This window comes from Streptomyces sp. NPDC050085, from assembly GCF_044460595.1.
GTDB lineage: Bacteria > Actinomycetota > Actinomycetes > Streptomycetales > Streptomycetaceae > Streptomyces.
In genome coordinates this window covers 113,126-227,241 of sequence record NZ_JBITJZ010000006.1, presented here as the reverse complement: position 1 = coordinate 227,241, position 114,116 = coordinate 113,126, and the positions used below count along the sequence as shown (strand labels likewise).

At 71.7% G+C, this 114,116-nt stretch carries 101 protein-coding genes and 2 pseudogenes (2 of these 103 running past the window's edge); 69 read left to right on the top strand and 34 right to left on the bottom strand.

All coding sequences use genetic code 11. From position 1 onward, the window contains the following. The 10 genes from ACIBUY_RS24100 to ACIBUY_RS24055 all read left to right on the top strand — a co-directional run. Window positions 1-534, top strand: partial view of an FAD-dependent monooxygenase gene (locus ACIBUY_RS24100; protein WP_365565673.1) — the end only. The gene continues 738 nt to the left of window position 1, outside the view; 534 of the gene's 1,272 nt are visible here — the last part of the coding sequence; its start codon lies beyond the left edge, outside the window; it ends in the stop codon at window positions 532-534. A gap of 196 nt (window positions 535-730) precedes the next feature. Beyond that, a complete protein-coding gene (locus ACIBUY_RS24095; RefSeq protein WP_399153643.1) occupies window positions 731-2,125 on the top strand; it encodes an MFS transporter in 1,395 nt (464 codons plus the stop codon). Between the two features lie 109 nt (window positions 2,126-2,234). Continuing rightward, window positions 2,235-3,071, top strand: coding sequence for an FAD binding domain-containing protein (locus ACIBUY_RS24090; RefSeq protein WP_399153642.1), 837 nt, complete (start codon window positions 2,235-2,237; stop codon window positions 3,069-3,071). Continuing rightward, a complete protein-coding gene (locus ACIBUY_RS24085; protein WP_399153641.1) occupies window positions 3,068-5,458 on the top strand; it encodes a xanthine dehydrogenase family protein molybdopterin-binding subunit in 2,391 nt (796 codons plus the stop codon). Before ACIBUY_RS24090 ends, ACIBUY_RS24085 begins: the two co-directional genes overlap by 4 nt. Beyond that, a complete protein-coding gene (locus tag ACIBUY_RS24080) occupies window positions 5,455-5,988 on the top strand; it encodes a (2Fe-2S)-binding protein (protein WP_399153640.1) in 534 nt (177 codons plus the stop codon). Before ACIBUY_RS24085 ends, ACIBUY_RS24080 begins: the two co-directional genes overlap by 4 nt. After that, on the top strand, window positions 5,979-6,623 hold the full coding sequence (locus tag ACIBUY_RS24075) for an SRPBCC family protein (RefSeq protein WP_399153639.1): 645 nt from the start codon (window positions 5,979-5,981) through the stop codon (window positions 6,621-6,623). The genes ACIBUY_RS24080 and ACIBUY_RS24075 overlap by 10 nt, the downstream gene beginning before the upstream one ends. Next, window positions 6,620-7,294: an isochorismatase family protein gene (locus ACIBUY_RS24070; RefSeq protein WP_399153638.1), complete on the top strand. Its 675-nt coding sequence runs from the start codon at window positions 6,620-6,622 to the stop codon at window positions 7,292-7,294. The genes ACIBUY_RS24075 and ACIBUY_RS24070 overlap by 4 nt, the downstream gene beginning before the upstream one ends. Window positions 7,295-7,306: 12 nt before the next feature. Beyond that, entirely contained in the window at window positions 7,307-8,194 is an 888-nt protein-coding gene (locus ACIBUY_RS24065; protein ID WP_399153637.1) for an alpha/beta fold hydrolase, read from the top strand. Further along, window positions 8,187-8,684, top strand: coding sequence for a MarR family winged helix-turn-helix transcriptional regulator (locus ACIBUY_RS24060; RefSeq protein ID WP_365565654.1), 498 nt, complete (start codon window positions 8,187-8,189; stop codon window positions 8,682-8,684). Before ACIBUY_RS24065 ends, ACIBUY_RS24060 begins: the two co-directional genes overlap by 8 nt. 62 nt (window positions 8,685-8,746) lie before the next feature. Then, a complete protein-coding gene (locus tag ACIBUY_RS24055; protein WP_399153636.1) occupies window positions 8,747-9,553 on the top strand; it encodes an Asp/Glu racemase in 807 nt (268 codons plus the stop codon). On the opposite strand, the gene ACIBUY_RS24050 is transcribed toward ACIBUY_RS24055, so the two are convergent. Further along, window positions 9,532-10,095 carry a TetR/AcrR family transcriptional regulator gene (locus tag ACIBUY_RS24050; protein ID WP_365565651.1) on the bottom strand — a complete coding sequence of 188 codons (564 nt, stop codon included), beginning with the start codon at window positions 10,093-10,095 and terminating at the stop codon, window positions 9,532-9,534. The two genes, ACIBUY_RS24055 and ACIBUY_RS24050, sit on opposite strands and share 22 nt — an antisense overlap. A 242-nt stretch (window positions 10,096-10,337) precedes the next feature. On the opposite strand from ACIBUY_RS24050, the gene ACIBUY_RS24045 reads away from it, so the two are divergent. From ACIBUY_RS24045 to ligA, 4 genes are all read left to right on the top strand, one after another. Further along, entirely contained in the window at window positions 10,338-11,480 is a 1,143-nt protein-coding gene (locus ACIBUY_RS24045) for an oxygenase MpaB family protein (RefSeq protein ID WP_399153635.1), read from the top strand. A gap of 191 nt (window positions 11,481-11,671) precedes the next feature. Further along, the gene (locus ACIBUY_RS24040) at window positions 11,672-12,556 is read left to right on the top strand and encodes a GH25 family lysozyme (protein WP_399153634.1); all 885 of its coding nucleotides are present in this window, start codon (window positions 11,672-11,674) and stop codon (window positions 12,554-12,556) included. 104 nt (window positions 12,557-12,660) lie between these two features. Then, entirely contained in the window at window positions 12,661-13,797 is a 1,137-nt protein-coding gene (locus tag ACIBUY_RS24035; protein ID WP_399153633.1) for a glycoside hydrolase family 3 N-terminal domain-containing protein, read from the top strand. A 65-nt stretch (window positions 13,798-13,862) separates the two neighbouring features. Further along, window positions 13,863-15,965 (top strand): NAD-dependent DNA ligase LigA, encoded by a 2,103-nt coding sequence (ligA, locus tag ACIBUY_RS24030; protein ID WP_399153632.1) that lies wholly within the window; start codon window positions 13,863-13,865, stop codon window positions 15,963-15,965. A gap of 604 nt (window positions 15,966-16,569) precedes the next feature. Here the strand turns inward: ligA and ACIBUY_RS24025 are convergent. Together ACIBUY_RS24025 and ACIBUY_RS24020 are read right to left on the bottom strand one after the other, a co-directional pair. Further along, window positions 16,570-17,169 (bottom strand): YdcF family protein, encoded by a 600-nt coding sequence (locus tag ACIBUY_RS24025; protein WP_399153631.1) that lies wholly within the window; start codon window positions 17,167-17,169, stop codon window positions 16,570-16,572. Between the two features lie 310 nt (window positions 17,170-17,479). Next, the gene (locus ACIBUY_RS24020) at window positions 17,480-17,767 is read right to left on the bottom strand and encodes an acyl carrier protein (RefSeq protein WP_399153630.1); all 288 of its coding nucleotides are present in this window, start codon (window positions 17,765-17,767) and stop codon (window positions 17,480-17,482) included. Between the two features lie 278 nt (window positions 17,768-18,045). On the opposite strand from ACIBUY_RS24020, the gene ACIBUY_RS24015 reads away from it, so the two are divergent. From ACIBUY_RS24015 to ACIBUY_RS23965, 11 genes are all read left to right on the top strand, one after another. After that, complete coding sequence (locus ACIBUY_RS24015; RefSeq protein WP_399153629.1) at window positions 18,046-18,270, top strand: hypothetical protein; 225 nt, start codon at window positions 18,046-18,048, stop codon at window positions 18,268-18,270. Beyond that, on the top strand, window positions 18,251-19,102 hold the full coding sequence (locus tag ACIBUY_RS24010) for a tyrosine-protein phosphatase (protein WP_399153628.1): 852 nt from the start codon (window positions 18,251-18,253) through the stop codon (window positions 19,100-19,102). Before ACIBUY_RS24015 ends, ACIBUY_RS24010 begins: the two co-directional genes overlap by 20 nt. Before the next feature lie 11 nt (window positions 19,103-19,113). After that, entirely contained in the window at window positions 19,114-20,421 is a 1,308-nt protein-coding gene (locus tag ACIBUY_RS24005; protein ID WP_399153627.1) for a B12-binding domain-containing radical SAM protein, read from the top strand. Next, on the top strand, window positions 20,418-21,509 hold the full coding sequence (locus ACIBUY_RS24000) for an aminotransferase class I/II-fold pyridoxal phosphate-dependent enzyme (protein ID WP_399153626.1): 1,092 nt from the start codon (window positions 20,418-20,420) through the stop codon (window positions 21,507-21,509). The genes ACIBUY_RS24005 and ACIBUY_RS24000 overlap by 4 nt, the downstream gene beginning before the upstream one ends. Further along, complete coding sequence (locus ACIBUY_RS23995) at window positions 21,506-23,344, top strand: hypothetical protein (protein ID WP_399153625.1); 1,839 nt, start codon at window positions 21,506-21,508, stop codon at window positions 23,342-23,344. Before ACIBUY_RS24000 ends, ACIBUY_RS23995 begins: the two co-directional genes overlap by 4 nt. Next, window positions 23,341-24,015: a 2OG-Fe(II) oxygenase family protein gene (locus tag ACIBUY_RS23990; protein ID WP_399153624.1), complete on the top strand. Its 675-nt coding sequence runs from the start codon at window positions 23,341-23,343 to the stop codon at window positions 24,013-24,015. Before ACIBUY_RS23995 ends, ACIBUY_RS23990 begins: the two co-directional genes overlap by 4 nt. Beyond that, window positions 24,003-25,358, top strand: a complete 1,356-nt coding sequence (locus tag ACIBUY_RS23985) for an HAD-IA family hydrolase (protein ID WP_399153623.1) — start codon at window positions 24,003-24,005, stop codon at window positions 25,356-25,358. Before ACIBUY_RS23990 ends, ACIBUY_RS23985 begins: the two co-directional genes overlap by 13 nt. Further along, entirely contained in the window at window positions 25,348-26,754 is a 1,407-nt protein-coding gene (locus ACIBUY_RS23980; RefSeq protein WP_399153622.1) for a hypothetical protein, read from the top strand. Before ACIBUY_RS23985 ends, ACIBUY_RS23980 begins: the two co-directional genes overlap by 11 nt. A 14-nt stretch (window positions 26,755-26,768) precedes the next feature. Continuing rightward, window positions 26,769-27,392, top strand: a complete 624-nt coding sequence (locus ACIBUY_RS23975; RefSeq protein WP_365565617.1) for a 2OG-Fe(II) oxygenase — start codon at window positions 26,769-26,771, stop codon at window positions 27,390-27,392. Then, entirely contained in the window at window positions 27,389-28,678 is a 1,290-nt protein-coding gene (locus ACIBUY_RS23970) for an MFS transporter (RefSeq protein ID WP_399153621.1), read from the top strand. The genes ACIBUY_RS23975 and ACIBUY_RS23970 overlap by 4 nt, the downstream gene beginning before the upstream one ends. 63 nt (window positions 28,679-28,741) lie before the next feature. Continuing rightward, window positions 28,742-29,182 (top strand): nitroreductase family deazaflavin-dependent oxidoreductase, encoded by a 441-nt coding sequence (locus ACIBUY_RS23965; protein WP_365565771.1) that lies wholly within the window; start codon window positions 28,742-28,744, stop codon window positions 29,180-29,182. Between the two features lie 69 nt (window positions 29,183-29,251). On the opposite strand, the gene ACIBUY_RS23960 is transcribed toward ACIBUY_RS23965, so the two are convergent. Further along, on the bottom strand, window positions 29,252-30,538 hold the full coding sequence (locus tag ACIBUY_RS23960) for a phosphatase PAP2 family protein (RefSeq protein WP_399153620.1): 1,287 nt from the start codon (window positions 30,536-30,538) through the stop codon (window positions 29,252-29,254). A 409-nt stretch (window positions 30,539-30,947) separates the two neighbouring features. Here ACIBUY_RS23960 and ACIBUY_RS23955 point away from each other — a divergent pair, with 409 nt between their 5' ends. Beyond that, window positions 30,948-32,168: an acetylhydrolase gene (locus tag ACIBUY_RS23955; RefSeq protein WP_365565610.1), complete on the top strand. Its 1,221-nt coding sequence runs from the start codon at window positions 30,948-30,950 to the stop codon at window positions 32,166-32,168. 70 nt (window positions 32,169-32,238) lie between these two features. Here ACIBUY_RS23955 and ACIBUY_RS23950 read toward each other — a convergent pair whose 3' ends face one another. Both ACIBUY_RS23950 and ACIBUY_RS23945 read right to left on the bottom strand, forming a co-directional pair. Next, window positions 32,239-32,907, bottom strand: coding sequence for a hypothetical protein (locus ACIBUY_RS23950; RefSeq protein WP_399153619.1), 669 nt, complete (start codon window positions 32,905-32,907; stop codon window positions 32,239-32,241). Between the two features lie 137 nt (window positions 32,908-33,044). Continuing rightward, window positions 33,045-33,620: pseudogene (locus ACIBUY_RS23945) on the bottom strand (polysaccharide lyase family 7 protein). Between the two features lie 560 nt (window positions 33,621-34,180). Between ACIBUY_RS23945 and ACIBUY_RS23940 the strand changes: the two are divergent. Continuing rightward, a pseudogene (locus ACIBUY_RS23940) lies at window positions 34,181-34,531 on the top strand (transglycosylase family protein); the annotation flags it as partial. Window positions 34,532-34,848: 317 nt separating this feature from the next. Here the strand turns inward: ACIBUY_RS23940 and ACIBUY_RS23935 are convergent. Continuing rightward, window positions 34,849-35,586 carry an alpha/beta fold hydrolase gene (locus ACIBUY_RS23935; protein ID WP_399153618.1) on the bottom strand — a complete coding sequence of 246 codons (738 nt, stop codon included), beginning with the start codon at window positions 35,584-35,586 and terminating at the stop codon, window positions 34,849-34,851. Between the two features lie 99 nt (window positions 35,587-35,685). On the opposite strand from ACIBUY_RS23935, the gene ACIBUY_RS23930 reads away from it, so the two are divergent. Continuing rightward, the gene (locus ACIBUY_RS23930; RefSeq protein WP_399153617.1) at window positions 35,686-36,015 is read left to right on the top strand and encodes a DUF2809 domain-containing protein; all 330 of its coding nucleotides are present in this window, start codon (window positions 35,686-35,688) and stop codon (window positions 36,013-36,015) included. A gap of 30 nt (window positions 36,016-36,045) precedes the next feature. On the opposite strand, the gene ACIBUY_RS23925 is transcribed toward ACIBUY_RS23930, so the two are convergent. Then, complete coding sequence (locus ACIBUY_RS23925) at window positions 36,046-37,695, bottom strand: penicillin-binding transpeptidase domain-containing protein (protein WP_399153616.1); 1,650 nt, start codon at window positions 37,693-37,695, stop codon at window positions 36,046-36,048. 85 nt (window positions 37,696-37,780) lie between these two features. Here ACIBUY_RS23925 and ACIBUY_RS23920 point away from each other — a divergent pair, with 85 nt between their 5' ends. Genes ACIBUY_RS23920 through ACIBUY_RS23905 form a run of 4 tightly spaced genes read left to right on the top strand, consistent with a single transcriptional unit; the run spans window position 37,781 to window position 41,360 of the window. After that, window positions 37,781-38,740, top strand: a complete 960-nt coding sequence (locus ACIBUY_RS23920) for a LysR family transcriptional regulator (protein WP_399153615.1) — start codon at window positions 37,781-37,783, stop codon at window positions 38,738-38,740. Next, window positions 38,731-39,633 (top strand): serine hydrolase, encoded by a 903-nt coding sequence (locus ACIBUY_RS23915; protein WP_399153795.1) that lies wholly within the window; start codon window positions 38,731-38,733, stop codon window positions 39,631-39,633. The genes ACIBUY_RS23920 and ACIBUY_RS23915 overlap by 10 nt, the downstream gene beginning before the upstream one ends. A 54-nt stretch (window positions 39,634-39,687) precedes the next feature. Then, entirely contained in the window at window positions 39,688-40,140 is a 453-nt protein-coding gene (locus ACIBUY_RS23910) for a hypothetical protein (protein ID WP_399153614.1), read from the top strand. Continuing rightward, window positions 40,068-41,360: a tetratricopeptide repeat protein gene (locus ACIBUY_RS23905; protein ID WP_399153613.1), complete on the top strand. Its 1,293-nt coding sequence runs from the start codon at window positions 40,068-40,070 to the stop codon at window positions 41,358-41,360. The genes ACIBUY_RS23910 and ACIBUY_RS23905 overlap by 73 nt, the downstream gene beginning before the upstream one ends. 320 nt (window positions 41,361-41,680) lie before the next feature. Here ACIBUY_RS23905 and ACIBUY_RS23900 read toward each other — a convergent pair whose 3' ends face one another. Then, window positions 41,681-43,375 carry a sulfite oxidase gene (locus ACIBUY_RS23900; protein ID WP_399153612.1) on the bottom strand — a complete coding sequence of 565 codons (1,695 nt, stop codon included), beginning with the start codon at window positions 43,373-43,375 and terminating at the stop codon, window positions 41,681-41,683. 209 nt (window positions 43,376-43,584) lie between these two features. Between ACIBUY_RS23900 and ACIBUY_RS23895 the strand changes: the two genes are divergently transcribed. The 6 genes from ACIBUY_RS23895 (at window position 43,585) to ACIBUY_RS23870 (ending at window position 49,964) form a co-directional block, all read left to right on the top strand. Then, window positions 43,585-44,235, top strand: a complete 651-nt coding sequence (locus ACIBUY_RS23895) for a fasciclin domain-containing protein (RefSeq protein WP_399153611.1) — start codon at window positions 43,585-43,587, stop codon at window positions 44,233-44,235. Between the two features lie 255 nt (window positions 44,236-44,490). Further along, on the top strand, window positions 44,491-45,813 hold the full coding sequence (locus ACIBUY_RS23890; RefSeq protein ID WP_399153610.1) for an NAD(P)/FAD-dependent oxidoreductase: 1,323 nt from the start codon (window positions 44,491-44,493) through the stop codon (window positions 45,811-45,813). Further along, the gene (locus tag ACIBUY_RS23885; protein WP_399153609.1) at window positions 45,813-46,571 is read left to right on the top strand and encodes a DUF1365 domain-containing protein; all 759 of its coding nucleotides are present in this window, start codon (window positions 45,813-45,815) and stop codon (window positions 46,569-46,571) included. Before ACIBUY_RS23890 ends, ACIBUY_RS23885 begins: the two co-directional genes overlap by 1 nt. Beyond that, window positions 46,568-47,851: a class I SAM-dependent methyltransferase gene (locus ACIBUY_RS23880; RefSeq protein ID WP_399153608.1), complete on the top strand. Its 1,284-nt coding sequence runs from the start codon at window positions 46,568-46,570 to the stop codon at window positions 47,849-47,851. The genes ACIBUY_RS23885 and ACIBUY_RS23880 overlap by 4 nt, the downstream gene beginning before the upstream one ends. Continuing rightward, complete coding sequence (locus ACIBUY_RS23875; protein WP_399153607.1) at window positions 47,848-49,167, top strand: class I SAM-dependent methyltransferase; 1,320 nt, start codon at window positions 47,848-47,850, stop codon at window positions 49,165-49,167. The genes ACIBUY_RS23880 and ACIBUY_RS23875 overlap by 4 nt, the downstream gene beginning before the upstream one ends. Further along, window positions 49,164-49,964, top strand: coding sequence for a DUF1295 domain-containing protein (locus ACIBUY_RS23870; RefSeq protein ID WP_399153606.1), 801 nt, complete (start codon window positions 49,164-49,166; stop codon window positions 49,962-49,964). Before ACIBUY_RS23875 ends, ACIBUY_RS23870 begins: the two co-directional genes overlap by 4 nt. Window positions 49,965-50,004: 40 nt before the next feature. On the opposite strand, the gene ACIBUY_RS23865 is transcribed toward ACIBUY_RS23870, so the two are convergent. Together ACIBUY_RS23865 and sigK are read right to left on the bottom strand one after the other, a co-directional pair. Continuing rightward, window positions 50,005-50,760 (bottom strand): anti-sigma factor, encoded by a 756-nt coding sequence (locus ACIBUY_RS23865; RefSeq protein ID WP_365565575.1) that lies wholly within the window; start codon window positions 50,758-50,760, stop codon window positions 50,005-50,007. Next, complete coding sequence (gene sigK, locus ACIBUY_RS23860) at window positions 50,757-51,341, bottom strand: ECF RNA polymerase sigma factor SigK (RefSeq protein ID WP_365565573.1); 585 nt, start codon at window positions 51,339-51,341, stop codon at window positions 50,757-50,759. The genes ACIBUY_RS23865 and sigK overlap by 4 nt, the downstream gene beginning before the upstream one ends. A 149-nt stretch (window positions 51,342-51,490) precedes the next feature. Between sigK and ACIBUY_RS23855 the strand changes: the two genes are divergently transcribed. Further along, a complete protein-coding gene (locus ACIBUY_RS23855) occupies window positions 51,491-52,150 on the top strand; it encodes an alpha/beta fold hydrolase (RefSeq protein WP_365565571.1) in 660 nt (219 codons plus the stop codon). A 165-nt stretch (window positions 52,151-52,315) separates the two neighbouring features. Here ACIBUY_RS23855 and ACIBUY_RS23850 read toward each other — a convergent pair whose 3' ends face one another. Then, window positions 52,316-52,654 carry a ricin-type beta-trefoil lectin domain protein gene (locus ACIBUY_RS23850; RefSeq protein ID WP_365565569.1) on the bottom strand — a complete coding sequence of 113 codons (339 nt, stop codon included), beginning with the start codon at window positions 52,652-52,654 and terminating at the stop codon, window positions 52,316-52,318. A gap of 65 nt (window positions 52,655-52,719) precedes the next feature. Beyond that, entirely contained in the window at window positions 52,720-53,130 is a 411-nt protein-coding gene (locus ACIBUY_RS23845) for a VOC family protein (protein ID WP_365565567.1), read from the bottom strand. A 796-nt stretch (window positions 53,131-53,926) separates the two neighbouring features. On the opposite strand from ACIBUY_RS23845, the gene ACIBUY_RS23840 reads away from it, so the two are divergent. The 3 genes from ACIBUY_RS23840 (at window position 53,927) to ACIBUY_RS23830 (ending at window position 57,363) form a co-directional block, all read left to right on the top strand. Beyond that, window positions 53,927-54,976, top strand: a complete 1,050-nt coding sequence (locus tag ACIBUY_RS23840; protein ID WP_365565565.1) for a methyltransferase — start codon at window positions 53,927-53,929, stop codon at window positions 54,974-54,976. 144 nt (window positions 54,977-55,120) lie between these two features. Continuing rightward, window positions 55,121-56,233 carry a 4-hydroxyphenylpyruvate dioxygenase gene (gene hppD, locus ACIBUY_RS23835; protein WP_399153605.1) on the top strand — a complete coding sequence of 371 codons (1,113 nt, stop codon included), beginning with the start codon at window positions 55,121-55,123 and terminating at the stop codon, window positions 56,231-56,233. Further along, the gene (locus tag ACIBUY_RS23830) at window positions 56,230-57,363 is read left to right on the top strand and encodes an alpha-hydroxy acid oxidase (protein ID WP_399153604.1); all 1,134 of its coding nucleotides are present in this window, start codon (window positions 56,230-56,232) and stop codon (window positions 57,361-57,363) included. Before hppD ends, ACIBUY_RS23830 begins: the two co-directional genes overlap by 4 nt. 63 nt (window positions 57,364-57,426) lie before the next feature. Here the strand turns inward: ACIBUY_RS23830 and ACIBUY_RS23825 are convergent, their stop codons facing one another. Continuing rightward, window positions 57,427-58,800 carry a PLP-dependent aminotransferase family protein gene (locus ACIBUY_RS23825; RefSeq protein ID WP_399153603.1) on the bottom strand — a complete coding sequence of 458 codons (1,374 nt, stop codon included), beginning with the start codon at window positions 58,798-58,800 and terminating at the stop codon, window positions 57,427-57,429. Between the two features lie 391 nt (window positions 58,801-59,191). Between ACIBUY_RS23825 and ACIBUY_RS23820 the strand changes: the two genes are divergently transcribed. The 7 genes from ACIBUY_RS23820 to ACIBUY_RS23790 all read left to right on the top strand — a co-directional run bounded on the left by ACIBUY_RS23820 (window position 59,192) and on the right by ACIBUY_RS23790 (window position 70,498). Then, window positions 59,192-60,349, top strand: coding sequence for an acetyl-CoA carboxylase biotin carboxylase subunit family protein (locus tag ACIBUY_RS23820; RefSeq protein ID WP_399153602.1), 1,158 nt, complete (start codon window positions 59,192-59,194; stop codon window positions 60,347-60,349). 626 nt (window positions 60,350-60,975) lie between these two features. Next, window positions 60,976-63,717, top strand: a complete 2,742-nt coding sequence (locus tag ACIBUY_RS23815) for a non-ribosomal peptide synthetase (RefSeq protein ID WP_365565553.1) — start codon at window positions 60,976-60,978, stop codon at window positions 63,715-63,717. 40 nt (window positions 63,718-63,757) lie between these two features. Continuing rightward, the gene (locus ACIBUY_RS23810) at window positions 63,758-64,714 is read left to right on the top strand and encodes an NAD(P)-dependent oxidoreductase (protein WP_365565551.1); all 957 of its coding nucleotides are present in this window, start codon (window positions 63,758-63,760) and stop codon (window positions 64,712-64,714) included. After that, on the top strand, window positions 64,707-66,653 hold the full coding sequence (locus tag ACIBUY_RS23805; RefSeq protein ID WP_399153601.1) for a pyridoxal phosphate-dependent aminotransferase: 1,947 nt from the start codon (window positions 64,707-64,709) through the stop codon (window positions 66,651-66,653). Before ACIBUY_RS23810 ends, ACIBUY_RS23805 begins: the two co-directional genes overlap by 8 nt. A 52-nt stretch (window positions 66,654-66,705) precedes the next feature. Then, window positions 66,706-67,161, top strand: coding sequence for a hypothetical protein (locus ACIBUY_RS23800; protein WP_399153600.1), 456 nt, complete (start codon window positions 66,706-66,708; stop codon window positions 67,159-67,161). Window positions 67,162-67,214: 53 nt separating this feature from the next. After that, window positions 67,215-68,993 (top strand): carbamoyltransferase, encoded by a 1,779-nt coding sequence (locus ACIBUY_RS23795; RefSeq protein WP_399153599.1) that lies wholly within the window; start codon window positions 67,215-67,217, stop codon window positions 68,991-68,993. A gap of 404 nt (window positions 68,994-69,397) precedes the next feature. Beyond that, window positions 69,398-70,498: an alpha/beta fold hydrolase gene (locus ACIBUY_RS23790; protein ID WP_365565544.1), complete on the top strand. Its 1,101-nt coding sequence runs from the start codon at window positions 69,398-69,400 to the stop codon at window positions 70,496-70,498. A 393-nt stretch (window positions 70,499-70,891) separates the two neighbouring features. Here the strand turns inward: ACIBUY_RS23790 and ACIBUY_RS23785 are convergent, their stop codons facing one another. Then, window positions 70,892-71,833, bottom strand: a complete 942-nt coding sequence (locus ACIBUY_RS23785) for an aldo/keto reductase (RefSeq protein WP_365565542.1) — start codon at window positions 71,831-71,833, stop codon at window positions 70,892-70,894. A gap of 130 nt (window positions 71,834-71,963) precedes the next feature. On the opposite strand from ACIBUY_RS23785, the gene ACIBUY_RS23780 reads away from it, so the two are divergent. The 3 genes from ACIBUY_RS23780 (at window position 71,964) to ACIBUY_RS23770 (ending at window position 74,980) form a co-directional block, all read left to right on the top strand. After that, window positions 71,964-72,584: a TetR/AcrR family transcriptional regulator gene (locus ACIBUY_RS23780; RefSeq protein WP_399153598.1), complete on the top strand. Its 621-nt coding sequence runs from the start codon at window positions 71,964-71,966 to the stop codon at window positions 72,582-72,584. Between the two features lie 83 nt (window positions 72,585-72,667). Then, window positions 72,668-74,638 carry an acyl-CoA dehydrogenase gene (locus ACIBUY_RS23775; protein ID WP_365565537.1) on the top strand — a complete coding sequence of 657 codons (1,971 nt, stop codon included), beginning with the start codon at window positions 72,668-72,670 and terminating at the stop codon, window positions 74,636-74,638. 147 nt (window positions 74,639-74,785) lie between these two features. After that, complete coding sequence (locus ACIBUY_RS23770) at window positions 74,786-74,980, top strand: DUF2304 domain-containing protein (RefSeq protein ID WP_365565534.1); 195 nt, start codon at window positions 74,786-74,788, stop codon at window positions 74,978-74,980. Window positions 74,981-74,995: 15 nt separating this feature from the next. On the opposite strand, the gene ACIBUY_RS23765 is transcribed toward ACIBUY_RS23770, so the two are convergent. Further along, window positions 74,996-75,925 carry an aldo/keto reductase gene (locus tag ACIBUY_RS23765; protein WP_365565531.1) on the bottom strand — a complete coding sequence of 310 codons (930 nt, stop codon included), beginning with the start codon at window positions 75,923-75,925 and terminating at the stop codon, window positions 74,996-74,998. A gap of 108 nt (window positions 75,926-76,033) precedes the next feature. Then, window positions 76,034-76,885 carry a LysR substrate-binding domain-containing protein gene (locus tag ACIBUY_RS23760; protein ID WP_399153597.1) on the bottom strand — a complete coding sequence of 284 codons (852 nt, stop codon included), beginning with the start codon at window positions 76,883-76,885 and terminating at the stop codon, window positions 76,034-76,036. A gap of 80 nt (window positions 76,886-76,965) precedes the next feature. Here ACIBUY_RS23760 and ACIBUY_RS23755 point away from each other — a divergent pair, with 80 nt between their 5' ends. Beyond that, entirely contained in the window at window positions 76,966-77,328 is a 363-nt protein-coding gene (locus ACIBUY_RS23755; protein WP_399153596.1) for a DoxX family protein, read from the top strand. Between the two features lie 21 nt (window positions 77,329-77,349). On the opposite strand, the gene ACIBUY_RS23750 is transcribed toward ACIBUY_RS23755, so the two are convergent. Together ACIBUY_RS23750 and ACIBUY_RS23745 are read right to left on the bottom strand one after the other, a co-directional pair. After that, window positions 77,350-77,703, bottom strand: coding sequence for a VOC family protein (locus tag ACIBUY_RS23750; protein WP_399153595.1), 354 nt, complete (start codon window positions 77,701-77,703; stop codon window positions 77,350-77,352). 47 nt (window positions 77,704-77,750) lie between these two features. Further along, on the bottom strand, window positions 77,751-78,977 hold the full coding sequence (locus tag ACIBUY_RS23745) for a GNAT family N-acetyltransferase (protein ID WP_399153594.1): 1,227 nt from the start codon (window positions 78,975-78,977) through the stop codon (window positions 77,751-77,753). A gap of 259 nt (window positions 78,978-79,236) precedes the next feature. Here ACIBUY_RS23745 and ACIBUY_RS23740 point away from each other — a divergent pair, with 259 nt between their 5' ends. The 5 genes from ACIBUY_RS23740 (at window position 79,237) to ACIBUY_RS23720 (ending at window position 83,698) form a co-directional block, all read left to right on the top strand. Continuing rightward, entirely contained in the window at window positions 79,237-80,532 is a 1,296-nt protein-coding gene (locus ACIBUY_RS23740; RefSeq protein WP_365565521.1) for a DUF3533 domain-containing protein, read from the top strand. A 78-nt stretch (window positions 80,533-80,610) separates the two neighbouring features. Further along, window positions 80,611-82,254: a GMC family oxidoreductase N-terminal domain-containing protein gene (locus ACIBUY_RS23735; protein ID WP_365565519.1), complete on the top strand. Its 1,644-nt coding sequence runs from the start codon at window positions 80,611-80,613 to the stop codon at window positions 82,252-82,254. A gap of 246 nt (window positions 82,255-82,500) precedes the next feature. Continuing rightward, on the top strand, window positions 82,501-82,707 hold the full coding sequence (locus ACIBUY_RS23730) for a hypothetical protein (protein WP_365565518.1): 207 nt from the start codon (window positions 82,501-82,503) through the stop codon (window positions 82,705-82,707). 82 nt (window positions 82,708-82,789) lie between these two features. Next, entirely contained in the window at window positions 82,790-83,158 is a 369-nt protein-coding gene (locus ACIBUY_RS23725; protein ID WP_365565516.1) for a hypothetical protein, read from the top strand. A gap of 132 nt (window positions 83,159-83,290) precedes the next feature. Next, a complete protein-coding gene (locus ACIBUY_RS23720; protein ID WP_365565514.1) occupies window positions 83,291-83,698 on the top strand; it encodes an ATP-binding protein in 408 nt (135 codons plus the stop codon). 44 nt (window positions 83,699-83,742) lie between these two features. On the opposite strand, the gene ACIBUY_RS23715 is transcribed toward ACIBUY_RS23720, so the two are convergent. Next, window positions 83,743-84,372: an LUD domain-containing protein gene (locus tag ACIBUY_RS23715; RefSeq protein ID WP_365565511.1), complete on the bottom strand. Its 630-nt coding sequence runs from the start codon at window positions 84,370-84,372 to the stop codon at window positions 83,743-83,745. Between the two features lie 223 nt (window positions 84,373-84,595). On the opposite strand from ACIBUY_RS23715, the gene sigJ reads away from it, so the two are divergent. Further along, entirely contained in the window at window positions 84,596-85,555 is a 960-nt protein-coding gene (gene sigJ, locus ACIBUY_RS23710) for an RNA polymerase sigma factor SigJ (protein WP_399153593.1), read from the top strand. A gap of 69 nt (window positions 85,556-85,624) precedes the next feature. On the opposite strand, the gene ACIBUY_RS23705 is transcribed toward sigJ, so the two are convergent. Then, window positions 85,625-86,335, bottom strand: coding sequence for a TetR/AcrR family transcriptional regulator (locus tag ACIBUY_RS23705; protein ID WP_399153592.1), 711 nt, complete (start codon window positions 86,333-86,335; stop codon window positions 85,625-85,627). 148 nt (window positions 86,336-86,483) lie between these two features. Between ACIBUY_RS23705 and ACIBUY_RS23700 the strand changes: the two genes are divergently transcribed. The 4 genes from ACIBUY_RS23700 (at window position 86,484) to ACIBUY_RS23685 (ending at window position 91,887) form a co-directional block, all read left to right on the top strand. Beyond that, the gene (locus tag ACIBUY_RS23700) at window positions 86,484-87,323 is read left to right on the top strand and encodes a patatin-like phospholipase family protein (protein WP_365565504.1); all 840 of its coding nucleotides are present in this window, start codon (window positions 86,484-86,486) and stop codon (window positions 87,321-87,323) included. 123 nt (window positions 87,324-87,446) lie between these two features. Next, the gene (locus ACIBUY_RS23695) at window positions 87,447-88,631 is read left to right on the top strand and encodes a cytochrome P450 (RefSeq protein WP_399153591.1); all 1,185 of its coding nucleotides are present in this window, start codon (window positions 87,447-87,449) and stop codon (window positions 88,629-88,631) included. A gap of 214 nt (window positions 88,632-88,845) precedes the next feature. Next, window positions 88,846-90,336, top strand: coding sequence for a VCBS repeat-containing protein (locus ACIBUY_RS23690; protein ID WP_399153590.1), 1,491 nt, complete (start codon window positions 88,846-88,848; stop codon window positions 90,334-90,336). A 54-nt stretch (window positions 90,337-90,390) separates the two neighbouring features. Next, entirely contained in the window at window positions 90,391-91,887 is a 1,497-nt protein-coding gene (locus ACIBUY_RS23685) for an FG-GAP repeat domain-containing protein (RefSeq protein ID WP_399153589.1), read from the top strand. A 67-nt stretch (window positions 91,888-91,954) separates the two neighbouring features. On the opposite strand, the gene ACIBUY_RS23680 is transcribed toward ACIBUY_RS23685, so the two are convergent. Both ACIBUY_RS23680 and ACIBUY_RS23675 read right to left on the bottom strand, forming a co-directional pair. Then, entirely contained in the window at window positions 91,955-93,223 is a 1,269-nt protein-coding gene (locus tag ACIBUY_RS23680; RefSeq protein WP_399153588.1) for a hypothetical protein, read from the bottom strand. Window positions 93,224-93,356: 133 nt separating this feature from the next. After that, window positions 93,357-94,505, bottom strand: a complete 1,149-nt coding sequence (locus ACIBUY_RS23675; protein ID WP_365565494.1) for a S1 family peptidase — start codon at window positions 94,503-94,505, stop codon at window positions 93,357-93,359. A gap of 277 nt (window positions 94,506-94,782) precedes the next feature. On the opposite strand from ACIBUY_RS23675, the gene ACIBUY_RS23670 reads away from it, so the two are divergent. After that, window positions 94,783-96,819 (top strand): glycosyl hydrolase family 28-related protein, encoded by a 2,037-nt coding sequence (locus ACIBUY_RS23670; RefSeq protein WP_399153587.1) that lies wholly within the window; start codon window positions 94,783-94,785, stop codon window positions 96,817-96,819. Between the two features lie 28 nt (window positions 96,820-96,847). Here ACIBUY_RS23670 and ACIBUY_RS23665 read toward each other — a convergent pair whose 3' ends face one another. The 4 genes from ACIBUY_RS23665 to ACIBUY_RS23650 form a co-directional block, all read right to left on the bottom strand. Further along, window positions 96,848-97,858 carry a hypothetical protein gene (locus ACIBUY_RS23665; RefSeq protein ID WP_399153586.1) on the bottom strand — a complete coding sequence of 337 codons (1,011 nt, stop codon included), beginning with the start codon at window positions 97,856-97,858 and terminating at the stop codon, window positions 96,848-96,850. A gap of 99 nt (window positions 97,859-97,957) precedes the next feature. Then, window positions 97,958-99,646: a methyltransferase gene (locus ACIBUY_RS23660; RefSeq protein ID WP_399153585.1), complete on the bottom strand. Its 1,689-nt coding sequence runs from the start codon at window positions 99,644-99,646 to the stop codon at window positions 97,958-97,960. Window positions 99,647-99,709: 63 nt separating this feature from the next. Then, window positions 99,710-100,876 (bottom strand): 4-hydroxybenzoate 3-monooxygenase, encoded by a 1,167-nt coding sequence (locus ACIBUY_RS23655; RefSeq protein WP_365565763.1) that lies wholly within the window; start codon window positions 100,874-100,876, stop codon window positions 99,710-99,712. Window positions 100,877-101,138: 262 nt separating this feature from the next. Next, a complete protein-coding gene (locus ACIBUY_RS23650; protein ID WP_365565486.1) occupies window positions 101,139-101,363 on the bottom strand; it encodes a hypothetical protein in 225 nt (74 codons plus the stop codon). Between the two features lie 436 nt (window positions 101,364-101,799). Here ACIBUY_RS23650 and ACIBUY_RS23645 point away from each other — a divergent pair, with 436 nt between their 5' ends. Next, window positions 101,800-102,483, top strand: a complete 684-nt coding sequence (locus ACIBUY_RS23645; protein WP_399153584.1) for a GNAT family N-acetyltransferase — start codon at window positions 101,800-101,802, stop codon at window positions 102,481-102,483. 190 nt (window positions 102,484-102,673) lie between these two features. Then, window positions 102,674-104,314 (top strand): CocE/NonD family hydrolase, encoded by a 1,641-nt coding sequence (locus ACIBUY_RS23640; RefSeq protein ID WP_399153583.1) that lies wholly within the window; start codon window positions 102,674-102,676, stop codon window positions 104,312-104,314. Window positions 104,315-104,380: 66 nt separating this feature from the next. On the opposite strand, the gene ACIBUY_RS23635 is transcribed toward ACIBUY_RS23640, so the two are convergent. Beyond that, the gene (locus ACIBUY_RS23635) at window positions 104,381-105,367 is read right to left on the bottom strand and encodes an NAD-dependent epimerase/dehydratase family protein (protein ID WP_399153582.1); all 987 of its coding nucleotides are present in this window, start codon (window positions 105,365-105,367) and stop codon (window positions 104,381-104,383) included. A 182-nt stretch (window positions 105,368-105,549) separates the two neighbouring features. Here ACIBUY_RS23635 and ACIBUY_RS23630 point away from each other — a divergent pair, with 182 nt between their 5' ends. Both ACIBUY_RS23630 and ACIBUY_RS23625 read left to right on the top strand, forming a co-directional pair. Further along, window positions 105,550-106,671: an NAD(P)/FAD-dependent oxidoreductase gene (locus ACIBUY_RS23630; protein ID WP_399153581.1), complete on the top strand. Its 1,122-nt coding sequence runs from the start codon at window positions 105,550-105,552 to the stop codon at window positions 106,669-106,671. 70 nt (window positions 106,672-106,741) lie between these two features. Further along, a complete protein-coding gene (locus ACIBUY_RS23625) occupies window positions 106,742-107,371 on the top strand; it encodes a hypothetical protein (RefSeq protein ID WP_399153580.1) in 630 nt (209 codons plus the stop codon). A 28-nt stretch (window positions 107,372-107,399) separates the two neighbouring features. Here the strand turns inward: ACIBUY_RS23625 and ACIBUY_RS23620 are convergent, their stop codons facing one another. From ACIBUY_RS23620 to ACIBUY_RS23600, 5 genes are all read right to left on the bottom strand, one after another. Continuing rightward, on the bottom strand, window positions 107,400-108,086 hold the full coding sequence (locus ACIBUY_RS23620; RefSeq protein ID WP_399153579.1) for a M15 family metallopeptidase: 687 nt from the start codon (window positions 108,084-108,086) through the stop codon (window positions 107,400-107,402). A 179-nt stretch (window positions 108,087-108,265) separates the two neighbouring features. Further along, on the bottom strand, window positions 108,266-109,069 hold the full coding sequence (locus tag ACIBUY_RS23615) for an ABC transporter ATP-binding protein (protein ID WP_399153578.1): 804 nt from the start codon (window positions 109,067-109,069) through the stop codon (window positions 108,266-108,268). Continuing rightward, a complete protein-coding gene (locus ACIBUY_RS23610) occupies window positions 109,056-110,111 on the bottom strand; it encodes an ABC transporter substrate-binding protein (RefSeq protein WP_399153577.1) in 1,056 nt (351 codons plus the stop codon). Before ACIBUY_RS23610 ends, ACIBUY_RS23615 begins: the two co-directional genes overlap by 14 nt. A gap of 39 nt (window positions 110,112-110,150) precedes the next feature. Next, on the bottom strand, window positions 110,151-111,032 hold the full coding sequence (locus ACIBUY_RS23605; protein WP_365565468.1) for an ABC transporter permease: 882 nt from the start codon (window positions 111,030-111,032) through the stop codon (window positions 110,151-110,153). Next, window positions 111,029-112,126, bottom strand: a complete 1,098-nt coding sequence (locus tag ACIBUY_RS23600) for an LLM class flavin-dependent oxidoreductase (RefSeq protein ID WP_365565465.1) — start codon at window positions 112,124-112,126, stop codon at window positions 111,029-111,031. The genes ACIBUY_RS23605 and ACIBUY_RS23600 overlap by 4 nt, the downstream gene beginning before the upstream one ends. A 463-nt stretch (window positions 112,127-112,589) precedes the next feature. Here ACIBUY_RS23600 and ACIBUY_RS23595 point away from each other — a divergent pair, with 463 nt between their 5' ends. Then, a complete protein-coding gene (locus ACIBUY_RS23595) occupies window positions 112,590-113,966 on the top strand; it encodes a serine hydrolase domain-containing protein (RefSeq protein ID WP_399153576.1) in 1,377 nt (458 codons plus the stop codon). A gap of 15 nt (window positions 113,967-113,981) precedes the next feature. On the opposite strand, the gene ACIBUY_RS23590 is transcribed toward ACIBUY_RS23595, so the two are convergent. Further along, a protein-coding gene (locus tag ACIBUY_RS23590) for a GrpB family protein (protein WP_399153575.1) crosses the window boundary here: on the bottom strand, window positions 113,982-114,116 show its final stretch. It continues 492 nt past the right edge of the window; only the last 135 of its 627 coding nucleotides appear in the window; the start codon falls outside the window, past its right edge; its stop codon occupies window positions 113,982-113,984.

Here is a 114,116-nt window from a genome sequence, read left to right as displayed (position 1 = left end):
ACCGACGAGGTCGCCGAGAAGTGGACCGTCGCCTCCGACGCCGACGCGCTCGTCGACGCCTTCCCCGGCTGGGACGACCGCGTCGCCGCGATGCTGTCCAAGGCCAAGGAGGACGTCTCCTGCTTCGCCCTGTACCGCAGGCGCCGTGACCCGGTCTGGACCGACGGCCGTCTGACGCTGCTCGGCGACGCCTGCCACGCCATGCTGCCCTACCAGGCGCAGGGCGCCTCCCAGGCGATGGAGGACGCCGCCGTGCTCGCCGCCGAGCTCGGCCGGGTCAACGCCGACGGCATCCCCGCAGCCCTGCGCCGCTACACCGACCGCCGGGCCGAGCACGCCGGGATGGTCCAGGACGCCTCGCTGCGGAACAAGACCTTCTACCACTTCCCCGACGGGCCCGTGCAGGAGGCCAGGGACGCCGAGTTGGGGCGCGGCTTCGGCGGCGAGTCGGACGTCTCCTACCGGTGGCTGTGGAGCGGAACACCGCTGAACGATCCCGATCTCGAGGCGTTCGCCTACCCGTTCGCACGCTGAGCGCCGCCCGCCCGAACCGTACGCGCCCGAACCGTACGCGCCCGAGCCGCACGCGCCCGAGCCGCACGCGCCCGAGCCGCACCTGATGAAGCGTGCCCGTTGAGGCGCACTCACTGAGCCACACCCGCTGAGCCACACCCGCTGAGCCGCACCCGCACCGCCCACTCACCGTCCCCGACGTCTCCGTGGAGCGAACGTGAAAACAGGCGATCAGATCGTGCAGGACCTGCCCTGGCGTTGGCCGGTCCAGGGAAAGATCTTCATCATCGGCGGTCTCGGTTACCTCTTCGACGCCTACGACATCGCCCTCAACGGCTTCCTCATGCCTCTGCTCGGCGACCACTTCGACCTCACCCTGGGGGAGCGCGGCCTGGTCGCCACCGCGAACCTCGTCGGCATGGCCGTCGGCGCCGTCGCCTGGGGCGCGGTCGCCGACCGGATCGGACGCAAACAGGCGTTCAGCGTCACGCTGCTGATCTTCGCCGCATTCTCCGTGCTCGGCGCGCTCGCGCCCAGCTACCCGGTCTTCCTGCTGCTGCGCTTCCTCGCGGGAGTCGGCCTGGGCGGCTGCATCCCCGTCGACTACGCGCTGGTGGGCGAGTTCTCCCCGCGCAAGTACCGGGGTCGGGTCCTCACCGCGCTCGACCTGTGGTGGCCGATCGGCGTCACCCTGTGCGGGCTCGTCGCCACCGGCCTGGTCGGGGTGGCGGGGGACTGGCGGTGGATGCTCGCCACGATGGTCCTGCCCGCCCTGCTGCTGTTCTGGGCGCGGCGCGGCATCCCCGAGTCGCCCGTCTACCTCACCCAGAAGGGCCGAGAGGCGGAGGCCCGCCGCGTCATCGACGACCTCGTGGCCCGTACGGGCGCCCCGGTCGAGCCGTACACCGTCCCCGCACCACGGCCCGGGACCGGCCCGCGCGGCGTGGCCGCGGCCTGGCACCAGCTCGTCGGCGTCTGGAGGTTCAGCCCGCGCATCACGTCGGTGGCCTGGCTCCTCTTCGCGACGATCATGCTGGTGTACTACGCGGCACTCAGCTGGATGCCGTCCATCCTCAAGGAGGAAGGGCAGGGCGACACCGCCGCGTTCATGAGCACCACGGTCATGAGCTCCGTCGGCATCGTCGGCGTCCTGATCTCCACGGCGCTCGTCGACCTGGTCGGCCGCAAGTGGCTGATCGGCGTCTCGGCGCCCCTGGCCGCCGCCGCCCTGGTGGTCTTCGCGGTCGTCCGGCAGATGCCGACACCGGCCGTCGTCGCCATCGCCGTCTTCGGTCTGCTGGCCCAACTCGCCATTCCCGTGCTCTACGCGTACGCCTCCGAGCTCTACCCCACCCACCTGCGGGCCAGCGGCTTCGGCTGGGCCTCGTCGGTCAGCCGGGCGCTGACGGGCTTCGCCCCGCTGCTCTTCGGCTCGGTCCTGTGGCCGCTGCTCGGGCTGCCGGTCACCTTCACCGTCCTGGGCGCGGCCGTGCTGGCCGCCGTCGTCTGGATGGCGATCGCCGCGCCCGAGACCAAGGGCACCGCGCTGGACGCCACCGCCGACGAACCCGCGCCCGAGACACACCCCGTGCCCGAAACCGCCGCTCACTGACCCGCCACGGGGGCGACCCCCGATGCGTGGCCGTACCCGCTCGTACCCGCTCGTATCCGTATCTGTATCCGTATCCGTATCCGTATTCGTCTCGTACCGGAGGAATCCGATGAAGCCCGCCCCCTTCGCCTACCACCGGGCGCGAGACGTCGACGGCGCGGTCCGGCTGCTGGCCGGCCTCGGTGACGACGCCAAGGCCGTCGCCGGGGGCCAGAGCCTCGTCGCGATGATGAACTACCGGCTCGCCCGCCCGCGCCACCTGGTCGACATCGCCCGCATACGGGAACTCGACCGGATGCAGCGGGACGCCTCCGGAGGGCTGCGCATCGGGGCCCTCACCACGCACCACACCGTGGAACGCGACGAACAGGCCCTGCTGGGGCGGGAGTTCGCCGTGCTCCGCCGGGCGATGGAGTGGGTGGGGCACCTGCCGATCAGGACCCGGGGCACCGTCGGAGGGAGCCTCGCGCACGCCGACGCCACCGCCGAATGGTGCCTGCTCGCGCTCGTGCTCCGCGCCGAACTGCTGGTGCGGGGCCCGCGCGGCACGCGCTCCGTCCCCGCCGCGGACTTCTTCCACGGCTACTACACCAGTGATCTGGCACCCGACGAACTCCTCGTCGAGATCCACTTCCCCCGTCCGGCGCCGCACGCCGCCCTCACCGAATTCGCCGAGCGGCGAGGCGACTTCGGCCTCGTCGTCGCCGCCGTGGACCTCGACGTGGTCGACGGAACGGTCCACGGCGGCCGGGTGGGTCTCGGCGGCGTCGCGGCCGCCGTCGTGCGCGTCCCGGAGGCCGAGGACGTACTCGCCGCCGGCGGCTCGTTCGCCGACTGCGCGGCGGCAGCGGCCGCCGCCGTGGATCCGCCCGACGACCCCGCCTACCGCAGGCACCTGGTCCGCACCCTCGTACGGCGCGCCTGTGAGGAGGCCGTCACCGCATGAGCTCCACCGTCAACTCCGGGCGTCTCGTGGGCCGTTCCGTCCCCCGCCGTGAGGATCCGCGCCTCTTGACGGGGCGCGGACGCTTCGTCGACGACATCGCACTGCCCGGGATGCTCCACGCGCAGTTCGTCCGCAGCACCGTCGCCCACGCCGAGATCGCGTCCGTGGACCTGTCCGCCGTACGCCACATTCCGGGCGTGGTCGCGGCGTTCACCGCGCAGGACCTTCAACTCGGTGACATCGTCGCCGAGTTGGCGCGCCCCCTCAGCGAGTACGTGCCGACCGCGATGCCGATCCTCGCCCACGACCGCGTCCGCTACGTCGGCGAGCCGCTCGCCGTCGTCGTGGCCCGCGATCCCTACGCGGCCGAGGACGGCATCGAGGCGGCCAAGGTCACCTACTCGACCCTGCCGCCCCTCACCTGCGAGGCCGACGCGCTCGCCCCCGACGCGCCCCGGCTGCACGAGGCGGCGGCCCGCAACACCCTCGTCGACGTGGCGCTGTTCGCGACGGACGGCATCGACGACGTCTTCGCCCGCGCCCACCGGGTCGTGGACGTCGAGACCCGCACCGGCCGGCAGAACGCCCTCCCGCTGGAGACCCGCGGCGCCGTCGCACACTGGGACGAGCGGGAGGAACAGCTCGTCGTCCACACCTGCACCCAAGTGCCGCACCAGGTCCGCACGGTGGCCGCACGCAGCCTGCGCCTGGACGAGCGGGCGGTCCGCGTGATCGTCCCCGACATGGGCGGCGGCTTCGGGCAGAAGTGCGTGGTGGGCCGCGAGGAGATCGCCGCCGCGGCCGCCGCCCTGCGCCTGCGCCGCCCCGTGAAGTGGATCGAGGACCGCAAGGACGCGCTGACCGCGTCCTTCCTCGCCCGCGAACAGCACTACCGGGCCCGCGCCGCCTTCGACGCCGACGGCCGCATCCTCGCCCTGGACGCCGACGTGGTGTGCGACATGGGCGCGTACTCCTGCCACCCGTTCACCGCGGGCATCGAGCCGCTGATGGCCTGCGCCGAGATGCCCGGCGTCTACCGGATCCCCGCCTACCGGGCCAGGGGCCGCGCGATCACCACCAACAAGGCGCCCACCGGCCCCTACCGCGGAGTGAGCCGCCCCCAGTACGTCATGGTCCTCGAGCGCCTCTTCGAGCGCGCGGCCCGCGAACTCGGCCTGGATCCGGTCGAGATCCGCCGCCGCAACGTCATCACCGACTTCCCGTACACCGGCGTCAACCACATCACCTACGACCCGGGCTCCTACCGGGAATCCCTCGACCTGTGCGAACAGCAGCTCAAGGAGGAGGGCTGGTACGAGAAGCAGGCCGAGGCGGCACGCGACGGCCGGTACCTCGGCATCGGCTACTCCTGCTTCAGCGAACGCACCGGCTACGGCTCCGCCGCCTTCGCCCAGCGCAAGATGCAGGTCGTGCCGGGCTTCGACATCGCCGAGGTCCGCATGGACACCAGCGGAGCCGTCACCGTCACCACCGGCACCCTCAGCCACGGGCAGAGCCACGAGACGACCATGGCCCAGATCGTCGCCGACGAACTCGGCCTCGACCTCGCCAAGGTGAAACTCCACCAGGGCGACACCGACCGCATCACCTACGGCTTCGGCACCTTCGCCAGCCGGTCCATCGCCATCGGCGGCAGCGCCGTCCGGATCGCCACGGGCCGCCTCGGCGACAAACTGCGCCGCATCGCGGCCGCCCGCTGGGACACCGACCCCGACGACGTCGAACTGACCGGCGCGGGCGCCCGACGCCGGGGCGCGGACGGGGACTTCACGACGGACTTCACGACGGACTTCGTTTCGTACGAGGAACTTGCCGACACCGCCTACCTGAAGGCACACCTGCTGCCCCACGACATCGAACCCGGCCTCACCGCGACCGCCACCTTCGACGTCTTCACCGACGGCACCTTCTCCAACGCCACGCACGGCGTCGTCGTCGAACTCCACCCGGGCACCGGACAGGTGGAGATCCTGCGGTACGTGTGCGTCGAGGACTGCGGCGTCGCCATCAACCCCAAGGTCGTCGAGGGACAGTGCCGCGGCGGCATCGCCCAGGGCATCGCGGGCGCCCTCTTCGAGCAGATCACGTACGACGCCCAGGGCGAACCGTCGGCGACCGGCTTCATGGACTACAAGGTGCCCACCGCCCACGAGATCCCCGACGTCCACATCCGCCACCTCGAGACGCCCTCCGCCCTCACCGGGACCGGCGCCAAGGGAGCGGGCGAGGGCGGCACCATCGGCGCTCCCGCCGCCGTGCTCAACGCGGTCAACGACGCCCTGCGCCCCACGGGCGTGGAGCTCGACAACACCCCCATCACACCCCCGACGGTCCACCGCGCCCTGAACCAGGAGCTGTTCGCATGACCGACCCCGGCCGCACGCACGATCCGCAACTCCTCGCCCTCGACGTCAACGGCGTACGCCACGAGGTGATCACCGAGTCCCGCCGCACCCTCGTCGACGTGCTCCGCCACGACCTGCACCTCACCGGCACGCACGTGGGCTGCGAGCACGGCATCTGCGGCGCCTGCACCGTCCTCGTCGACGGCCGGCCCGCCCGCGCCTGCCTGATGTTCGCGGCGCAGGCCGAAGGGGCGGAGATCCGCACCGTCGAATCCTTGAGCGGCGACGGCGGACTCACGGACCTGCAAGAGGCGTTCCGCGAGCACCACGGCCTGCAGTGCGGCTTCTGCACCCCCGGCTTCCTCATGCTCGCCGAAGGGTTCCTCGCCGAACGCCCCGAAGCGACCAAGGAGGAGATCCGGGACGTGGTCGCCGCCAACCTGTGCCGGTGCACCGGCTACCAGACCATCGTCGAGGCCGTCGACGCCTGCGCGACCGCCCGCCGCACCGCCTGCGCCCAGGGCCGCAAGGAGGCGACAGGATGCAACTGACCAACAGCGTTGCCGTGCAGGCCGCGCCCGACGACGTGTTCGCCCTCGTCAGCGACGTGCGGCGGGTCGCCTCCTGCATGCCGGGAGCCGCCCTGGACGGCCGGGACGGCGACGCGTGGCGCGGCGCCGTCACCGTGAAGGTGGGCCCGATCACCGCCGCCTACACCGGCACCGTCCGCTTCCTCGAGGTCGACGGCGACAAGCGGCGGCTGCGCGTCCAGGCCACCGGCGCCGACACCCACGGCAGCGGCGACGCCGAGGCCGAGGTCACGCTCGACGTCGTCCCCGCACCCGGCGGCGCCCGGCTCGACCTCGTCACCGACCTGGTCGTCCGCGGGAAGATCGCCCAGTTCGGCAAGGGCGCCATCGCCACCGTGTCCGGGCGCATCCTGGAGCAGTTCGCGCGCAACCTCGGCGACCTGCTGGCCGCTCCCGCACCGGAGGACATCTGCGCACCGTCGGCCCCCGCGCCCGCCGCCGCGGAACTCGACGGCCTGTCCCTGGTCGCCGGGCCGCTCCTGAACAAGTACGGACCCGTGACCGCCGCCTTCGCGGCCGGACTTCTCCAGGGCTGGCTGCTGGGCAGGCTGAGGGACCGGTCCGCCCAGCTGCGGGACCTCAGGAGGAGCGCATGAACAGCGGACTCCACGGACGTACGACCGACGACACCTACGCGCGGGCCGGCTTCGGCGCCCCGGTCCGGCGCGGCCGGCGGCCCGCCCTCCTCGTCGTCGACCTCACCCGGGGCTTCACCGAGGACGGCTTCGCCACGGGCAGCGACCTCACCGGCGTGGTCGAGTCGACCGCCCGGCTGATCGATGCGGGCCGCCCCGCAGGTGTCCCCGTCGTCTTCACGGCCATCTCCTACACCCCGGCAGAAGCGGCCGGCGACGCGGTCACGTGGCTGGGCAAAGCACCGGGACTGCGCGCCCTGGTGGACGGCAGCGACGCCGTGGCCCTCGACCCCCGGCTGCCCCGGCAGCCGGGCCGGGACCACCTCGTCGTCAAGAAGGGAGCCTCCGCGTTCTTCGGCACCGGGCTCGCCGCCACCCTGACCGGCCTCGGCTGCGACACCGTCGTGGTGTGCGGCGCCACGACGAGCGGCTGCGTCCGGGCCAGCGCGGTGGACGCCGTCCAGTGCGGCTTCCCGGTCCTGGTGCCGCGCGACTGCGCCGGGGACCGGGCCGAAGGCCCCGCGCGGGCGGCGCTCTTCGACATCCAGGCGAAGTACGGCGACGTCATCGGCCTCGACGACGCGATCGGCTACCTCACCTCCCTGCCCGCGCCCCGCCGCGCACACCCCTGAGGACGAACTCCCGTGACACAGCGCTCCCTTCCGCAATCCGCGCTCGCCGACCTCGCCGACGTGCCCGCCACCAGCCGCTGGTTCCGCTCGGGACCGGTGCGCCTGCACGCCCTCGACTACGGCGGCCCGCTTCCCCCGCTCGTCGTCCTCCCCGGCATCACCAGCCCCGCCGTCACCATGGACTTCATCGCCCGTGAACTGACCGACCTGGTACGGCCGGTGGTCCTCGACGTGCGCGGCCGCGGCCTGTCCGACGACGCCGCCGGACACACGACGCAGGAGTACGCCGAGGACGTAGAGGCACTGATCACCGCACTCCATCTCCCACAGCCCCTGCTGTTCGGGCACTCCATGGGCGCCCGCATCGCCGCCGCCACCGCCGTACGCGCCAAGGTGCCCCTGAGGGGTGCCGTCCTCGCCGATCCGCCGATGAGCGGCCCCGGCAGAGGCACGTACCCGACGACCCTCGAGACGTTCCTGCGACAGCTCGACGAGGCCCGGCGCGGCACGGACGCCGACGCGGTCGCAGGACACTGGCCCAGCTGGCCCCGTCGCGAACAGGTACTGCGCGCACGCTGGCTCGCCAGCTGCAGCCGCGAGGCGATCGCGGGCACCCACCACGGCTTCGAGCACGAGGACTTCTTCACCTGGTGGCCGCACGTGCGCACGCCGGTCGCCCTGCTCCACGGTGCGGACAGCGCGGTCGTGACCCCCGAAGGCGCCGCCGAGGCCCAACGGGCCAACAGATCCGCCTCGTTGCACCGCGTACCCGGCGCAGGGCACATGATCTTCTGGGACGCGCCGGACGCCGCCCTCGCCGCGCTGCGCACGGCCCTGAGCGGGATGCTCACCACCGTCGAACCCGGCTGTGAGGCCGTGGTTAAGTGTGGACATGCCTGATGAGACCCGACCGGCCGAGACCACCCCCAGGCCCCCCGCCGCGCTGACCGCCGCACCCGGCTACCAGGTCCGGCGCCTGTACCAGGCCTACCTCGCCGTGTGGCTGAGGGAGGTGGACCCGGTCCTCACGGGACCGCAGTTCGCCGTGCTCCAGACGATCCAGGCCCACCCCGGACGCGATCAGCGCTCCCTCGCCTCGGCGGTGGCCCTCGACACCTCGACGATGGCCGACGTCGCCAAGCGCCTGGAGAACCGCGGCCTGATCACGCGGCAGACCGCGGCGGACGACGGACGGCGCAAGCTGCTCCACCTCACCGAGGACGGCGAGAACGTCCTGCGCGAGGCCGACCAGCGCGCCCGGTCCCTGGACAAGCTCCTGCTGGAGCCGTTCGGCGAGGCCGAGCGCAGCACGTACCTGCACATGCTCACGTCCCTCGCCGATCACTGGGTGGGACTGGCCGAGGGGCCCCAGCCGCCCCCCTCCCGGTAGCCGGTCCACGGTGCTCCGGGCAGGGCGGCGAGCGCCCCGCCACCACCGGAGGACGAACCACCGTGACGGACCATCACATCGGTCTCATCGTGCCCAGCTCCAACCTGACCATGGAGACCGAACTGCCCCGGATGCTCGCCGCCCGGGAGGCCGTCGAGCCCGGCGACCGCTTCGTGTTCCACAGCAGCAGGATGCGGATGAAGCACGTCACCCCCGAGGAACTGCGCGGGATGAACGCGCAGACGGGACGGGCCGCGGGCGAACTCGCCGACGCCAGGCCCGACGTCGTCGCCACCGCCTGCCTGGTCGCCATCATGGCCCAGGGGCCAGGACATCACTGCACCGCCGAGGCCGAGATCACCGACGCGCTGCGCGCCGAAGGAGCCACCGCGCCCGTCGTCTCCAGCGCGGGCGCCCTCCTCAGCGGCATCCGGGCACTCGGCGCCCGGCGGGTCGCCGTCGTCACGCCGTACATGAAGCCGCTCACCGCCCAGGTCGTCGCCTGCATCGAGGACGCGGGGACCGAGGTCGTGGATTCCTTGAGCCTCGAGGTCCCCGACAACCTGGCCGTCGCCCGCCTCGACCCGGCGGACCTGCGCGAGCACTGGCGCCGCCTCGACCTGAGCCGCGCCGACGCACTGGTGCTCTCGGCCTGCGTACAGATGCCGTCCCTCGCCGCCGTCCAGGCGGTCGAGGACGAAGCGGGCCTGCCGGTGCTCACCGCGGCGACCGCGACGGCGTACCGCATCCTGCAGGAACTCGGCCTGCCGCCGGTGGTACCGGACGCCGGTAGCCTCCTCGCCGAACGGGCGCTGGTGCCGGGGGAGTTGGGCGGCCGACCGTCGCTCTACGGGGGCGGCTTGAGGTAGTTGAGCGCGAGCACGGTGAGCTCGTCGAGGAACTGCTCGCGGGAGATGGCCGGTTGGTCGAGTAGATAGCGAACCGTGAGGTGCTCGACCGTGCGCACCAGCATCCACGCCACCGTGTCGAGCGGCGCGTCGTCGCGCAGGCTCGCACGGTGGGTCGTCAGATAGGCGAGCAGCAGCTCCGCGATGCGGTGCTCGAAGGCGCGCAGCGTGCGGCCGTCGTCGAGCCGCGGGCCCTGCTCGACCGCGGCGTGCAGGAACGCCGGTTCGACATCGAGTCCGTCGAGGAGCGCGGCCAGCGTGGTGCGGGTGACCACGGGCGCCGGCTGGTCGAACTGGCCGGAGAGACGGGCCGTGACGCTGGAGACGAGCGCGTCGCTGTAGTCCTGCAGGACGGCCGAGACGATGGCGTCCTTGTGCGGAAAGTACTGGTAGAGCGAGCCGGGGCTGATCCCGGCCGCCGTCGCGATCCGATGGGTGGAGGCCCCCTCGTACCCGTACGCGGCGAGCGTCTGCCGCCCGGCGTCGAGAATCCGCGCCACCATCGCCCGCGACCGGTCCTGGCGCGGCACTTTGCGCGGCGAAACGCGAGCGGTGCGGTCGCGGGACGCGCCGCGGCGAGGCCCTGGCACGGCGGTCAGAACGCGAATTGAATGCGAGTACGAGCGACTGTCAGCATCCGTTCATGGTCGCACAGAAGCCTCCGTCACGTGATGTCCGAAGCACGCCAACTCCCGTGCCGCACAAGCCGGTTGCGTATCCGCGGCGCTTTCGCGAGACCGAAGCCGTGAACCTGCGCATCGGCCGCCCGCTGCGGCTGCTGATCGGCCGGCGCGCCCCCGATCCCCAGGTGTTGGACACCATAGGGCGGCGGCTCATGACGCGCGACGAACCGGGGGCCGCCCTCGCGCGCGCCCTGCGGATCACCGACGCCACGGATCCGGACCGGGTGACCATGCGCCAGTTCCGGCGCGCGCTCGACGAGGGAATCGGCGCGCTGCCCGATGCCCCGAAGTCGCTGCGGGACTTCTTCGCCGTCGTCGAGGAGGTGCCGGACTGGGTGGACTTCGACCTGGTCGACGAGGGCGGCCGGGTGGCACGGCGGTTCGGCCGCAACTCCGCCGACGTGCTGCTGCAGTTGGCGCTGGTCGGCTCCTACCGGTTCGGCGGCCCGCCCGAGGTGCTCGTCGAGACCGGCGGCCTGACCGGAGGCTCCGCACTGCGCCGGCTCGCCGAGACACAGCAGTGGGCGACCGCCGTCAGCGGTGAGGGCGCGATGCGGCGCGACGGTGAGGGCTTCCGGCTCACCGTGCACGTACGACTCATGCACGCCCTGGTCAACCAGCAGGTGGAGCAGAACGGCCGCTGGGACAGCGGCCGCCTGGGACTTCCGGTGAACCAGTCGGACCTCGCGGCCACCCTCGGCCTGTTCAGCGGGGTGCAGCTGCTGGGCGTCCGGCTGCTCGGGGTGCGGGTCATCCGCGCCGACGCCCGGGCCCTGATGCACCTGTGGAAGTACGTCGGCCGGGTGATGGGCGTGGACGAGGACTGGCTGTACGACAGTGAGCGCCTCCAACACCACTTCAACTACCACCAGTTGATGACGCAGAGCTACGGCAGCGCGGCCGGTCCCGCACTGGCCGGAGCCGTCGTCGACGCCCAGGGCGCCCTGCACTTCGCGCACTTCGCCCGAGTGCGCCGCGCCTGCGCACGCGCCCGGCTGCTGAGCATGCTCCGCTACTTCATCGGCCGGCAGGGGATGCGGGACCTGCGGCTGCCGGTGGCGCTGCCCTGGGCCGTACCGCCCGTGGTGGCCGCCAACATCCTTCGCCACCACGTCCTGGGGCGTACGGCCGCGGGCCGCGAGCGACTCCTGCGCAGCGGTGACAAGTTCATCGCCCGGCACCTGCGGCAGTACTTCGGCGACTGAGTCGCGCGCCGCCACGCGAAGAAAGTTTCGGCGTATCGGAACGGTTTCCGCAGCCCAACCGGGTGGTGAGTGGTCTAGACCGCTAACGAGTCGCGGGACGGTTTACCGCGCCCGCGCGCCTGTGGCTCACTATGTCGTGTCCGTGTCAACGGACTCGGTGTCTCTCTCCCCCCACGACGCAGGAGGAAGCCGTGTTCTCCCACCGCCTGTCCCGCAGATCCACCCAGCGAAGACTCACCGCCGCAGGTGTCCTCGGTACGAGCGCCGCACTGCTGCTCAGCCTGATGTCCGGCACCGCCTCCTCGACACCGCTGCCGTCGAGCTCCGTCGTCCCGCTGGGCCAGGGCTACATGGGCGTGGGCTACGTCCAGGACAGCAAGGACTTCAAGGCGGACACCCGGCGGCTGGACCTCGACGCGAAGACCGACGCGAACCTGCTGGCCAACCCCGTGGGCATCGACGTCTCCAAGTGGCAGGGCGGCATCAACTGGAGCGCGGTCCGCGGCGCGGGCATCGAGTTCGCCTGGATGAAGGCCACCGAGGGCACCACGTACCGGGACCCCAACTTCAGCGCCAACTACCTGGGCGCCTACAACGCGGGCGTGATCCGCGGCGCGTACCACTTCGCCCGGCCCGACCTGTCCGGCGGCGCGGCGCAGGCCAACTACTTCGCCGACCACGGGGGCGCCTGGTCCCGCGACAACCTGACGCTGCCCGGCGTCCTGGACATCGAGGGCAGCTGCTACAGCAAGACGGCCGCGGCGATGCAGTCCTGGATCCTCGACTTCTACACCACGTACAAGGCCCGCACCGGCCGCGACGTCGTGATCTACACCAGCGCCAGTTGGTGGAACTCCTGCACCGGCGGCTGGAGCGGCATGTCCGCCAGGAGCCCCCTGTGGGTGGCCCACTGGACCTCGGCCGCCGCCCCCACCATCCCGCGCGGCTTCCCGTTCTGGACCGTCTGGCAGTACACGTCCACGGGTTCGGTCAGCGGCATCTCCGGGAACGTCGACCGCGACCGCTTCAGCGGCGACCGCTCGCGTCTGCTGGCCCTCGCCAACAACACTCCGTGACCGCAGGTACCACGACAGGGGCCGCGCCCCCGGCATGATCACCACCGCGGGTCGGAGCGGACCGACCGGCCTGCTTCGACCCGCAGTTCGTGAAGGAGCGCACCATGACGTCGAGTTCGACCCCCCAGCCCTTCAGCAGGCGCGGCGCTCTGCTCGCCGCGACGGCCGCACTCGCCGCCGGGCTGCGGCCGACGGGCCGGGCGGCCGCGGCCGAGCGCACGTCCGACGGGCCGACCGCCCTGACCCCGCAACAGCGAGCGGGGCAGCGCGTCATCCACTCCTACCCCGGACTCACGCCACCGGCCCACCTGTTGGACGCGATCAGCCAGGGACGTACGGCAGGGGTGATCTTCTTCGGGGAGAACATCCAGAGCCTCAGCCAGATCGCGGACGTCGTCCAGCAGTTGAAGGAAGCCCACGCCGCGGCTCCCGCGGGGGCGCCGCTGCTCCTGATGACGGACCAGGAGGGCGGCAAGGTGCGCCGCCTGCCCGGCGATCCGGTGCTGTCCGCGAAGGCCGTCGGGGCCTCCGCCGACCCGCGGGCCGCTGCCACGTCCGCCGGAACCGGTGCGGGCCTCAACCTCGCGGGCGTCGGCATGAACGTCAATCTGGCGCCCGTGCTCGACGTGTACCGCACGGCCGGGGACTTCACCGACCGCTACGAGCGCTCGTTCAGCAAGGATCCGGCGACCGTCAGCACGTGCGGCTCCGCCTTCATCACCGCACAGCAGGACCTCGGCGTGGCGGCCACCGCCAAGCACTTTCCCGGGCTCGGCCCCGCCACCACGAACCAGAACACCGACCTGGGGCCCGTCACCCTCACCACCTCCTCGTCCACCCTGCGCAGCGTGGACGAGGCGCCCTACCGGGCGGCGATCGCGGCAGGCACCGAACTCGTCATGCTGTCCTGGGCCGTCTACCGGTCACTGGACGCCACCCGGCCCGCGGGCCTGTCCCCGACCGTGGTCGCGGAGCTGCGCAACCGCCTCGGCTTCACGGGCGTGACGATCACCGACGCCCTGGAGGCCGGCGCCCTCCAGGCCTACGGCAGTACGGCGCAACGGGCGGTCCTGGCCGCGGCCGCCGGCATGGACCTGATCCTGTGCTCGGCCCGCGACACCGCCCAGGGCGACGAGGCGGTGACCGCACTGGGCGAGGCCCTCACGGCGGGAACGCTCGACGCCGCCGCCTTCGACGCGGCGGCCGCACGCATCAACTCCCTGCGGAGCGGCCTGTCCTGACAGGGCACCGGGCTTGCGGAACCGGTTCCTCCGGATTGTCAGTGGTGGGCGGCAGGATGGTGGGCATGACGACACCTTCTGCCGGTGCTGCCGGTTCCTTCGTGCTGCCCGATGCCACCGCGTACGCGAGCGCGGTGGAGCAGGCGCGGGCCGCGGCAGCCGCGTACTACGAGGGCGGGACCTCCGTGCTCGACGACGACGCGTACGACCGCCTGGTGCGGGCGATCACCGCGTACGAGGGCGAGCACCCCGACGAGGTGCTCGCCGACTCGCCCTCGGGGAAGGTCGCCGGGGGAGCGGTGGTGGGCGACGTGCCGCACACCGTACCGATGCTGAGCCTGGACAACGTGTTCTCCGACGAGGAGTTCACCACCTGGGCGGCCTCGCTGGAGCGGCGGATCGGACGGGCGGTGGCGAGCTGGAACGTACAGCCCAAGCTGGACGGCCTGGCGATCGCCGCCCGCTACGAGGACGGACGCCTCGCCCGGCTCGTCACGCGCGGCGACGGGACGGCCGGGGAGGACGTCTCGCACGCGATCGGCACCATCGAGGGCCTGCCCACCGCGCTCAGCCGGCCGGTCACCCTCGAGGTCCGCGGTGAGGTCCTGATGACCCACGCACAGTTCGAGTACGCCAACACCGTGCGCACCGAGCACGGAGGCGCCCCGTTCGCCAACCCGCGCAACGCCGCGGCCGGCACCCTGCGCGCCAAGGACCGCGCCTACACCGTGCCGATGACCTTCTTCTGCTACGGACTCCTGCCGCTGCCCGGCACCGACCAGGACCTGGCCGACGAGTTCGAGGCGGCCGCGCACGGCGCCGTCATGGACCGCGCGGCCGGGCTCGGCATCAACACCCCGGCCTCAACGGCCGTGCCCGGCACGGTGGTTGCGTCGGTCGACGAGGTGCACGCGCGCGTGAAGGAGATCGCCGCGCTCCGCGCCGAGCTGCCCTTCGGCATCGACGGGATCGTCGTCAAGGCCGACCTCGCCGCCGACCAGCAGCAGGCGGGCTCCGGTTCGCGGGCCCCGCGCTGGGCGGTCGCCTTCAAACTCCCGGCCGTCGAGAAGATCACCAAGCTGCTGGCGGTGGAGTGGAACGTGGGCCGCACCGGCATCGTCGCGCCGCGCGCCGTCCTGCAGCCGGTGGACATCGACGGGTCCACCGTGACCTTCGCGACCCTCCACAACCCCGCCGACATCACCCGCCGCGACCTGCGGCTCGGGGACCACGTCATGGTCTACAAGGCCGGTGACATCATCCCCCGCATCGAGGCACCCGTCGCCCACCTGCGGACCGGCGAGGAGACCGCGATCGTCTTCCCCGCAGAGTGCCCGCAGTGCGGCTCCGGCATCGACACGTCCGAGCAGCGCTGGCGGTGCGAACGCGGCCGCAACTGCCACCTGGTCGCCGCCCTCGCCTACGCGGCCGGACGCGACCAGCTCGACATCGAGGGACTCGGCCACTCCCGCGTCGTCCAACTCGTCGACGCCGGACTGGTCGAGAGCCTGCCCGACCTGTTCGACCGCCTCACCCGGGACCAACTCCTGGGCCTGGAACGCATGGGGGAGACCAGCACCGACAACCTGCTCGCCGCGCTCGACCGGGCGAGGAGACAGCCGCTGTCACGGGTGCTGTGCGCACTGGGCGTCCGCGGCACCGGCCGCTCCATGTCGCGGCGGATCGCCCGCCACTTCGCCACCATGGACGCGATCCGGGCCGCGGACGCCGAGGCCATGCAGCAGGTCGAGGGCATCGGCGTGGAGAAGGCCCCGGTCATCGTCGCCGAACTCGCCGAACTCGCCGGGCAGATCGACCGCCTCGCCGCGGCCGGACTGTCCATGACCGAGCCCGGCGCGACCCCGCCCGCCGCGCCCGCCGAGGACGCGGACACCCCCGAAGACGCCGCGGCGACCGGCCCGTTGGCGGGGATGAAGGTGGTGGTGACGGGGGCGATGACCGGCCCGCTGGAGAGCCTGTCCCGCAACCAGATGAACGAATTGGTCGAGCGCGCCGGCGGCAAGTCGTCCGGAAGCGTCTCGAAGAACACCAGCCTCGTCGTCGCCGGCGAGGGCGCGGGAGCGAAGCGGGCCAAGGCGGAGGCGCTGGGCGTCCGCCTGATGACACCGGACGAGTTCGCCGAGCTCGTGTCCGATCTGCTCGGCTGACCGTGGACGGCTGGTCGACGCGCGTGCGCGCGCACGCGCGTCCGCGCTCCGGCAAGCCGGTGACTTCCGTTCGAGCGCGCCGGTGAGCACGGCGATGAGGGCCTCGCGCAGACGATCGTGGACGACCAAACCGCGACGTGATCCTGCCATGACGATGGTGTGGCTCCGGGCGCGCTGCTGGCCTCGGTCGCGGCGGACGAGGCCTGGCGGCGTTTCCTGCCCGGGTCCTGCCCGGGTACGCCCCGCCGCCCGTACCGGAGGTCCGTGCTGCTCTGGAACCGGTGGAGACGCACGAGGCGGCCGCGTTCCTGGCGCGGCTCGCGGCCGTCGACCTGCTGTGGCCGAGCCATCGGCACCTGCCCATCGAGACCGCCGAGCGAGCGGCGGAGCAGGCGGTCTCCCCGCTCGGACCGGAGGCCGGCTGGCGGACCAGCCACGACATCGCATGCGGCGCGGTGAACGAAGTCACCCCACTGTTCGACAGCTTGTCGGCCGGGACGGACGGTGAACCCTCCGCGCCGGCCCTTCAGGCCGCCGACGATCGAGGTCAGCAGGGCCGATTCGGCCGCACGCTGACGCTGAGACGGGCACGGCACCGGCTGGCCTACTGCAAGGCCTTGCGTTCTTCGGCCGTCAGGCCGCGGAGCGTCCACAGCCCGTACAGCGCCAGCAACGGCTTGCCCGCCATCCACTCGCCGGGGCGGTAGTCGTCCGCTCGTACGAGCTTCTCCGCGAGATCAGGGCGCTGCCGCCGCAAGTACGCCCGGGCCTTGAGCGCGTGGGCCGGCTGCGAGGCGATCTTGATGCGGTCCACGTCCTCCAGGAGCGGGATCACGTTCGTGATGTTCTCCCACGTCGTCGCGCTCCGGTCCTCGACGAGCACCTTGCCGTCGAACTCCAGCACCGACTTCGCGTAGTCGGCCATCAGCCGGGCCTCTGCGACGGCGCCACCGGTCTTGCCACCGCTGAAGATCACGCGCGTGTCACGTGCACGGTCGGCGACAACGGACCTGATTCCGGCACGGACTCGCCAGCGGTTGATGAAGTTCGCCGTCGGCCGGGGATTTCGATACCCGAGGACGACCACGGCTTCGGACGCGCCCACCCGGCTTCCCAAAAGGGCGCGGGACCAACGCCAGTTCACCCACTCGCCCCAGGCCAGCGCCGCAGCCGCAGCCATGGCAAGTCCCGTCCTTCGTCGCATGCCGTGACTGTAGGGCACCGCTGCGCCTGTGGAAGGACTCGTCCGCCGGGAGCCCTTCGCCCGCGTCCTCGGCGTGGCCCTCTCCGGCCGCGGACGGTGGTGCGAAGGCGGACGACGGTGGTTCGGCTTCCGGCGGGGACGCCAAGGGCGGGGCAACCGCGAACGGGGCGAGGGGGACCGGCGTCAAGGTCACGCAAGGACGCCGACAACACCTCGAACCCCGTCGAGCGCGGCCCCGCTCAACCGCGAGTCACCGTCCTGAAGCCGGGCGACGGCCTGAGCGCGACGCCACATCCCCCTTCGGCGAGGTCTATTGACCGGAGCCGGAGGGGGCCGTACGCACGGCCCGGTGCGGTCCGGTGTCGACCTGGTGCGTGATGAAGGCGTCGATGGCCCGCACCGAACGCATGTCCTCCGCGTCGAGGACGTACCCGTAGTGGTCCACCCCGTACCGCTCGGTGATCCACGAGACGAGCTGCATGACGCCGATGCTGTCGAGCATCCCGTGCTCCAGGAGGTCCAGGTCCGGATCGAGTGCTGTCGCCGGCGTCTTGCCCAAGGTGGCCAGAAAATCTGTGATCGCGTCGGCGTATCGCACCGGGACTCCTCCGTGTACCTGGATCGCTCCGGGAACCGGCCGCACGCAGGGTGCTGCCCATTTTCCCGGCACCTTCGGCAAGGCTATTCCGGCCTCCTCGATTCTGAGTTGAATCCGAATTGAGTTCAGGTTGATTAAGTTCTCGCTGGAAGTCTTCTGGAGCATGGATGTAGGCCAGGGTTTCACTCTCTTGCGGCCGTGTAGGTGGTGCGCCAAAGTGTTCGGCGGGCCGAATTCCATTCCGGGATAATCGGCATTGATTCCCAAAGGAGTTTCTCATGTCCGAGAGCGCGGGAAAGGGTACTGCGATGGACGGCTGGGACGGCGAGATCGCCGAGAACATCGCGGCCGACTGGGACGGTGAGGTGGCTGCGGACGTATCGGCCGACTGGGACGGCGAAGTGGCCGCGAACGTCTCGGCCGACTGGGACAGCGAGGCCGACCTGGCCGCGCAAGCGGCGCTCAAGAGCGACCTGAACAGCGATGGGACCCTCGCGGAGTGAGTCAGCGCTGGGGCGCGGGAGTGCCTCGCGTTCCAGCCTCCCGCAACGCGAAATGATGTCCGCCTCCGCGTATTTGAACACGCGCGATATCGGTGGAATTCGCCTGCCCGGCGGGCTCCATATCGCTCCCGGCGCAGTATTTCGAACGGCTGCCGAGGAATCCGTACTTCCTGAAGTCGTCCTGGACCTGGCCCGGGACATCGAGGGGGAACGGCTCGCGGACGGTGGGGCCGGCACTCCTCGACACGTGCACTTCCTCGATCTGCGGTCACCGTCGGAGCGGAACGGGCGTTCGCCCCGCACGCCGCGCGACACGGTAAGGGTGCACCGACTGCCGCTCCGTGACCCCGACGACCGCCGCGTCCCACCCTCGGACCGCGGCCCTGAGTACTTCGCCGAGCAGTACGTACGCATGCTGCCGGCGGCCGGGACGGTGGTGGCAAGGGTGCTCGAACTGGTGGCCTCGGACACGGGACCGGTCGTCGTCGGCTGCCGCCTAGGCAAGGACCGGACCGGACTGGTCGTGCTCGTGCTGCTGTCCGTGCTGGGTGCCTCGGACCGCGACAACCGTGCGGAGTTCGGGCGCACCGGCCAGGCGCTCGCCCGGCGCCGTGACTGGCTCGACCGCTACGCCGCGCGCCGCGGGGAGACACCCGCCGACGTGCTGCGCCGCTGCCACCTGCCACCCGGCGTTCCCCAGCACGTGCTGGACGTCCTGCACCTGCGCGCCGCATGGAACCCGGCAGCGCCCACTTCCTGGCCGGCCATCGACGCGACGGTGCTGCGACGAGCGCACGACCGGCTCACGCAACCGAGAGGTGAACGTACGTGAAGGTCCTAGTCATGTGGCCGCCGCACGTCCCGAGCTACTTCAACGCGGGGCACCACATCAGCACGTTCCTGACGGCCGGCCATCTGCGCACGCTGCCCGAGGTCGACCAGGTGCGCGCCGTCGACGCGGGCGCGTTGAACCACACCTGGAAAGAGATCGGCGACCTGCTCTACCAGGAGCAGGCGGACGTGCTCGCCGTCATCAACGACTTCGACAACGTCGACGACCTGCCGCGGCTGCTGAACTACGTGCGCACACTGTCCCCCGGCACCCGGGTGGTCACCGCCGGACGGCTGAGCACCCAGGCACCCCGCTCCTTCGACGCCTACGACCTGGACGCGATCGTCGTCAGCGGCGACCCCGAGGCGGGCGTCGCCGCGTACGTCCGCCACCTCGCGGGCACGCGGGAGGCACCGCTGCCCGGTGTTGTGCTGCGCGGCCAGGACCCCCACGAGGTGCCGGCCGGAGTGTTCCTGCCGGCGTCCGAGTGGGTCCTGCCCGACGTCGAGGAGATCCCGTACGACGCCTACGAGCGCATGTACCAGCGCGACCAGAACAAGTTCTGCGGCATCCCGCAGCGGCGCGAACTGGTGGTCCCGGCGTCCCGCGGCTGCCCGGTGAACTGCTCGTTCTGCGAAGTGCCCACGTTCCAGGGGCTGCGGGACCGCAGGCTGACCGTGGAGCGGACCGTCGCCTACATCCGTGACAGCTTCGCCGCGCACCCCTTCGAGTACGTGGCGTTCTACGCGCCCACCTTCACGCTCGACCGCAAATGGACCGAGCAGCTGTGCCGTGAACTGATCGAGCTGGGCAGCCCCTACCCGTGGAAGTGCGCCACCACCATGGCCCACCTCAGCGAGCCGCTGCTCGAAGCCATGGCCGCGTCGGGGTGCGTACGCGTCAGCGTCGGGGTGGAGACCCTCGATCCGGCAGGCCACGCGTCGCTGCCCCGGCTCAAGCGGATGGAGCAGGAACGCTACGACCGGTTCGCCGCGGCCTGTTCGCGGCTCGGCATCGAACTGAACTGCTTCGTCATCGTGGGGCTCCCCGGGACGACGGCCGAGGGCACCGAGGACACCGTGCGCACCATTCGCGAGGCCGCGGGCCGGGTCCGGCCGACGGTGTACTCCTCGATGGACCGGCTGCGCGCGGCGACGAGCCCCGCGGCGGCGTCGGCGTTCAACCGGCAGCTCCTGCACCCGGACGAGGCCCCGGACCAGCAGGCCGCGCACCGTCTGTACGGCCTGGTCTACGGCCGGGAGGACTGGGTCACCCCGGTCGCCGACCGCATCCCGCAGCGACTGGAGCAGGTGCGATGAGCGTCGCGAGCGGAACCCGACTGCGGTGGCCCGAGGCGGTGGTGCGCGACCGGCGCAGCGCCGACCCGCGCGTGAACCTGAGCTCCAACGAGCTCAACCACCCGTGGACCGCGGCGTTGGTGGGGGAGATGGTCGACGGGTTCGACCCGGCCGCGCTCACCCCGTACCCGGTGCAGGAACCCGCGGCGACGGCAGCGGGCCGACTGCTCGGGTTCCCCGCGCACCAACTGCTGCTGTCCGCCGGTTCCGACGCCGCGATCCGGCTCCTGCTGACCGCGCTGCGCGGCGCGTTCCCCGGAGGCCTGCTGCTGCAGGAGCCCAACTACGAGGCGTGGACGCAGGCCGTGGACGCCGCGCTGTGGCCGCTGCGCAGGGTGGCCTCGGCGGACGGCAGCGCCGAGGGATCCTTGGCGGCGCTCCTGGACGCCGCCGCGGCCGCGGAACCCTCCCTGGTCGTGGTGTCCTGGCCCAACGGCCCCGCCGGCTACACCCCGGAACCGGAACACCTCGCCCACCTGTCGGCGCTGTGCCGCAGCCGAGGCCATCTGCTCGTCGTGGACGGCTGCTACGCCGGGTTCGCCGGCAGCCCCCTGGACCTGGCCCGGCTGGCCGACGAGCACTGCCTGGTGCTGCTGAGCTGGTCGAAGATGTTCGGCTTCGCCGGAGGCCGGCTCGCCGTCGCGTGCGGCGGCACCGACCTGGTGCACTGGCTCCGTGCGGCCCGCCAGGAGGACCACGTCGGCGCCCTCGCCCTGCACGCCCTGTCCCGTACCGACCGGGTGTACGACCGCTTCACCCACGTGTGGCAGGACATCGCCACCACACGGGAGTCGATTCGCCTCCGGCTGGCCGCTCGCGGCCATCACACGCCGGAATCCGGCGGGAACTTCCTGCACCTGCCGCGCCCCACCGCCGCATCCGCCGCGGCGCTGACGGCCGGCCTCGACCGCAGCGGCTACCGCGTACGCGACATGGGGCTCACCACCGGCCTGCACCACCACGTGCGGTTCACCGTGGCGCACGGACCGGTCGGCCGGCAGTTCGTCGACTGCCTGATGCGGCACCTCGCAGAGATCGGCACGGCATGACCGACGTCAGCACCGGCCCGGCCGCCGTCCGTACGGGCCACCACTGGTCGCAGGTGGCCGAGCGGTACGGCCTCGACCCCGTGCCCGCACCGTCCGCCGCCCCGGCGGTCCTGCCGATGCTCTGCCCCGCATCGGCGCCGGAACCCGACTGCGCGCCGGGCGACCTCAACGGTCTCTACCGGATGTTGCAGGCCCACGTCGACGGAGACCTCGGCCTCGGCGCGGAAGGAGTCCGCTTCGTCCGCGCCAAGGGCCGGCACGCACACGCAGCCCAGTGGGTCCACGACACGCTGCTCATCGACGCGCTGCACTCCACCGTCGTGCTGGACGGCGAGGACCTCGCACCGGACCGCGCCACCCTGCGCCGTGTACTGACCGAGGGGGTGCGCCGGCTCCTCGTCGTCGCCCACGGCGACGGCGGCCACCTCGCCCTCGGACCCCTCGTCGTGTGCGGCCTGTACACCCCGGTCGAACGGGACCTGGTGTCCGGAGCGCCGCTCGAACGCGGCTGCCGGGCAGGCATCTCGTGCAAGCGGGCACGCCACCACGACGACGTGCTGCTGTGCCGGGACATCAAGGCGGGCAGCGTCGTCCTCGTTGCCTGCAAGGCCGGATCGATCATCGATCCCGCCTTTCCCTCCACCACCAACGTCGTCGTCGGATTCCTCGACGGGTACGCCGCCACGGTCGTGGCACCGCCGGGCAACGCAGCCGCCTCACCGGCCATCACCCAGGGCCTGCACGCGATGCTGCGGGACGCCCCGTTGAGTGACGTCCGCGACTACCTCGACGACGTCTCGGGCCGCGGCCGCGTCCACTACCGGCTCTTCGGCAGCGCCCCGGACGCCCCCGCCGACACCGCCGCCACCGCCGACCGCGCCACCGCGTACGCCGGTCGAGGCGTGGCGGTGCACCGCCTGCCCCAACCCCCGGACGGCACACGCCACTTCGCCCTGCGCAGGTCGGACGACACGCCCCTGCGCCCCGGTGTCGACAGCGCCTACGGCGGCAGCCACCTCGTGCTGCCCGACGGCCTTCCGAGCGACGTCGTGGACCTCGTCTCCGCCTGGGAGCCGCGCGCCGCCGACCTGGACGGCCACCGCGCGGACCTGGAACGGATGCGCCTCGTGTACGGGCAACTGACGGCCGCGCTCATCTCGTCGCCCGCCCGCCGCCAGGCACTCGAACTGGGTGAACGCCTGGCCGGGCTGCGCCATCGGCACGAGGCCTCCCGCCTGACCGCGATACGCCGCCTGGCGGGTGGATCCGCCCACGGACTCGTCACGCATCCCGGCGGTCACGAGGCGACCCGCCAACTGCTCGACGACTGGGGCGAGTCCGTCGCCGAGACCCTGCACCTGCTCCTCACCCAGCAGGACCCGGCCGACCTGCTGACCTCCGCCATGTGGGCCCAGCACGAGCGGCACGGGCAGGAGGCCTGCGAGGTGTGCGGCCGGCGCATGCACGTCCTCGCCTTCCGCGACCTGCTCGGCAGCACGGGCAGCCTGCGCCACGACTGCCCGCACTGCGGAAGCCGCCGGGTCACCCCGGACAGCACGGACTCCTTCGTCACCTTCCGCCTCATCACCGGTCGCGATGCGGCCCTCGAGGTCAACCCGGAGACGGCGCACGGCTCCTGCCACGTCATCTGGCAGGCCACGTTCAAGAACAGCGCCGCGGCCGCACCCGTGCGCCGCGCCAGGCTCGGCAACACCCCGGAGCGGCTGCCCCTGGAGGTGCCCGAGGACGTCACCGACCAACTGCACACGATCAAGGCCGCCGTGGTCAGCGGCAGCCAGATGTGGTCCTGGCGCACCCGTTGGAGGGTCCGGTGAACCGTCTTCCCGCGGCTCCTCCCGTACCGGCCCCCGCACCCGGGGAACGGCACACATTTCCTTACCCCCACGTCGAGTTCGGCCCCGGAACCCTGCTCGGCGCCGACACCACGGCCCGCCTCACGGCCACGTACCCCGCGCACCTGCTGACCACCGCCACGCATCGCAGCGGCGGGTCCAAGACGTACACGGTCAACGCCCTGAACCTGCACCACCGCGGCACGACCACCCCCGAACTGGACCGTCTCGACCCCGTCTGGCGTGCCGTGGTGGACCGCCTGACCGACCCCGGGTACAGCCGGCACATGCTGCGCCTGCTCGGCCTTCCCGCCGTGCCGGTCGACATGGAGGTGCGCCTGACCGAGTACCGCCGCGGCGGCTGGATGTCCCGCCACACCGATCGCACCGACAAGGCGTTCTCGCAGAACGTCTATCTCTGCCCCGGCTGGCAGCCGCACTGGGGCGGCGGCCTCGGCCTGTACGCGACGGCCACCGCGGCCGAGCCCGTGAAGACGTTCGTCCCCGCCCACGGCAACTCCCTGGCCTTCGCCCGCTCCGACGCGTCCTGGCACGAGGTGTTCCCCGTCGACGCCCGGGCCGCGGCGCCGCGCCGCGCCCTGCTCCTGCACGCCTACTGGGCCGACGGCCGGGAGGCGCCGTGCGGGTCGTGATCGTCGGCCCGCCGGGCGCAGGCAAGAGCCGCCTGGCCGCCGCACTCGCGGCCCGCTCCGCGCTGCCCCTCCACGACCTCGACGACCTGTACTGGGGCAGCGACTGGACCCGCCCGACCGCCGGCGAGTGGCGTGCACGCCAGCGGCGGGTCACCGGCGGGGACAGCTGGATCATCGCCGGGAACTTCCAGCCGACCCTGGACCTCCGGCTGCGCCGCGCCACCCACGTCGTCGTCGTCGACCCCGGCCCCGCCGTGTGCCTGTGGCGTCTGATGCGCCGCACGCTCGGCATCTACCTCGGCCGGACGCAGGACCTGCCCCGGCAACTGCGTGCCGCAGGCCGCATGAAGGCCGGCCGGGGCATCACGAAGATCGCCCGGACCGCGCTGCGCTACCGGCGCATCGACCTGCCCGCCACCCGCCGTCTGGCCGACACCCACCGACTGCACCCGCTGGTCGTCGGGCGCGCCCCGGACCTGGCCACCCTCCTCTCCCACCTCGCCCCCCAGGAGCACGGCATGCCCTCGACCGCGCGGACGGGAAGCCGTCCGAGCCCCCCGGCCACCACAACTCCCGAGCCCGCCACGGCACTTGTGCCTCCGCGCGCCGTGGCGTTCGACTTCTTCGGCACCCTGGGCCGCTGGCAGCCCGGCACCGTCGGCAGCCCGGCCCAGGTGCTGTACGACTTGGCTCCCGACCGCGCGGGAATGGACACCCGGCACCTGGTCAGCCTGGTGGAGGGGCAGAACGGCACGGCCCAGAGCGATGCTCCGGTCACCGCCGAGGCCTACGCCCAGTGGGAGGAGCAGAGCTGGCGTGCCGCCGCCGACTACGCCCAAGTGCCCCTCACCCAGGACCTGTTGGCGAGACTGCGCGCCGTCATCGACGACCGCAGGCTCGAACTCTTCCCCGACGTGCTCCCGGCCCTGCGCGCCCTGCACGACCAGGGCATCCCGTGGGTCCTGTGCTCCAACGCGTCTCCCGACGTGGAGGGCAAGCTCCACGACCTGCTCGAGCCTCAACTGCGGCCGCTGGCCTGCGTGGTGTCCTGGCGGGTCGGCGCCCGCAAGCCGCACCCGAACATGTTCACCGCCGCCCTGCGCTCGCTCGCCCCGCTCGCCGCGGCGGAGGTTCTCTTCGTCGGCGACCGCTACGACTGCGACGTCGCCGGACCACGCGAACACGGCTTTCGGACCGCGTTCCTGGACCGCGCCGGAGACACGCCGCTCACCGACGCCGACCGTGCCCGCACCGCGGTGTGGAGCGATCTGAACTCCCTGGCCGAACTCGTGCGCCGGCCCACCCACACCTCGACGAAAGGCGGAGAACACCGTGAGCACTGACGTCTTCTCGCTTTCCCCCACGCCGGCTCAGGACCGCCTCACGGTGCGCGGCGGCAACCCCGTACACGGTCGCGTACAGGTCTCCGGCTTCAAGCACGTCATGGTGCTCGCCGTCGCCTACGCCATCGGCTCCGAGCGGCGCACCGTCCTCACCAACGTGCCGGACATCCTGGAAACCCACACGTACCTGGAGCTGCTGCCCCAACTGGGCGTCAGCACCTCGCAGGCGGGATCCAGCCTGGTCCTCGCGCCCGGCGCCGCGCCGTCCGCCGACGACCCGACCGCATCCGGCGGCGCCATGCTGCCGCAGGCGGCGGAGGGCATCCACGGCAGCCTGTACCTGTTGCCCCCGCTCCTCGCCCGCCGGGGCAGGGTCGGCTTCTCCGGATTCGGCGGCTGTCCCATCGGCAGCGCACGCGACCGCGGAGCCCGGCCCTGGCGCCACATCGTCCGCGTACTGGAACGGTTCGGAGCCCGCTTCGACGCCGCGCTCAGCGAGCTGACCCTGCCCGAACGCGGCTACCGCGCCACCGAGTTGGACCTCGGCCACTTCGCCGACGACCAGACGCGGCTGACCGGGCCCGAGTACTCCGGAGCGACCAAGGCCGCCGTGCTCGCCGCCGCGTTCGCCGACGGAACCACCGTGCTGCGCCGCCCGTACCGGAAGGCGGAAGTGGAGTCGCTGCTGCGCCTGCTGGAACAGGACGGCGTGCACGTCCTGCGGGCCGACGACCGCATCGAGATCACCCCGCGGCCTGCGCACCGTCAGGACCTGCTCACCTACGACCTGCCGCCGGACCTGCTCGAAGTGGTCACGTGGGCCACCGTCGCCGCCGTCACCGGCGGCGAGATCCACCTGTCCAACGTGTCCGGCGACACCCTGCGCGACGGGCTGAACCCGGAGTACGAGCTGTGGCGAAGCGCCGGCCTGGAGTTCACCGAGACGGCGGGCGGCATCACCGTGAGCGCCCCGCGCGACGGCGCCTTCGGCCCGCTGCCCGAGATCCGGGTCGACCCCGCGTCCATCTACAGCGACTCCCAGCCCCTGTTCACCGTCCTCGCCACCCGGTGCCCCGGGCCCACCCGGATCGTCGACGGGGTGTGGAAGGGCCGCTACAACCACCTCGACGGACTCGCGGCGCTGGGCGCGGACGTCCACGGCACGTCCGACGGGATCGTCGTCGGCGCCGCACCACTGGAGGTTCCCGCCGGGGGAGTGCAGGTCCACGCCACCGACCTGCGCTGTGCCGCGGCCCTCGTGGTGGCGGCCCTGGCCGCGGACGGCGGACCGGTTCGGATCACCGGCACGCACCACCTCAACCGCGGTTACGACCACCTGCCGCAGAAGCTCGCCGACTGCCTCGTGGACGCGCCGCTGCTTCCGTCGGTCCGCTGAACCCAGGAGCCCGTATGCCCACCGAAGTCCAGCACCCCACCCTCGTCGACGCGCTCGCCGACGCCCACCTGCGGACCCGGCCCTGGCCGCACGCCTGGCTGGACCAGGCACTGGTCCCCGCGCTGGCCGGAGAACTCGCCCGGTCCTTCGACGACGCCTCCCTGACCCCCTGCGAACAGCGCGAGGGCGACAAGACGTACCGCATGGCCACCCGCCCCGTCGACACCGATGCCCCGGACACCTGGCCCGGCGGACCGTGGCCCGAACTGATCCGCACCCTGGCCTCGCCCGCCTACCGCGCACAGATCGCCCGCCTGACCGGAGTCCCCCTGGACACCGCGCGCCTCTCGCTGAACCTGTGGGAGTACGCCGGCGGCGACTGGCTGTCCCCCCATGTCGACAAGCCCGAGAAGCTCGTCACGCAGATCTTCTACCTGAGCGACGGCTGGACCCCGGCCGACGGCGGACAACTGCTCGTCCTCGACGGCCCCGACGTCACGCACACCGTCGCCGCCCACACGCCGCTGCTCGGCACGAGCGCCGTCCTCGTCAGGTCGGACGACTCCTGGCACGCGGTCCGGAGCCCGGCGTCCACGGCCCCCGGCCGACGCTCCCTGACCGCCACCTTCCTGCGGTGACCGCCGTGGAGGACCCCCGGCGGGGCACCGCCACGGACACGGCCGCACGGCCCGGTCCGCCGCGGGGCGACTTCACCCTGCTGTGGTGCAGCGAGACGATCTCCCTCCTCGGCACCCAGATCACCCTGGTCGCGCTGCCCCTGACAGCGGTGCTGACCCTGCACGCGTCCGGCCCGCAGATGGGTCTGATCAACGCCGCCGGATGGCTCCCGATCGTGGTGCTCGGCCTCGTCGCGGGCGCCTGGTCCGACCGCCACGACCAGCGCCGCACCATGCTGGTCTGCCACGTGTGCCGGGCCCTACTCGTCGGGGCGATCCCACTGCTGTCCGCCGCCGACATGCTCACGGTCCCCGCACTGCTCCTGCTGGCCTTCGCCATCGGCTGCTTCAGCGTCTTCTTCGACGTCGCCTATCAGACGCTGGTCCCGTTCACCGTCGCGCAGGAAGGCCTCGCGCGGGCCAACAGCCGCCTGGAGATGAGCCGTTCGTTCGCCCAACTGCTGGGACCGACGTGCGCGGGCTTCCTGGTGGTGCAGTTCTCCCCGGCAGGCGCCCTCACCCTCGACGCCGCCTCCTACGCCGTCTCGGCGGCCTGCGTCCTTGGCATCGCGGCCCGACGCGCCCCACGCGCGGCTGCTGCGCACCCCGGCGGCCGCTCCACCGCACGGGGGCTCCGCGGCGACCTGGCCGAGGGACTGCGCTTCATACGCAAGCACCGCCAGGTCCAACTGGTGATCCTGGCCGGGGCCACCTCCAACCTGTTCACCGCGGGCCTGATGGCCCTGCAAGTGCTCTACGCCACACGGGAGTTGGGCCTGTCACCGCGCACGATCGGCGTCTGCCTCGCCGCGGAGGGGGTCGCGGCCCTGATCGGATCGGCGCTGGTGGCCCGCATGATCGGCCGCGGGGGAGAACCCCGGACCGTCCTCATCGGCCTGGCGCTGCTCACCGGCGGCGGCGTCGTCCTGGCCGCCACCACCCGCGACTGGTCCTGGATCGGCTTCGCCGCAGCCCAGTTCGCCTTCGGCTTCAGCTCGCCCCTGATCAACGTGTCCCTGGTGACCCTGCGCCAGCGCCTCACCCCGGAACACATCCTGGGCCGCGTCAACGCGGCGGCCCGCGTCGGCATCATGTCGAGCCTCCCGCTGGGCTCGCTCCTCGCGGGCCTGGCGGCGGGCGCCCTGGGCAACCAGGGAGCGTTGTGGACGTGCGCGCTCGGACTCACCGCGGTCCTCGTGACAACGGCCCTGCCGCTGCTGCGCGTACAGACCGCGCACGACGGATGAATCCGCGCGGCGTCTGTGGTGGACTGCGCCCCACACAGCCGTACGCGACGATGGGTGACCGCGATGCCGCTTGAGGGCGAGTACGAGCCGAGTCCGGCGCAGTGGGTGCGCGAACAGGTCGAGTTGTACGAGAGCTCGGACGGCACGCGAGGGGGGACGCTGTGGGACACGGGCCTGCCCGTGGTCATCCTCACGACGCGCGGCGCGAAGAGCGGCAGGATCCGCAAGATCCCGCTGATGCGCGTGGAGCACGAAGGGCGGTACGCGGCGGTGGCCTCGAAGGGCGGCTTCCCGCGACACCCGGTCTGGTACTTCAACGTCAGGGCCGACCCGCACGTGGAGCTCCAGGACGGGCCCGTGCGTCAGGACATGACGGCCCGTGAGGTCACCGGGGACGAGAAGGCCCAGTGGTGGGAGCGCGCGGTCGCCGCGTATCCGCCGTACGCCGAGTACCAGGAGAAGACCGACCGCGTGATCCCCGTCTTCGTACTGGAACCCAGCTGACGGGCACCGGCGCGAGGTCGCGGCCGGCCGAGCAGGCAGGGCCGGCCGCCCTCCGCGCGTTCCTCGACCTCAGGCCGGTTCGGGTTGTGGCTCCGCACGCCGGGGCAGGCCCACTTCCTTCGCGGGCGCGGTCGTCAGCTCCCACAGGCGGGTGGTCCGTACGTAGAAGTAGATCACCGAGGCCATCGCCAGGAGCATCAGTGGTCCGAACGCCCAGGGCAGGGCGGCCATGCGTCCCGGCAGATAGCGGTACGCGAGCAGGAGGGCGGTGAAGACGGCCGTCCCGTAGCAGACGAGGAGGGTCGCCGACCGGTCCCAGCCACGGGCGACGGCGCGCATGGACGCCTCGATCGTGAGGGCGAAGACCACACCGGCGACGAGGTCCGCGCCGTAGTGGTATCCGAAGCCCAGCGTCGCGGTGAGGGTGGCGGCCAGCCAGAACGCGCCCAGCCAGCGCATGGGCCGTGAGCCCTTGCGGGAGTGGACGAAGAGCGTGACCGCCCACGCCGTGTGCAGGCTGGGCATGCAGTTGCGGGGCGTGAGCTGGTCGAACGGCACCGCTCGGGTACTGATGGGCGGCACCGTGTCCGGCCATACGTTGGCCAGCGCCCACTGCCCGCCCTCGGCTCCGTAGGCGAACACCGGTCCGACCACCGGGAAGAGCATGTAGAAGACCGGCCCGACCAGCCCGATGGCCAGGAAGGTGCGCACGAGGTGGTGGGCCGGGAAGCGCCGCTCGGCCGCCACGTTGCGCAGTTGGTAGAGCCCGATGAGCGCGGCACCGAGCGGCAGTTGGGAGTAGATCAGGTGGAGTACGTGCCAGCTGACGGGCGAGGTGGCCTCGACGGCCCTGCCGACCAGCCACGACGGGTTTCCCAGGGCGTGATCGGCGGTGGCGACGTACGCATCGAGCACCTCCGGCCGGGTCATCCACGTGATCAGCAGCCAGGTGTCACCGGCCTTGTGGCCGATCAGCAGCAGCAGTCCGAGGCCGGCGCCCTTGAGGAGCAGGACGCGTTCCTCGCCGGTCCGGCGCGCGACGGCGAAGACCGCACACCCCACCACCACCCACAGCGCGCCGTTGCCGAAGCTCAACTCGGCGCCTGCCGCCCACCGCACCAGCAGGACGAGCACATCGATGCCGAGGGCGACGCCGAGCGCGACCAGCCGCTGCCGCCAGGTGAGCACCACCATGGTCAACGCCAGTCCGGCGTACAGCAACGGCCCCGATCGGGGCGCGAATATCAGCTCCCGCGCTTGAGCGGTGACCGGTCCCACTTCGCCGTAGTGCCGCGCCTGGATCTCCAGCGCGACGAGGAAGGCGAGCGTGAGCGCACCTGCCGCTGCCCACAACATCGGCCCTCGCCGATGCCGACCGGTCAACGTGAGGAGCCTGCCCGAGGGTATTCGTGGTGGTGTGGTGTTCAAGTGTCCGACTCATTGGATGAATTAGGCCAACCAGTCACTTTTGCCCTGGTCGGTATGGTTTTCCGGTGAAGAACGAGTGATCGGGGTGTCCATCACAAGTTCGGGCATGATAGCGACCCGTGGAGATTCCCGACAGGTGCATCGGCTGAGACGCGGCTGGCAGGGCGAAGGGCGCCGGAATGCATCGGCCCGGGGGCGTAGGTCTGCGGGCTGGTGCTCGCGGGCCTGATGAGCCGGTGGACCGATGCTGCGGGGGAGGGGTGCGTGACAGCGTCGAGCTGTGCCCACGGACTGGCCGTTGCGGCACGGCTGACGAACCGTCACCCCGGGAGGGCCCATGACCACCGCGTCGTTCATCACCCACAAGGGCATGACGCGCCGCCGCATGTTGGGAACCGCGCTGGCCGCGGGCGTGGCCGCGCCGATCGCCGCAGGTGCGGACCCCGCGTGGGCGGGCCCGGCAGCGGCCGGGCCCACGGCCGAGCGCCTCACGCTGCCCGCGCCGACCGGTCCGCACCCGGTGGGCACGGTCCAGCTGCACCTCGTCGACCGGTCGCGTCCGGACGCTCTCGCGGGCGCCGGGCACTTCCGTGAGCTGATGGCCACCGTCTGGTACCCCGCCAGGGACGTCGACCGGTACCCGGTGGCGCCCTGGATGCCGGCCGGTGCACTTCAGGCGTTCCTCGACGACGCGGGATTCGGTGATCTCGCCCCACTGGCGCCGCTCACCGCCGGCCACGTCGGCGCTCCGGTACGGCGTACGGGCGGGCGCCTGCCCGTCGTCGTGTTCTCGCACGGCGCGCACAGCCACCAGGGCGACCACACCGTCGTGGTCCAGGAACTCGCCAGCCACGGCTACGCGGTGGTGACGGTGGCCCACCAGTACGACAGCTACACCGTTTTCCCCGACGGCCGCATCGCCGTGCCCCTCCGCGATCCGCAGGCGCCGACACTGCCCGGGGACTTCGCCGCCGACCTGCGTTTCGTTCTCGGCTGCGTCGAGCAACTGGCCGCCGGGTGCAATCCGGACGCCGACCGCAGAGAGCTGCCCGCCGGGCTGCTCGGCTGCCTCGACCCGCGGCGCATCGGCGCGTTCGGCTGGTCGAAGGGCGGGACGGCCACCGCCTGCGCCGCGCTCGCCGACGAACGCATCCGGGCCGGGCTGAGCCTCGACGGCCCGATGCAGATGAACCCGCCGCTGGCCGGCCGCCTGGACCGGCCGTTCATGATGGTGTCCGCCGAGTTCACCCGCGCCACGGATCCCGAGGCCGACGCCTTCTGGTCCCGCCTGCGGGGCTGGCGGCGCAACATTCGGGCCGAGGGCGCCGTCCACGTCTCGTACGGCGACAACGAGGCACTGTTCCCACAGGTGGCGAAGGTGTACGGATGGAGCGCGCAACAGCTCCAGGACGTGATCGGCACCCTCGACCCCGACCAGGCGGTGCGGATCCAGCAGGCCTACCCGCTCGCGTTCTTCGACGAGCACCTGCGCCACCACCACAGCCGCCTGCTCGACGGACCGTCCCCAGCCTTCCCGGCCGTGACGTTCCTGCCCTGAGCACGAGGGGCTCGTACCACCGGCAGCACTCTCCCCGGCCGCCCGACGCACACGTGTCTCGCTGGACACGTCAACGGGCCCCGGGGGAGGCCTGGGCGTCGATGAACCGGCTCAACCACCCTGCCGCAGCGGCCTGGTACGCGGCACGGTCCGATCGCGCCGTGTCGTGCGTCTCGACCCGGGACACGTCCTCGACCAGGGCGGCAACATCGGAGTTGCTGAGGTCCCGGCACGCCCTGATCCGGTCGACCGCGGTCCGCGCCAGGTCGCCGTGCTCGTCCCGCCGCCGCCACCCGGCGACCTTGGCGCTCGCGTGGGCGGCCCGGGCCGCGCCGGCCGGTCCGGGAGGGCCCCAGCGCTGCTCGGCCTCCTCCGCGTCGGCCATCCGGCGGCAGGCCCGCCACGCGGGCCCGTGCAGGAGCGCGGCGCGGATCTGGAGTCGGCAGGCGAGCAGCACCTGATGCGCGAGTTCGCCCATGGCCTGCGGCCCCTCGCGGTGCACGGCGGCCAAGGCCTGGTGCAGCGCGTCCTCGGCGTCGGCGAGTTGCTCGGGGACCTCGCGTTCGTATGCGGTGTCGACGGCGCGCCAGCAGGAGCGGGTCGCTGCCACGAACCGGTCGTACGCGACACCGCGACGCTCCCGCAGCCCGCTCGCGCCGTCCCCATGGAGAGTGAGGTTCTCGATCACGTTGGCCTGGACGACGGGACCGTCCACGTCGAAGGCCTGATTGTGGACCACCGGCCCCCTATGAGGTTCGCTCCTCATACGCCCACCCTCGCTGTTTCGCCCAGCGCCGTGTCATCACCGTGTGCCGAGCGTATCGAGTGCGGCGCGGAGCCCCGGCTGCCAAGTGCGGCCGGGGCTCGGGCAGTTGGTCAGCCGCTGTGTGCGACGGTGAGGCCGTAGAAGGCGACCCGGGCGCCGTTCGTCGTGCTGTCGGACGAGGACTGGTTGTAGGAACCGGCCTTGAAGTACTGCTTGTACGGGTTGAACGACGACGGGATCGAGTAGTGCGTCGTCGTGCCGTTGACCGTCAGGTCGATGGTGTGGCCGCCGGAGGGCGAGTTCTCGGTGCCGAGGGCGATGTCACCGTTGGAGTGGTAGTACAGCTCCAGGAGCGGCTTGGTCGACGAGCCGCCCGAGCCCAGGTGTATCTGGCCCACGCAGACGTTCTTCGTCACCGAGACCACGCGCAGGGTGGCCTTCATGGTGACTACGCCCGCTCCGAGCTCCGCGAGATGAACCGCAGCGGCAGCGCCGCGGACTGGTCACTCAGCGGCACGCAGGGAGTTGGGGGTGGTGACGCCCTTCTCCGGAGCCCAGAAGGTCATGGCTCCGTCGCGGGTGTCCGTGTAGAAGTACGCGTCCTGGTAGCCGTTCGCGCCCTGGAGCCGCGACGAGGGGATGGTGGTCGGGGGTCCTCCTGGCGGGCAACGGGGGGTGGGGTTCACGTACCGCTAGGGTGCGGTTCAAATACGTGAATCAAGTGCCGTTTTGTGAACCGTGCGACCAGAAAGGTACGAACCATGGCGTGAGTGCGTCAATGAGATGGACTCAAGTTCCTGTACGTGAACACTCGCGGCGGGGTCGAGTCCCCTGCGGCGCGTGGACGTGTCCCCATCACCTCGCGGTGTGGCTCGCGCCACCCTGATTCCGCCGTGGTCCTTATCTTCGCAGGTCAGAGGGTATTTCGAGGTGTGCTTCCGCTGGCGCGCGTGAACGGTGTCACGTTCGCGTAAGCGGGGGCAGGACGTCCCACACGCAGGCGTGGAGAGTGGCCGGAGAGCCCACGGGAAGAGCAAGGGCACCAGAGTCGAAGGTCCCGGCTCCCGCACTGTCCGATCCGGGACTTTCGGCCCGGGCGGTCGGCCGGAAGTCCCTTCGAGAAGGCCGCCCGGGTCGCCATGGTGGAGAGGTCGCTCCGGCACTGCCCGGGGCGACAGCCGCGCTCAGGGCCCCGCCCCGACCGCGACCGCCACGTCCCCGAACAAAGGCTTCCTACGTGCTCTCCATGGTTCGCAACGCCGCCCGCTCCACCCGCACCCGTCACTTCGTCGCCGCCACCGCCCTCGCCGGCGTCGCCGGCACCATGGTGATCGCGGGCACGGGCACCGCGTCCGCCGCCCCCCAGGGTGCGTGGGACGCCGTCGCGCAGTGCGAGTCGGGCGGGAACTGGGCGGCGAACACCGGCAACGGTTTCACCGGCGGTCTGCAGTTCACGTCGTCCACCTGGGCCGCGTACGGCGGCACCGCCTACGCCTCCAGCGCCCACCTGGCATCGAAGGGCGAGCAGATCGCCGTCGCCAACAAGGTCCTGGCCAGCCAGGGCAAGGGCGCCTGGCCGCACTGCGGCGTCAACCTCTGATCTCCGAGGTACCCGAACTCTCTCGAGCGGGGTCCGGATCCGTCCCCAGACGGCGTCCGGGCCCCGCTCGCGTGTCTGCGCCCCGGGTTCCGTGTCGGCGGCGCGGTCACTGACGCCGGTCGTCAGGAACGCTCCGACGCCCCGTGACGGTCCGTGCCTCTCGGCGCGCCCGGCCCTGGATTGCTCCCTGGCCGGGAGCGCTTCGGCGGCACCTGGTTCGGCAGATCTCCGGCGTCGTTCGCGCTCACGTGGACGGCCGCTTCCGGCGCGCGTCCGCACGACTCGCACCATGGTGAGAGATCACCACGCCCTGCCTACACGGCGTTCTTGAGCAGGAAGTCCTCGAGCCGTTGCGCGAACCCCGGTGCTGCGGCGACGAAATGACCGGCGCCCGGATGCACGCTGCGCTCGCCGCCGAGCGCCGCCGCGAGTGCGTCGCAGATCCGCTCGTGCGCGGCCGCGTGTCCTCCGGATGCGACGAGCACCGGGATTCCGGCGTCCCGGATTGCGTCGAGCCGTGGGCGTGCCTCGCTGGTCAGCCGGGCGCCGTGCGCCCGTCGGACGCCGGCGATCACCTCCGCGGGGAGCGGGCCGTCACCGATGGGGGCACCCGCAAGACGGAGGAACTCGCGCAACTCGGCCTGGTCCGTGGCCATTCCGTGAGTGAGGACGGCATCGCCGATGCGTTCGAGCCGGGCGACTTCCGGATCGTCGGGGACGAGGTGGTTCAGTGGAGGCTCGATCAGGGTGAGCGAGCGGACGCTGTCCGGTTCGGCAGCGGCCGCGATCAACGTTCCGAGGACACCGTAGGAGTGGGCGACCACGTGCGGGCGGTCGACGAGCAGCGGTGCCAGGTCCCGGGCGTCCACCTCGAAGTCCTGTCCCTGCTGCGGTGGAGGGCTCGGCGGATAGCCACGGCGATGGGCGCGGACCAGCGTCCACCGCTCGGCAAGCGGGGCGAGCGCGCCCCACGTCGTCCGCGGGCCGGCACCGCCGTGCACCAGCAGGACACCCGGCCCGGAGCCGTCGGAAACCGCCACGATCTCGCTCACGCGGCGAGCGTAGTGGCTCGAGGTGACGCACGTTGCCGGAGCGGGACGGACGTAAGCTCGCTCCGATGAACAGGCGTTGGAGGGCCCTGGGGGGGCGCGGTGGTGACCGTCGCGGCCGGACTCGCCGTCCGGGCGTGGACCACCGGCGATTTCGCGAAGTACGCCGGGGACGCTCTCTACACCGTGCTGGCGTGTTGCGTCGTGGCCTTGGCGGCGCCCCGGCTGAGGCCCGTTGTCGTCGCCGGCATCGCGCTCGCGTTCAGCGTGTCGGTGGAGTTCCTGCAGATCGCGGGGATCCCGGCCCTGCTCCAGCCGCTCCTCGGGGCGACGTTCAACCCGCCGGACCTGCTCTGGTACGCCGCGGGAGCGGGCCTGTACTGGTGTCTCGTAGCCCCGTGGTCGGCGGATGCGGTCGCCTCAACGGCGTGACGGATCACGGCACTTGTGGCGACCGCAGTCTCAGGACGGGTCCCCGGGGACGGCGGACAACAGGCTGTGCAGGATGGGACCGGCCGAGCCGCCGCCCGTGACGCCCTGTTCGACGACGCACGCCACGGCGACGTTGCCGCGCCGGGCGACCAGCCAGCCGTTGTTGGGCTCGCTCTCCGAGACCTCGGCGGTGCCGGTCTTCGCGCCGATGTCACCGGGCAGGTCGGCGAGCACGCGCGCGGTCCCGTCGGTGACCGTCGCCCGCATCAGGGTGCGCAGCTGAGCGACCACCGACTTCGGGAGCGGCGTCGTGGTCGTCGCATCCGTGGCGCCGGGCACGATCGTCGGCTGGTGGAAGCGGCCGGACGTCGCCGTCGCCGTGACGGACGCCATGATCAGCGGGTTCGCCTGGATCCGGCCCTGCCCTATCATCGAGGCCGCCTTCTCCGTCTCGTCCTTGGGCGCGGGCACCGAGCCGTCGTACGAGGGGATTCCGACCCGCCACTCCTGGCCGATCCCGAAGTACTTGTGGGCCACGTCCCCGAGTTCGGTGTCGCCGAGCTTGCCGCGCAGGCTGATGAAGGCGGTGTTGCAGGACTCCGTGAAGTCCTTGCGGAAGGTCGCGTTCGGGAACGAGGAGGTCTCCACGTTGTGGAACTCCTTGCCGACGGTGAGGTACTTGGGGCAGTCCACGATGTCGTCGGGTGCCACGGCGTTCTTCATCAGGAGCGCGCTGCTCGTGACGAGCTTGAACGTGGAGCCGGGCGCGTAGGTGCCGGACATGGCGCGGTTGAAGCCGGTGGCGGGGGAGTTGGCCATGGCGAGGATCTCGCCGTTGTCGACCCGGAGGGCGACGAGTGCGGCGTTCTTGCCGTCGGCCTGCTCTGTCATGGCCTTGTCCGCGGCGGCCTGCCAGGTCGCGTCGAGAGTCGTGGTCACCGGCCCGTCGGCCGGCTGCTTGCGCGGCTTCCCGAAGGTGGCCTCCGTGCCCTCGACCTCGCCGGTGGCCCGGTCCACGAGCCGGATCGTGCCGCGCGGTCCTGCGCCGCCGCCCGCCAATTGGGCCAGGACCGGCCGCAAGGACGGATGGGCGTCGCCCGTCAGGGACGCGCCGTTGCGGTCGGTGACCTTCGGCGGCGTGGTGTCCGCCCGCTCCAGGCGGAACTTCGCGGTGTCGCTGAGATGGGGATGGACGAGCGACAGGGACCAGTCGACCTTCCAGGTGCCGTCCTTCTGTTCCTGTACGGGCAGGTGGGACCGGTACGTCCAGGTGCCCAGGTCCGTGACGGGCATCTTCGCGGTGAAGGCGACCCGGACCGTGCCGTCGCCCGCCCGCTCGGCGGTGCCCGCGGTGAGCTGCGGCTTGCTGATGTCGAGGCCCGCGGTGAAGTTGCGCAGCACCTCCTGTGCCCGCGCCGGGCTGGTCGTTCGCGAGCCCGCGCTGTCGAGGCGGCCGCCCGCCCAGTCCGCGAGGAACGCCCGCGCCTGAGCGGTCGCCGCGGGATCGGGCGCCTCGTCGTGGGCGAAGGGGCCGAGTCCGACGGCGTACGCGCCGCCCGCGGCGACGGCCGTCACGACGGTCACGGCGACCGCGGCCCGCAGTCCGCGACGACGGCCCCGGTTGCGGTGGGTGGTGGCGTGCCCGAAGCCCGCGTCGGGCGGTGAAGGAAGGTGCGTCATACCGCGAGGAGAGCAAGACTGCCTACCATCTGTCCAAGCACGATATCGATCGACCATTCATCAATATTGGATATGATTGCTGATCATGGACCTGATCCGGCACCTCGAGTGCTTTGTGACTGTTGCAGAGGAGTCACATTTCGGACGAGCCGCGGCCCGCCTCGGGATGGCCCAGCCGCCCTTGTCGCAGCGCATCCAGCGGCTCGAGCGCGAGCTCGAGGTGCGGCTCTTCGACCGCACCAGCCGACAGGTGACCATCACGAAGGCGGGCACCCTGCTGCTGCCCGAGGCGCGCGAACTGCTGGCCAGGTCCGAGGCGCTGCGCGCGGCCGCGCGCCGGATCCGTGACGGCGAGAGCGGACTCCTGCGCGCGGGGCTGCCGCCCGACATCGCGGGCGGCACCGTCGCCGCGCTCCTGACCGGGTTCCAGGACCGGCGCTCCGGAGTGGAACTGGAACTGCACGAACTGTCGACCGCCGACCAGCTCGCCCGCTTCGCCGCCCACGAACTCGACGTGGGACTCATCCACCACCCCTGCGACGTGAGCGGCCTCGAACTCGGACCGGTGCTCCGCCGCGACCTCGGCGTGCTGCTGCCGCGGGACGCCGAGGCCGCCGCCCACGCCGAGGTCCCGCTCGCCGCACTCGCCGGGTCCGACCTGATCCTCTTCCCGCGGGCGGGCGCCCCCGCGCTCTACGACGACCTGCTCACCACCTGCGCACGCGGCGGCTACACGCCACCTGCCGTACGGCACGGGCAGGGCGCCAGCTTCGTCCGCGGCCTGGTGCTCTCGGCACGGGCCGTGGCCTTCGGCCCGCGCGACGCCGAAGCCGCCGAGCCCGACGCCGCCCTGGTGTGGCGGCCCTTGGTCGGCGCCCCGCTGGCCTGGCGCCATTCCGTCGCCTGGCCGCGCGGGCACGGCGACACAGCGGTCCACGCCTTCGCCGACGCGGCCACGCACGCGCTGCGCACCACCGCCGACGCCCACCCCGACACCCCCACCCGCCCCATGCACCTGCGACCGGCAGCGGAGTACTGGTTGTGACCCGCACTGACACCCTGTCCGAGACGCCCGACCGGATCCGCGCGGCCTTCGCCGACGCTGGGGTCGGCGGGCGACTGCACGCGCTCGACATCGACTCCGGCGCCGGGCTCGGCGTCGACGCCGACGAGTCGGTCCCCACGGCGAGCGTGCACAAGCTGTGCCTGCTCGTGGCCCTGCACGACCGTGCGTCGAACGGCGAACTCGACCTCACCGAACCGGTCGACTGCCCGCCGCAGGGCCGCACGCCGGGACCCACCGGGATCGCGGCGATGCTGGACACCGCCCGGCTCTCCCTGCGCGACCTCGCCTATCTGATGATGGCCGTCAGCGACAACGCCGCCGCCGATCTGCTGCTGGCACGCGTCGGCCTCGACGCCGTCAACCGCACCACGGCCCGCCTCGGCCTCGACGCGACGCGGGCCGTGCACTCCTTCGGCGCCATGCTCGCCACCGTCAAGGAGGACGCGGGACCGGCCGGCGCCGGGGCCCTGGCCGATCCGCACGTCGTCGCACGGCTGCGCGCCCTCGACCCGGCCCGCACCAACCACAGCACTGCGCGCGACATGACCCGGCTGCTGCGGGCCGTCTGGCGCGACGAGGCGTGCCCGCCCGAACACGGCGCGGCGATCCGGCGCGTGATGGGCCTTCAGGTGTGGCCGCACCGCCTGGCTTCCGGCTTTCCCTTCGACGACGTGCACGTCGCAGGGAAGACCGGGTCGCTGCCGACGCTGCGCAACGAGGTGGGGGTCGTCGAATACCCCGACGGCGGCCGGTACGCCGTCGCCGTCTTCACCCGCACCGCACAGACCGCGGGCACCCTCCCCGCCGCTGACGCCGTCATCGGCACGGCGGCCCGGATCGCGGTGGACGCGCTGCGCGCGGGCCGGGCGTGAAGCACGGGACGGCTCACCAGCATCACTGGCGGAAACCTCGGCTCCAGTTCGGTGATGGCCCAACAGGTATTCACTACAAGGGGGTTGAACGCGTCGAACGCCGCTCGCCATCGAGCGAGCTCGACGAAACTTTCTGCCGTGGTGAGTGGAATTCCCGAAGAGACGAACATCCTGGTGGGCCGAGAGGCCGAGTTGCGCCGTATCGACGAAGCGCTCGGTTCCCACCGACTGGTGACCATGACCGGACCGGGCGGCGTCGGCAAGACCCGGGTGGCCATGCGTGCCGCCGCGGCACACCGCACCCGTTACCGGGACGGGTCATCCTGGGTCTCGCTCTGGCCGCTCATGGACGGCCGACTGCTGAGCGTCACCGTCAGCGACGCCGTGGGTCTGACCGACCATACGTCGCGGGCACCTGTCGAGGCGCTGTGCGCATGGCTCGCCGGGACCGAGAAACTGCTGGCCTCGACTCCTGCGAGCACCTGGTCGACGAATGCCGCCTCCTGATCAGTGATCTTCTTACGGCTGTCCCCGCCCTCACCGTCCTGGCGACCAGCAGGCAAACGCTGCAGCTGCGTGACGAGTGCGTCGTCGAGATCGGGCCGTTGTCGTTCGCCGACGGAGACCCGAAACGAAGCGACGCCATGCGGCTGTTCACGTCCCGGGCGGCCGAGGTCGCACCCGGCACTGATCTGAGTTCACCGTCCGCACAGGCCGCAGCCGTCGCGGTCTGCCGTCGCCTGGTGGCCCATGCCGAGGCCCGGTGGGCGGGGTCCGAGCAGGTCCTGGCCTACCGGCACGTCAATGACGCGTTCCCGGACATCTGCGCCGCTCTCGATCATCTGCTGGCAGTGGCTCCCGCGGAGGGACTCGACCTGGCCGCCCGTGTCGGGTTCTTCTGGAGCTGCTGCGGTCATCTGCACGAAGCGCGCGCGTACTTGGAACGAGGGCTCGCCCTGCACGGCGTCCCGCAGTCGGTGCGAGGACGTGGACTGTGGGCGCTGGGCGTCGTTCTGGTGCTGCAGGGAGAGTACGACCAGGCCGAGCAGTTGGGCACGGTCTGCACGCGGCTGGCCCAGCAGGGCGAGGACGACGAGGCCGCGCTTGCCGCGGCCTACCTCCTCGGGATCACCTACTTGATGACCGGTCGGCCGCTTGCTGCGCACACTGCGGCCGAACGGGCGCTGAGCGACACCCAGGCGGACGTGGGCTCCGCGGCGAGACTGCGCTGTCGCCTGGTCGCGGTGTTCGCCTGCACCGCCCTGGGTGCCCTGAGCGAGGCGGAAACCCTGGCACGTCGGCTGCTCGCCGACTGCGATCGGACCGGCGAGGTCTGGGCACGCTCGTACCTGGACTACCAACTTGCCCTGCTCGCCCTCCTCCAGGACCGGCCCCGCGATGCGGCGGTGCACGCACGGGCCATGCTGCAGGGCAAACAGCTCCTGGGCGACCGCTTCGGCACGGCTCTGGGCATCGACGTCCTGGCCGCGGCCCTCGCCGAGGACGGCCGGGAAGAGGACGCCGCCCTGCTGTCCGGAGTCGGCCAGGCCTACTGGCATGCGGTGGGGCACGTGCAACGAGGAACGCCCGAACTCGCCCCCGTACGCGAGCGAACCCGGCAGCTCGCTCTCGCCGCACTGGGCGAGGACGTGTACGCGCTGGCCCGGCGACGGGGCGCACAGGACACCGAAGGCGGATTGGTCCTCGCACTCGACGACGGTTGCTGAAGCCGCTGTGGACGAGGGCGCACCGCTACGACCGGAGACGCAGTGACACGGGCGGACCCGGTCGGGCACCCGCTGTTTCATGCCGAGCGGATGGGTACTCGAACGGCGGCAGCCTGATCGAGCTCAACATCGAGCTCAACAGGGCCGCCAGGCCTGAGCAGCCGGGTCGGCGCACGCCGGTCCGGCCGAGATTCGGGGAACCGAAAGAAGAGGGGGGCTCGACATGTACATAGGCATCGGAACCGTCGTTCTCATTCTGGTCATCGTGCTCGTCGTCATGTTCCTACGCAGGCGCTGAGGCGCGTACGGCACGCGCCTCCTCAGTCGACGGTGACGACGACCGAATGCCGGCCGGAGGCGCCGTCGGGGTCGGTCGGAGTCCGCTTGTCCGTCTGGGTCCGGCCGGTGTTGTCGGTGGCTCGGACGGTCAGGGTGTGGCCGCCCCTGGTTGCTTGCCAGGGGTAGTACCACTGGCGCCAGGTGTCGTGGGTGTCCTCGGCGGCGAGTCGGGCCTCTTCCCAGGGGCCGTCGTCGACGCGGATCTCGACCTTGGCGATGCCGCGGTGCTGGGCCCAGGCGACTCCGGCCACCATGACGGTGCCCGCCCGGAGGCGGCCGAAGGGTTGGGGCGTGTCGATGCGCGACTGGGTCTTGATCGGGGCCCGCTGCGCCCAGTCCCGCTGGACCCAGTACGAGTCGTAGGAGTCGAAGGTGGTCAGTTCGATGTCCCGGATCCATTTGCAGGCCGACACGTAGCCGTACAAGCCGGGGACCACCATGCGTACGGGAAAGCCGTGTGCGAAGGGAAGCGGCCGGCCGTTCATGCCGACGGCGAGCATGGCGTCGCGCCCGTCCATGACATCCTCCACGGGACTGCCGATCGTCATGCCGTCCACGGAGCGCGCCACCAACTGGTCGGCGGGACCGCCCCGGGACGGCGGCTTCACTCCGCATCGCCGCAGCAGATCGGCCAGGCGGACACCGATCCAGCGGGCGTTGCCCACGTAGGGGCCGCCGACCTCGTTGGAGACGCAGGTGAGGGTGATGTTCCGTTCGATGAGCGGCATCGCCAGCAAGTCGTCGAAGGACAGGGTCAGTTCGCGCCGCACGCCTTGGCCGTGAATGCGCAGGCGCCAGGTGGTGGCGTCGACCCTGGGAACGACCAGCGCCGTGTCGACGCGGTAGAAGTCGCTGGTGGGCGTCACATACGGGCTGATGCCCTCGATGCTCAGGCCGGCTCCCCGAGGAGTGGGGGAGGCGGCCGACGACGGCTTGGGAAGGACCACGTTCTTGCGGGAAGCGACGGCGTCCTGTCCTCGCGAGCCGTTGAGGGAGCGGCCGGCCAGGCCTGCCGCGGTCGATGCCGCGGCTGCTGCGGTCGCGGCGAGGACGAACCCTCGCCGGTCCCAACTGCCTGTGCCCTCCTTGCTGTTGCGGTCCGCGGATGCCGTGTCCGGTTCTTCGCCGTCGGAGTCGGCGGCCGGAACTTCGTGTCCCGTCGTGGCCTTGGAGGCCGGCGGTCCCGCCGCAGTGGGGCGGGGGAGGCGCCCGATGAGGTAGGCGAGCAGAGCGGCGCCAACGACCGCGCCTGCCGCCGAGGGCAGGGCGTCGTGCACGCCGGTGGAGTCCGGACGTCCGGTCGCGGCCAGGGCGCCGATGGCCCCGAAGGCCAGGACACCGAGCGAGCCCGCGGTGCGCCGGCGGGTCGCCAGCATGCCGAGGGCCAGGGCGAGAACGGCCAGTACGGCGAGGATGCCGAGCTGGAGGACGAGTTTGTCGTTGGTGCCGAAGTGGCGGATCGCCCAGTTTTTGACCGCCGTCGGCGTGCGGTCGATGGCGGCCCCGCCGACCGCGATGACCGGCCCTGATTCCGGTCTGACGGCGGCGGAGACCAGCTCCGCGACCGCGATCGCCGCGTAGCCGGAGAGCAGGCCGCTCAGGGCGCCCCGGGCAAGGCGCTCGAACCGTGGTGCCTCGTGCCGTGGTGCCCTGTGCCGTGTCGCGTCATCGTCCATGCGGGGAATCCGTCCTCGACGCGCACACGGATTGGTCGTTCACGCCATCGAGGGACACCGCGCCGTCGGTCCTGCGGAACGCGGCGACAAGGGTCCGGTGGGCGTAGATCACTCTTTCGTGTGCAGGACCAATCCGTGGGGCGCGCCGTGCCGGATTAGCGGCGATGAGAGCACAGGGCTCTCACGAACCCGATCGCTGAGGGATTGCCATGCAGACTCGAGTCCGTCGTGTCGCCGTTGCCGTCGCTGCCGCCGCCGTGCTGCCGCTTGCCCTGACCGCCTGCTCCGACAGTGACTCCAAGGACAAGGCGGGCGCCGGCTCCTCGTCCGCCGCGTCGAAGGGCTCCGACACGGCCAGCTCCGCCGGCGACACGGGCACGATGAGCAAGCCGTTCGGGCCCGCGTGTGCGTCCGTGCCCAAGGACGGCGCCGGTTCCTTCGACGGGATGGCCCAGGACCCGGTCGCCACCGCCGCCTCGCACAACCCGGCGCTGTCGACCCTGGTCACGGCCGTGAAGAAGGCCGGCCTCGTGGACACCCTGAACAACGCGCAGGGCATCACCGTCTTCGCGCCCACCAACGACGCCTTCGCGAAGATCCCGAAGGCGGACCTGGACAAGGTCCTCAACGACAAGGAGCAGCTGACCAAGATCCTGACCTACCACGTCGTCGGCCAGAAGCTCGCCCCCAAGGACCTGGAGAGCGGCTCGTTCGACACACTGGAGAAGTCGAAGGTGACCACCTCCGGATCCGGTGAGTCCTACAAGGTCAACGACTCGGCCGACGTGGTCTGCGGCGACGTCAGGACCGCCAACGCCAACGTCTACATCATCGACACCGTCCTCATGCCCAAGAGCTGACCCGGAGGGGTCGCGCCGGGCAACTGCCCTGGGGCGTAAGGGGGTTGGGGGACCGGGAGTCGGCGCTCACGGTCCCCCGACCCCGGCCCTGACCCCGGCCGTGACCCCGGCCGTGACCCCGTCGCCGGCAAGCCTGCCGGCCCCACCCCTCCCCGTTCGGTGCGGAAGGTCGGACCATCCGTCTCCAATCCGCCTCCCGACCGGCTCCGGATTACCTGTGAGACCGCGTGCGTCAGCAGGGTGTGAGGAGAGGCGATGTCGTTGGCACAAAGGGGCGTCCCGAAGGAGTCCGACCGAACGGCCGGGCCGGGCGCAGGACGCCGGCGGCGCACTGCGGTGATCGGCAGCGGGGTGGCGGGACTCACCGCCGCGTACGTGCTGGCCCGCACTCAGGAAGTGACGCTGTACGAGGCCGACGACCGGCTCGGCGGACATGCCCACACCCATGACCTGACCGCATCCGACGGCACCCGGCACGGGGTCGACTCGGGCTTCATCGTGCACAACCGCCGCACCTACCCGTACCTGCTGAGGCTGTTCGCCGAACTCGGCGTCGCCACGCAGGAGTCGGAGATGAGCATGTCGGTGCGGTGCGAGGGCTGCGGCCTTGAGTACGCCGGTGCGCGCGGCGCCGCGGGACTGTTCGCCCGGCCCCGCAGCGCACTGCGCCCGCAGTACCTGCGGCTGCTCGCCCAGGTGCCCGCCTTCCACCGGGCCGCACGGCGGCTGCTCGCGCGGGGCGGGGAGGAGGAGCTCACGCTCGGTGGGTTCCTGGACCGCGAAGGCTTCTCGACGTACTTCCGTGCACACTTCACGACGCCGCTGGTGTCGGCCGTCTGGTCCTGCGACGCGGCCACCGCGCAGCGGTACCCGGCCGGGTACTTGTTCCGCTTCCTGGAACACCACGGGATGCTCGCAGTGGGCGGGTCGCCGACCTGGCGCACCGTCACCGGAGGCTCCGGCACCTACGTCGGACGGATCGCCCGGCACCTGCACGCGGTCCACGTGGCGGCGCCGGTGCGCGCCGTGCGGCGGCACGCGGACGGTGTCGGTCTCGTCGCCGCCGACGGCACCACGCACGCGTACGACTCCGTGGTCATCGCCACGCACCCGGCGCAGGCCCTGGAGTTCCTGGCCGACGCCACGCCGCTGGAGAAGGAGGTCCTCGGCGCCTTCCGGTACGCGCGCAACACCACGCTGCTGCACACCGACACCGGTGTGCTGCCGCGCTCCCCGGGCGCCCGCGCCTCGTGGAACTATCTGATGCCGTCCTGCACCGCGGCCGCAGACCGGGTGCGCGTCAGCTACGACATGAACCGGCTCCAGCGTCTGACCGCACCCGAGACGTACGTGGTGACGCTCGGCGGCGAGGACCGCGTCGACCCCGCCCGTGTCCTGGCCCGCATGGTCTACGAACATCCCGTCTACACCCCGGAGTCGGTGGCCGCCCAGCGCCGGCTGCCCGAACTGCGCACCGCCGTGACGGCGTTCGCCGGCGCCTACCACGGCTGGGGCTTCCACGAGGACGGCTGCCGGTCCGGGGTCGAGGCCGCCGCCGCCCTGGGGGTGCGCTGGTGATGAGCGCGGCTCCTGCCCTGTACCGCGTCGCGATCACCCACGTACGCAGCGCACCGAAGAAGTACGCGTTGCGGCACCGGACGTACATGTGGCTCATCGATCCCGACCATCCGCCCGAACTGCCCCTGCCGCTCAGGCCGTTGGCGCGCTTCGAACCGCGTGACCACTTCACCGGCGACCACCGCTCCCTGCGCGCGGGCCTGGAAGCCTTCCTCGGCGAGTGCGGCGTCGACCTGTCCGGTGGGCCGGTCGTGATGCTCACCCACGCCCGCGTCCTCGGGTACGTGTTCAACCCGCTCACCCTCTACTGGTGCCTCGACCCCGGCGGAGCCCCGCGCTGCATCGTCGCCGAGGTCCACAACACCTACGGCGGGCGCCACCACTACCTACTGCGTCCCGACAGCTCGGGTACGGCGGTGACCGACAAGGAGTTCTACGTCTCGCCGTTCTTCCCGGTCGACGGCCGCTACCGCATGCGGCTGCCGGCCCCCGGCGACCGCGTCGACCTCACCGTGCACCTGGAGCGCGACGGCACCCGGCCCTTCACCGCGACCGTCCGCGGCAGCCGGCACGACGCCCGTACGGCCACCCTGCTGCGCCTGGCCCTGGGCAGGCCCTGGTCCACGCTCGCCGTGGCCGCGGCCATCCGCCTGCACGGCATCCGTCTGTACCTGCGAGGGCTGCCCGTCCACCCCCGCCCCGACCTCCCCGCTCGCCCCCACGGCCCCGAACACAGGACACCGGAGAACGGCTCATGACAACGTGCGAACCCCACTTCGGCCCGGCGCGCCCGGACTCGACGCCCCGGGCTGCCGGGGACCGGGGGCGCCGGCCCGACGTCGCCGCGGCACCGACCGCCTCCCGCGCCCGCACCGCCATCACCGAGGCCGTCGTCCGGCGAGCCCTGCACAAGCTGCCGCTGCGCGTGCAGTTCGCCGACGGCCCCGTGCTGGGCCGGGGCGGCCCGGCGCTGACCGTCCACCGGCCGGACGACTTTCACCGCCGCATCGGACGTCACGGACTCATCGGGTTCGGCGAGTCGTACATGGCCGGCGAGTGGGACGCCCCCGACCTGGTGGCCGCGCTCACGGTGCTCGCCGCACACGCCGCCGAGCTGGTCCCCGCACCGCTGCAGCGGCTGCGCGGCCTGTGGGCGCTGCGCCGTCCGTACGAGCAGCGCAACACTCCGGGTGGCTCGCGGACCAACATCAGTCGTCATTACGACCTGTCCAACGACCTGTTCGCGCTCTTCCTCGACGACACCCTCACCTACTCGTCCGGCATCTTCCGCGCGCTGCCCGCCACGTGGGACCTGCTGGCCGACGCCCAGCGTCGCAAGATCGACCGCCTGCTCGACCTCGCCGAAGTACGGGACGGCAGCCGGGTGTTGGAGATCGGTACCGGGTGGGGTGAACTCGCGATCCGTGCCGCCGGCCGCGGTGCGCACGTCACGTCGCTCACCCTCTCCCACGAGCAGCGCGACCTCGCCCGCACCCGGATCGAAGCGGCCGGACTGGCCGACCGGGTCCGCGTCGAGCTGAGCGACTACCGGGAAGCGCGCGGCACCTACGACGCGGTCGTCAGCGTCGAGATGATCGAGGCGGTCGGCGCCGAGTTCTGGCCCGTCTACTTCCGCACCCTCGACGAGCGCCTCGCCCCGGGCGGACGGGCCGCCCTGCAGGCCATCACCATGCCCAACGACCGGATGCTCGCGGCCCGTTCGACCTACACATGGATCCAGAAGTACATCTTCCCCGGAGGCGCGCTGCCGTCGGTCGAGGCGGTCGCCGGGACCGTGCGCGACCGCACCGGGCTCACCATCGGCCGCCGGGACGGCTTCGGCGCCCACTACGCCGAGACGCTGCGCCTGTGGCGCGAGCGGTTCACCGAACGCGCCGAGGAGGTCGCCGCGCTCGGCTTCGACGACACGTTCCGCCGCATGTGGACGTTCTACCTCGCCTACTCCGAAGCCGGTTTCCGCTCCGGATACATCGACGTGCAGCAGTACCTGCTCACCAAGGAGGACACCCACCGATGACCGCCACCCGTCCCGCCCGTCCCGCCCGTACCGGTGCGGCCCACCGCCTCGCCGCCCTGGCCGAGACCGCGCTCGGCGGTCCGCTGCCGGTCCGCCTGCGCGCCTGGGACGGCACCGAGACGGGCCCTGCCGGCGCACCCGTCGTGGTCGTACGTTCCCGGCGCGCCCTGCGCCGACTGCTGTGGCGGCCAGGCGAGTTGGGCCTCGCGCAGGCGTACGTCACCGGCGAGATCGACGTGGAGGGAGAGCTGGCTGCCGGACTGCGCGCCATCTGGTCGGCGGCCCGGCAGCGCGGCCCGCACCCGCCCTGGCTCAGCCTCGGCGACCGGGCCCGCGCCGCCGCCGTCGCCGCCCGGCTGGGTGCCGTGGGACCCTCGCCGGCACCGCCCGGCTCACAGGCGCGGCTGCGCGGCGCCCGGCACACCAAGGCCCGCGACCGGGCGGCCATCAGCCACCACTACGACCTGTCCAACGCCTTCTACCGGCTGCTCCTCGACGAGACGATGGCGTACTCGTGCGGCTACTGGGCCAGCGATGGACCGGAGTTCACCGCGGCCGACGCCCAGCGCGCGAAGCTGGAACTGGTCTGCCGCAAGCTCGGCGTCGTACCCGGCGCGCGGCTCCTCGACATCGGGTGCGGCTGGGGCTCGCTGACCCTGTACGCGGCGCAGCGGCACAAGGTGCTGGTCACCGCGGTGACCGTGTCCCGCGAGCAGGCCGCGTACGTGCGCGAACAGGTCGGTGAACGGGGCCTGGCCGACCGTGTGGACGTGGTGTGCCAGGACTACCGGGACATCGCGGGCGGCGGCTTCGACGCCGTCGCGAGCGTCGAGATGGGCGAGCACGTCGGCGATGCCGAGTACCCCGCGTTCGCCGCCGCACTTCACCGGCTGGCCCGCCCACTGGGGCGGGTGTTCGTGCAGCAGATGTCGCGCGGCGCGGCGGCGCCGGGCGGCGGCGCCTTCATCGAGGCGTTCATCGCGCCCGACATGCACATGCGCCCCATGGGCGAGACCGTGCACCTCCTGGAAGCGGCGGGTCTGGAGGTCAGATCCGTGGAGTCGCTGCGCGAGCACTACGTACGTACCGTCGATGCCTGGCACCGCACCCTGGAGGACCGCTGGGCGGACGTCGTGCGGCTCGTCGGCGAGCAGACGGCTCGCGTCTGGCGCCTGTACCTGGTCGGCGGCGCCCTGGCCTTCGCCGAGCGACGCATGGGCGTCGACCAGATCATCGCCGTGTGCCCGGCGGACACCGGGCACAGCGGTCTGCCCGCCACCCCGAGGGACTGGTACGCCGGACTGGAGCAGCTGTGAACGGTTTCCCCTGGAGGGACTTCGCGACGGGCCTCGGCCCGTCGGCTGCCGCGGCACTGGCCGTCATGCTGGTCACGTTCGCGGTCGCCGTGTACCGGGGCACGCATCGGATCGTCGACATCGCCTGGGGCGTCGGCTTCACCACGGTCGCCGTGGTGGGCTTCCTGGCCTCGGACGGCGCGGGCGATCAGGGGCGGCGCCTCTTGATCACCGTACTGACGGCGGTGTGGGGGCTGCGGCTCGCCGGGCACATCGCCCGGCGGGGCCGCGGGCAGGGCGAGGACCCGCGCTACGAACGGATGCTCGCCAAGGCGCCCGGCCACCGGAACCTGTACGCACTGCGCATGGTCTATCTGCTCCAGTCAGCCCTGGTGTGGCTGGTGTCGCTGCCGGTGCAGGCCGCGCAGTACGTGCCGGGTCCGATGTCCGCGTTCGCCCTGGCCGGCACCGCGCTGTGGGCCGTCGGGCTGTTCTTCGAGACGGTCGGCGACGCGCAACTCGCCCGGTTCAAGTCCGACCCCGCGGCCAAGGGCCGGATCATGGACCGCGGGCTGTGGCGCTACACCCGGCACCCGAACTACTTCGGGGACTGCTGCGTGTGGTGGGGCTTGTTCCTGATCACCTGCGACGCGCTCGGCGCGGCGGCCGTCAGCGTCGTCTCGCCCCTGGTGATGACCTTCCTGCTGACCCGGGGCAGCGGTCAGCGGCTGCTGGAGCAGCACATGGCCGAGCGGCCAGGCTTCGCCGAGTACGCTGCCCGCACCAGCGGATTCTTTCCACTGCCACCGCGCAAGTGAGGGGTGTGCGGCCCCGTCGCGGGCCGGGGCCGCACACCCCTCACGCCGGGAAACGCATGAGGGCCACAGGCGCGGACGTCGGGTGGGAGGAGCCGCCCGCGGGCTCCACCGTGATGCCCATGCCCGACGCCCCGTCGACGGCGCCGTTCAACAGCACCGCCTGGTCGCTTCGTCCGGCGTCCATGAGCCCGGCCGCGCGCATCGTCCCACCGTCGTCGAACCACAGTTGGTAGACCTTGCCCCGCGGCGGTTGCGCCATCCCCGAGACGACGAAGACGGCGCGGTCCTGGCGCGCGGAGACGACGACGGTGCCGGTGGCGCCGCCGGCCAGCCTTGCCGAGCCGGTCCTGGCGTCGGGAGCGGCGAGGACTGCTGCGATGTGCTCGGTGCCCTGTTCGGCCTGGCGGGCCTGTTGCCTGGCAGCCGTGGCCTGTTGGTGCTGCCACACCGCAGTACCGCCCAGGGCGGCGGCCGCCGCGAGACATGCGGCCAGGGCCCAGCGCGACAGCAGGCGGCGCCGCGCAGCCCTCGTCCGGCCCGCGCGCGCCGTTACAGCCGCGCCGGGCGCCTCCTGGCGCACCGTCGTGATCTGCCGCAGCACCTGCTCCCGCAGTGAGGCAGGGGGGACGAGGGAGACGGCCAGGCCCAACCGGCCTGCCGTTGCTGTGAGTTCGGCGGTCTCCTGGGCGCACGCCGCACAGTCCGCGAGGTGCCGCTCGAACGCGGCGCGCTCCTCGTCGGACAGGGCGTGCACGGCGTAGGCACCGGTCAGGGTGTGCAGATCGGCGGTGTTCACGCGGTCACCCCCAGACAGTCGCGCAGCCGGATGAGCCCGTCGCGCAGCCGGGTCTTGACCGTACCCAGCGGCAGGGACAGGGCCTCTGCCACTTGACGGTAGGTCAGCCCACGGTAGTAGGCGAGCGTGACGGCCTGCCGCTGGATCTCGGTCAGCGTGCGCAGACAGCGCCGCACCTGCTCCCGCTCCAACCGCGCCTCCACCTGCTCGGTGACCTGGTCGAAGTCGGGTGTGTGGGCCAGCAGCGCCGCCTTGTGGTCACGGGCCGCCGCGGCTTCCACCGAGCGCACCCGGTCGATCGCACGCCGGTGCGCCACGGTGAGGATCCAGTTCATCGCCGTCCCCAGCTCACGGCGGTACCGGGGGGCCGTGCGCCAGACCTCCACCAGTACCTCCTGCGCCACCTCCTCCGACTGCGCCTGGTCCCGCAGGACGGCGCGCACGGTGCCCAGAACGGGGCCGGCCACCATGTCGTAGACCGAGGCGAACGCCTCCTCCTCGCCGAGCGCGGCACGACCCACCAGCTCTTCCAGGTCCGGCTCGGCGGATGGATGTCTGCCGATGTGTACGGCTTCTTTCACGCGTCCCTCCGTGGTCAGGTGTCTGCAGCCGTAATCCGGAGCCCGAGCGTCCATGGATTGGTCCGGCCGACCAAACCTTTCCGTGCCCGGTGACGAATGATCAGTATCCGGAGCGCACAGCGGCACCACAGCAGAACCGAGGAGGCCGGATGATCCCGAACGGGCGGCGAGTACGCCTGGCGGCGAGGAGCTCGGGCGGCGCGCTGATTGCGCTGCGGACACCGCCCGGGGCGCGGGCCGCCGTGCTGTACCTGCACGGTGGCCGCGCCGACAGCCGCTCCCCGTCACGGCCGTGGCACCTCGCAGCGCTGCGGATGAGGCCCTTCGTACGGGCCGTCGCCGCGATCCTGCCGGAGGATGACGTCCTGCTGGGGCAGGTGCGCTACCGCGTGCGGGGCTGGAACGGCACCGACGCCGACGCCCTGCACGACGCCTGCCGAGCACTGGACGAACTGACGCGCCTCGCCGGCGATGTGCCGGTGGTGCTCGTGGGCCACTCGATGGGAGGGCGGGCCGCACTGGGCGCCGCACGCGTGGCCCAGGTCAAGGCCGTGGTGGCGCTGGCCCCCTGGATTCCCGAGGACGAACCCGTGGCACACCTGCGGGGCAAGGATGTCGTGGTGGTCCACGGCGACCACGACCGGGTCACCGATCCACACGCGTCGGCGCGGTTCGTGCGGCGCGCCCGCGCGGCCGGTGCGAGAGCACGGATACACCTCGTGCCCGGCGGAGACCATGCGATGCTGCGCGGCAGCGCGCGCTGGCACCGCACCACCGCCTCGACCGTCGCCGGCCTGCTGCGGCCGTGAACCGGCGCGCTCGATGCCGAAGACTCCTGCCGGCGAGAACCCCTACTTCCTCCAGCACCGGTCTCACCTCGTGATCACCAACGGAACACGGACGGTGCCGGGGGAGGATGCGGCGTCGGGCAGCCGGGCGTCACGTCGGCGGCGTTGCTCAGCGGCAGGAATCGGTCAGGTCTGCATCTCCCACTGCTGGGAGTTGCCGCCTGAGCACGGGACGAGCTTGACGAGGCGTCTGGCATCCGCGTCGCTGGACGAGCAGGGCTTCATCGTCGCCTGGCCGTTGCGGGCCACCAAACAGAGCCGGTCGCCCGCGTTCTGCCGCATCGCGGACAGCTCGAAGGCCGTGTTGTTGACCACCCAGGTCTGGTAGCCGCTCCCGTTGCAGCCGGTCGCGCAGGGACCGTAGTCGGCCCGGTAGTCCAGGCAATGGCCCGTCGCCCTGTTCTTGAAGTGCACATAGACGGATGCGGCGTTCGCCGTCGTCCTACTCAGGCCCCAGGCCAGCACCGCAGCACCGCACACCGCGGTCGAGCGACATCGAGTCGGTCCGGCACCGGGCGAAGTGGCGGCACTCAGTCCTGCGTGGGCCAGGTCGGTCCCTCGTCGGTCCAGACGACACCCTTGTTGCGGCACAGGCAGAAGGGGTGGCCGATCGGGTCGGTGTAGATCCGCCAGCCGTAGCCGTTGGGGCCGATGAAGTCCTGCTTCAGCGTCGCGCCGAGGTCGAGGATGCGTCGCTGCTCGGACTCGATGTCGTCCACTTCGAAGTCGAGGTGGAACTGCTTGGGGTGCTCGGTGTCGGGCCACTGCGGAGCGCGATAGCCGTCCACCTGGATGAAGGCCAGCTCGATCTCGCCGAACCGGATGCCGGCCCAGTGCTCGGAGCTGCCTTCCTTGACGGGACGGCCTGTCACCTCGGAGTAGAAGGCCGCCAGCTTCATCGTGTCCGGGCAGTCGATGATGAAATCGGTGAGTCGCAGCATTCCGCGATCTTGCCACACGCTCGTACACGACTTCGACCAGGTATTTCGGCGTCCGGCGGAGCTGCCCAACAGGCCGCCGGCACCGGCGGGTCGGTATGAGCTCAGGTCTTCCCTGGGACGTCGTCGGTCGTACAGGCTACGGTGGGCGCGCTGCTGGTGATGGCAGGTCGGCAGTCGCCAATGTGTCTGCCGCGTGGACCTCTTGGAGCGAAGTGCCTCGTCATCTCGAGCATGGGGTTGCAAGGGCGATGGCCGTTGCCAAGAGGGTCCGGATCACGAAGAAGGTCCGGCTGATGTCGGTGCCGCCTTCCCTCGGTGGACCATGGCCGAGGGGCGGCATGCACCGCGGTGTTGCCGTATCGCCCGAACTCTCCGCGTATGGGATGACCCGGCGGTGCATCGAGCCGTCCTTACCGGGCAGCGACGCAGCCGACGCGGCAGGTGCCCTGCGCCCGGGCACCGCACGGCACGCTGCCTGAGTCCGCGGCCAAGAAGGCGTTTGCCTGGCGGCCGTTGATCAACCTGGTGTACACAGCCGTACAGGTCACTGAAGAAACCGTTCCTCGAGGAGGGAACCCGGACCCGTCGTCTTGGCCCTGGTGCCCGCAGGGCGGACCGTCGTCCACGGCAAGGACAACGAGCAGGCCTTCCTCACTCACACCCGGATCACATCAGCGAGAGCTGGCTGGACGCGTGCCCGAAGTGCCTGCTCGACGCCCTGGGTGACCTGAGCTCCTGAGAATGCCCACCGTGAAGATGCCCACCGAACCACGCAATGAACGGAAGGCCCAACCGAGTGAGTACCGACCGAGAGCACGTCATCGCGACCGCGGCCGACCCGGTGGTCCGCGACTTCCTGCGCATGGGCGACGACAGCATCGTCGCCGTCCTGCCGTACGCGCTGTCCGTCGCCGCACACCTGGGCGTCGCGGACGAATTCGCCGACTCGGAAAGGAAGGTGGAGGACCTGGCCGCGTCGCTCGGCGTAGCGTCCGGGGCGCTGGAACGGCTGCTGCGGACCCTTGCCAGCTGCGGCTTCTTCACCGACCAGGGGGAGGGGCTGTTCGCCCTCACGCGGCTGGGGCAACTGCTCCTGACCGACTCGCCCGTCTCGATGCGGGCGACCCTGTCCAACGTCGACTCCTACCGCGCCTGGCTCGGGGCGGTCGACACCATAGCCACCGGCCGGCCCGCCTTCGAGAGCGAGTTCGGCGCCGGGTTCTTCACCCACAAGGACAGCGACAGCCAGGTCGGCGCCACCTTCGACCAGCGCATGCGGGAGCGGGCGGGCCGCCTCTACTCGGGCCTCGCCACCCTCCCCGCGTGGAACGACACCCGCTGCCTCCTCGACATCGGCGGCGGCAAGGGCGCCGTACTCGCCTCCATCCTCACGGCCAACCCGCACGTCAGGGGAGTCCTCTTCGACCGGCACAGCGTCGTCGAACGGGCCGAGGGCTCCGGAGATCTCGCCGCGTTGGGAGACCGCTGCCGGGCCGCATCGGGCGACTTCTTCGTCGAGATCCCCACCGGGGCCGACGCCCACCTCATGTGCAGCGTCCTCCATGACTGGGAGGACGAGGACGCCGTCACCATCCTGCGCCGCAGCCGCGAGGCACTCTCCGCGGACGGCCGCCTGTTCATCTGCGAGATGCTCCTTCCCGAACCGGGCGAACCCCACCCGGCCTGGTGGAGCGACCTCGGCATGATGGTCGTGCTCGGTGGCCGCGAGCGCACCCTGGACCAGTACCGGTCCCTGCTCCGGCAGGCAGGGCTGCACCTCTCGAACGTCACCCCGCTCCCGGACTCGTACTTCAGCGTCCTCGAGGCGAAGGCACACGCCGGCTGATCGACGCCCCGTCGAGCGCGCCGGGCAGGCCCGGCATGCTCACCCACCGCACGCCTTCGGGCCCACCCGCATGCCCAAGTGCGTGCCACTGCGCACCGCAACGTCATCCACCTGCTTCTCGTCACAAAGGAGAACTGAAGTTCCATGACGTCTTCCGAGGCCAACACGATCGTCGACAACTTTGAGCTGGACTACGTGGAGTTGTACGTCCGCGACATGGACGAGCAGGTCGCCGTGTGGCGTGACTCCTTCGGGTTCGTGGACGTCGCACTCGGCGGTTCCCCGGAGCAGGGCTTCCGGGCCACGGTGATGAGCCAGGGGGCGATGAAGCTCGTTCTGACGGAGGGGACGTCGCCGCGGCATCCCGCTTCCGACTACGTACGCGCTCACGGTGACGGCGTCGCCAACATCGCCCTGCGCACGCAGGACGTGCGCACCGCGTTTCGCCAGGCGGTCGAGAACGGCGCCCGGGCGCTGGCCGAACCCGTGGCGCACGCGGGGGACGACGTGGAGGTCAGTGCGACCGTCTCCGGATTCGGCGACGTCGTGCACACTCTGGTCCAGCGGCATGCCGGCAAGGAGGCCGGACTGCCTGCCGGGTTCCGTCGGATTCCCGGTGCGCAGGCGCCGACCGCCCCAGCCGCGGACGGGCTCGAACTCCTGGAGATCGACCACTTCGCCGTGTGCGTGAACGCCGGCGGCCTCGACGCGATGGTGGAGCTGTACCGGAAGGCGTTCGGGTTCGACGAGATCTTCGCGGAGCGCATCGTCGTCGGTACCCAGGCGTTGCTGTCCAAGGTGGTGCAGAGCAGGTCGGGCGAGGTGACCTTCACCATCCTCCAGCCCGACCCCACGGCGGACCCCGGTCAGATCGACGAGTTCCTCGCGCGCCACGGCGGGTCCGGCGTGCAGCACGTGGCCTTCGCCGCCGACGACGCGGTGCGGTCCGTCGGGGCACTGAACGGCCGCGGAGTGGAGTTCCTGACCACCCCGGACGCGTACTACAGCCTGCTCAAGGAGCGCATCCGCCTGAGCAAGCACTCCCTGGAGAGCCTGCACGAGCTGAGCATCCTCGTCGACGAGGACCACGCCGGGCAGCTGTTCCAGATATTCGCGCGCTCCATGCACCCGAGAAGCACCTTCTTCGTCGAGGTGATCGAGCGGTGCGGGGCGGAGACCTTCGGCAGCTCCAACATCAAGGCCCTGTACGAAGCGGTGGAGATGGAGCGCCTCGCGAACCGGAGCACGTCGCGGTGAGCCCCTCCGCGTCGGCCACGGGACCGTGGGACGTCGAGCGGGACGCGCACTGCCTGGACGATGTGGAGCGGGCGGCACGGGAGGTGCTGCCCGCGGACGTGTGGGACTTCGTCTCCGGCGGCAGCGGTGGCGAGGTCACGCTGGCCGCCAACCGTGCGGCACTGCAGCGGATCGCCCTCGTGCCGCGGGTCCTTCGGGACGTGGCGCACTGCGACCCGAAGACGTCGCTGTTCGGGGTCCCGCATGCCATGCCGGTGGCCGTCGCACCCGTCGCGTACCACCAACTTCTCCATCCGGAAGGGGAGTTGGCGGCTGCGCGGGCGGCCAAGGAGGCGGGAGTGCCGTTCACCGCCAGCACCTTGAGCAGTTTCCCGATCGAGGCGATCACGGGAGTCGGTGGCACTGTCTGGTTCCAGTTGTACTGGCTGCGTGACCGCGAGAAGACCTTCGAGTTGGTCGAACGCGCGGAGGCGGCGCGGTGCGCGGCGCTGATGCCGACCGTCGACGTGCCCTGGATGGGACGCCGGCTCAGGGACGTCCGCAACCGGTTCCGGCTGCCCGCCGGGGTGGAGGCGGCCAACCTGACCTGGGGGTCGGGCTCCGAGGCCCATCGGGCGCCGGCGTCCGGATCCGCGGTGGCCGCCCACACGGAAGCAGCCTTCACTCCCTCCCTGACCTGGGCGGACATCGAGGAACTGCGGCGCCGTACGCGGCTGCCGATGATTCTGAAGGGGGTACTCGACCCCCGGGACGCCGCCCGCGCCGTGGACGTCGGCGCGGACGGCATCGTCGTGTCCAACCACGGTGGCCGCCAACTGGACGGCGCGGTGGCCGGAGTCGACGCCCTCGAGGAGATCGTCGCGGAGGTCGGCGGCGGCTGCCGGGTGCTGCTGGACAGCGGAATCCGCAGCGGTACCGACGTCCTGCGCGCGCTCGCTCTGGGGGCCGACGGCGTGCTTGTGGGACGTCCGGTCCTGTGGGGGCTCGCCGCGGCCGGAGAGCGGGGCGTCGGCCGCGTTCTGACCCTCCTGGCGGAGGAATTGCGTGACGCCCTCGGCCTCGCGGGGTGCGACTCGGTGACGGCCGCCCGGGCCGTCCGCACGGTGACCAGGGACCGGCCGCGGCACTGACTCGGCAGTCGGGGGCGGCGAGTCGACGGCGGCCTGCACGTGCGACGTGCAGGCCGCGACGGTTCAGGGGCGGAGGTCTCGCTCCTGATGAGGGGCAGAGGCCTCGCTCCTGATGAAACGTGCGAGACGCGTGACCCCGTCGGCGATCTCCGACCGGGTCAGGTAACTGACGGACAGGCGGATGCTGCGGGCTCCGCCGCCCTGGGGGTAGAAGTAGGACATGGGCGTCCAGATGACGCCGAACTCCTCTGCCGAGCGTTCCAGCGCGGCGTTGTCCGCGCGGAACGGGACGTCCAAGGTCAGGAAGAAGCCGCCGGTGGGCCGGTTCCAGCGCACGCCGAGCTCCGTGCGCTCCTCCTCGGGGAAGGCCTCGTCCAGTTCCTTCAGGATGGCCTGCATCGCGTCGCCGTAGTAGCGAGCCGTCTCGACGTTGATGTCGGCGGTGCGGCCGTCGGCCGCCAACAGCATCCCGCCGACAGCCGCTTGGGCGAGCGGGGACGTGTTCACCGACACCATGCTCTTGATCTTGGTGATCTCGTCCACCAGCAGACCGGTGGTGCCGTCCCGGTCGACGACGACCTGGTCCGCGACGGCGAAGCCCACCCGCGCGCCCGGGAAGAGCGTCTTGGAGTACGAGCCGAGGTGGACGACACGGCGGTCACGGTCGAGGGACTTGAGAGTGGGGACCTGAGGGCCGGGGCTGACCATCCGGTACGGGCTGTCCTCCAGGAGGAGCAGGTCCTCGCGGGCAGCGAGTTCGAGGAGTCCCGTGCGCGCTTCGGGGGAGAGGGTGACACCGGACGGATTCGAGTGGTCCGGGACCACATAGAGCGCCCGCGGGCGACGTCCCCGGGCCCGCTCGGCCCGGACCGCGGTCGCCACGTCGTCGCAGTGCAGACCGTCGGCCCGCTCCTCGACGGGAGTGACCGCGATGTCGAGCAGGCGGGCCGCGCCGGTGATGCCCACGTAGCAGGGGCTCGCCACGAGGAGCACGTCGTCCCGGCTCGCCATGAGGGCGCGCAGGGTCAGCAGCATGGCTTCCTGGCAGCCGACGGTGACCACGATGGCCTCGGGCGGCACGTCGATGTTCTCGTCCTTGCGGAGCGAGTCGGCGATGAGTTCCCTGATCTGGCCCTGGGTCGGTCCGTACTGGAAGATCGCGGCGCGTACCTCCTCGGGCGTGTACCCGGTCTTCGCGAGGTGGTCCAGGTAGCGGCGGATGTGCTCGAAGACGTCTTCCGTGTCGAAGAAGCCGTCGTACGGGCGGCCGGGGGCGAAGGAGACCGCCTGCGGATAGCGGTGCGTGATCCCGTTGAGGAAGTTCATCGTGTCGAGAACCGGATCGGAGACGCTGGCGTGCAGCTCCTCCTTCAACAGGGGGTTGGCTGGCACGAGGCACCTCCCGCGGGCAGGTCCGTGGACCGGCCGCCCGCCCATGATCTCGTTGAAACAAGATTTTTCGGCACGCTACCAGCAGCTCACCCGGTGGCATAGACCCTTCTGAACAGGGTGGGCAGCCGTCCGCCGATCACGCCCTGCCGACCTGCCCCGCATCGGGCCCACTCTCATGAACTGTCGTCAATTGCCCTGTTTGGCGCGGTGGTTGATGGCGTCGCGGTTCTGTGGAATCCGAGGGAAGGCCGTGACCTGCGCCCATGCGACGAAGGTGTGATCCATGTCACTGCTCCTGCGTGATCGAATCACGCTTTGGCGTGTCCGCACCGTGCGATTCCGTGTAAGGATGCCGCCGTGCCGTCCTCGGTCAGGTAAAACGTTCAACCGGTCCATTGGTCGTCTGAATCAAACGCGGGGGGCGAATATGCCGAGAATGATTGTCATGGGTTACCGGGGCGATCTCGACCAGGCGCTGCGACGTCGCGGTCTGGATCCTTTCTACGTGGTCCAGGACCCCATGGGGGCGCCCGACGATCGGGAATCCTGCTGGGTCGCTGATTTCGAAAACGTCAATGAAGTGCTGCGTGCGGTGCTCGCACGCCGGCTCGACGACGTGGTCGGGGCCATGTCCCTCCATGAAATGGGAGTGTTCACCGCGGCCTATCTACGGCAGCAGTTGAACCTTCCTGGGAACAGGGATTCACGCGGGGTTCTCTTTTTCCGTGACAAGTACCTTCAGAAGAGCGGACTTCCCTCCGAGGTGCGGACCGCGCGCTGTCGGCATGTGCCGAGAGGTACTGCCCATCAGGAACTCGTCGATGAACTCGGCGAGGTTTTCGTGGTCAAGCCCGCGAACGGCGCCGGCGCCCAGCGCACGAGGGTCATCCGTTCCGCCGAGGAGTACGACCAGGCCCTCGCGCTCTTCTCCGGGGCGTCGGACGTGGAGATCGTGGCCGAGTCGTTCATCGACGCGCCGGAGGTCTTCATCAACGGCATGTGGCTCGGCGGTGAGCTCCGGTGGTCCTCGATGAGCCGCTATCACGACGCGCCGATCGACGCCGCGCAGGACGGCACCCTCGCGACATGGACCCTGGACAGGAGGCTCCACACCGAGCTGTTCCAGCAGGCCGAGACGATCGCCGAGCAGGTCCTCGGGAGTCTCGATGCCCCCGATTGCGTCTTCCACTTGGAGATTTTCGAGGAAGAGGACGGGCTCACCTTCGGTGAGTGCGCCATCAGGATTCCCGGTGGGCTGGGGCCGCAGATGGAAGCGCACACGTACGGCGTCGACCTGTTCGACGCCGAGATCGGTCTCGCGCTCGGTGAGACGCCCACCCAGTTGGGGCGCGACGGAGCGCCCGAGCGCTTGTACGGATGCGTCCTGCTCCGGCGTCCCGAAAGCGGTCACCTGACCCAGGAGGATTTCGAGCGTGCCTTTGAATTCGACGAGATTTCCTACGACTCGTCACCCGATGCACCGGTCGGCCCGTACGGCCTCATCGGTAAGGCGCTCGTGTCCGATCCGGACGAATCCACATTGGAGAAAAAGATTCGCGAGATCGTCCGATTCAATGTGACCGGCGGAGCGTAATGCGCCGACGGTGGATCCCGGTCTCTTCCGGATCGATCAGGCGACCCGTCGGCCGCCGCGAAGCCGGCGCTGCTTGTGATCCACGTCACAGGCTGTGGTCGACTGGGACTGTGTAATGATGCACCGGTGCCGGACGAGTTCCGGTTGCACCACGATAAGACCGCAATAAATTTCTCCCTGGCTCGGCAAGTCGTAACACTGGAGACGGCACATGCCCATGTTGGTGGTCATTGAATATCGGGGCGATCTCTCCGTCGTTCCGGCTGCGAATTTATCGACGCCTCAGACGCCTCAGACGCCTCGGATCTCGGATTCTTCGCGTCGGTCTTTTCGTGCCGGCGGTTGAATTTTCCCGAGGGCCTGGGAAGAAATCGGCCTTCTGGCCATCGAGATCGGCCGGTCCCCGAGCCCACTGAAAAACGCCGGTGAAAAGTCCGGTGAAAAGCCCGGTGGAAGCCCGGTGAAAAGTTCGTTCATTCCGCTTGCCCGGACACGCCTCCGGTCCCCGACCGGACGCCTCGTCATGCCCGAGGCCGTTCTCGGGCGGACCTCACCCATCCCTCCTCCAGTACGTGCGCGCTGATCCACCCAGTTCAGTCCCACCACGATCGGGGGTCTTCACTGTCATGTCGGACATACGTCACGCCACAAGCGTCACGACACTTCCGTATCTGCTCGAACGCGCCGCACAGGACACATCGCGCGGTGTCACGTTCGACGATGGACCGTTCGTCTCCTACGCCGAACTGCGCGACGGCGCCCTGCGCATCGCCCAGGGCCTGCGCAGCCGCGGCATCGCTCCAGGGGCCCGCGTGCTGGTCGCGGCCGGCGTCCCCGAGCGCTTCTTCCGCGCCTTCTGGGGCTGCCTGTACGCGGGCGTCGTGCCCTGCCCGATCGTCCCGCCCGCCGACGCCTCCCGCTCGCGCCGGCAACTGACGCACCTGCGAGACCTTCTCGGCGATCCGCTGCTCGTCGTACCGAAGTCACAGGACGAGCTGCCCGACGTCGGGCTCGCCACGGTGATCCTGGAGGAGCTGGACGCCGACCCGGCCGAGCCCCTGCACGAGGCCGCGCCGGACGACCTCGCCCTGCTGATGCTCACCTCCGGGTCGACCGGATCGAGCAAGGCCGTCGCGCTCACCCACGCCAACCTCCTCGCGGCGCAGGCCGGGAAGTCGGGGGCGCTGGACCTGGGGCCCGACGACACCATGCTGAACTGGATATCCGCCGACCACATCGCGGCCATCGAGGCGCACCTGCTGCCGATGCGCAACGGCGCGAGCCAGATCATCGCGGGCCCGGCCACCGTGCTGGCCGAACCGGTGGAATTCCTCCGGCTTCTGACGCTGCATCAGGTGCGGGTGACGTTCACCCCCAACTTCCTCTTCGGCCAGATCAACCAGGCCCTCGCGCGGACGGCCGAGACGGTGCCCGGCATCGACCTCTCGCGGATCCGGCACATCATCTCCGGCGGCGAGGCGACCGTGACCGCTACCGTGCGGTCGTTCCTGGACGCCCTGGCCCCCTACGGCCTGCGGTCCGACGTGGTGGTGCCCGCGTTCGGGATGACCGAGACCTGCGCGGGCAGCGTGTTCAACCGGGACTTCGCCGACCGCGACCTCGACCAGGAGTTCCCGCCGCTGGGCCACCCGGTGGAGGGACTGCACATCCGGATCGTCGACGGCGGCGGCACGGTGCTCTCGTCCAGCGACCGTCCCTCCTCGGCCGAGTCCGGCGAGGTGCAGCTGCGCGGAACCATGGTCACCGGCGGGTACTTCGGCAACCCCACGGCCACCGCCGAGGCGTTCACCGACGACGGCTGGTTCCGCACCGGTGACCTGGGCCGGCTCGACGCCGACGGGCGGCTGACCCTCATCGGCCGCACCAAGGACTCCATCATCGTCAACGGGGTCAACTACTACAGCCACGACCTCGAAGCGGTCCTCGACGAACTCGACGGCGTCCGCCGCGGACAGATCGCCGCCTTCGCGATCCGCCCCGAGGGTGCCGACTCCGAACAACTCGCGGTCGCCTTCGTGCCGGACAGCGACCCGGCCGACGAGGCGAGCCTCTACCGCACGCTCGTCGCGGTACGCAGCTCGACGGTGATGCACTGGGGATTCCGCCCCCAGCTGATCCTGCCCGTCGCCGAGGCGCAGATCCCGCGCGGCAACCTCGGCAAGGTCCAGCGCTCCCGACTGCGCACGTCCGTCGAGTCCGGGGAGCTGGACGCGGAGGCCAGGCGCGCCCAGCAGGTGACCGCCCGCTTCCTCGGCGACCACGTGGAGCCGGCCGACGAGGCGGAGTCCACCCTGGCCCGGGTGTTCGCGGAGGTCCTGAACATCGAGCAGGTCCCGGTCACCGCGAGCTTCTTCGACCTGGGCGGCACCTCGCTCGACGTCCTGCGGCTCAAGCTCCGGGTGCAGACCGCCTTCGGCCTCGACGACCTGCCCATGGCCACCCTTCTGCAGGCCCCGAGCGTACGGGCGCTCGCGACCCGCATCGTCTCGACGTCCGGCGCGGGCGGCGACGCCGCGTACGACCCGCTGGTGCCGCTCCAGGTCACCGGTGAGGGGACCCCGCTGTTCTGCGTTCACCCGGGCCTCGGCGAGGTGCTGGTCTTCGTGAACCTCGCCAAGTACTTCACGGGGGAGCGGCCGTTCCACGCGCTGCGGGCCCGCGGCTTCGGGCAGGGGGAATCGCACTTCGCCACCTTCGACGAGATGGTCGGCGCCTATGTCGCGGCGATCCGGCGGACCCGCCCGAACGGGCCGTACGCGGTGGCGGGTTACTCCTACGGCGGGGCCGTGGCGTTCGAGATCGCCAAGCGTCTGGAGGCCGAGGGGGAGAAGGTCGACTTCGTCGGCATCTTCAACCTTCCCCCGCGCATCTCCGGCCGGATGAACGAGATCACGTTCACCGACGGCGCCATCAACCTGGCCCTGTTCCTCGAACTCATCCACCCCGCCGACATCCCCGAACTGACCACCACCCTGCGCGCGTTGCCGGAGGCGGACCAGCTGGCCCACCTCGTCGAGCAGGCCCCGCCCCGGCGGCTGGTCGAACTCGACCTGAACGTCGAGCGGTTCGGCGCGTGGGTGAACCTGGCGCAGAGCATGGTGCACCTGGGACGCGACTACGAGCCGTCCGGCACGGTCGAACGGGTGCGGGTCTTCTACTGCACCCCGCTCAAGGGCACCAAACAGGAGTGGCTGGACGGTCAGTTGCGGGAGTGGGACGAGTTCACGCGTGAGCCGAACAGCTACATCGAGGTGGACGGCGAGCACTACACCCTGATGAGTCCCCAGCACGTCCAGAGCTTCCAGGCGACCCTGCGCGGGGAACTGACCCGCGCGCTGGACCGATGACCCACCGGGCCGACTCCGACACGACCAGGAGCCACTGACCATGCAAGGCAAGAAGATCCTTGTCACCGGCGCCACCGGGCAGGTGGCGCGACCCGTCGCCGAGGCGCTCGCCGCGGACAACGAGGTGTGGTGCCTCGGCCGGTTCGGCGACGCCGACGCCCGCAAGGCACTGGAGAGCGCCGGCGCACGCACCGTCGTCTGGGACATGGCAGCCGACGAACTCGGCGGCCTGCCCCAGGACTTCACCCACGTCCTGCACTCGGCCGTCCATCGCGGCGACGGCCACGACTTCGACGAAACGGCCCGCGTCAACGCGGTGAGCACCGCGCGCCTGATGACACACTGCGCCGACGCCGAGGCCTTCCTCTACGTGTCCTCCGGAGTCGTCTACAACCGGGCCGACGCGACCCACCGCTACCGGGAGAGCGACCCGCTCGGCGGCGCGGCCCCCTGGCTGCCCACGTACCCCGTCGCCAAGCTCACGGCCGAGGGCGTGGCCCGCGGCCTCGCCGAAAGCCTGGGCCTGCCGACGGTGATCGCCCGGCTGAACATCGCCTACGGCCCCTACGGGCACGGCGGCGTCCCGATGATCCTCTTCGAGCAGCTGCGCAGCGGCCGGGCCTGCGCCGTGCCGCGCGAGGGCCAGAACTACTGCAACCTGCTCCACACCGACGACGTCGTCCGCCAGGTACCGCTGCTGTGGGCGGCCGCCACGACGCGCGCCCAGGTGGTGAACTGGGGCGGGGACGAAGAAGTCGGCATGACCGACCTCATCGCGTACATGTCCGCGCTCACCGGCGTCGAGGCCCGGCTCGACCGCGAGTCGCCCAGCCGCGAGACGGCGATCTTCGACCACCGCGTGCGCCGCGAACTCATCGGCGACTGCACCGTCGACTGGCGCGTGGGCATCGCCCGCACGCTGGCCGAGATGTTCGAGGAGTACCGCGACCGCATCGAGGCGCACCTCGCCGCCGGAACGGAGGGCGTCGATGCGTAGGGACACGGATGTCGCCGCACTCCAGCGCGTCCTGTGCGCCGCGCTGGGCTCCGACGGGCCCATCGGTGCTCCGGATCAACTGGGGCTGCCTCACCAGGAGTTCGCGCGGGACGCGGCCGCCTCGCAGCGCCCCACCCTGATCGGGGGAACACCCCACGGACCGAGCAGCCCCGCCCCCGGCCCGCTCGCGGTGGACGAGCTGCTGGCCCGGGCGAAGGAGGCCGGGCTCGAACAGATCCTCGTGCCGTACGTGCGCCGTACCGACGACGCCGGGCCGCTGCGCGCGGCCGGGTTCGCCGCCGACGCCGCGGGAAGCGAGGGACTCGTACGGCTGCCAGGCGACGTGGCCGACGTACTGCGCGGCCGGGTGGGCGAGCAGCGGCTCGCCGAGCTGCGCGCCCACCATGCCGAACACCGGGAACTGAGCTGGGAGTTGGTCCCGCTCGGTGACCTGCCCCGGCAGCCCGCGGCGCGCGAGGCGTTCGCCACCCTCCACCGACAGGAGGACGGCCGCGGCGCACTCTGGACCGCAGAGGCCCTCGATGCCCTGGCCCAGAGCACCCTGGCGGACCGCACCGATCTGCTCGTGCGCCGACGCGGCGACGACGTCGTACAAGCAGAGCTCCTGGTCCGCTCGCACAACGGGCGCGGCATCTACCACCTCGCACAAGCCCCGGCCCCGGACGCTTCGCCTGCACGGCAGTCCCGGTACGAGGCATCCCTGTACGAGCTGTATCTGCACGCCCGGCGCACCGGCCTGGAATGGGTCCACCTGGGGCCGGGCGACGCCGAGCGGCTACGGGCCCTGGGCGCCGACCAGGTGATCCCGCTCGACCACTGGCTGCGCGCCCCCGGCGTGGCCGCCGAGCCCGAACCGCCCGCGGAGACCGAGGTGTCGGCCTTCGCCACCGAACCGGTCGCCGCCGTACCGGTCCCGGGTCCTGCACGCTTCCGCGGCCGCCCCAAGTTCGACCTGCTCGACCTCTCCGGGAACACCAACCCCTTCCTCGGAGCGGACGGGCGCTACCCCGAACTCGACACGGCCGAGCTCGCGCGGACGTATCTGACGACCGTCGGACGCCTGCCCGGACATGAAGGACTCGGCGAACTCGGCGCCGAACACGCCCTGTTCACCAGCGGTGCCGTCGACGCCGTGATGCTGCTCCTCACCGCGCTGGCCGCACCCGGCGACGCGGTCTGCGTCACCCCGCCGACCTTCGAGCTGTACGCGCACTTCGCCCGCGTGCTGAGGCTGCCCGTCGTCGAGTCGCCGCTGCTCGGCGACGACCTGTCGCGCCTCGACGTCGAACAGATCCTCAGCGCCGACCCGCGCGTGACGTTCCTGTGCGACCCCAACAACCCGGTCGGCACCCGGCTCGACCCGGAGCAGGTGCTCGAACTGGTCACCCGCAGCAGGGGACTGGTCGTGATCGACGAGGCGTACGTGGAGTTCAGCGCGGGCCGCTCCTACGCCCCGCTCATCGCCCGGCACCACAACCTCATCGTGCTCAGGACGCTCTCCAAGGCCTGGGGTCTTGCCGGAGCGCGCTGCGGTGTCGCCCTCGCCCAGCCGGGGATCGTCGACGCCCTGCGCCGGGTCCAGGTGCCCTTCGGCTTCACCAACGCCTCGCAGTGGGCGGTGCGCGACCGGCTCACCGACTCCGCCCGGATGCAGGGCAGCGTCCGGCGCATCCTGGCGGAGCGTGACCGGATGGCCGAAGCGCTCGCCGGGCACCCGGCCGTGGAGCGGGTGTTCCCCTCCGAGGCCAACTTCCTCCTGGTCCGCCTGCACGAGCACGAACGCGTCACCGAGCAGCTGCGCGGCGCCGGAATCATGGTCGCCGACACCGCCCGCCTGGTCCCCGGCACCTGCCGGATCTCCATCGCCGACGAGCGCGCCGGCGACACCCTGCTCGACGCCCTGTCCTCCGTGCGGTGAACCGCGGCCGACCGTCGCGCCACCAGCATCCCGACACCGAAAGGACCGGCCCGTGGGTCACCGCCCCCCGACCGACCACCCGGCGCCCGACCGCCCGCTGACCAGCGAGGTCGTCGCCGAGAACTACGACCGCTGGAGCCCGCCACTGCACGCGGACTTCGCCGCAGGCGAGCACAACGGCACGGTCGGGCACACCCTGTTGGCCGACACCGACCTCGTGCGCGTCTGGGAGACGCGCCTCGAGCCGGGCGAACGCCTCCCCGTCCACCGCCACGTCCTCGACTACCACTGGATCGCCCTCACCGACGGCCACGCCCGCCAGCACATGAGCGACGGCACGAGCCGGGAGGTCTCCTACGCGCGCGGACAGACGAAGTACTTCACCGTCGCCGCGGGCGGACATCACCTGCACGACCTGAAGAACATCGGCGACGAGGTGCTGTCCTTCCTGACCATCGAGTCCAAGGGCGGCCCGAACAAGCCGATCGACCTGTCGCAGGGCCGGTGACGGCCCCCGTGGGGCCGTGTCGCAACGATCGTCGCCAGGGAGGCTGAACCACCGTGATCGTGCTCGGATACAACGGATTCACCAGAGGCGCCGAGATCTTCGGGCGCCTGTTCGGGGCGACCGGCGTCGCCCGCAACCTGCTCGTGGGCCACGACGCGTCGGCGGCCCTCGTGGTCGACGGCGAGCTGGTCGCCGCGGTCGAGGAGGAACGGCTCAGCCGCGTCAAGAAGACCCCGGACTTCCCCGCCCGGGCGATCCAGTGGTGCCTGGACTTCGCCGGCGTCCCCCTCGACCGCGTGGACGTGGTCGCCTTCCCCTGGCGCTTCTCGTCCGAGGTGGCCGCCGAGATGATCGCCGAGGTGGCCGCAGGAGGCGGGTCGCCCGCCGAGAAGTTCGACGTCCTGCGGCGCATCGGCGAGTTCTACACCGACATGGTCAGCCGCGAGGCGGTCCACGACGACTTCGTCCGGCGCACCGGCCACGAACTCGACCCCAACAAGCTGGTCCTGGTGCCCCATCACCTGGCCCACATGAGCTGCGGCGCGTATCTCGCCGGGGGAGGGGACGCGGCGTTCCTGGTGAGCGACGGCCGGGCCGAGACCCTGTCCTCGGTCATGGGCGAAGTGCGCGACGGAGTGGTGAACGTCTTCGACGACCGCACCATCCCCATGAGCAGCTCGCTCGGCGTGGCCTACGGACGGATCACCCGCTACCTCGGCTTCGTCCCCAACAACGACGAGTACAAGGTGATGGGCCTCGCCGCCTACGGCCCGACGCCGCGGCGCAACCCTCTGCTGGAGCGCTGCGTACGGCTCCACGAGAACGGCACGTACACCCTCTCCATCCCCATGGACGTGACGGCGTACTACGCGCTGTTCGACGACCTCTTCGACGGGGACAGCGAGAAGCGCGAGGAGTTCGACTTCCGGGTGAAGGTCGCCGCCATGGCCCAGCACATGGTGGAGGCCGTCACCGCGCACCAAGTGCGGGCGCTCACGGCCGCCACCGGCCTGGACACCCTCCTCTTCGAGGGCGGCCTCGCACTGAACTGCGTGGCGAACACCAAGATGCTGGAACGCTCGTCGTTCACCGGCATGGAGGTCAGCTTCGGCGCCAGCGACCCGGGGGTCTCCATCGGCGCGGCCGTGTACACGGCAGGGCTCAGGAACCGCCCCGCCGATACCGCCACCACGCCCTACCTCGGCCCCTCCTACGACGACCCGCACATCCTGGAAGCACTCGAGGAGTACGCCGACCGCGTCGAGTGGCAGGAGGAGGCCGACGTCGAGGCGGCCACCGAGCGCACGGCGGAGCTGCTGACCGAGCAGAACGTCGTGGCCTGGTTCCAGGGGCGCACCGAGTACGGGCCGCGCGCCCTGGGCAACCGCAGCATCCTCGCCAACCCGGCCTTCCCCGAGATCAAGGACATCATCAATATCCGGGTCAAGCACCGCGAGCCGTTCCGCCCCTTCGCCCCGGTCGTCCTGGAGTCCGAAGCACCCCGGGTCTTCGACATGGGCAAGAAGACCTCGTCGCCGTACATGACGTTCGTCTTCCCCGTCCGGGAGGAGTACCGCGAGCGGATACCCGGAGCGTGCCACGTCGACGGCACCGCACGCGTGCAGACCGTCGCCGACCACCAGAACCCGGTGCTGGCCCGCCTCCTGCGCGCCTTCACGGACCGGACCGGCGTGCCCTGCCTGCTCAACACGTCCTTCAACGTGGCCGGCGAGCCCGTCGTCTGCTCGCCGCGCGACGCCCTCGAGTGCCTCCTCGCCACGGAGATCGACTACTTGGTCATCGACCGCTTCGTGATCACCAAGAAGTCGTGAACGACGGTGACTCCGGTGCAGGCCGCGATTCCGCGTACGGCGCTACGTACGAGTGGCGGTACGGAACTGGCCAGGATCTGCACCGGAGTTGCCGTTCTCCGCGCGGACGGAGGAGCTTCGGTCCGAGGGCGAGCGGGTTCCTGCTGAACTCACCTTGGGGGAGGCGGTGTTGGAGCCGAGGGAGAGCGTGGTGATCGTGCAGCCCCCTCGCCCGGGGCCCATGGGCTCAGACGGCGCCGCAGGCGGACCGGCCCGGTCGATCGGGTGCGGCATGCGCCTGACACCCGGACACCCGGACACCGGTAGGGCGACAGGTTGCCCGCCGGTTGGCCCTTCCAGCAGGCGGCCCGGCGGCCGCCCGGTGAGATTCGAGAGCACGATCCGGATCTCACGAAAGGTCTCCCGTGTCCGCCAGAACCTTCGCCAGAATCCCCGTCCGCCATGCCCTGACCGCCTGCACGGCGGTCCTCGCCGCCCTGCTGCCGGCCCACGCCGCCGGTGCGGCCGTGCCCGAGCCCGACCCGACCGTGCCCCGCTTCACCCAGTTCGCGCCCGCGTTCGCGTACACGGTCCTGAAGCCGGGCGCCTACCCGCCGGACGTCAACGACTGGAACTGCAGGCCGAGTCCCGAGCACCCGAGACCCGTCGTCCTCGTGCACGGAACCGCCGCGAACTCGCTGTCCAGCTGGAGCGCGCTCGCCCCGGTCCTGCGCAAGGAGGGCTACTGCGCCTACGCCAAGCACATCGGCGGCAAGCCCAATGACCCGATGCAGGCGATGGAGGCGGTGGACAAGACCTCCAAGCAGCTCGCCGCCTTCGTCGACGAGGTCCTCGCGAAGACCCGTACGAAGCAGGTCGACATGGTCGGCTACTCGCAGGGCGGCGGCGTGCTTCCGCGCTACTACCTGAAGTACGACGGCGGCACCGACGCCACCGACCCCTCCCGCAACAAGGTCGGCAAGCTGATCGGCATCTCGCCGAGCAACCACGGCACCTCGGCCACCGGTTTCGCGACGCTCGCCCGGATGCTCAACCTGATCAACCCGGTCGGCAAGCTCCTCGGCCAGGCCATCCCCGACCAGACCGAGTGCTCCGATCTGAACGCCAAGCTCGACGAGGGCGGTGACACCCTGCCCGGCGTCACCTACACGAATGTAACGACCGTCGCCGACAACGTGGTGACCCCGTACACCAACCAGTTCCTGCGGGAGAAGGCCGCGCCCGACGCCTCGCTCAACCAGGGCCGCGAGCGCTGCAGGGGCAAGAAGATGCCGCCGCTCGCGCCGCCGGTGATCTCGAAGCCCGAGGGCGGCATCGTCGCCCCGGCCGCCCACTCGCAGATCACCAACATCCTGCTCCAGGACGTCTGCCCGACCGACCGCTCGGGCCATCTGCGCCACCCCTACTCGCCCACCACGATCCAGCTGACCCTCAACGCCCTCGACCCGGCCCATGCCAAGCCCGCTCCGTGCAGGATCGTCCTCCCGGTGCCGCTGCTCGGCTGATCCCGCGGCCGGGGGCCGGAGACGTGGATCGTCTGCCGGTCGCCGTACCGTCCGACCGGCCGCCCCGGCCTTCGAGCCGGGCCGCGGCCGGTGAGGACGGCGCCGTTGCCGCAGAGGCGGTAGTCGATGTCGGCGGGGTCGACGTGGCCGTCGAACACGTCGAGGATCCTGGCGTCGAAGTACTGCTTGGCCATCGGGAGGAGCTTGGGCAGGGCGTCGCTGACGTATCCGAATGCCTGTTGCTCGATTGCACTTCGATTCCCGCTCCGGACTCCGGAAGCCCTTGGAGCGTACGAAGTTCAGCAGGTCCGCGTCGACGCTGCCGTCCTGCCGCACGAACACCGGATCACCCGGCTCCAGCCGGATCCGGGCCACCCGCGTCCTCCCGGTGGCTCAGTGCAACACGATGTCCCCCGACCGGGGCGGAACGGCGTCCAGCGCGGCCAGCGTCCGCGCGTCCGGCACGAGCGCTCCGGCCGCCACGTTCGCCTCCAGGTGCGCGAGGTCGGCCGTGCCGGGAATCAGCAGGACGTGCGGGCCGTGGTGGAGCAGCCAGGCGAGACCGACCTGGGCGGGCGTGCTGCCCAGGGCGTCGGCGGCAGCGATCACCGCGGGTTCCTCCGTCACCTTCGGCAGGCCGTCGAAGGCGCTGCCGAGCGGGAAGTACGGGACCCAGGCGATGCCTTCGTCGCGGCACAGGCGGAGCATGTCCTCGTCGTCGCGGGCCAGGAGGCTGTACGCGTTCTGCACACAGGCGATTCCCGCGGGCAGGGCGCTGCGCAGCACGTCGAGGGAGACGCTGCTGAGGCCGATCGCGCCGATCTTGCCCTCGTCGCGCAGGGCGGTCAGCACGGCGAGCTGGTCGTCGAGCGGGACGATCTGGTCCCCTTCGGCGCGCAGCCCGGGTCCGGTGTCCGTACGGCGGAGGTTGACCAGGGGGATCCGGTCGAGGCCGAGGGTCGCGAGGTTGTCCTCGACGGCGGCCCGCAGCTGTTCGGGGCGCTGCGCGAGACGGAGCGGGAGGGGGCCGTGCGGGTCGGGCTCGGCGCCGACCTTGCTGACGACCAGGACGTCGTCCTCGGGCGTGAGGGCCTCACGGATCACGTCGTTCACGAAGCCGTGTCCGTAGAACTGGGCGGTGTCGACGTGGTCGATCCCCAGCTCCACGCAGCGGCGCAGCAGCGCGACCGCCGCCTTGCGGTCGCCGCTCAGGCGCTCCAGCTGCATGGCGCCGAAGCCGATCCGGGAGACGGTGCGGCCCGCGAGCCGACCGGATCCACCGGGGCGCGGGGCGCCGGAGGCGGTGGCATCGAGGGAACGGGCAGGAGAAGTCATGGTCTGTCTCCTTCACAGGGGCCCATGGACCGCACGGGGTCACGCGTGGGATACGCGGATCACGTGGGAGCATGGGCGAAGCGGAGTTGCTCCGTTTCATCAACGTACCACTAACCGGAGGGTCTCCGTTTTGCCTGGGACCGAATCCGCGGCCACCGGCCGCGACGCCGCCGCGCCCGCGCGGGCGGCCCGCTCCGACGCCCGGCGCAACCGCGACCGGCTGCTGAGCGCCGCCCGGGAGGCCTTCGCCGCCTCGCCGGACGCCGTGCGCCTGGACGCGGTCGCCAAGGCGGCCGGGGTCGGGATCGGCACGCTCTACCGGCACTTCCCGACCCGGGAGGCGCTGGTGGAGGCGGTGTACTCCGCCGAACTCGACGCCGTCGTCGCCAGCGCCCCGCCGCTGCTCGAAGAACACCGGTCGGCAGCCGCTGCGCTGCGCGCCTGGATGTCCCGGTACGCCGAGTTCTTCAAGGTCAAGCGCGGCATGACCGACACGCTGCGGGCCGGCTGGGCGTCGGGCGCCATCGCCACCCCCGCGACACGGGAGCGCATCACGGCCACCATCGCCACGATGCTGCGCCACGGCACCGAGGACGGCTCGCTGCGCTCCGACGTGGACCCCGGGAACGTCACCGTGATGCTCCTCGGCATCTTCCTGTCGACCACCTCGATCGACGCCGTGGACACGGTGGACCAGCTCCTCGACCTGGTCGTCGACGCGCTGCGCCCGGCCGGGCCGACGGACGGCTGACCGCACGGCGCGGGCCGCCCCGGCGTCCTCCGGAAGATCCACACGACTGCTTGATCGTCGCGCCGACCGGGTACCAGGGCGGCATGGCTCCCGACACCACCAACGCCCAGACCACCACCGCCCCCGGCATCGACGTACCCGCGCTGACCCGGGTGCTCGACGGTGCGTACGCCGATCTGCGCGACCTGGTCCGCGCCGACCTCGCCGAGCGCGCGGCCGTCCTCGAAGAGGCCGAGGAGCTCGGCATCGACGCCTTCCGCGAGCGGGTGCGCGACGTCGTCGTCGAGCTGGCCGCGACGGGCCGGACCGGCATGGGCTTCCCGAAGGAGTACGGGGGAGGGGGCGACATCGGCGCCTCCATCGCCGCCTTCGAGACCCTGGCCTACGGGGACCTGTCGGTGCTGGTGAAGTCCGGTGTGCAGTTCGGTCTCTTCGGCGGCGCGATCCTGCACCTGGGCACCCGGCGCCACCACGAGAAGTACCTGCCGGACCTGATCGCGGGACGGCTGATGGGCTGCTTCGCGATGACCGAGACCGGACACGGCTCGAACGTCCAGGCGCTGGGCACCACGGCACGCTACGACGCCGAGCGCCAGGAGTTCGTCCTCGCCACCGGGGACGACGCGGCCCGCAAGGACTACATCGGCAACGCCGCCCGGCACGGTGAACTCGCCGTGGTCTTCGCCCAGTTGGAGGTCGGCGGGCAGGCCCGTGGGGTGCACGCGTTCGTCGTCCCGATCCGGGCCGGCGCCACCCCGGCCCCCGGCGTCCACATCGAGGACGACGGCCGCAAGATGGGCCTCAACGGCGTGGACAACGGCCGCATCCGGTTCGACGACGTCCGCGTGCCGCGCGAGGCCCTGCTCGACCGGTTCGCCACCGTCACGCCCGAGGGCACGTACGAGAGCCCGATCGAGAACCCGAACCGCCGCTTCTTCACGATGCTCGGCACTCTCGTGCAGGGCCGCGTCAGCGTCGGCGGCGCGGGCGTCGGCGCTGCCAAGGTGGCCCTCACCATCGCCGTCAAGTACGGGGCGCACCGCCGCCAGTTCGAGGCGGCGTCGGACACCGAGGAGCAGGTGCTGCTCGACTACGGGATGCACCAGCGACGGCTGCTCCCGCCGCTCGCCCGCACCTACGCCCTGCACTTCGCCCAGGACGTCGTCCGGGCACAGCTCCACGACGTCTTCTCCGGAATCCGCGACGACGAACTCAGCCGGCGCGAGCTGGAGTCACGGGCCGCCGGCACGAAGGCCGTCGCGACCTGGCACGCCACGCGGACGATCCAGGAGTGCCGCGAGGCGTGCGGCGGCGCGGGCTATCTCGCGGTCAACCGGTTCGCCGCGCTCAAGGCCGACAGCGACGTCTTCACCACCTTCGAGGGCGACAACCACGTGCTGCTCCAGCTGGTGGCGAAGGGGCTGCTCACCGACTACGCGGGCGAGTTCGAGGACATGGACCAGCTCGGCATGGTCCGCTTCGTCGCCGGCCGCGCCGTCGAGACCGTCCTGGAGAAGACGTCCGCCCACAAACTCCTGGAGCGCGTACGGGACTTGCTGCCCGGCGGCAACGAATGGCACCAGGAGGCGGGTCTGCGCGACGCGGAGTACCACCTCGCCATGCTTCGCTTCCGCGAGGAGCACATGCTGGCCGCGGTGGCCCGCCGCCTCAAGGGCGGCACGGACCAGGGGCGCCACCCGGGCGACGTCTTCTCGCAGGTGCAGGACCACGTCATCGCCGTGGCCCGGGCACACGTCGAACGGCTGGTGCTCGAGGCGTTCGTCGAGGCGGTGCGGGCCCTGCCCGAGGGCACGGAACCCGAGCGGGCGAACAAGGCAGCGCTGACGCTGCTGCGCGACCTGTTCGCCCTGTCGACGATCGAGGCGGACCGCGCCTGGTTCATGGAGCACGGCCGGCTCACCGTGCAGCGCTCCAAGGCGATCACCGCGGAGGTGAACGACCTGTGCCGCCGGATCCGGCCGCTCGCGGTCCCCCTCGTCGACGCCTTCGGCATCCCGGCCCCGCTGCTGCGCGCACCGGGTCTGCTGGGCTGACCTGCCCACGGTCACGGTGCGTGCCCCTTCGTGTAGCAGGGTGCAGCGGGCGGTCGTAGCCTGTTCGAGTGGCAGCAGATGATCACTGGCTGCCACCGGTGCGCGGGGACTCCCGCGAGAAGCCGGGACGCGAGGTGAGAACGAACGATGAACGCCCTGCACCTGCCCGTGTTCCTCGTCCTGATCTGCGCGGTGCTCTTCCTGCTCCGCAAGGGCGACGGCAAGCTCTCCCACATCTTCGTGGGCGCGGCATTCGGCTTCTACCTGGCGGGCACGTCGGTGGCCGCGGCCGTGCACTCCACACTCGACTCCGCGGTCACCGCCATCAGCGCCCTCATGTGACCTCGGTGACACGCCCTAGGGGAGCGTGTGCCCGGCCGTGCGGAACAGGCGGTACCACTCCTCCCGGGTCAGCGCGAGCTCCGAGCCCGCCGCGGATTCGGCGACCCGGCCGGGGTTGGTGGTACCGAGCACCACCTGCATGTTCGCCGGGTGGCGGGTGATCCAGGCGACGGCGATGCCGGTCGGCGTGACGCCGTACTTCTGCGCCAGCTCGTCGAGCGCGGTGTTCAACTCCGGGTAGTTCTCGCGGTCGCCGATGAAGACGCCGTCGAAGAACCCCTTCTGGAACGGCGACCACGCCTGCAGGGTCATGCCGTTCAGGCGGGAGTAGTCGAGCAGGCCGTTGTCGCGGTCGACCGACTGGTCGAGACCGGCCATGTTCGCGGCGATGCCCGAGGCGATCAGCGGGCAGTGCGTGATGCTCAGCTGCACCTGGTTGGCGACGAGCGGGCGGCGCACCGCGGTCTTGAGCAGCTCGATCTGGCCCGGCGTGTGGTTGGAGACGCCGAAGGAGACGACCTTGCCGGCCGCGTGCAGCTCGTCGAAGGCCGCGGCCACCTCCTCCGGCTCGACGAGGGTGTCGGGGCGGTGCAGCAGCAGCATGTCCAGGTAGTCGGTGCGCAGGGCGGCCAGCGACTCGTCGACGGTGCGCAGGATGTGTTCTTTGGAGAAGTCGAAGAAGCCGGGCCGGATGCCGACCTTGCTCTGGATGACGATCGACTCGCGCTCCGCGCCGGTGAGTTTGACGGCCTGCCCGAACCGCTCCTCGCACGCGTGGCGCGAGGGACCGTAGATGTCGGCGTGGTCGAAAGTGTTGATCCCGGCGTCACGGGCGCTGCCGTACAGGGTCCGGATGTCCTCGTCGCCGAGTTGGGCGATGCGCATGAGCCCCAGGACGACGTTCGAGGCCCGGGCTTCGGTATGGGGAATGGAGAGCATCTTCACGGGCCCATCCTCGCCCGGCCCGGGGCGCCGCCGCCAGGGGAGGCCCGCACTGAAGAGCACCGAGGAGCGCCGAAGAGCACCGAAGGCGCCGGTTCTGCGCCCGTGGCGTCACCGGCGGTACGCGACCGTCGCGCTCTCCACGAACGAGCGGATCAACGGGTTGGTGTCCCGCTCGTTCCACGCCGCCACCATGCGGCTCGGAGCCATGTCGACGAGCGGCACCACCGCCAGGTCCGCGGGCAGGTCGTGGCCGAGGGGCGCGAGGCCCACGGTGCCGCTCCACAGCACGGCCTGCAGGCACTCCTGGACGACGCGCACGACCGGGCCCTCACGCGGCTCACCTGCGTTCCAGTACGCCTGCCACAGCGGGTCGGTGCCCTGCGGGAACTGGAACCAGCGGCGGTCGCGCAGTTCCGCCACCCGCAGCGTGCCGCGCCGGGCCAGGGGATCGTCGGCGCGCAGGACCACCCCCACCGGGTCGGCCCGCAGCTCACGCACCGTCAGGGCGGTCTCGTCGAACGGCGCCCGGGTCAGCGCCACGTCGACCACTCCGGCGCGCAGCCCGCACGTCGGATCGGTCAGGTCGGTGTCGCGGATCCGGATGTCGATGCCGGGGTGACGCTGCCGGAACGCGGCGGCCAGCCGGTTCGCCCCGGGATCCGTGCCGTCGCCCAGGATCCCGACGGTGAGGGTCGCCGCACCGGCCGCCGCACGCACCCGTACGCGGAGGCGCTCGGCCTGGTCGAGCAGGGCCCGCGCCTCGTCGAGCAGCACGGCACCCACCGGGGTCAGCGCGACGCCGGCCGGCGAGCGGACGAACAGCAGGGCACCGACCTCGGCCTCGAGCTGCTGCACGGCCCGGCTCAGCGGCGGCTGGCTCATGTGCAGGCGGGCGGCGGCCCGGCCGAAGTGGAGTTCCTCGGCGACCGCCACGAAATAGCGCAGGGTACGTAGCTCCACGCTGCAACGATACCCATGAGGTATCGGCCGTGCGGAAGCGGTCTTGGACAGGCGCGGGGCCGCGGCGGTCCACTCGGACCATGAACATCGCGTACTGGGTCGTCGCCGGACTGCTGGCCCTCTTCTACCTCTACGCGGGTGCGATGAAGGCGACCCGCACCCGTGATCAGCTGCGCCCGATGATGGCCTGGGTCGACCGCGTGCCCCTGCCCGCCGTCCGCACCCTCGGGGCGGTCGAACTGCTCGGCGCGGCCGGGCTGGTCCTGCCGCCGCTGACCAGCATCGCGCCCGGCCTCGCCCTGGCCGCGGCCATCGGGTTCGTCGTCCTGCAGATCGGCGCGATCGGCGTCCATCTGACCGGCGATGACCGGCGGATCGCCCTCAACATCGGGCTCGTCACCACCGCAGCCGTGACCTGCTGGCTCGCCACGACCTGGCTGTGACGGGGGTGCGAGGGCGGGCTCTCAGGCGGGCTGCCACAGCTCGATGCGATTCCCCTCGGGATCGGTGACCCAGCCGAACCGGCCCACGCCCGCCATGTCCTGCACCTCATCGGCCACGTCCGCGCCCTTGGCGCGCAGCTGGGCGAGCATGGCGTCCAGGTCGCGCACGCGGAAGTTGAGCATGGTCTGCTGGGCCCGGCACCCGAAGTAGTCGGTCCCGGACTCGAAGGCCGCGAACACCGTCGGCCCGGCGTCCTGCTGCCACAGCCCGTTCGCGTCGGCGTCCAGGCCGAGACGGTCGCGGTACCACGCACCCAGGGCGACCGGGTCGCCGGAGCGCAGGAAATACCCGCCGATCCCTTGCACACGTTCCATGCCGCCATCCTGGCAGCACGCCCGCCGCGCTTCGACCGGACCGGCGCTCAGAACCAGTGCAGGCAGTGCGGCGCGCGCTCGACGCGGAACAGGGCGTCGGCGACCGCGGCCGCTCCGGGCCGGTGGGCCCGGAGGTGACCGGCGCGCACGAGGGTGCTCGGCGCGGTGCCGCCGAGGTACAGGGAGCCCAAGTCGCGTACGTCCAGGGACAGATCGGGCTCCCGCCCCGTCGGGACGCACTCGGCCTTCCCGTCGCGGACGGTCAGCAGGTGACGCTCGTGCTCGCCGAGGAACGGATCGTCCACGTCGAGGACGAGCTCGCCGTCCGCTTCCCAGCCGCGCGCGGTCAGCGCACGCGGTACGTCGAGCAGCCGCACCCAGAGCCAGTCGGTGTCGCCGGACACCTCGCCCCCGCGGAAGTCCGTGAACTGCCGGCGCAGCGGATGCTCGCGCGGGACGTGCTTGAACACGACCTGCGTGACGAGGTCGTGGCCGAGCACGAACCGGGCCAGCGCCGTGAAGACGGCGTCGTCCCCGGCAATGGTCTCGTCGACGGTCAGCGTGGTGCCTGGCTCGCCGAGCGCGTAACTGGCGTACCCGTCAGGGACACCGTCGGCGTCGCGGTGGACGGCGACGTAGCGCGGGGCCGGGGCGATCGGCGGCTGTCCCGCGCCCGAGGCCCACCAGCGGTGCGGCCGGGACAGCGCGCCCGGCTGCGCGCGGCGGTACCGGTCGTAGACGGCCTCCAGGACCTCGCCGCACTCGGCACGCCGCAGCACCTCGACGGAGCCGCTGTCCGTGACGTCGGCCGTTCCCCGGGCCCGGGGCGGGGCGAAACCCGCCTTGTGGCGCGGCACCGTCAGCCGCGTCGTGTACGTCGCGGGGCCGTAGCCGAACCTGCCGTAGATCGTGGCCTCGGAGGCCAGCAGCACGGACAGGAACTCCCCACGGGCCCGCAGTCCGGTGAGCTGATGCCGCATCATCGCGCCGAGCACGCCCCGGCGTCGGTGCGAGGGCAGCACACCGACACAGCTCACCCCGGCCACCGGGGCCAAGTCCCCGCCGGGCAGCGTCAGTTCGAAGGAGTACGCGGCGGCGGTGCCGACGGGCCGCCCGTCCGCCGCCACGGCGAACAGGCCACGGTCCATCTCCAGCGCCGACCACCAGACCCCGCTCCCGTCCGCGGCCGGGGTCTCGGGAAAACGCCCGAACGCGGCATGGAGCGTATCGACGAAGACGTCGAGGTCCTGGTCGGTCGTCGGACGGATCTCCATGGCTGCCGCTGCCTCTCCACGCCGGGTGGCACCACGCGTCGTGGCCCCGCCACAGTGCAGCCGCGCGGCCCGACAGGGTCAAGCGAATTGCGGCAGGCCGGAAGGCACTTCACCGCGCGACTGGAAGGGGCGGGCGCGGCTGGCCGGGAACGGCGCTGCCCGCAGAGGTCACGTCCGGCAAGCTCGTCCTCGTAGGACATCCGCCCGGTCGTGAGTCATCCGCACGCCGCCGCGTTCCCCCGACCCACCACGGAGAGTCATGGCTGCCGACAGCCCGCCCCCGCGCGCCGCCGCCTCCCGGGCGACCGCTTCCGTGCTCCTGCGCCGCCCCGCCCTGTGGCTGGCCCCCACGCTCCTCAGTGGAGTCCTCGCGCTGCTGCTGTCGCTGCTCTACATGGGCGGCATCGTCGACCCGAACCGCGATCTGCACGACCTGCCCATCGCGCTCGTCAACGCCGACACCGGCAAGCCACTGCCCGGGCAGCAGCAGAACCTGGGCACGCAGATCACCCGGTCCATCACCGCCGATACCGCCGACACCTCGGGTGACAAGGTCGAGTGGCGCCTGCTCGCCCGGGCCGCGGCACAGGACGAGCTGGACTCCGGAAAGGTCTACGGCGCCCTGGTGATCCCGGCCGGCTTCACCGACGCCGTCGGCGCGCTCACCACCGCCGACGCGACAGTCGGGCCGACTCTGACCGTGCTCACCAACCCCGGTACGGGCAGCCTCGGTTCCTCCCTCGCGAGCAGGATCACCACCGCTGCCGCACAACAGGCCTCGACGACCATCGGCAAGCAACTCGCCACGGCCGCCGCACCCGGCGCGAACGCCACCACGAAACTGCTGCTGGCGGACCCCGTGCGCATCACCACGCAGGTCGGCCACCCCATCGGCGACAACACCGGACTCGGGCTCAGCGCCTTCTACTACACACTGCTGCTCGTCCTGGCCGGATTCCTGGGCGCCAACCTCATCAGCACCGGGGTCGACACCGCGCTCGGCTACGCGGACAACGAGATCGGACCGTGGCACACCCGCCGCCCGACCGTGCCGATCACCCGGACCCAGACCCTGCTCCTGAAGATGGGCATGACCGCGGGCATCACCGCCGTCACCGTCTGCCTCGTCATGCTCGCCACCGTCGGCATCCTGCACATGGACGCCTCCCACCTGCCCCTGCTGTGGATCTACTCCTACTGCGCGGCGCTCGCGGTCGGCCTCGGCGTGCAGGCCATCAACGCGGCGTTCGGCGGGATCGGCCAGCTCGTCTCGATGTTCGTGTTCATCGTCCTCGGCCTGCCCTCCTCGGGTGCCACCGTCCCGCTGCACGCCGTCCCCGCCTTCTACCGGTTCCTGGGTGTCTTCGAACCCATGCGACAACTCGGCGAGGGCGTCCGGGCGGTGCTGTTCTTCGACGCCCGCGCCGACGCGGGCCTGACCCGCGCCTGGACCATGATCGCCATCGGCACCGCGCTCGCTCTGCTCTTCGGGTTCGCGATGACCCGCTACTACGACCGCAAGGGCCACAAGCGCCTTGCCCCGCACCCTGCTTGAGGCATCTCCCCGCCTTCCCCGGAGCGGGTTGCGTCCCGCGTCTTGTCCCTTCGACGTGGGCGTGTTTCACTGCGCGGCGTGACTGACGAACCATCAGATTTTGAGGCCGACTACGTCGTTGTGGGTGCGGGCAGCGCGGGCTGCATCGTGGCGCGCAGGCTCGCGGACACCGGGGCGAGCGTGATCCTGGTGGAAGCGGGCGCGGCACGGCTCGAGCGGTCGCGGATCATCCGGGTGCCCGGCATGATCTCGGTGATGCACTCCGTGCCCCAGGTCAAGAAGCGCTTCGACTGGGGCTATTACACGGTGCCGCAGAAGCACGCGGCCGACCGGCGCATCCCGTTCACGCGCGGCAAGCTGCTCGGCGGCTCGAGCGCCATCAACGGGATGCTGTTCGTTCGCGGCCATCGCCGCAACTACGACGACTGGGCCGCGGCGGGCTGCACCGGCTGGTCCTACGACGACATCCTGCCCTCCTACAAGCGCATGGAGGACTGGGAGGGCGGCGCCAGCGAGGTGCGCGGCTCCGGCGGCCCGGTCGCGGTCACCCGGCAGAGCGGTCTCGCCCCCGCCTCCCACGCCCTGGTGGACGCGCTCGGCGAGGCCCTGCAGACACCCCGTAACGACGACTACAACGGCGTGGAGCAGACAGGCGTCGGCATCGTCCAGATGAGTGCGCGCGACGGCGTCCGCTTCAGCGCCTCGCACGCCTACCTGGGCGGCGACCGACCCGCCAACCTGCGGATACGCTCCGCCGCCCAGGTCACCCGCGTCGTCCTCGAAGGCAACCGGGCGGTGGGCGTGGAGATCGCCGACGGAGCCCGCCGTCAGGTGCTGCGCGCCGGACGCGAAGTCGTGCTGTCCGCCGGTGTGGTGGGCTCGGCGCAGCTCCTGCTGTTGTCCGGGATCGGCCCGGCCGAGCACCTGCGCGCACTCGGCATCGACGTGGCGAGCGACCTGCCGGTCGGCCGGAACCTGCACGACCACCTCTTCGTGCCCATGACGTTCCTCGCTCCGAGTGCTCAACACCGGGGCACCGCCGGGCACTTCTTCGCCGGGATGCTCGCGGAGACGCTGCGCGGCGGCAGTTGGCTCGGCCGCACCGTGTTCGAGGCGATGGGCTTCGTGCGCACCGCCGACGCCACCACCCCCGCCGACCAGCCCGACCTGCAACTGCACGCCCTGCCCTGGTCCTACCCGAGCCCGAACCAGGACGCGCCGATCCGGCACTCGGTCGACAAGCGGCCCGCGCTGACCGTGATGCCGACGCTCATCTACCCGCAGAGCCGGGGCGAGTTGCGCCTGGCCTCCGCCGACCCGACCGCCGCGCCGCTGATCGACCCGGGCTACCTCTCCGACCCGGCCGATGCCCGCTTCCTGATCGAGGGCATGAAACTCGTCCGGGAAGCCATGGCGCACAAGCGCCTCGACGAGGTCGTCACCGGCGAGCTGCACCCGGGCCCGGCCCTGGCCACCGATGCGGACCTCGCTCGCGAACTGCCCGAGCGCATCCACTCCGTCTACCACCCGGTCGGCACCTGCAAGATGGGCGCGGCCGACGACCCGGACGCGGTCGTCGACCCGGAGCTCAAGGTCCGCGGCATCGAGGGCCTGCGCGTCGCGGACGCCGCGGTGATGCCGACCATCACGGGGGGCAACACGAACGCCCCCGCGATGCTCATCGGCGAGCGCTGCGCGGAGCTGATGACGCGGGCGGGCTGACGGTCTGACGGGACGAGGGGGCGATGGCCTGACGGGACGAGGGGCCGACGGTCTGAGGGGACGAGGGGGGCGGGGCTGGCGCGAGGGCGCCGGACCCGTCCCCCTCCCGCGTGCCGTCACGGATGATCAGGGCATCAAGGGCAAACGCGGGTGTTACGGAATCTTCACGTCATCTGCCCAATGAGGCCCGATGAGCAGAGCCGCGCGGGGCACCCGAACAGGGATGCTGCCGAGAGGACGCTGCTCATGATTGTCGTGGCTCTTCTGCTCCTGCCGGCCATGGTCCTGCTGCTGTTCGGCATGGATCGCCTCGAGACCCGCATCGATCCGGACACGCCCCCGCGCGCGAGGTTCCCGGGTCGTCACGGAGGCCACCTTCGTCTGCTGCGCGGGGGCGCGCACGGGACCCACCGGGCGCGGCCCGATCCGGAACAGCACGGCAAGGCTGCCTGATTCCCTCGCAACGTCCCGTGCGCACAGCGCTCGACCGAGCGGATTCCTGTTTGCCGTGTCCGGTTCGGGCTAACCGCACACCATGGCCAACACACCGGAGAACAAAGAGAAGACGAGCGGCGCCACCACGACGGGCCCTGCCAGGTCCGCGACGGCGAAGGCCGCACAGAAGACGGCAGCGAAGACGGAATCGGCGGGCACCCAAGGGGCCCGGGCCGTGACGGACGTGGGCGACACCCTCGTGGAGGCGCAGGGCAGGGCGGTGTCAGCGGCTCGCCGGGCGACGTCGGCGGTGACGACGGCATGGGCCCTCCTGAGCCGTCGGGGGCTGATCGCCGGGAGCGCGGCCGCGGGCGCGGTCGCTGTCGCGGCGACGTCGTTCGTGGCAGGTCGGCGCGTGGAGCGCCGCGGCCACGGACCACTGACCCGGCTCACGGGCGGCCGCGTCTGAGACCGGCGCTCCGCACGGAGGCAGTTCGGGGCGTCTGCGCTCGGCACCGTTGCGGCGTGGGTGGTGCGAGGACGCGAAGGCGGACCGCGCCACGACGTACGCACCCCGGTGACGACGGAGAGAGGAGCCGTGATGGACGACCCCGCGCTCAAGGCGGTGGGCTGGGCGCGTTCGCTGCCGATCGGCAGCGAGGTGAAGTCGGCCCGGGACTGGTCGCGCGCGCGACTGCGCGAACTGGGCTGGACGGAGAGCGCTCCGGACACGGCCGACGCCGTCCTGCTGACCGTCTCCGAACTCGTCACCAACGCGCATGTGCACGCGCGCAGCAACGCCCAGCTCGTTCTGACCTGGGACGGTGAGTGCCTGCACGTGACCGTGCACGACTCGTCGCCGCTGCCGCCGCAAGCGCGGCGGCCGGGCGACGACGCGCTCGGCGGCCGCGGTCTGCTGCTGGTCGACGCGCTCGCCGACACCTGGAGCGCGCACCCGTGCCCCAAGGGCAAGGACGTCACGGCCTGCTTCCGTCCGGCCGCGGCGTAGACGCCGCCCGGCGGGCGGACCGGACTCCTCAGAACCTCAGAACCTCAGAACCCGATGCTCTCGCGGACCAAGAGGACCGTGCCGCGCCCGGGCTGGTGCTCGGCGTTGAGGACGAGCAGCCGGTTGACGGCGCTCGGCCACCCGTACGCCTCCTGGGTGCGGGCGCTCTCCAGGGGCAGGCAGTGGTCCTCGATCCGCCGCAGTGCGGTGGTCAGATCGGGTACGACCTTCTGCGCCCCGACGACCCAGATCGCGCGCCCGGCGCCGCCCGCGCTGCCGGGCAGCTGGCTCCCGCTGCCCGAGGCGATCACCAGGGACCCGGTCTCGGTGACGGCGTGGACGCTGCTCACGATGACGTCGGGGGTGGCGGTCAGCATCCGCATCTCGTCCCTCTGCGTCGCGCGGTCCATGGCGAGGACGCGCGGCTTGACGGCGTCGTAGCGCCCTGTGTCGTTGATGTCGTCGGCGATGCCGGACAGGCGGAGCGTCTCGCTGGCCCCGGTGAACACGCCGGCGCCGTCCGGGATCAGGTCGCTCACGCGCGCCCGGGCCGCGGCGACGTCGTCGAGGATCTCCACGGTGAACCCGTGCGCCGTCAGCGCGGCGGCCGCCCGCTCCAGGCGGTGGGCGGGGGCCGGGTCCGTGAACGGCGTTGCCGATGTCGAGGTGGTCATGGTGAGCTCCCTGTTCGCCGGGCGATGTGTCGGGCGTGGTGTGGTGTCGGTCGTGGTGTGTCGGTCTCAGCGGTTCGACAGGACAGCGCTTCGGAATGTGAGGCCGTCGCGTCGCCTCACATTCCGAAGCGCTGTCCTGTCGAAGTGGTTGAAGTAGTCGAAGTGGTCGAAGGCGTCGAGCGGGTGAGAGCCGTCAGACGCGACGAGGGGAGCCGTCGGCACCATGAGCACACGACCGGAACCAGGACACGACCGGCCCGATCGGGTACGCGACCGACCCGATCCGGGACTCGACGCGGTCATGCGCGAGCGCCGTGGGCTGATCAATCTCGCGTACCGGCTGCTCGGCTCCGTCGCCGAGGCAGAGGACGCCGTCCAGGAGACCTACACCCGCTGGTACGCCCTGTCGCGGGAGCAGCAGGACGCCATCGACAACCCCGGCGCCTGGCTGACGACGGTCGCGGGCCGCGTCTGCCTCAACGTGCTCGGTTCGGCGCGGGCCAGGCGGGAGACGTACGTCGGTGAATGGATCCCCGAGCCGCTGCCCACGCACGCGGAGTGGCTCGGCGGGCGCACGGGCGGCGCGGCCGTCGACCCGGCGGACCGGGTGACCCTGGACGAGTCGGTCGATCTGGCCTTCCTGGTCGTGCTCGAGACGATGACCCCGGCCGAACGCGTCGCGTTCATCCTGCACGACGTCTTCTGCCACTCCTTCGCCGAAGTGGCCGAGATCGTCGGCCGCAGCCCGGCGGCCTGCCGCCAACTCGCCTCCTCCGCCCGCCGCCGGATCAGGGCGTCCCGGCCCTCCCTGACTCCGACAGCCCAACGGGCCGGTGTCATCAGGGAGTTCAAGCAGGCGTGGGAGGCCAAGGACATCGACGCCCTGATCGGCCTGCTCGACCCCGACGCCACGGCGATCGCCGACGGCGGCGGCCGCGCCGTCACCTTCCTGGAGCCCATCGAAGGCGGTGAGCGGATTGCGCGGGCCTGGCTCGAGATCGCCCGCCGCAGGCCGGATACCATGACGTTGCTGGAACGTACGGTCAACGGCCGGCCCGGCCTCGTGGCGCAGCAGGACGGCGTCGTCGTGACGGTGTTCGCCTTCGACGTCGAGGACGACCGGATCAAGCACATCTGGGTCGTGCGCAACCCGGAGAAGCTCCGGAGCTGGACGACGGGCTGACGGACCGCCCGCCGGTCACGTCCGTCCGCTGCGTCCTCCCGGTCACGTCCGCCCGCTCGCGTCCTTCGCCTACGTCCTCTTCGGGGCCGGGGACACCGGCCAGGCCGCGCCCCGGTGCGGGCCCAACTCGCCGAGCGTCGCGGCCAGTTGATCGGGCGTGAGCGCCGGGGAGGGGAGCGGGGGCGCGGCCGGTGCGGGGCGCAGGCCGTCGAGGAACAGCGCGAGCGGGCGGCGCCAGGCGTCGGCCGCGGACACGGCCGTCATCAGGGCGGGGACGGCACGTCCGAGCGCCGCCAGCGCGAACAGGACGTCCTCGGCGGTGACATCGGGCCGCACGGAGCCCTCCGCCCGGCCGCGCTCCAGGAGTTCCTCCAGCGTCCGGCGGTTGTGCGCGTGCACGGTCTCCAGGGCGTCGACGCCCTTCAGGCTCGTCGTCATGAGGTCGTTGGTGCCGCGGTCGGTGGCGAGCACCGTGAAGACGGCGTCGAGATAGCCCGTGAGCCCGGTCCACGCGTCGGGCGCCGTACGCGCCTGCTCCCCGGCGCTCATCGTGCCGGTCAGCTGGTCGTGGAAGACGGCGTCGACGAGGGCGACCCGGGTGGGGAAGTGCCGGTACAGCGTCGCGTTGCCCACGCCCGCCCTGCGGGCGATGACGTCGAGCGGCGCGTCGAGGCCCAGTTCGCCGAAGACCTCGTGCGCCGCCTCGACGAGCAGCTCGCGATTGCGGCGGGCGTCGCGCCTTCGCGGCGGGGGCGTCGCATCGTGTGCGCCGGCCGTCATCTCGTACTCCGTCCGCTGTCCGGTGGCGGCTGTCCGATGTGCGCTGTCAGCTGCCCCCGAGGGGAACCGGGGAGTGCTCCCCGGTAGTGATGCTATCGTCCCGACAAGAAATGGGGAGTACTCCCCATTTCACTCGACGGGAGGACCGATGGACGGAACGGCACTGGTACTCGGTGGCGGAGGCCCCGTCGGCGGCGCGTGGCTCGTCGGCGTGCTCGCGGGTCTGGCGGACACGGGCGTCGACCTGGACGGGATCGACCTGATCGCCGGTGCGTCGGCGGGTGCGATCTTCGGCGCACGACTCGCGGCGGGGGAGTCGCCGCACGAGCTGTACGAGCGTCAACTCGCGGGCGCCGACCGCGTGGAGCTCGGTGTCACGACGGCCCGGACGCTCCGGTTCCTGTGGGCGGCGCTGGGCTCGAGGGATCCCGAGCGCTCCGTGCGACGCCTCGGGCGGGCCGCGCGCAGCGCACGGACCGGCCCGGAGGCGGACGTCCTCGACACCGTGGGCACCCTGCTGCACGGCGTGCGGGACTGGCCCGAGCGCCCCCTGCGTATCGCGGCCGTGGACGCGACGACCGGCGAACGGGGCGTCTTCGACCGTCACACAGGAGTCCCTCTCCGCGACGCGGTCGCCGCCAGCTGCGCCGTCCCCGTCGTCTGGCCCCCGATCACGGTCGCGGGCCGCCGGTGGATGGACGGCGGCAGTCGCTCGACCGCGCCGCTGGAACTGGCCCGCGGTCATCGGCGCGTCCTCGCCGTCGTCCCGGTTCCGTCCGCCGTGGGGCCGCACCCGCACGCACGCAGCCAGGCGGCGGGGCTGACGGCCGACGGGAGCGCCGTCACGCTGCTGACACCCGACGCGGCCTCGCGTCTTGCCATGGGCCGGAACATGACCGCGAACCACCGCAGGGCGGATGCCGCGCGAGCCGGCCGCGCCCAGGCGATCGCCGCGGCCGGCACGCTCTCCGATCTCCTCAACCGCTGACGCGAACCACCGGCAGCAGCCAATGGCGTCCACCACTGACGCCCACCACTGGCGCTCACCACGGACATCGAACGCTGACACCGGCACACCACCGTCGATCACCACGCCTCGAGGAGACCCCCAGTGACACAGGCGCCGACCATCGAAGAACTGGCCCCCGGCTGCGGCGACTTGGCCGCCGACCCCTACCCCGCGTACGCGGCACTGCGCGAGCGCGGACCCGTCCACCGCGTCCACGTGCCCGACAGCGGCGAGAGCTGGCTCGTCGTGACGCGCGACGCCGCACGCCAGGCCCTGACCGACCCCCGCCTGAGCAACGACATCCGCCACTCGGCGACCTGGGAGACGGACGGCGGCCACGCCATCGGCCGCAACATGCTCCAGAGCGACCCGCCCCAGCACACACGCCTGCGCAGACTGGTCGCGGGCCACTTCACCCCCGGCAGGATCGCCGCACTGCAGCCGCGCATCGAGGCCGTCGCCGACCAGTTGCTCGCCGCGCTGCCCGGCCGGGGAACCGCCGACCTGGTGAGCGCCTACGCGCTTCCGCTTCCCGTCACGGTGATCTGCGAGCTCCTCGGAGTGCCGGAAGCGGACCGTACGACCTTCCACGCCTGGTCGAACGAGCTGGTCATGCCCACCTCGCCGCAGGCCGGCGCCGCGGCGTCGGCCCAACTGGCCTCAGTGCTCGGCGACTTGATCGCACGCAAGGCCGCGGACCCGGACGGCACGCTGCTCGGCGACCTGGCTGCGGCGGGACCGGACGAGCTCGCCGGCGAGGAACTGATGGGCATGGTCTTCCTCCTGCTCGTCGCCGGTCACGAGACGACGGTCAACCTGATCTCCGCCACCCTGCACAGCCTCCTCTCCCACCCGGACCAACTCGCCCTGGTGCGGGCCGAACCCGCGCTCCAGGCCGCCGCCGTCGAGGAGTCGCTGCGCTACCACACCCCGGTCCACGCGAGCGCGTTCCGCTTCGCCGCGGAGCCGCTCGACCTCGCGGGCACCGCCGTCGCCGCGGGTGACGCGGTCCAGGTTTCCCTGGCCGCGGCCTCCCGTGACCCGCTGCACTTCCCCGACCCCGACCGCTTCGACCTCCACCGCGAGGGCCCGACCCACCTCGCGTTCGGCCACGGCCTGCACCACTGCCTGGGCGCCCCGCTGGCCCGCGCGGAGGCCGTGATCGCCCTGCGGCGCTTCCTGGCGCACCACCCCGAGGTCTCCTTCGCCGAGGATCCGGCACGGCTGACGTGGCGAACGAGCGCCCTGTTGCGGGGACTTGAGGAGCTGCCCGTGCGGCTGGGGTGAACCGGGGCCGGACGCCACCGTTCCGGCCGGACCCACCGACCTCACCGGACCCGTGGGCCCCATCAGAACGAACCCATATCCGATTTTCCGTACAACCCTCGCCCCACATCGGGGGTCTCCTGTGTAGCGACCGCCGCGCGACAGCACGGCGAACAGACGGCAAACACCGGTGAACACCGGTGAAATCCACCGCTGCCCTTATCCAGGAGGCTCGATGCACAGGCACGTCCGGACCACGCTCGCCACGGCCGCCGCGGCCGCCCTCACCGGCGGTCTCCTCGTCGCCACGGCGGGCGGCGCCATCGCCGCAGAACCGTCCGGAATCCAGGGCGACTTCAACGGTGACGGATACCGCGACCTGGCCGTCGGAGCACCGAACGCCACCATCGACGGCAAGGCCCGGGCCGGCGCCGTCGGCATCGTCTATGGCACGAAGAACGGCCTCGACACCACCAAGCGCGCGGTCTTCAGCCAGGCCACCACGGGGATCCCGGGAACGCCCGAGAAGGACGACGCGTTCGGCGAGCAGCTCGTGTCCGGCGACCTCGACGGCGATGGCTACGCCGACCTCGTCGTCGGCATTCCCCACGAGGTCAACGGCCCCCTCACCGACTGGCCGAGCACCGGCCGGCTGACCGTCCTGTGGGGCGGCGCGCAGGGCCTCGCCTCCGCCACCGACATCACCTCGCCGCTCGGGGGAATCTCGAGCCTCGCCCGTTCCCTCGTGGCCGGTGACTTCGACGGCGACGGCCACGTGGACCTGGCCGTCAACAGCGAGACGGGGCAGGAGCTTTACCGCTACTTCGACATCGATGTCCTCAAGGGGCCCTTCACCCGGACCGGCTCCGGCGCGGCGCGCATCCATCTCGACCCGCTCGAGGAGACCGGCACGGACGCGAAGCAACTCGTCGCCGGAGACGTCAACGGGGACGACAAGACAGACCTCCTCGTCATGGGCACCGGCGGCTACCCGTACCCCGAGGACTCCATGCCCAGCCGGCTCTACCTGGGCGACTCCGCAGGCCTCAAACTGTCCGGCACCCTCGCCCATGCGGGGAACGACTTCGCCGACCGCCAGGCAGGCGCGATCGCCGACGTCGACCACGACGGCTACGGCGACCTGATCACCACCAACCCCACGGACTGGGCGGACGACGGCCCGGTGCTCGGCGGCTCGGTGCTGGTCACCTACGGCAGCGCCACCGGCCTGTCGGAGCGTGCCCCGGTCCGCATCACCCAGGACACCGAGGGCGTGCCCGGAACAGCCGAACAGGCCGACCGATTCGGCCAGAACGTGGCCGCCGGCGACACCGACGGCGACGGCTACGCGGACCTCGTCGTAGGGGTTCCCGGTGAGGACCTCGGCGACAAGGCCGACGCCGGCATGACCGTCGTACTGAGAGGCTCCGCGAGCGGCCTCACCGGCACGGGCGCCGTCGACTTCACCCAGGGCTCGGGCGGCACGACCGGCTCCTCCGAGGCCGGTGACAAGTTCGGCTCCGCCGTCCGGCTCACCGACTTCAACGGCGACGGACGGGCCGACCTGGCGATCGGGGCGGTCGGCGAGGACAGCGGCGCGGGCCGCGTCTGGCAGTTGAAGGGCAGCGCGACCGGCATCACCACGACCGGCTCGACCGCCTTCGCGAGCCCCGCACTCGGCGGCCCCTCGGGCCCGGTGGCCTTCGGCTCGTCCTTCTCCGACTGACCCTCCCACTGATTCCCGGACCGACCACCCACGCGCCACCGCAGGAGTTCCTTCATGCACAGACACCGCCTCACCGCCCTCGCCGCCTCCGTCGCCCTGGGCGCGGGACTGCTCGCCGCCACCGGAGCGACGCCGGTCGCGGCCGCACCCGGGCACGCCCCGAACACCTCCACGGGCACCAAGGAGTCCACCGGTGGTAAGTCCGACGCGGACTTCGACGGCGACGGACATCGCGACCTGGTCATGCTCGGCGGCGACGACGGCGCGGACGGCCGGGTGACCGTCGTCTACGGCGGATCCGGCGGCCCCGACACCACCCGCAAGCAGGTCATCAGCCAGAACTCTCCCGGCATCCCGGGCAACGTGGAGAAGGGCGACGGCTGGGGCACCTCCGCCACCAGCGCCGACCTCGACGGCGACGGCTACACCGACCTCGTCGTCTCCTCGCCCGGCGAGGACACGGACACGGCCGTCGACCAGGGCGGGCTCACCGTCATCTGGGGCGGCCCCTCGGGCCTCGGCGAGGGCAAGGTGTACTACTCGCCGCTCGCGGGTGACTCCTTCGGCGAACACGTCGTGGCGGGCGACTTCGACGCCGACGGCGACCAGGACCTGGCCGGGTCCACGACGCAGGCCGGCGGAGTGGTCGTGCTCCAGGGCCCCTTCACCCGCGACGGTTCGCACGACGCCACCGCGTTCCTCACCACCGAGCGCGCCGACAGCCGCGTGACCGATCTCGTGGCGGGCGACATCGACGGCACCGACGAGGGCACCGACCTCTACGTCATCAGGAGCAACTACCCGAGCGACAAGGACGGCGGCGGCTACGCCGTCTTCTATTCCGGTGCCTCCACGGACGCCTTCCGCGACCCGGACGGCTACGTGTACATCCCCGACGGTGCCGACCTGTCCGGCTTCGATCTGCACGGCGCCGTGGGCGACTTCGACAACGACGGCTTCGACGACCTCGCGGTCGGCGACGACTTCGCGGGCACGCGCGGCGCGGTGCACGTCCTGTACGGCAGCAAGAACGGCCCGGACACCTTCCGCCCGCTCGGGCTCATCACCCAGAACACCCCGGGCGTCCCCGGCAACGAGGAGGCGGGCGACTACTTCGGCCGGGCCCTCGGCGCGGGTGATACGGACGGCGACGGCTATGACGACCTGGCCGTCGGAGCGGCCGGCGAGGACCTGGGCACCACCACCGACGCGGGCACCGTCGTCGTGCTGCGCGGCGGCGCGGGCGGTCTGTCCGGCACGGGCGCGACGGCGTACGACCAGGACACCCCGGACATCACCGGCGCACCCGAGAAGGGCGACGCGTTCGGCAGCTCGGTGAAGCTGACCGACCTGAACGGCGACGGCCGGGCCGACCTCCTGGTCAGTGCGGACGGAGAACAGCTGGGGGCGACCCCCGGCGCCAAGGTGGGCCTGGTCCACCTGCTGTGGTCGGGCGGCCCGGGCGGAATCACCCCCACCGGCTCCACCTCGTACAGCACGGTGAATCTCCAGCTCCCGTACAAGCGCCTGTCGGGCCCGTTCCTCAAGTGAGGCCGTAGCAGTGCCCGTTGCGGCAGAGGTGTCCGGGCCGGCCCCCGCACGGCCCGGACACGTCGGGCTAGCCCGAGGTGCGCACCGCGTACACGTAGCGCGCACCCTCGATCTCGGTCAGGTTCCACAGCACGTCCGCGCCGTACGACCAGCCGCTCGCGCTTCCCGCGTGCAGGCTCAGGTCCTCGGGCGCGACCGGCAGACCGGTGACGGCGGAGGGCGTGGTCGCCGGTGGGGTGACCGTGCGCAGATAGCCCTTGCTGGAGGGCCCGTTGCTCACCGAGAGGTAGTGCTTTCCGAGCACGCAGGCGGAGCCCTGGATCTTCGCCTGCTTGACGGTGACCGCCTCCTTCGCGGCGGACGCCTTGAGCAGGCGCGTCGCACTGTCCACCTCCCAGCGCACGAGCTTGGGGGTGCGCACCGTGGTGCCGTTCCCGGCGAAGGGGCCGTCGGTGTAGGTGACGGAGGGGTCGGTGGCGTCGACCTTGTCGGGGGAGTACTCGCCGACCACCAGGGAGTCGGGCGTGCTGGAGCGGTCCAGGGCGACGGCCGAGTAGCGCAGGTAGGTGCCGGTGTTGTCGTAGGCGTGGCTCTGCGAGAGGACGTACTGGTAGTTGTACGCGTAGTACTTGCCGTCGGCGTCGTTCAGTCCGCACAGGGTTTCGTCCCCGGTGGCGACCTCGAACATCTCGTTGAGGTCGAAGACCCGCAACCCGTAGAAGGTGTCGACGACGTACAGGCGGTTGCCGTACCAGGTGATGCCGCCCGCGTGCTTGCGTATCGGGGCGAACGAGGGGGCGCCCGACGCGGTGAGCACGGGTTCCACCAGGAGCACGTGCCGGTACATGGGGGCCGACTTGTTCGTGTAGTCGACGAAGCTGACCCGCATCCCCTTGTCGATGGCGCCGATGTCGTAGTACCAGGAGACCAGGACGATCCGCTTGCCGCCCGCGGGGTACACGCCGTTGCCCAGCGCGTCCGCGCTCGTCGTGATCCCCTGGGGCACCCACTCGGTGGTGTCGCTGTCGCCGGACTTCCAGGTGAACGCGTCCGCGAGCGCGGCGGACGACACCCCGGGCACCGAAGTGGCGTGCGTGGCGGGCCGGTTGGCGCTGGCGACGACCGTCTCGAACGTCGCGCGCCCGCCCAGCTTCGCCGCCAGCGCGGAGTTCACGGAGGCGAACGCGTCTCCGTCGCGGTTGTCGGTGCGCACGGCGAGCGTGAACTGCCCCGCGTCGATGGGGGAGGCCTGAGCGGTCGAGGGGGCGAGCGCGGCCTCCGTCGCCAGGGCGAGGGGTGCGGCGGCGAGGCCCGCTATGAGCGATCTTCGTGTCATGTGCATGCGGTGAAGGTAAGGCGCATCGCCTTCACAAGCTTGGGGTTTCCTGTGAGACGTTCGTTACGTGTGTGACTGCGGACGGGGGCGGTGCGGCGCGTTCCGGGACGCCGCACCGCCGGGGTGCCCGAGGTCAGGCGGTGTGCAGGGTCAGGCCGTAGCGGCCGAGTATCTCGTTGATGGGCTGGTACCAGGTCTCGCCGCCGCTGCTGCAGTTGCCCCAGCCGCCGGAGGTGACGCCCTGGGCCTGGTCGCCGCTGATGAACGAGCCGCCGGAGTCGCCGGGTTCGGCGCACACGTTCGTCTTGGTCATCTCGTGGACCGCTCCCTGGCTGTAGTTGACGGTCTCGTTCTTGGCGAGCACCGTGCCGCAGTGCCAGTGGGAGGTCGATCCCGACCGGCAGATCGAGGCGCCGACGGGCGCCTCCGCCGAGCCCCGCACCAACTGGTCGGAGACGGTGCCCCAGCCGAGGACGACCGGCACGGTCCACCAGCCGCTGCCCACGTTCACCCAGGCGTAGTCGTTGTCGGGGAACGACGAGCCCTGGATGGCGCCGACGTACGAGCCGTCCCACCCGTTGACGCCCTGCCCCGGGCCTCCGCAGTGACCGGCGGTGACGAAACCGCCGTACACCGAGAAGCCGATGGAGCAGCGGACGTTGCCGGTGTAGAAGGGGTCGCCGCCGACCGTGCCCGCGGCCAGCGTGGTGGGCGCGTGGTCCGTCGGACGCACCGTCAGGGGCGCGACGCGGCCGGCCTGCGCGAGGAACCGTTGGACATCGTTGTCATCCTGCCGGTCGGCGAGCACCTCCACGACGACCCGGTTGGACTGCCAGTCCACTCGCCAACTCGCCACCCCGGAAGGCGCCTTGAGGGCGTCGACCCGCTTCTTGGCCGAGTCGAGCCGGGCCGCACTCCGGGTGACGACAGTGACATCGGCGCCGGTGGCGCGTACCGCGTCGGCCTTGGCGCGGTCGGCGACGGCGACGGTCAGCGCACCGCTGCGCGGCGTGAACCACGAACCCGCGTAGGCGGATCCGGCCGCGCGCCGGGCCTTCCGCTCGGTGGCTCCGGCCCGCTGCTCGGCGGCGAGCCGCGCCTTCGCCTGCTGTCGCGTGAGGCCGAAGTCGTGCTGCATGGCGGCGAGCAGCCCGGCGGAGGCGGGTGCTTCGGCCTTGGGAGCGGCGCCCGCCTGCGAAGCGGGCAGGAACCCGGCGGTCGCACAGGCCGCGGTGACCAGCAGGGCGGACAGGACGGTGCGGACAGGTCGGTGACGTCTCATGGAGTGGCCCTTCGTCGTTCCCGTGTGGTGGGGGTGGAACAGCGATGCCTGGGAGCGCTCCCGTGGCATGTCGGGGCGGAGCCTAGTGACGGATCATGAACAGGTCCATGCCAATGAGGGGCGGGATTCGGACAGGGTCGACCGCGTCGCGGGGAGCAAGAATCTGATGTAATCGCGCATGAGACAGACGAGTTGAAGGAAAATCGCCATTCCTCCCTTGTGGGTGCGGCTTGCGGCGCCCTACTGTCGCGGCACCCGCGAGAGAAACGAGGACCTCATGTCGTGGATACGAAGACCCGCGCGCCTCGCCGCCGTGCTGGCAGCGGCCGGTACGGGCATCACGTTCGCGCTGGTCCTTCCGGCGGGGGCCTCGACGACCGCCCCGGACGGACCGGCCGCCCGGCCCGCTGTGACGCGCGCGGCCCTCGACCCGGCCCTCGTCGCGGGGCGCGGCGCCGACGTGCCCTTCGTCGAGCAGGAGGCGGAGAAGGCGGTGACCGACGGAACCGTCATCGGCCCCGACCGCACCACCTACACCCTTGCCTCCGAGGCGTCGGGTCGCTCGGCGGTGAAGCTGCGCCCCGGCCAGTACGTCGAGTTCACGCTGCCCCGCGCGGCGAACGCCGTCACGGTGCGCTACAGCATTCCGGACGCGGCCGACGGCGGTGGCATCACTGCCCCGTTGGACGTCGCGGTCAACGGACAACGCCGCGCGTCCACGACCCTGACCTCGCAGTACTCCTGGCTCTACAACCAGTACCCCTTCACGAACGACCCGCAGGCCGAACTGCTGCACCCGGACTGGTGGATCACCGAGTGCGGGTGCGTGCCCAGTGCCACCACCCCGGCGCCCGTCATCGACAAGCCCTTCCGCCCGAGCCACTTCTACGACGAGCAACGCCTGCTGCTCGGCAAGCGCTACCGCGCGGGCGACACCGTCCGGCTGACCGCGCCGACCGGATCCGCTGCCGCCTGGACGGTCGTCGACCTCCTCGACTCGGAACTCGTGGGAGCACCGCACGTCGAGCGGGCCGCGGCGAACGTGCTCGCCTTCGGCGCCGACCCCACGGGGCACCGCGACGCCGCCCCGGCCCTCGACAGGGCCATCGCGTTCGCCCAGCGGCACCACCTCAAGGTCTATGTCCCGCCGGGCACTTACCAGGTGAACCGGCACGTGATCGTGGACGACGTGACGATCGTCGGCGCGGGCAGCTGGTACACGGTCTTCAAGGGGCGCCAGGTCACGCTCTCGACACCCGCCCCCGACGGCTCGGTGCACACCGGCGTCGGCTTCTACGGCAGGAGCGCGGCGGACGGCGGCAGTCACCGTGTCCACCTGTCGGGCTTCGCCATCGAGGGAGACGTACGGGAGCGCATCGACACCGACCAGGTCAACGGCGTCGGCGGCGCCCTCACCGACTCCACCGTCGACGGCCTGTACGTGCACCACACCAAGGTCGGCATGTGGTTCGACGGCCCGATGAGCCGGCTGCGCGTCACCCGCAACGTCGTCGCCGACCAGATCGCCGACGGCCTGAACCTCCACACCGGCGTCACCGATTCCACGGTGTCGCACAACTTCTTCCGCAACACCGGGGACGACGCCCTCGCCCTGTGGTCGGAGAAGAGCGCCGACGCCCGCAACGTCGTCGCCCACAACACCGTGCAGACCCCGGTCCTCGCCAACGGCATCGCCGTGTACGGAGGCACCGACAACACCGTCACCGGCAATCTGATCGCGGACCCGGTCAGGGAGGGAAGCGGCCTGCACGCCGGCTCCCGGTTCGGCGCCGAACCGTTCACCGGTAATTTGCGCCTGACGGACAACACGACGGTCCGCGCGGGCACGTTCGAGCTCAACTGGCGGATCGGCCTGGGAGCCGTCTGGTTCTATGCGCTCGACCGGGACATCGACGCCGACATCCAGGTCACCGGCGACCACTTCCTCGACTCCACGTACAACGCGATCATGCTGGTGTCCGACTACCCCGTGAAGGACAAGTACGCGATCCGCGGCGTCCACTTCAAGGACATCCGCGTGGACGGGACGGGCACCTCGGTGCTCAGCGCCCGCTCGGCCGGCTCCGCGTCCTTCGAGAACGTCGACGCACGCAACGTGGGAGCCGTCGGCATCAACAACTGCGGATCGTTCAACTTCCCCGCCTCCGGTGCCGAGTTCACCGTCCAGGACCTCGGCGGCAACGACGGTGGCGGCACGACCGGCCCCTGGCTGGCCCCGTGGGAACTCCCGAACACCCTCACCTGCGACGACCGCCCGGCCGTCGTCCCGCCGCCGGCCCCCGGGCCCTGGTGAACCGAGGGGGCATCGTCCTGGCGCCGCGTCACTCGTACATGACGTACGACGGCCGCGGCGTCAGGCCCATCACCTCGTCGGGCGTCATGAGACGGCCGCCGTCCTCGGTGTCCTCGTCGAAGAACAGCTTGAAGCCGGTGTGCAGCTGATCCGGCATGCCGGTCACCAGCCGGTCCCACGCACGGCGCTTGAGGTGGGGCGAGCCGATGCCGTCGGTGCACTTGACGACGGCCACGCCCCGGGGCACCCGCAGCCGGTGCTCGTCGCGGACGACCGACTGGGCCACCTGGTGGAAGACGAGCACCTTCTCCGGCAGATCGTGCTCCTCCACGAGCGAGGCGAGATAGGCGGCGATCCGGGTGAGTTCGCCGCCGCTGGTGTGGCCGTAGGTGTCACCCGGCTTCTCCCCGGGGCCCATCTCCCACTCCGGATCAAGGGCGATGCCGACGTCGGGGTGGACGAGCCACTTGCGCAGTGCGGCGACCTCGTCGAGCGGGGCGGCCCGGCCGGGCTGGATGTTGAGCAGCAGCAGTGCCTTGTGGCGACGGGCCGCCTCGTGGAAGGTGCGCACCGTCGCGTCGGGCATCCGGCTGCGGTACGTGCCGTCGGCGCCGGGCGAGGCGTTCGCGACGACGGCGAGCAGTTCGAGCACCGGCAGGACGCGCCGGCCGTCCGCGAAGGCGCGGCCCCGCCGCTCGATCTCCCTGACCCGGTCGTCCAGGTCCCCGGTGCCGAGCCGGCCGAGCGCGGCCTCGCCCGGGAACCCGCAGTAGCCGACGAGCCGGTGCTCGGGGAAGACCCGGCGGCCGCCGCGGGGGAGTTCGGGGCTGCGGTGCGTGGGGCGGGGCGGGGCCGAGGGCGACGTGTGCGCGGCGGTGCGGGGCGACGCCGTGCCGGTGTCGGCCACGCCCCCGTCCCCGGACGAGCCGCAGCCGGTCGCGAGGGCGACCGCCCCCGCGACCCCCGCGGTGAGCACCTCGCGCCGGTACGGGCGGACGGTCCCGCCGCTCGTGCGGTCGCCGTGGCTGCCTGTGTGCACTGTGCCTCCCGTCCGCCGCCGCGCCGGTCGGCGCGATCTGTCGTCGTGATCAGTTTCGGCGGGACGCCTTGCCGTCGCGCGTCGAGCGAAACCCCCGTGTCACCCCGGCGTCGGATCGGTTCTGCGCGCGTGCAGCACATGCCCTTCGAGCGGCAGCGGCTCGTGTCCGACGAGGGTGAGGCCCGCGTCGCGCAGCAGCCGGGCGTAGTGGTCCGCGGTGCGTTCGCGGCCGCCGACGTTGCACCGCATGTGCAGATCCCAGGCGGTCGCGAGCGAGGGCGAGCTGTCGGTGGGCAGCAGCCGTTCGACCAGCAGCAGATCGGCGTCGGCGGACATCGCCCGAGCGCAGTGCCCGAGGATCTCCCGGCACCGGTCGTCGTCCCAGTCGTGCAGGATGCGGGAGAGCAGATAGACGTCGCCGCCGGACGGCACGTCCGCGAAGTCCCCCGCGACGAAGGCGCACCGCTCGCCGTCGAGCCGCTGCCGGGCGGCCTCGACGACGTGCGGCCGTTCCACCAGCACACCGCGCAGGCCGGGGTGGACGGCGAGGACGCGGCCGAGCAGTTCGCCGTTGCCGCCCGCGACGTCGACGACCGTCGCCCCGTGCGGCGCGCGGGCCGCCGCGGAGAGGACGGGATGGGCGGGCAGCGGTTCGAACATGCGGCGGCTGGCCGCCATGGACCGGTCGAAGAGCCCGGCCAGGTCCGGATCGCCCGCGAAGTGGTCGAAGTGATGCGCGCCGAAGACGTGCTCGAAGGCGACCTGCCCGGTGCGCACGGTGTGCGCGAGCGCGCCGAACGACCGGTAGAACGGCCCGCCGTACATCAACGCCAGCGACCGCATCGAATCCGCGTCACCGCCGCGCAACAGCGCCCCTGAAGGGGCGAGGCGGAAGCGGCCCGGGCCGTCCTCGACGACGACGCCCAGCATGGCGAGATAGCGCAACAGCACCGTCAGTGTGTCCGCGTCGGCATCCACCGCCTCGGCCAGCGCTCCCGCCTCGACCGCCCGCCCGGTGTCCATGGCATCGGCCACCCGCAGCTGCGCGAACACGTTCAGCGCCTGCGTCGTCCAGGCGCCCGTGAGCAGCCGCAGCATCGTTTCCGCAGGTTGCAGGCGACGGAACTCCCGCACATGGAGCGCGAGTTGGTCCCGGTGGTCCCCGGGTGCGTACAACTCGATGCGCCGGTACGCGGCCTTGGCCGTGGCCGGGGCGGCGAAGTAGAACACCGTGCCGTTCTCGTGCGGGTTGTAGCCGCCGCCGTCGGGCACCGCCCCGTAGCGGTCGAAGCACGCCCGCAGCCCCCGCAGCACCAGGGGATCCGGAGCCGGTACCTCGAAGGCGACGTGCGCCTCGTCGTGCCGGGCGCGCTCCAGCGCCGCGATCGCCTCCAGGCCGGAACCCGGCGGCACCGTCAGGGCGAACACCTCGACCATCCGGGGGCTGCCGTCGCGGCCCGGCACCACCGGGCGCAGGATGCCGACGTCGAGATCGGCCGCGGCACGCCCGTGCCGGACCGCCAGGCGCTCGCGCACCACCACGCTCGGCTGCGGCGGCGCGTCCACGCTCAGGCCGCATTCGGCCAGTACGGCGTCCAACTCGCCCTGGTGGCTGGGGAAGACGAGCAGCGCGGCGTGCGCGAAGCGGCACCGCTCCACGAGGGCGCGCAGTTCGGGGCCGTCGAGCCCGGGCAGCAGCAGCGGCAGCAGGGACTCGCTGTCCTGCTCGACGACGAAGTCGACCGTCGCGCGCAGGCGCGCCGTGTCGTCAGACAACACCGTGATCATTACGGGGCGTCCTCATTCCGGTATTCAGGTTGTTTCAGTGGGGGAGAGGGGGCGGGACGGTCCTCACACGCCGATGTACCGCTCGGCGAACCAGTCCTGCTGGCTGCGCGAGGTGCGCAGCGCGTTCATGCGGGCGCGCCGCAGCCGGTTGTGGAACTGCGCGGCCTCGTCCGTGCCGGACGGGCCGTGCAGCAGGTCGATCATCCAGCGCGAGAACTCCTGCGCCGGCCAGATCCGTTCCAGGCAGCGTGCCGAATACGTGGCGAGGCCCGAGCGGTCGCCGCGCACGAGGTCGTCGATGAGGGCGAGGGCGAGCAACTCGGCTTCCAGGACTGCCAGATTGGCGCCCTTCGCGGCGGACGGACTGATCAGACTCGCGGCGTCCCCGGCCAGGAACAGCGCGCCGTGGGACAGCGGTTCCAGCACGTCCGACTCGAAGTCGACGATGCCGCGCTGCACGATCGGCCCCCGGCGCAGCGGCCCGTACTCCTTGGCCCGCATCCGCAGGTCCAGCTCGTCCCAGATCCGCTCCTGCGACCACGACTCGGCCGGAGTGCCCCGCTCGACCTGCACGTAGTAGCGGGTGATGTCGGCGCTGCGCGCCATGTGCCCGGCGAACCCGCGCTCGTGCACCGCGTAGCCCACCGCGTCCAGACTCGGCGGCGCCTCGGCGAGCAGCCCCAGCCACGTCACCCGGTGGTCGCGGTGGTAGCGCCGCACCGCCCCGTCCGGCAACGACCCGCGCGCCGCGCCGTGCCGCCCGTCGCACCCGGCGACGTAGCGGGCCCGCCAGCGCCCGGGCCGCCCGTCCTGCGCGCGGACGCTCACCCACGGCCGATCGAGGTCGGCGTCGTGCACGGCGACGACCTCGGTCTCGAACAGGGCCCGCCCGCCGGCCGCGAGGAAGGACCCCAACAGGTCGGTCACCAGGTTCTGTTGGGGATAGACGGTGTGCAGCTCACCGAGGCCCAGGCCACCGTAGTCCAGGCGGAAGCGGCCGTCATCGGTACGGAACTCGCACGTGCCGTGGGTCTGCCCGTACCGGTGGAGCCCCTCCGACAGGCCGTGCCGGTCCAGGACCCGCACGGTGTGGTCGGCGAGGAATCCCGCACGCGCCCGGGTCCGGACATGGTGACGGCTTGCCCGCTCGAGGACGACGCAGTCGATGCCGCGGGCCTGGAGCAGATTGGCGACGACGAGCCCGGCGGGCCCCGCACCGAGGATGACCACGTCGGCCGCGCCGTCGGCGGATGACGTGAACTGACGATCTGTCACGGACGGGAGTTTATGCACCGAATCTCCACCTTCCCGACGCAAATCACCTGAATGCGCGCACGGGTTCTCCGTAACCGGAGGGCGGCTCGGAAGTGCCCCTGGTGAAGGAGGAGATGAAGGAGAGCCCGTGCGCGTTGGCCAAGAGGCCTGTCCGGCAGCTCGGATACTGCCGGACAGGCCCGAGGCTCAGCTTGTGAAAATCCGAACCGTGCGGTGATCAGTCGCAGCGCGCGCACAGGTGGGCGCGCCGGTCGGCGGCCAGGGACCGGCCCACCCCCGGCTCGGGGGCCCACCGGCCGCGGTGCGTCCGGTGCGACGGCGGGCCGTACGGCGACTGCCAGGCAGGCCGGTCGGTCCGCAGCCGGCGGATCGCCGTGTGACGCCGCGCGGCCGGGTCCTGGAACAGGCGGGCCGCAGCGCCGGGAGCGAGACGTACGTGCATCGCCTCCACGGTGAGGCGTGGAGCGGCAACTGCGCTCTCGTTCAATGCGCGGAGCCAGGCGTCGAAGGGCCTGTGGTGCACACGGGCACGGAGCGGGCCGTGTGCCCGGCAGCGCCCGGAGGCACACCGGTGGCAACGGCGGAGAACGATCGGCAGGCATGTGGGCGTGACCGCCCAGGTCGTGGACATGGAGAGACACCGATTTCAGTGAGAAGACCGCAGCGAAAAGGAGCGCGGCGCACACCTGCGTCGCGCGACGGATCAGCGTTCGGGGGTTCTCACTTGGTGTACATCGGCACGTCCTTGACGGGGTGACTGCGGGCGGCAGCACGCTAACGGCCTCTCGCCCCTCGCAGCCACTGAATTTACGGGCGGAGCACCGGTCCGCGCCCGCGAACTCGTAGACTCCGGCGGCAAAGAGCTCGGGGGGGGGCACATGATCCGGTCACTGCTGCGTCGCGGGCGAGCGGCTCCCAGGCTTCCGCGGCCCGGCCCCTGCGGAGGAGGACGGCACACGCTCCGCACGGAGCGCCTGCTGCTCTACACCCCGGCGACCATGCTGGACCTCGCCGTCGCCACGGCCTGCGGCTCGGACCCCGAGGCCCGGCGCTGGCTCGGCTGGGCGGACGGGCAGATCGTCACGGACGCGCGCGTGCGCGAGGCGCTGCTGGCGCTGCACCCGGGCGACCTCGACACCCGTCGATTCACCCCGCAGGTGCGGAAGTCGCTGGCACGGCCCTTCGAACCCGCCGCCGACCAGGTGGAGTTGCTGATCGGCGTACGTCTGGACGACGGCCGGTACGCCGGGAGCGTGATGCTGGACGCGGGCTCGGGCGAACTCGGCGGTCAACTGGCCCCGCACGCGCGCGGCCAGGGCCTCGGCGCGGAGCTGTTCGGAGCCGCCGTGCTCCTCGGCCACGCCCACCTGGGACTTCGTACCGTGCGAGCAGGGCACGAGTCGGCGAACGCCGCGTCCGCGGGCGCCCTGGCCCGCGCCGGGTTCGTCGCCGACGACGGACCCCCGCTCCACACCCTGCCGAACGGCCGCGAGGTCGACTCGTGCTGGCTGCGGCACACCTCCACGACCCCGCCCACGCGCTGCCCCGGCCGTGACGCATAGACCGCGCTCGGCCCTGCGCACCCTTTGAACTCAGGAGCAACACCGCCTAACGCTGCCTATCCGGCCATTCCGCACAAAGGCTCACCGACTACTCATCGCCGTGCCCCCGGGCGGAGGAGTCTCATCGGCGTCGACGTCGGAAGCCTTGCGGGACCGGAGCAACCCGGGCCCGCCGGAAGGGAGTTCGGACATGGCCTCTCGTGGGCAGGAACAGGCGCAGGGACGGCAACCGATCGGTCTCTATCCGGAGCTGGACGAGGCCGCGCTCCTCCGGTTCGTGAGCTCGCTCGAGAGCGGGGACACCGCCGGGCTGTCCGCCACCCGCGCGGAAGAGGCCGGCGAAGCACGGGCCCTGCTGCAGATGGGCCGGGTGCGCGTACCGGGAAGCGGCGGCATCGAGCTCGCCGGGTACCTGTGGAAGCACCAGGACGCACGGCCCCGCCCGGCGATCGTGATGCCGTCCCCGTGGACGGACCTGGGCTGGCTGGCGTACGCGGTGCAAGGAACCCTCTTCGCGCTGAGCGGGTACCACGTCCTCGCCTACACGGCCCGTGGCTTCGGCCAGTCGGGAGGCGAGGTGGAGGTCGCGGGGGAGGCCGACGTGAACGACGGCAGGGCCGCCATCGACTTCCTCCAAGAGGCCGCCTCCACGTCCGACATCGGGTTCCTCGGGGACTCCTACGGCTCCGGCATCAGCCAGCTCGTCGGTGCGCACGACGAGCGCGTGAAGGCCGTGGCCGCCCTGAGCACCTGGGGCGATCTGGGAGAGGCCTTCTACGAGAACGAGACCCGGCACGTCGGCTCGGTGACCGCGCTGCTCAACGCCGCGGCCAACGCCCGCCTCAGCGCCACCACCCAGCAGGTCTTCGACGACGTCCTCGCCGGGCAGAACATCGAGGGGACGCTCCAGTGGGCCGAGGGCAGGTCCCCGTACACGCACCGGGAGCTGCTGAACGACCGGCAGGTGCCCGTGTTCTTCGCCCAGGCCTGGCACGAGACGCTCTTCCCGAACAACCAGACCCTGCGGATGTTCAACGCCCTCACCGGGCCCAAGCGGCTCGACTTCTCCATCGGCGACCACTCCAGCCCCGAGATGAGCGGCATCCTCGGCCTGCCGAACCGCATCTGGCAGGACGCCCACCGCTGGCTGAACCACCACCTCAAGGGCGACGCCAACGGGATCGACAAGGAAGGGGAGTTGGTCACCCAGATCATGTGGGGCAGCGCGCTCGAAGCCGCCGCCGACTGGGAGGAGTACATCGGTGCGCCCCAGCGGCTGTATCTCGCCAGCACGGGCGCCGACACCGGTGACGGTGCCCTCACCGACAAGCCCGAGAACGGCTGGACCCGCACCATCGCCACGGACCACGACACCCTGGCCACCGTCGCCGAATTCATCATCAAGTCCGGCTACGCGGAGATGGCGGGCAACCCCAAGGTCTACGCGACCCGGGACATCAGCCGCAGCGACGCCGGTGTGTGGGTGGGCGCACCCCTCACCCGCACCGCCCGGCTGCGCGGCACCCCGGTGCTCCGGCTCACCTGTGCGTCCGACAGCGCGACGTCGAGCTTCGTCGCCCACCTCTTCGACGTCGGCCCGGACGACAACGCGCACATCATCACCCACGCCCCCGCCACCCGCACGGGCGAGGAGGGCTCTGTGCAGATCGAGCTGCAGGCCACCGGCTACGACGTGCCGGCCGGGCACCGCCTGATGCTGGTCATCGACAGCCAGGACCCGTTCTACGCCGACGCCAACGCGAAGGGCGCTTCCCTCACCGTGTCCTCGCCGGACGCGCACCCGTCCTACCTGGACATCCCGCTGGCCTGACCGACCGTCCGGCCGAGTGCGGTGCCGGGGCGGTCCGCCCCGGCACCGCCCCTGGCCTCCTCGTGCTCATCCCCACGCTTCCAGCAGGGCGCGTTCGCGCTCGCCGCTCAGGCCGGCCCGGCGGGGCCGGTCCAGACCCTGCTCCCGCTCCCAGCGCAGAACGTCCGCAAGCAGCTCGGTCCTCGGCCGGTGCCGAAGGCCCGCCGCGGCGGCCGCGGAACCGTCGCGGGCGCTGAAACCGGCCCATTCCGGGTCGGCCATCCACATGGCGAGCGACTCCGGACCCATGAACTGCCCCACCTTCTGCTCGAGGAGCCACTCGGTGCCGGCCTCCACCAGGGGCCCGGTGTGACCACCGATCTGCCGCGACAGCGCGAGCCACTCTGCGAACGGCACGATCGGGCCGACCGCGTCGTACGTGCCGGTCGTCCCGTTCCCGGCACAGTCGAGGAGCCACGCGGCCAGGTCCCGTGCGTCGACCGCCTGCGTCGCCACGTCGGTCCAGGCGGGCACCAGCAGGGGCGCCAGCGGCTCGCGTGCCGCGCGTCCCACCCAGTACCCGGTGCGCCCGGTGTGGTCACCGGGACCGCCGATCAGTCCGGCGCGCGCGACGAGGAGCCGGTCGCCCACCGCGGCCGCCGACGCCTGCTCGCAGGTCACCTTCGCGTGCCCGTACTCCTCACGGTCGACCTCGTCCCCCTCGGCCGCCGACAGGAGCTGAGCCGACTCGTCCGCGCCCACCTGCGCGTGCGAGGCGTACGCGCTGATCGACGACACGTACGACCAGTGGGCCGTCCGCTCGCCGAGGGCCGCCAGCGCCCCGCGCACGAAACCCGGCTGCCAGGACACCTCGACCACGGCGTCCCAGTCCCGGTCCGCCAGCCCCTCGTACGCCGAAGGGTCGCGCCGGTCCGCGACGACCAATGACGCGCCGTCGGCCACCGCGCCGCTCTCGCCGCGCGCCAGACACGTCACCCGATGCCCGCGCTCCAGTGCCTGCCGCGCGATCTCGCGGCCCACCCACGCCGTCCCGCCCAGTACCAAGATCTCCATCAGCAGACTCAAACACACCGGCGTGCGGTTGCGGGACCCTGCTTCGCCGAGGGCATAGGAGAGGTGCCGTCCGACGGCCCGGCTGATATGGGCCTCCCCGTGCGGGGCAGAAGACTCGGCGCGAGGGGGTAGGGGCCTGGGGGAAGCGGGAGTTGGGGCCGGATCCTGGAGGGAGTACGCGGGTGGGCGTCGAGGGAGTGCGGCGGCGGGCGCGGGTCGCCGTCATCGGCGTGGGCATGCTCGGAGTCTGCGTGGGCTGGAACCTGGCGCGGCTCGGTGCCGAGGTGGTGCTCGTCGACGCGGGCCGGCCGGGCGAAGGCGTCACCGACTGGTCGTTCTCGTGGGTCAATGCCGCCAACAAGACTGCGCGCAGGTCGTACTTCGAGCTGAACGTCGCGGGCATGGCGGAGCACCGGAACCTGGCGGCGGACATCGGGCCGGACGGCTGGTGGTTTCCCAGCGGCCACCTGCGCTGGGCGGACGATCCCGCGGGACAGGAGAATCTGCTGAACTCGGCCGCACTGCTGGCCGGTTGGGGCTACACGGTCGAGGTGTGCACGGGGGCCGAGGTGCGCCGCCGCCTCGAACCCGCCCTCACCGTGCCGGACAGCACGCCGGTGCTGTACTGCGCCGACGAGGCGTGGGTGCACGGACGTCGTCTCGTCGGCCGGCTGGTCCGCCGAGCCGTCGCGGCCGGGGCCGAACTGCGCACCGGCACCCGGGTCCGCGCCATCGGAACCGGCCCCGGGCGAACCGTCAGGACCGTGACGCTGTCGGACGGGAGCCGCCTCGACGTCGACGCCGTCGTGAACGCGGCGGGACCCGACGCGGCCGACGTCGCCGGGCTCGTCGCACGGCACCTGCCGATGCGGCGCGAACCCGGCTTCGTCGCCCGGATCGACTGCGCCCGGGTGCCGGTCCACCGGGCCATGCACGCGCCGCACGTCGAGCTCCGCCCGGACGGACCGGGCACGGTGCTCCTCCACAGCCGCGAGATCGACGCACTCGTCGACACCGGTGCACAGCCCGCGGAACTGGCACGCCTGCTCCACACCTCGGCCGGGCACGTCGTCGCGGAACTCGGCACCGCCCGTGTCGCACGGACACGGGTGGCCCACCGGCCCGTCCCAGGCGACGGCTTCCCTTCGGTGGGAGCCGTGCCCTCGGTGCCCGGCTACTACGAGGCGGTCACCCACAGCGGCATCACCCTCGGCCCCGTGATCGGCCGGCTCCTCGCCGCGGAGGTCCTCGGCGGGAAGAGGGCCGGGATGCCGGCGGACTTCCGCCCGGAGCGGTTCACCTGACCGGCCCCGGACAGGACGTGCGGAGGCCGGACGCCAGGCGCTCCGGTGCGTTGCCGCATAGCGTCGGTTCATGGGCAGCAGCGAGCAGGGCGTTCTCATCGGCCGTGACGGAGGCCGTGACGAGCCCGCGCTGCCCAACGGGAACGCGCCGTACGCGAGCCTGCGGCCCCGCCCCGGCGACCGCGCCCTGAAGCTGCTGTGCCGGGCGGTGCCACCGCTGTGGGCGGCACTCGGCTGGCGTACCGCGGCCGACGCCTTCGGGCACTACCTGCGCGGCACGGGCACACCGTTCGCGCTCGACGCCCACGCCCTGCTCGCCGTCCCCGTCGTCCGCGACGCCGTCGATGCACAGCTCGCCCACTGGCGGGAGGAGGCGCGCACCCTGCCGCCGGGAACGTACCCCGCCGACAGCGGGTGGCGCGGGGTGCTGATCACCCGGTCTGCGAGCCGCGACCTGTGGCTCGCGCTGCGCGGGGTGCAGTTCCGGGTCGTCGGCAGCGCCGAGGTCGGGCCGGACGGGACCGTGCGAACGCCGTACCGCTTCTCGGTGCACAAGACCTGGAACTTCGACCGCGGCGAGTCCGAGTACGGCATCCCGTTCACACCCTTCGCGCGGCTCCACGAGACGGGCCTGGCAAGGGAGTTCACGGCGGAGGGCGAGACCGACGGGCCCGTCGGGCCGGGCGCAGGGCCGAGGTGATGCGCGTCGACGCGCGGTCGGCCGCCGGTCACTGCTGCATCCTCGGGTCCTGCGTGGGGTCGGCATACATGCGCGGGCAGCCGTGGGCGACGGCTTCGCTGCGCAGTTCGAAGTGCCAGGGCTCGTTCCGGTAGATCTGACAGAGCCCGTACGCGGCGCCGTGTTCCGACAGCCAGGTCGCCGCGTTCGTACGCCCGATGTCGACGGCGTCCCCCGAGACGTGGGAGGACGTCTTCGCGGTGGCCACCCAACGGGCGGCCTCTTCCTCGGACCCGTACTCGGCGACGGCCCGGCGCAGCAGCTGGTCCTGGTACCGCGGGGAGCGCCAGCCACTGTTCACGTAGAACGCGACGCCGCCGCCGGAGGCATCGGTCGCCGCCCGGCGCAACGCCTTCAGCAGCTCGGGGGTGAGGTGGGACACGGCCGGAACCCCGTCGTCGAAGACCGTCGTGCCGTCGGGGACGACACCGTCGGTCTTGCCCACCGCGCCACGGGGCTCGCCGCGGGAGTCCCGTGGCGGCGCGGGGGACTGTTCGAGCGAAGGCGACGAGTCGGGGGAAGGCGACGGTGACGCGGTCCGGGAAGGCGGGGACGCCGCGGCTTCGGAAGAATCGGAATGATCAGAAGAATCGGAAGAATCGGAAGAAGAGGAATGCAGTGCCTGATATCCGAGAGGTGCGGCGATCGCCGCGATGACGGCTATCAAGCCGATCATGAGACGCCGGTGAGTCCGACGCCTCGGATTCCGGACCGATGACGGGATGCGATGCATGTACGCCAGTCAAGACAGCGCGGCGTTGTCGGCCCGTATGGGGTTTTTGCTACAGGGACGATATGTGCCGGGCCGCATGGCTGCCCGAGGACGCCGGGGAGAAGGTCTCCCCGGCGCTGGCCTCAGGCCGTGGCCGCGCCGCGCATGACCGACGCCAACTCGCCCCGCAGCGAGGAGAATTCGGCCGTCGACCTGAGATCCGCGACGGCGGCCGCACCCGCGCCGCGCGCCAGGCCGATCGGCACCTCGGACACGATGCGCCCGGGCTCCGCGGCCATCACCAGGACCCGGGAGCCGAGCAGGACCGCCTCCTCGGCGGAGTGCGTCACGAACAGCACGGTCGTGCCCGTGGTGTCGGCCAGCGAACGTACCTCCTCCTGAAGCCGCTCCCGCGTGAGGGCGTCGAGCGCCGCGAACGGTTCGTCCATCAGCAGGACGTGCGGTTCGGTGGCCAGGGCACGGGCGATGGCCACGCGCTGCTGCTGACCGCCCGACAGTTCCCAGGTGCGGCGGCCCGCCATCCCGGCGAGACCGACCCGCTCCAGCAACTGCTGTGTGCGGTCCGCGCGTTGACGGCGGGGCACGCCGTGCCGGGCCAGGGCGTAGGCGATGTTGCCGCCGACGGTGCGCCAGGGGAACAGCCGGGGCTGCTGGAACACGACACCGACGGAGCGACGTACGCCGACGCTGCCCCGGGCCGGGGTCTCGAACCCGGCGATCAGCCGCAGCAGCGTCGTCTTGCCGCATCCGGACGGCCCCACCAGCACGACGAACTCGCCCGCGCCGACGGTCAGGGAGACGGCGTCGACGGCCGTGACGGGAGCCTTCGCGGAGCCGTAGCGGACGCTGACCGCCTCCAGCGTGATGTCGTCGACGTCCGTGGCGGTGGAAGCGGTCGTGGTGGCGGTCGTCTCAGCGGGTGGCACGGGCGAGCTCCTTGACGGCGAGCGCCTCGGTGAAGACCGAGCGGGCGGGAACCGCGTCGACGGCCTTCTGTCCCTTGAGGAACACGGCGGCGTCACGCAGATTGTCGGCGAGCTCGCCGGGCGCGGCCGGGGTGCCGAGGTAGGCGGCGCCCTGCTGCTGCTTGGCGCTGAGCAGGACCAGCTGCTTCAACTGGGCCTGCGCCTCAGGCGTGGAGATACCGAGTTCGGCGCCGATGGAGGCAGCGGCCTCGGCCGGGTCGGACTTGGCCTGGGCGACCGCCTTGTCCTCCGCCTTGAGCCACGCGGTGACGATCGACGGGTGCTTCGCGGCGAAGTCGTCGGTGACGACGCCCAGGTCGGCCGTCGGCTTCCCGGACTTGGCGATGTCGCGGCTGGTGGTGAGGACCGTGCCGTCCTTGTGGAGTTCGCCCAGGGTGGGCGTCCACACGTACGCGGCGTCGATGTCCCCGCGCTGCCAGGCGGCCAGCGCGTCCTGCGGCTGCAGGTCGATGAGGGTGACGTCGGACTGCTTGAGCCCCGCCGCCTGCAGCGCGGCGAGCAGCGAGTAGTGCGACGTGGAGCCGAACGGGGTGGCGATCTTCTTCCCCTTCAGGCGCGCCACCGTGGTGATGCCGGTGCTCTTCCTCGCGACGAGGGCTTCGTTGTCGCCGATGACGTCATGGATCCACAGCACCTTGTACGGGATGTTCAAGGGCGCGGACAGGCCCTTGGTGACCGGGCTGGAGCCGGCGAGTCCGAGGTCGACCGCCCCGGCGATCACGGCGGTGTTGACGTCACCGCCCGAGTCGAACTTCACCCACTTCACATCGACGTCCGGCAGGGCCTTCTCCAACAGGTGCTGGTGTTTGACGACGAGGTCGGCATTGGGTATCGCCTGGTAGGCGATGCGCACCTGGACACGGCTCGAGGCGGTGTCCGAGGCGCCGGTGCCGCAGGCGGTCGCCGCGAGGGCGAGGGACAGGGCGGTGGCGGTCACCAGCGGCGTGCGACGGGCAGGACGTGCGGGCACGGCAGAAGGCATGGCGGAACTCCTGGACTGTTGAAGCGGGTTGACGGGGAGTCAGGCGCGGCCGCGCCACGGGACGGCGATCCGTTCGACGCCCTTGAGGAGGGCGTCGAGGACGATCCCGGAGATGCCGATGGCGAGAATGCCGACCACGACGACCGCGGTCTGGTTGTAGCGCTGGGCGTCACGGATCATTCCGCCGATGCCGGGCACGCCGTTGATGGTCTCGGCCGCGACGACCGAGGTGTAGGCGACGCCGACGGCGATCCGGATGCCGGTGAGGATCTCGGGGAGCGCGGCGGGCAGCCGCACCGACAGCAGCAGGGACAGCGGCCCGGAGCCCAACGCCTTTGCCGCTTCGACGAGTTCGGCCGGTACGTCGCGGACGGCGGCGGCCGTCGCGGCGGCGATCGGCGGCAGCGCGGCGATGACGAGCAGCCAGATCTTCGGGGACTCGTCGATGCCGAACCAGATGACGAGCAGCGACAGGTACGCCAGCGGAGGCAGCGTCCGCAGAAAGGTGACCGCCGGTTCGAGGACGACGGCGACCGGCTTCACGGCACCGATGAGCAGTCCGAGCGGCACACCGACCAGAGCGGCGTAGCCGGTGCCGATCCCGATCCGCCGCAGGCTGACGCCGAGATGCTCGACGAGCAGGTGGTTGCTGAAGCCCCGTACGCCGTCGTGCACGGAGTTGGCCTGGACGAACGCGTGCCACACGTCGCCGGGGGAGGGGACGAGGACGCGGGGCCACAGCTGAGCGGCCACCGCGGCCTGCCAAGCGGCCAGCAGAACGGCAAGCGCCACGGCGCGCAGGGCCAGCCAGCGCAGGGCCGGCAGGTAACCGCGCAGGCGTGCCGCCGCCCCGGCCGGTGCCGGACCGTGCGACACCGGACCGTCGAGACCGGGCCGGTCCGCCGTCTGCAGCGCGCTCATCGGGCATCGCCCGCGGCCAGGCGGCGCAGCCGCGGGGCGACTTCCTCGCCGACCCGGAAGGCCTCCTCCAGATGCGGATAGCCGGAGAGGATGAACTCGCAGATGCCCAGCCTGCGGTACTCGTCGAGCCGCTCGGCGACCTCGTCGTGGCTGCCCACCAGCGCGGTGCCCGCCCCTTCCCGGACGAGCCCGATTCCGGCCCACAGGTTCGGCGCGATGGTCAGACCGTCCGTCGAACCGCCGTGCAGCGACGTCATCCGGGCCTGCCCCGCGGAGTCCATGCGGGCGAAACGCGCCTGGCTCGCCGCGACCGCCTCGGGGTCCATGCCCGCCAGGATCCGGTCCGCCTCGGCCCACGCCTCGTCGGCCGTGTCGCGGCTGATCACGTGCAGACGCAGCCCGAAGCGCAGCCCGGGGCTGCGCTCGCGGAGCCGGCGCACCCGCTCGGCGACGGCGTGCGGCGGCTCGCCCCACAGGAGTTGTACGTCGGCACGCCGCGCGGCCACCTTCTCGGCGGCCGCCGATGCGCCGCCGAAGTAGAACGGGACGTGGTGCTCGACGGCCGGATCGGTGAGCTGAGCGCCCTCGATCCTGACGTGCTCGCCGTGGAAGTCGACGCGTTTGCCGTCCAGCAGATCACGCAGCACGGCCATCACCTCGTCGGTGCGCTCGTACCGCTGGTCGTGCGCGAGCCGGTCCCCGTAGGCGCGCTGCTCGGCCGGGTCGCCGCCGGTGACGATGTTCAGACGCAGCCGTCCTGCGGTGAACCGCCGGAAGGCGTCGGCCTGTTGGGCCAGCAGCGTCGGGCTGGCGAATCCCGTGCGGAAGGCGACGAGGAAGCCGATGCGCTCCGTGTGCTGCGCCAGCGCGGACGTGAGGATCCACGGATCCACACAGCCGAGCCCGACCGGAGTGAGCAGGGACGTGAACCCCACCTGCTCGGCGGCGCGCGCGACTTGGGACAGATACCCGACATCGGCGGGCCGCCGGGTCGCCGCACCACTGCGCGCCTGTACGGAAGTGACGCCGCCGGGGTCGCGCCCGTCACCTCCGGTGGGCAGGAACCAGTGCAGCAAGGGACGGGATTCGGGCATGACGACACCTCGACAGACAAGCAGAAGGCAACACAGGGCCCGCGCCCCGGAGTTCACGAAGGTGCGGGGCGCGTCAGAACGAGAAGGAAGCCGTCCACGGACGGCGTGGCGCTACCGGGGCCGAGCCACTGCGAGGCTGTACGGAGAGCTTCAGCAGTGCGGCGCGGGGCGCTGCGAGAAGGCCCGACAGAGCATCGTGGAGACACGCAGAAGATCTACGTGACGACGCGAGACGAGAACGAGGGCCATGTGCGCATCCTCTACGTGGGCATGCCACCGGAACAACACCGTTCCGTATCGCGGACATTGACGTCTCGCATACCGGGATCGGTGGGAGGGCGTCCCGGGCCCCGATCGCCGTTCCACCGGAAATCGGTCCCGGCCCGCGTGGATCTTCTGTTAGGAAGTCGGAATGCCTTCTCAGCGCACGCTGCTTCCACGCTCGGCACCGGCTGACTCGGGGATGTCGTCCCGTGCGATCGCCGCGCTCGTCGACCGGCTCGAAGCGCGATCCGGCACGTGTCACTCGCTCATGATCGTGCACCACGGTCACGTCGTCGCCGAAGGATGGTGGGCGCCGTACTCGGCCGAACGCCCCCATCTCCTCTACTCGTTGACCAAGTCGTTCACGTCGATCGCCGTGGGCCTCGCGATCGACGACGGGCTGCTCTCCCTGGACGACCGCATCGTGGACGTGCTGCCCGACCACGTCCCGGCCGACGCCTCGGAACAGGGACGCCGCATCACCGTTCACCACCTGCTGTCCATGACGGTCGGACATCCGGCGGACAGTCTCGAAGAGGCGTGGCAGAGGGAACCCGGCGACCTGGTGAAGGGCTTCCTGCGCCTGCCGTTCGGCATTGAGGAGGGAACACGGCACACCTACGACAACACGACCACCTTCGTCCTGGCCCGGATGGTGGAACGGGTCACCGGCCTCGGCCTTCCGGAATTCCTCGACGAGCGCCTCTTCACGCCGATGGGCGTCGAGCACGCCGAGTGGGACCGGGTGGCGAGCGGTGCCGCCTTCGGATTCCACGGCCTGCACCTCACGACCGAAGCCGTCGCCGCCTTCGGTCAACTGCTGCTGCGCGGCGGCCTGTGGGGCGATGAGCAACTCGTGTCGCGGGGCTGGGTGGAGCTCGCCACCGCACGGCACGTCGACTGCGAGTGGGTCCTCGACGGGGCGGACCAGTTGGACTTCGCCCGCGGGTACGGCTACCAGTTCTGGCGGTCGCGGCACGGCTACCACGGGCAGGGCGCCTTCGGGCAGCAGTGCGTGGTGGTCCCCTCGCACGATCTCGTAGTCGCCATCACCGCCGAAGGCGAGTCCCAGGAGGTGTTCGACGCCCTGTGGGAGTGCCTGCTGCCCGGCATCGGAGTGCGGGACAGCGCCCGCGACGACGCACTCCTGGCCGACCGGCTGCGGCGCCTCGCGCTCCCCTTGGTGACCGGCGCGGCCGATCCGGAGCGTTCGGTCAGCGCGAAGATCGACGCCTCCGCCGAGGACGCGGCCCTGCCCGACGGCACGACGGTCGTCGTCGAACCCACCGCCCGCGGCTGGCTCGTACGCGTCGAGTCGCTCTTCGACATCGAGGTCGGCCACCACACGTGGCGGGAAAGCTCCCCGCTCGGCCGCCCCGTCGTCGCGGCCGGAGCCTGGCAGGGCGACACGTTCGTCGCCGACCTCTTCGTCATCACCAGCGCGCACCGGGTCCGCCTGGCCGTCGACGCCGACGCGGGTACGGCGACGGCGGCGTGGAGCGCCGTGCCCCTCACCGGGCCGAGGATGGAACTGCACCTGAGGGACCCGCTGAGCACACGGCCCGACGTCGCGTAGAGGGCTGCCCGGGGCCTACGCGTCCGGCCCGGATCCGTCGCCCGCCATCGCCCGCTCCAGGATCGCCGCGACGACCTCGGACTTGGCGTCGGCGTAGTTCTGCACGTACTCCCAGGTCTGCCGGGACAGCGACCGCTTGGCATCCGCGTA

What these genes read in the sequence shown, in the direction of transcription:
- ACIBUY_RS23720 (WP_365565514.1), top strand. Translation starts at nt 83,291, where the DNA reads ATGGACGACCCCGCGCTCAAGGCGGTGGGCTGGGCGCGTTCGCTGCCG.
- ACIBUY_RS23705 (WP_399153592.1), bottom strand. Translation starts at nt 86,335, where the DNA reads ATGACGGCCGGCGCACACGATGCGACGCCCCCGCCGCGAAGGCGCGAC.
- ACIBUY_RS24025 (WP_399153631.1), bottom strand. Translation starts at nt 17,169, where the DNA reads ATGCGACGAAGGACGGGACTTGCCATGGCTGCGGCTGCGGCGCTGGCC.
- ACIBUY_RS23595 (WP_399153576.1), top strand. Translation starts at nt 112,590, where the DNA reads ATGTCGTCCCGTGCGATCGCCGCGCTCGTCGACCGGCTCGAAGCGCGA.
- ACIBUY_RS23960 (WP_399153620.1), bottom strand. Translation starts at nt 30,538, where the DNA reads ATGTTGTGGGCAGCGGCAGGTGCGCTCACGCTCGCCTTCCTCGTCGCG.
- hppD (WP_399153605.1), top strand. Translation starts at nt 55,121, where the DNA reads ATGACGTCTTCCGAGGCCAACACGATCGTCGACAACTTTGAGCTGGAC.
- ACIBUY_RS23645 (WP_399153584.1), top strand. Translation starts at nt 101,800, where the DNA reads ATGATCCGGTCACTGCTGCGTCGCGGGCGAGCGGCTCCCAGGCTTCCG.
- ACIBUY_RS24075 (WP_399153639.1), top strand. Translation starts at nt 5,979, where the DNA reads ATGCAACTGACCAACAGCGTTGCCGTGCAGGCCGCGCCCGACGACGTG.
- ACIBUY_RS23700 (WP_365565504.1), top strand. Translation starts at nt 86,484, where the DNA reads ATGGACGGAACGGCACTGGTACTCGGTGGCGGAGGCCCCGTCGGCGGC.
- ACIBUY_RS23925 (WP_399153616.1), bottom strand. Translation starts at nt 37,695, where the DNA reads ATGACGCACCTTCCTTCACCGCCCGACGCGGGCTTCGGGCACGCCACC.
- ACIBUY_RS24060 (WP_365565654.1), top strand. Translation starts at nt 8,187, where the DNA reads ATGCCTGATGAGACCCGACCGGCCGAGACCACCCCCAGGCCCCCCGCC.
- ACIBUY_RS23965 (WP_365565771.1), top strand. Translation starts at nt 28,742, where the DNA reads ATGCCGCTTGAGGGCGAGTACGAGCCGAGTCCGGCGCAGTGGGTGCGC.
- ACIBUY_RS24070 (WP_399153638.1), top strand. Translation starts at nt 6,620, where the DNA reads ATGAACAGCGGACTCCACGGACGTACGACCGACGACACCTACGCGCGG.
- ligA (WP_399153632.1), top strand. Translation starts at nt 13,863, where the DNA reads ATGACGACACCTTCTGCCGGTGCTGCCGGTTCCTTCGTGCTGCCCGAT.
- ACIBUY_RS23610 (WP_399153577.1), bottom strand. Translation starts at nt 110,111, where the DNA reads ATGCCTTCTGCCGTGCCCGCACGTCCTGCCCGTCGCACGCCGCTGGTG.
- ACIBUY_RS23775 (WP_365565537.1), top strand. Translation starts at nt 72,668, where the DNA reads ATGGCTCCCGACACCACCAACGCCCAGACCACCACCGCCCCCGGCATC.
- ACIBUY_RS23905 (WP_399153613.1), top strand. Translation starts at nt 40,068, where the DNA reads ATGGCTCGCCGGGACCGAGAAACTGCTGGCCTCGACTCCTGCGAGCAC.
- ACIBUY_RS23650 (WP_365565486.1), bottom strand. Translation starts at nt 101,363, where the DNA reads ATGCACGTACGTCTCGCTCCCGGCGCTGCGGCCCGCCTGTTCCAGGAC.
- ACIBUY_RS23910 (WP_399153614.1), top strand. Translation starts at nt 39,688, where the DNA reads ATGGCCCAACAGGTATTCACTACAAGGGGGTTGAACGCGTCGAACGCC.
- ACIBUY_RS24085 (WP_399153641.1), top strand. Translation starts at nt 3,068, where the DNA reads ATGAGCTCCACCGTCAACTCCGGGCGTCTCGTGGGCCGTTCCGTCCCC.
- ACIBUY_RS24090 (WP_399153642.1), top strand. Translation starts at nt 2,235, where the DNA reads ATGAAGCCCGCCCCCTTCGCCTACCACCGGGCGCGAGACGTCGACGGC.
- ACIBUY_RS23740 (WP_365565521.1), top strand. Translation starts at nt 79,237, where the DNA reads ATGGCTGCCGACAGCCCGCCCCCGCGCGCCGCCGCCTCCCGGGCGACC.
- ACIBUY_RS23975 (WP_365565617.1), top strand. Translation starts at nt 26,769, where the DNA reads ATGCCCACCGAAGTCCAGCACCCCACCCTCGTCGACGCGCTCGCCGAC.
- ACIBUY_RS23715 (WP_365565511.1), bottom strand. Translation starts at nt 84,372, where the DNA reads ATGACCACCTCGACATCGGCAACGCCGTTCACGGACCCGGCCCCCGCC.
- ACIBUY_RS23680 (WP_399153588.1), bottom strand. Translation starts at nt 93,223, where the DNA reads ATGACACGAAGATCGCTCATAGCGGGCCTCGCCGCCGCACCCCTCGCC.
- ACIBUY_RS23920 (WP_399153615.1), top strand. Translation starts at nt 37,781, where the DNA reads ATGGACCTGATCCGGCACCTCGAGTGCTTTGTGACTGTTGCAGAGGAG.
- ACIBUY_RS23725 (WP_365565516.1), top strand. Translation starts at nt 82,790, where the DNA reads ATGGCCAACACACCGGAGAACAAAGAGAAGACGAGCGGCGCCACCACG.
- ACIBUY_RS23750 (WP_399153595.1), bottom strand. Translation starts at nt 77,703, where the DNA reads ATGGAACGTGTGCAAGGGATCGGCGGGTATTTCCTGCGCTCCGGCGAC.
- ACIBUY_RS23825 (WP_399153603.1), bottom strand. Translation starts at nt 58,800, where the DNA reads ATGGGCGGGCGGCCGGTCCACGGACCTGCCCGCGGGAGGTGCCTCGTG.
- ACIBUY_RS24005 (WP_399153627.1), top strand. Translation starts at nt 19,114, where the DNA reads ATGTGGCCGCCGCACGTCCCGAGCTACTTCAACGCGGGGCACCACATC.
- ACIBUY_RS23625 (WP_399153580.1), top strand. Translation starts at nt 106,742, where the DNA reads ATGGGCAGCAGCGAGCAGGGCGTTCTCATCGGCCGTGACGGAGGCCGT.
- ACIBUY_RS23820 (WP_399153602.1), top strand. Translation starts at nt 59,192, where the DNA reads ATGATTGTCATGGGTTACCGGGGCGATCTCGACCAGGCGCTGCGACGT.
- ACIBUY_RS24000 (WP_399153626.1), top strand. Translation starts at nt 20,418, where the DNA reads ATGAGCGTCGCGAGCGGAACCCGACTGCGGTGGCCCGAGGCGGTGGTG.
- ACIBUY_RS24010 (WP_399153628.1), top strand. Translation starts at nt 18,251, where the DNA reads ATGGGACCCTCGCGGAGTGAGTCAGCGCTGGGGCGCGGGAGTGCCTCG.
- ACIBUY_RS23730 (WP_365565518.1), top strand. Translation starts at nt 82,501, where the DNA reads ATGATTGTCGTGGCTCTTCTGCTCCTGCCGGCCATGGTCCTGCTGCTG.
- ACIBUY_RS24035 (WP_399153633.1), top strand. Translation starts at nt 12,661, where the DNA reads ATGACGTCGAGTTCGACCCCCCAGCCCTTCAGCAGGCGCGGCGCTCTG.
- ACIBUY_RS23995 (WP_399153625.1), top strand. Translation starts at nt 21,506, where the DNA reads ATGACCGACGTCAGCACCGGCCCGGCCGCCGTCCGTACGGGCCACCAC.
- ACIBUY_RS23815 (WP_365565553.1), top strand. Translation starts at nt 60,976, where the DNA reads ATGTCGGACATACGTCACGCCACAAGCGTCACGACACTTCCGTATCTG.
- ACIBUY_RS23690 (WP_399153590.1), top strand. Translation starts at nt 88,846, where the DNA reads ATGCACAGGCACGTCCGGACCACGCTCGCCACGGCCGCCGCGGCCGCC.
- ACIBUY_RS24015 (WP_399153629.1), top strand. Translation starts at nt 18,046, where the DNA reads ATGTCCGAGAGCGCGGGAAAGGGTACTGCGATGGACGGCTGGGACGGC.
- ACIBUY_RS23810 (WP_365565551.1), top strand. Translation starts at nt 63,758, where the DNA reads ATGCAAGGCAAGAAGATCCTTGTCACCGGCGCCACCGGGCAGGTGGCG.
- ACIBUY_RS23890 (WP_399153610.1), top strand. Translation starts at nt 44,491, where the DNA reads ATGTCGTTGGCACAAAGGGGCGTCCCGAAGGAGTCCGACCGAACGGCC.
- ACIBUY_RS23895 (WP_399153611.1), top strand. Translation starts at nt 43,585, where the DNA reads ATGCAGACTCGAGTCCGTCGTGTCGCCGTTGCCGTCGCTGCCGCCGCC.
- ACIBUY_RS24080 (WP_399153640.1), top strand. Translation starts at nt 5,455, where the DNA reads ATGACCGACCCCGGCCGCACGCACGATCCGCAACTCCTCGCCCTCGAC.
- ACIBUY_RS23785 (WP_365565542.1), bottom strand. Translation starts at nt 71,833, where the DNA reads ATGACTTCTCCTGCCCGTTCCCTCGATGCCACCGCCTCCGGCGCCCCG.
- ACIBUY_RS23770 (WP_365565534.1), top strand. Translation starts at nt 74,786, where the DNA reads ATGAACGCCCTGCACCTGCCCGTGTTCCTCGTCCTGATCTGCGCGGTG.
- ACIBUY_RS23755 (WP_399153596.1), top strand. Translation starts at nt 76,966, where the DNA reads ATGAACATCGCGTACTGGGTCGTCGCCGGACTGCTGGCCCTCTTCTAC.
- ACIBUY_RS23605 (WP_365565468.1), bottom strand. Translation starts at nt 111,032, where the DNA reads ATGAGCGCGCTGCAGACGGCGGACCGGCCCGGTCTCGACGGTCCGGTG.
- ACIBUY_RS23885 (WP_399153609.1), top strand. Translation starts at nt 45,813, where the DNA reads ATGAGCGCGGCTCCTGCCCTGTACCGCGTCGCGATCACCCACGTACGC.
- ACIBUY_RS23955 (WP_365565610.1), top strand. Translation starts at nt 30,948, where the DNA reads ATGACCACCGCGTCGTTCATCACCCACAAGGGCATGACGCGCCGCCGC.
- ACIBUY_RS23635 (WP_399153582.1), bottom strand. Translation starts at nt 105,367, where the DNA reads ATGGAGATCTTGGTACTGGGCGGGACGGCGTGGGTGGGCCGCGAGATC.
- ACIBUY_RS23660 (WP_399153585.1), bottom strand. Translation starts at nt 99,646, where the DNA reads ATGATCACGGTGTTGTCTGACGACACGGCGCGCCTGCGCGCGACGGTC.
- ACIBUY_RS23685 (WP_399153589.1), top strand. Translation starts at nt 90,391, where the DNA reads ATGCACAGACACCGCCTCACCGCCCTCGCCGCCTCCGTCGCCCTGGGC.
- ACIBUY_RS23600 (WP_365565465.1), bottom strand. Translation starts at nt 112,126, where the DNA reads ATGCCCGAATCCCGTCCCTTGCTGCACTGGTTCCTGCCCACCGGAGGT.
- ACIBUY_RS23620 (WP_399153579.1), bottom strand. Translation starts at nt 108,086, where the DNA reads ATGATCGGCTTGATAGCCGTCATCGCGGCGATCGCCGCACCTCTCGGA.
- sigJ (WP_399153593.1), top strand. Translation starts at nt 84,596, where the DNA reads ATGAGCACACGACCGGAACCAGGACACGACCGGCCCGATCGGGTACGC.
- ACIBUY_RS23845 (WP_365565567.1), bottom strand. Translation starts at nt 53,130, where the DNA reads ATGCTGCGACTCACCGATTTCATCATCGACTGCCCGGACACGATGAAG.
- ACIBUY_RS23900 (WP_399153612.1), bottom strand. Translation starts at nt 43,375, where the DNA reads ATGGACGATGACGCGACACGGCACAGGGCACCACGGCACGAGGCACCA.
- ACIBUY_RS23855 (WP_365565571.1), top strand. Translation starts at nt 51,491, where the DNA reads ATGATCCCGAACGGGCGGCGAGTACGCCTGGCGGCGAGGAGCTCGGGC.
- ACIBUY_RS23745 (WP_399153594.1), bottom strand. Translation starts at nt 78,977, where the DNA reads ATGGAGATCCGTCCGACGACCGACCAGGACCTCGACGTCTTCGTCGAT.
- ACIBUY_RS24050 (WP_365565651.1), bottom strand. Translation starts at nt 10,095, where the DNA reads ATGGTGGCGCGGATTCTCGACGCCGGGCGGCAGACGCTCGCCGCGTAC.
- ACIBUY_RS23670 (WP_399153587.1), top strand. Translation starts at nt 94,783, where the DNA reads ATGTCGTGGATACGAAGACCCGCGCGCCTCGCCGCCGTGCTGGCAGCG.
- ACIBUY_RS23875 (WP_399153607.1), top strand. Translation starts at nt 47,848, where the DNA reads ATGACCGCCACCCGTCCCGCCCGTCCCGCCCGTACCGGTGCGGCCCAC.
- ACIBUY_RS23880 (WP_399153608.1), top strand. Translation starts at nt 46,568, where the DNA reads ATGACAACGTGCGAACCCCACTTCGGCCCGGCGCGCCCGGACTCGACG.
- ACIBUY_RS23640 (WP_399153583.1), top strand. Translation starts at nt 102,674, where the DNA reads ATGGCCTCTCGTGGGCAGGAACAGGCGCAGGGACGGCAACCGATCGGT.
- ACIBUY_RS23675 (WP_365565494.1), bottom strand. Translation starts at nt 94,505, where the DNA reads ATGAGACGTCACCGACCTGTCCGCACCGTCCTGTCCGCCCTGCTGGTC.
- ACIBUY_RS23805 (WP_399153601.1), top strand. Translation starts at nt 64,707, where the DNA reads ATGCGTAGGGACACGGATGTCGCCGCACTCCAGCGCGTCCTGTGCGCC.